This window comes from Mesorhizobium sp. CA13, from assembly GCF_020165235.1.
Lineage (GTDB): Bacteria > Pseudomonadota > Alphaproteobacteria > Rhizobiales > Rhizobiaceae > Mesorhizobium.
This window is the reverse complement of the sequence record NZ_JAIUHS010000005.1, coordinates 286,188-400,384: the sequence shown is the minus strand read 5'-3', so window position 1 is coordinate 400,384 and position 114,197 is coordinate 286,188. Positions and strand designations below refer to the sequence as shown.

Genomic DNA, 114,197 nt, shown 5'->3' with positions numbered 1-114,197 from the left:
CGCGCAATTTCTACGCGCGCCGCATGTTCATGGGCGCGCAGGGGCTCGGGCCGCTCGGCCTGATGGAAGGCGACCCGCTGTTGATCCAGGCGGAACAGAAGCTGATCGACCAGGCCGACGAGCTGGTGGTGCTGGTCGATTCCTCGAAATTCCGCAAACGCTCCAGCCTGATCCTGTGCGGCCTCACACGCATCGCCACCGTCATCACCGATGACGGCATAGATGACCGCGAGGCAAAGATGCTGGAGACAGCAGGGGTAACGCTGATCGTCGCCCGCAAGTCGGCAAAGGAAGAATCTTCGCTGCAAGCCTGAAACACCCTCACGCCCGCAGCGGCGATGGAATGCAACGCTCAAGGGAGGAATATTCGATGAGCTTTCTGAAAAAACTGATGGTAACGGCGGCCTTTTCCGCCGCCATGTTCGTGAATGCCGCCTATGCCGAGAACGTCAAGATCGCGCTGGTGGTGAAGTCGCTCGGCAACGGCTTCTTCGACGCCGCCAACAAGGGCGCCGAAGAGGCGGCCAAGGAACTCGGCGACGTCGACATCATCTACACCGGCCCGACCAAGGCGACTGCCGAAGCGCAGATCGAAGTGGTCAATTCGCTGATTGCGCAAAAGGTCAACGCCATCGCCATCTCGGCCAATGACGCCGACGCGCTGGTGCCGGTGCTGAAGAAGGCCATGGAGCGCGGCATCACCGTCATTTCCTGGGATTCGGGTGTCGCCAAGGAAGGCCGCCAGCTTCACCTCAACCCGTCCGACACCGGCCTGATCGGCGAGACCATCATCAAGCTCGCCGCCGACTATTTGCCCGACGGCGGCGACGTCGCCATCCTGTCGGCCTCCTCGACCGCGACCAACCAGAACGCCTGGATCGACGCGGCCAAGAAGGTGCTGCCGGAGAAATTCCCCAAGATCAAGCTCGTCGCCACCGTCTATGGCGATGACGATTCGGCCAAGAGCACCGACGAAGCCAAGGGCCTCTTGAAGTCCTATCCGAACCTGAAGGCGATCATCGCGCCGACCACCGTCGGCGTCGTTGCCGCCGCCCAGGTCGTCACCGATGAGAAGCTGATCGGCAAGGTCAACGTCACCGGCCTCGCTCTGCCATCGGAGTTCAAGAAGTTCATCGACAACGGCGCCAGCCAGGCGGTTGCGCTGTGGAACCCGATCGACCTCGGTTACTCCGCCGTCTACCTCGCCCACGATCTGGCGGTGAAGAAGGAAGAGGCCAAGCCCGGCGCGACGCTGTCGATCGGCCGCGTCGGCAAGGTCACGCTCGACGACACCAATTCGGCTGCGATGGCTCCGCCCTTCCAGTTCGACAAGACCAACATCGAGAAGTTCTCCAAGATCTATTGATCTCGGACTGACGGCGCTGCCCCCTCATCCGGCCGCTTCGCGGCCACCTTCTCCCCAGTGGGGAGAAGAGCCTGGCGCCAAGCTCGGCAGTCTCCTCTCCCCTCGGGGAGAGGTCGACCGAGCGAAGCGGAGGTCGGGTGAGGGGAGTCAACACGGAATAGATTGACCGGGCTTGATACAACCATGGACACGACAGCCCATCACGGCACAAAAGAGGAGCAGGCTGAGAGCCCGAGCCCACGCCTGACGCTGTCCGGCATCTCGAAGAGCTTTCCCGGCGTGCGCGCGCTGCACAATGTCAGCCTGTCGCTCTATCCGGGCCAGGTGACGGCGCTGATCGGGGAAAACGGCGCCGGCAAGTCGACGCTGGTCAAGATCATGACCGGCATCTACCAGCCCGATGCGGGCATGATCAGCATAGACGGGCAGGACGTCACCCTGCCCAGCGCGCACGCCGCCTTCGGCCATGGCGTTACCGCCATCCACCAGGAAACCGTGCTGTTCGACGATCTGAGCGTCGCCGAAAACATCTTTCTCGGCCATGCGCCGCGCACCCGCTTCGGCACCATCGACTGGCGCACGATGCGCAGAAATGCGCGCGAAGTGCTCGACACGATGCACGCCGGCCATATCGACGCCGACGCAAGGCTGAAGGACCTCGGCATCGCCAACAAGCATCTTGTTGCCGTGGCGCGGGCGATGTCGATCGACGCGCGGATCGTCATCATGGACGAACCGACGGCCGCCCTTTCGATGAAGGAGATCGAAGAGCTCTTTTTGCTGATCGAGTTCCTCAAGAGCGAAGGCAAGGCGATCCTGTTCATCAGCCACAAGTTCGACGAGATCTACCGCATCGCCGACCGCTACACCGTGTTTCGCGACGGCGAGATGGTCGGCGAAGGGCTGATCAAGGATGCTGCCCAGAGCCAGATCGTGCGCATGATGGTCGGCCGTGCGGTCGACCACATTTTTCCGCAGCGCAAGGCCGAGATCGGTGCGCCGGTGCTGTCCGTCGCCGGCCTGTCGCACCCCACCGAATTCAACGACATCGGCTTCGAGTTGCACAAGGGCGAGATTCTCGGCTTCTACGGCCTTGTCGGCGCCGGCCGCAGCGAGGTGATGCAGGCGATTTCAGGGATCACCCGCACCTCCGGCGGCACGATCACGCTGGACGGCAAAACGATCGCACCGAAATCGGCGGCGGATTCGATCGAGGCGGGCATCGTCTACGTGCCCGAGGAACGCGGCAAGCAGGGCGTGGTGATCGGCCTGCCCATCTTCCAGAATGTTTCTCTCCCGTCGCTGGCACGCACGTCCAAATCCGGCGTGCTGCGGCTGGCGGAGGAGTTTTCGCTCGCCCGCTCCTACACCGAGCGGCTCGACCTCAGGGCCTCCTCGCTCAGCCAGGATGTCGGCACGCTGTCGGGCGGCAACCAGCAGAAGGTGGTCATCGCCAAATGGCTGGCGACCACGCCCAAGGTCATCATCCTGGACGAGCCTACCAAGGGCATCGACATCGGCTCCAAGGCCGCCGTGCACGGCTTCATGGCCGAGCTGGTGGCGCAAGGCCTGTCGGTGATCATGGTGTCTTCGGAGCTGCCCGAAATCCTCGGCATGTCCGACCGCGTCGTCGTCATGCGCGAGGGCCTTGTCGCGGCCGTCTACGACAACAAGGGACTGGACGCCGAGACGCTGGTCCGGACGGCGGCGGGGATTGCGGCATGAAAACTTTGCTGAAATACCGCGAAATCTGGCTGCTGGCGGCAATCGTCGTGCTGATCGGGCTGATCTCGACGCGTTTTCCCGCCTTCGCCGACCCCGGCAATTTGCGCCAGGTGTTCAACGACACCTCGATCCTGATGATCCTGGCGCTCGGCCAGATGGTGGTCATCCTGACCCGGTCGATCGACCTGTCGATGGCGTCGAACCTCTGCTTCACCGGCATGGTGGTGGCAATGCTGAACGCCGCTCACCCGGCGATCCCGATCCCGCTGCTGATCGTCATCGCGCTGGCCGTCGGCCTGGTGCTCGGCGCCATCAACGGCCTTCTGGTGTGGCGGCTGAACATCCCCTCGATCGTGGTGACATTGGGCACGCTGACCATCTATCGCGGCGCCACCTTCGTCCTGTCCGGCGGCGCCTGGGTCAATGCCGACAAGATGAGCCCGGAGTTCATCGGCTTCCAGCGCGCGGCCTTGCTCGGCATCCCGGTGCTGTCCTGGATTGCCATCCTGGTCATCGCGCTGTTCTTCATCCTGATGACGCGCACCGCGCTCGGCCGCTCGATCTATGCCATCGGCGTCAACCCGACGGCGTCGGTCTATGCCGGCATCGATGTCGGGCGGACGAAATTCATCGTCTTCTGCATCTCCGGCATGATCGGCGGGCTCGCCGGCTATCTCTGGATCTCGCGTTACGTGATCGCCTCGGTCGAGGTCGCCAATGGCTACGAGCTCAACATCATCGCCGCTTGCGTCATCGGCGGCATCTCGATCGCGGGCGGCATCGGCTCGGTCGGCGGCGCGGTGTTGGGCGCGCTGTTCCTCGGCATCATCTCCAACGCGCTGCCGGTCATCAACATCTCGCCCTTCTGGCAGATGGCGATTTCGGGCAGCGCCATCATCCTGGCCGTCGTGCTCAACGCGCGCGGCGAACGCCAGCAGGGCCGCGTCATCCTGAGAAAGGCGGAAGCGGCATGACCGACATCGCCAACACCCCTGCCCCGCGCCACATTCCCGACCGGTTGGACAAACCGCTCAGCTCGGCGATCTTTTCCTGGGAAGCGCTGCTGGTCGTGGTGGCGCTCGCCATCTTCGCCATCAACAGCTTCGCCTCGCCCTATTTCCTCGACCCCTATTCGCTGTCGGACCTGACCTTCAACTTCACCGAGAAGGGCCTGATCGCCTTCGCCATGGCGCTGCTGATCATTTCGGGTGAGATCGACCTCTCGGTCGCCGCCATCATCGCGCTGGCCTCGACCATGATGGGCATGGCGGTGCAGGCCGGCGCCGGCACGCCGGTGCTGGTGGCGATCGGCATCGTCGTCGGGCTCGGCTGCGGCGCCTTCAACGGGCTGCTGGTCACGAGGCTTGGCCTGCCCTCGATCGTCGTGACCATCGGCACGATGAGCCTGTTTCGCGGCATCGCCTTCATCATCCTCGGCGACCAGGCTTACAAGGGTTACCCTGGGAGCTTCGCCTTCTTCGGCCAGGGCTATGTCTGGTGGGTGGTGTCGTTCGAGCTGGTGCTCTTCCTCATCGCCGCTGTCGTCTACTGGTTCCTCCTGCACCGCACCAGTTTCGGCCGCCGCGTCTTCGCCATCGGCAACAATCCGGTGGCGGCGCAGTTCTCCGGCGTGCGTGTCGGCCGCATCAAATTCATCCTGTTCTGCCTGACCGGCCTGATGTCCGGCATCGCCTCGGTGCTGATCACCTCTCGGCTCGGTTCGACCCGGCCGTCGATCGCACAGGGCTATGAGCTGGAAGTCATCACCATGGTGGTGCTTGGCGGCGTCAGCATCCTTGGCGGCGCCGGCAGCATTGTCGGCGTCGTGCTCGCCGCCTTCATCATGGGGCTGGTGACCTTCGGGCTCGGCCTGCTCAACGTACCCGGCATCGTCATGTCGATTTTTATCGGCCTGCTGCTGATCATCGTCATCGCGCTGCCGATCGTCTGGCGGCGGCTGCGTGGGGGACGATGATGGCTGAAAAATACGCGTTCAAGATGAGGCTCAAGCCCGGCATGAAGGCGGAATACAAGAAGCGCCATGACGAGATCTGGCCGTCGCTGGTCGCGCTGCTGAAGCAGGCCGGCATCTCCGATTATTCCATCCATCTCGACGAGGAGACCAACATCCTGTTCGGCGTGCTGTGGCGGCGGGACGACCATGGCATGGCAGACCTGCCGAAGCATCCGGTGATGCAGCGCTGGTGGGCGGACATGGCCGACCTCATGGAGACCAAGCCTGACAATGAGCCGGTGGCCGTGCCCCTGGAAACCGTGTTCCATATGGCATGAGCGCCCCGCGCCACATCGCCGTCATCGACATCGGCAAGACCAACGCCAAGGTGGCGCTGGTCGACCTCGCCACGCTGAGCGAGGTCGCGCTGCGCCGAATGGCGAACGCGCCGGTGCGGCAAGCCCCCTACCCGCATCACGATGTCGAGGCGCTGTGGGCCTTCATCCTCGACAGCCTTGCCGATCTCAACCGCAAACGGCGCATCGACGCCGTTTCGATCACCACCCATGGCGCCACCGGCGCGCTGGTCGATGCTTCGGGCGAGTTGGTGTTCCCAGTGCTCGACTACGAATTCGATGGTCCCGAGGAACTCGCGGTCGAGTATGACGCGATCCGTCCGCCGTTCGCTGAAACCGGCACGCCGCGGCTGCCGCTCGGCCTCAATCTCGGCGCGCAATTCTTCTGGCAGCAGAAGCGCTTTCCGGCGGAATTCGCCAGGGCAACGGCGACGTTGATGTATCCGCAATATTGGGCGCTGCGGCTGACCGGCATCGCCGCCAACGAGGTGACCTCGCTTGGCTGCCACACCGATCTGTGGAACCCATGGAAAGCCGATTTTTCGGCAATGACCGACCGCCTCGGTTGGCGCGCGTTGATGGCGCCGGTGCGGCCGGCAAGCGACCGGCTCGGCCCGCTCCTGCCGGCGCTTGCCGCGCGGACCGGGCTCGATCCGCAGACGCCTGTGTTCTGCGGCCTGCACGATTCCAACGCCTCGCTGTTGCCACATCTTCTCGCGGACGCGCCGCCTTTCAGCGTCGTCTCGACCGGCACCTGGGTGGTGTCGATGGCGGTCAGCGGCAGATCGGTCGCGCTCGACCCGGCGCGCGATACGCTGGTCAACGTCAACACGCTGGGCGATCCCGTGCCGTCGGCGCGCTTCATGGGGGGCAGGGAATTTTCCATATTGACGGAAGATCAGCCGGAGAACTGGACCGAAGACGATGTCGGGGCCGTGCTGGCAAAAAGGACGCTGCTGCTGCCGTCGATGCATCAGGGGTCGGGACCGTTCCCGCATCATGCGGCGGCGTGGCTCTACGCCGACGGCATGAACAGCGGCCAGCGCTTTGCCGCCATCTCTTTTTATCTGGCGCTGATGACGGCGACCTGCCTCGATCTGATCGGTGCCGACGGCCCGACCATTGTCGAAGGCCCTTTCGCGCGTAACCGGCTGTTTGTCGGCATGCTGGCGGCGGCGACCGCCAGAAGCGTCGTCGCCTCCGAAGCCGCGACCGGCACCAGCATCGGCGCCGCGTTGCTGGCATCGGACCAGGCAAAGGCGCATGGCAAGGGCTCGAGACAAGAACTGCCGGCTGACCTCGCCTGGACGGATTATGCAAGCACCTGGCGGGCGGCAGTCGAAAGGCCGGGCTGACTACGGATCCGCTTGCCTAGCCTTGAAAGACCAGTCCTTGCGGATCGATTTCGGGCCTGCGGCCCGCGACGAGGTCGGCGAGGAATTTGCCTGAGCCGCAGGCCATGGTCCAGCCGACATGGCCGTGGCCGGTGTCGAGATAGAGATTTTTGTAGCGGGCCCGGCCGATGACCGGCACGGAATTGGGCATCATCGGCCGCAAGCCCGCCCAGAACACAGCCTTCTTCTCGTCGAACGCGCCCGGGAAAAGATCCTTGCCGGTGCTGATGATGGTGTTGAAGTCAGCGGGCTTGAAGCTTCGGTCAAAGCCGGTGAACTCGGCCGTCGAGGACATCCGCAAGCGGTTGCCCAGCCTGGAATAGCCGATCAGCCGGTCCTCGTCGGCGCCGCCCATGGTCGGCCCCTTGCTTTCATCCTCCAGGGGAATCGTCGCGGTATAGCCTTTCACCGGATAGACTGGCAGGTCGATGCCGTAGCGGCGGCCGAGCAGGCCGCTTTCCGGGCCCATTGCGATAACAACCGCATCGCCGGCCACCGGACCTGACGAAGTGATGACGGCCCGTACCCTGTCGCCTTCGATATCGAAGCCTTCGACCGTGGTGCCGAACCGGAACTCGACACCAAGCTTCTCGGCCGCATAGGCGGCGAGCCTGTCGACAAACAGTTTGGAATCGCCGGTCTGGTCAGTGGGCGAATAGACCCCGCCGGCTATCTTGTCCTTCACCCCGGCAAGTCCCGGCTCCAGTTCGACCAGCCGGTCGCGACCGACAATCTCGATCGGCAAGCCATGCTCGGCAAGATAGCGATAATTGTCGGTTCCGGTGTCGAGACTCTTCTGCGAGCGGAAGAAGTAGAGGATGCCCTTCTTGCGCTCGTCATAGTGGATGCCGGTCGCCTCCGACAGCGCATTGATGCAGTCGCGCGAATAGAGCGCGAGCCGCAGCTTGATGTCGGTGTTGGCGCGCAGGCGCGCCACCGTGCACTGGCGCAGGAAGCGCAGGCTCCAGGCGAGAAAATAGGGATCAAAGCGCAGCCGCACCTTGATGCCGAGATCGTGGTTGTAGAGCCCGCGCAGGAAGGTCTTCAGCGCCGCCGGGGAAGCCCAGGCGGTGGCATCGCCGGGCGACACCAGCCCCGCATTCGACTGGCTGGTGCCCCGCGCCGGCGCCGGATGGCGCTCGATGACGGTGACCTCATGGCCGTCGCTCGCCAGATAGTAGGCGGCCGCCGTGCCGACGACGCCGGCCCCGAGCACCGTTATCTTCATGCCATCCCCCAAAGCTCGACACGGCGCGGCGCTTCCGCGCCCTCGCCAACGCCTTCCATAGCGCTTCGCGGAATGGCTTGCGAGCCCTTGGGAAAACCAGCTCAGCCTCGGGCGGAGTTCTTCCCCGTCAGGATGCGCTCCCAGGCAAGCGCGTCTGCAACGATCTGATCGAGGTCGTCGCGCTGCGGTGTCCAGCCGAGTTCCGTCCGGGCGAGATCGGAATTGGCAACCACCGCGGCGGCGTCACCGGCGCGGCGCTCGCCCGTCCTCACCTCGAAATCATGGCCGAAGGCGCGGCGCACGCTCTCGATCACCTCCAGCACCGAGTAGCCGTGGCTGTAGCCGCAATTGGCGACGAGGCTCGCGCCCCCGGCGCGCAGCCGCTCAAGGGCCAGGCGATGCGCCGCGGCCAGGTCGCTGACATGGATATAATCGCGCATGCAGGTGCCGTCCGGCGTCGGGTAATCGGTGCCGTACACCTGCATGAACGGCCGCTTGCCGAGCGCCGTCTCGCAGGCGACCTTGATCAGATGCGTGGCGCCCGGCGTCGACTGGCCGGTGCGCCCCCTGGGATCGGCGCCCGCGACGTTGAAATAGCGCAGTGCCGTATAGCGCAGGCCATGCGCTATGGCCGCATCGCGCAGCATCCATTCGCTCATCAGCTTGGAGAGGCCGTAGGGCGATTCCGGCGCCAGGCGGGCATCCTCGCGCACCGGTTCCAGCCCGGCGCCGCCATAGACGGCGGCGGTCGAGGAGAAGATGAAGTTCGGCACGCCCTCGCGCACCGCCGTTTCGATCAGCGTGCGCGTCTTGCAGGTGTTGTTCTCGTAGTAGCCGAGCGGATCGGCGACGGATTCGGGAACAACGATCGAGCCGGCGAAATGGATGATCGCATCGACATTGTTGTCGCGGATGATGGAGCCGACCAGTTCCTTGTCGGCGACATCGCCGACGACCAGCTTTGCCTCCGGTGCCACCGCCCATTCGAAACCGGTCGAAAGCCGGTCGAGAACGACCACGCTTTCGCCCGCATCCAGCAATTCCCAGACCATATGGCTGCCGATATAGCCGGCGCCGCCCGTCACCAAAACCGTCATTCCGCGTCCTCGCATTCAAGATCTATCGGAAACTGTCTCAACAACCGCTCTACTGGAAAGCCGGCCCTATGACCAATAAAACCCTGCGTAACCGACTTGGCCGGCATATGGCATCATGTCGAAACAAAAGCGCCCTACAGGCCGGTGTTGCCAGGAAATAGGCCATGATCCACCCTCGTTAGAAACAGGTGCGGGGCGTGGCATTTTGACCAAAACGGGCCGGTGGACGGCCAATCGGGCAATGATTATGATCCAGCGCAAAACTGGGAAGCCGACATGAATTATCAGCGGTTCTTCGAGGACGCGATCGACCAGCTCCATGCGGAACGACGCTACCGCGTCTTTGCCGACCTCGAGCGCATAGCGGGCAAATTTCCGCGCGCCATCTGGCGTGCCAACGGCCGCGCAGAGGAAATCACCGTCTGGTGCTCCAACGACTATCTCGGCATGGGCCAGCACCCGGATGTCATCGCAGCGTTCCAGAACGCGGCGGGCCGGATGGGTTCGGGCGCCGGCGGCACCCGCAACATCTCCGGCACCAGCAATCCGTTGGTCGAACTCGAGCATGAGCTCGCAGACCTGCACGACAAGGAAGCCGCACTGGTCTTCACCTCCGGTTTTGTCTCCAACGAGGCCTCGATCTCCACCATCGCGCGGCTTTTGCCCAACTGCCTGATCATTTCGGATGAGCTCAACCATGCCTCGATGATCGAAGGCGTGCGGCGCTCGGGCGCGGAAAAGAAGATTTTTCGCCACAACGATGTCGCACATCTGGAAAGCCTGCTGCAGGCGGCGGGCCGCGAACGCGCCAAGCTGATCGTGTTCGAGAGCGTCTATTCGATGGATGGCGATATCGCGCCGATCAGAGAGATCGTCGACCTCGCCGAGCGCTATAACGCCATGACCTATATCGACGAGGTCCACGCCGTGGGCATGTACGGTCCGCGCGGCGGCGGCATCACCGAGCGGGAAGGGCTTGCCGACCGCATCGACATCATCGAGGGCACGCTGGCGAAGGCTTTCGGCACGCTTGGCGGCTACATCACCGGCACGAGTGCGGTCATCGACGCCGTGCGCTCCTATGCGCCGGGTTTCATCTTCACCACCGCGCTGCCGCCGGCCATTGCCGCCGCTGCCACCACGTCGATCCGTCATCTCAAGCGCTCGCAGGCCGAGCGTGACGCCCAGCAGCAGCAGGCGACGCGGACCAAGCAGATCCTCTCCGCCGCCGGCCTGCCGGTGATGGAATCGGCGACCCACATCGTGCCAGTGCTGGTTGGCGACCCCGAGCTTTGCAAGATGGCGAGCGACCGGCTGCTCGGCGTGCACGGCATCTACATCCAGCCGATCAACTATCCGACCGTGCCGCGCGGCACGGAGCGGCTGCGCATCACGCCGACGCCGTTCCATTCGGATGCGCTGATCGCCGAGCTGCAGGACGCCCTGGTCGAGACCTGGGACGCGCTCGGCATTTCCTATGGTTCGGCAGGACGACCTTCCGTGGCCAAGACCGACCGGATCATTCCCCTGCTGGTGCCCAAGTCAGGCGGCTGAAGCCGTTTGAAACTCTACTCCGGCGGCCATCTGGCGCGCCGGAGCGACTTTCAATTCGGGCTTCGTCAACCTCTCAAACAGCCGTCATCCACTTCGCAAGCCGGTGCGCTGCCTCCTCGAGCTGGTCGAGGCGGCGGTGGAAGCACAGCCTGAGGAAGGCTTCGCCGCCCGGGCCGAAGGCCGTGCCCGGCGCCAGGCCGACATTGGCCTTGTCGACGATCTCGAAGGCGGCGCTGCGCGAATCCGTAATGCCGTCGACCCTGAAGAACAGGTAGAAAGCGCCTTGCGGCACGGTGAATCGAGCGCGGTCGGTGGCGCCGAGAATGCCGCAGACCAGATCGCGCGCCTTCCTGGCCCTCTCCACCTGTTCGGCGACGAAGACATCGCCTTGATCGAGCGCCGCGACCGCGCCGCGCTGCATGAACTGGGCGACACCTGAATTCGAATATTGGATGAGGTTCTCGAACACCTGCTGCAAGCTCGGATGGGTCTTGATCCATCCGACGCGCCAGCCGGTCATCGCCCAGTTCTTGGAGAAGCTGTTGACGAACAGGATGCGGTCCTCTCCGGTCGCGACGTCGAGGAAGGACGGCGCGCGGCCTTGACCATAATGGAACAGCGAATAGATCTCGTCGGCGATGATCCAAAGGCCATTTGCCCGGGCGAGATGGAGAATGGCGCGCAAAGTCTCATGGTCGGCGGTCCAGCCGGTCGGATTGGACGGCGTGTTGATGAACAGCGCCCTGGTCCTGGGCGTGATGGCGGCCGCGATCTTCTCGACATCACACGACCAGCCATTGCCGGATTGATCGAGCGTGACCGGCACCGGCACGGCACCGGCGATGGCGGCGGCGGCGTCGAAATTCGGCCAGGCAGGCGACAGATAGATCACCTCGTCGCCGGCACCGGCGAGCGCGTCGAGCGCAAGCTGGATCGCATGCATGCCCGAGCCGGTGACGATGAATTCGTCCTCGGCGAAGTGTTTGCCGAAAAGCCTGTGGTAATAGCGGGCAAGCGCCTGCCTGAGATCCGGAATGCCCTTCTGCCAGGTGTAGAACGTCTCGCCCCCGGCCAGCGCCTTCGACGCGGCATCGGTGATGAAGGACGGCGTCGGCAGATCGCCCTCGCCGGCCCAGAGCGGGATCAAGCCGTCGCGCAGCCTGCCATAGTTGACGACGGCGACGATACCGCTTTCAGGCGCAGCCAGGGCCTCCGGGCGCAGGTTCTGGATCAGGGTCATGGGCGGGTCCGTTCCAATAGGGATAGCATGCCGGCTGTTCTACTACGGGCGAAAGCAAAAAACCCCGGCCGTGAGCGACCGGGGTTTTGGTCCAGAAGAACCTGATGCCTCTATCTCCTGGCGAGGAGATCGCGGATTTCGGTCAGAAGCTGCACATCGGCAGGCGGCGGCGCGGCGGCAGGCGCGGGCTTTTCGGCCTCCAGGCGCCTGCGCAGGTTGTTCACCGCCTTGACCATAAGGAAGATGATGAATGCGAGGATGAGGAAGTTCAGCACGACGGTGATGAAGCTGCCATAGGCGAAGACCGCGCCCTCTTTCTTTGCCTCGGCCAACGTGGCCGCGTGGACGTTCGAGGACAATCCGAAGAAGTAGTTGTTGAAGTCCAACCCGCCGAAAATCGCGCCCACGATCGGCATGATGATGTCGTTGACAAGGGAATCGACGATCCTGCCGAAAGCAGCGCCGATGATGACGCCGACGGCCAAGTCCATCACATTGCCCTTGGAAATGAATTCCTGGAATTCTTTCAGCATTTCGACCCTCCGTTATGACCGCCCGCCTGCCGCCTCACCACCGTTCTCCAGCGCCGGCCAAGTCGACAATAGCAAAAACCTCCGGTTGCAAAACCGGAAAAAGGGCCAAGGCACCGGTTTGTTTTTACCGCATCATTAGACGTCCATGCGCCGAACGCCGCGATGGACTCAGCTTCCAAGCTGTGATTGCGTACGCGGTGAGCGGGCGTCATGCCGGCCAGGGAGGAAGCGCGAGCCGTGCAGGGCTTGTTCATCGTTGTCATCGCGATCGCTTATGTGACGCTTCTGTTCGCCATCGCGAGCCTTGGCGATCGCCGCTCGGCCAGCTCCGGGCCCGGCCGTGCACGGCCGTTCATCTACGCGCTCAGCCTGGCCATCTATTGCACCTCCTGGACCTTCTTCGGTTCTGTCGGCCTGTCTTCCGAACGTGGCCTTGAATTCCTCGGCATCTACACCGGCCCGGTGCTGGTGTTCGTGTTCGGCTTTCCCTTGCTCAACCGCCTCGTGCGGCTGGCCAAGACAGAGAAGATTACGTCGATCGCCGACTTCCTCGGCGCGCGCTACGGCAAGAGCTTCACCGTGGCCGCGATCGCCACGCTGATCGCGACCATCGGCGCGGTGCCCTATATCGCGCTGCAGCTGAAGGCGATCTCCGGCTCCGTCAGCCTGATGGTCGAGCACTACACCGGCTCGCCGCCCTCATTCGACCCCTTCGTCAGCGACATCTCGCTGGTGGTCGCCATGCTCCTGGCGCTGTTCGCGGTGCTGTTCGGCACACGCCACGCCGACGCCACCGAGCACCAGGACGGGCTGGTGCTGGCGGTGGCGGTCGAAACCGTGGTCAAGCTTGCCGCCTTTCTGGCGATCGGCCTGATGGTCACTTTCCTGATCTTCGGCGGACCCGGCGACATGTTCGGCAAGCTGGCCGAAAATGGCCAGGTGCGGCAGGCGATGGGCTATTCGACGTCGCTCGCCACCTGGCTGGTGCTGACCTGCCTGAGCGGCTTCGCCATCATCCTTCTGCCCCGGCAATTCTACGTCACCATCGTCGAGAACCGCAGCGAGGCGGAACTGCGCACCGCGACATGGGTGTTTCCGCTCTATCTGGTGGCGATCAACCTGTTCGTGCTGCCGATCGCCTTCGCCGGCCTGTCGCTGGTCGGCACGAAGACGAGCAGCGACCTATATGTGCTGTCGCTGCCCTTGTTCAGCGGTCACGATTTCCTGGCCATGGCTGCCTTCATCGGCGGCCTGTCGGCGGCAACCGCCATGGTCATCGTCGAGAGCGTGGCGCTGTCGATCATGATCTCCAACGACCTCATCATCCCGCTGTTCGTGCGGCGGCTGCTGAGGACGACGTCTTCCGAAAACGAGGACTGGTCGACGCTCATCCTCAACGTGCGGCGAGCATCGATCTTCATCATGCTTTTCATCGCCTTCCTCTACTACCGCGAGAGCACCGACAGCGCGCGGCTGTCGTCGATCGGCCTGATGTCGTTCGCGGCGATCGCGCAATTCGCGCCGGCACTGATCGGCGGGCTGATCTGGCGCGGTGCCAATGGCAGGGGCGCGGCCCTCGGCATGGTCGCGGGCATCCTGATCTGGGGCTACACCCTGCTGTTGCCATCGCTCGTCGCGCCCGAAACCGGCATATTGGTGCACGGTCTGTTCGGCTTCGAAGCGCTGCGGCCGCAGGCGCTGTTCGGCACCGTCGCGGAGCCGTTGAACCACGGCGTGCTGTGGAGCCTGTCGATCAACGCACTGTTTTTCGTGCTGGGCTCGCTGTCCCGCGCCGCGGTGCCGCTGGAGCGCATCCAGGCGTCGATCTTCGTGCCGCGCGAGGCAGGGCCGATGCCCAGCCTGCGCCGCTTCCGCACCGCCGTCACCGTCAACGACCTGAAGGACACCATCGCGCGCTATCTCGGTGTGCAGCGCACCGAGCGGTCGTTCCAGTCCTTCGAGAAAAACACCAACGTCATCCTGCATGGCAACGAGCAGGCCAGCATGGACGTCATCCGCTTTTCCGAGCAGCTTTTGGCCAGCGCCGTCGGCTCTTCGTCGGCGCGGCTGATCCTGTCGCTGCTGTTTCGCCGCCACGACCGCGACTCCAGGGATGCGTTCCGGCTGCTCGACGACGCCACGGAAGCGTTGCAACACAATCGCGACCTGTTGCAGATCGCGCTCGACCAGATGGAACAGGGCATCACCGTCTTCGACCGGGATTTCCGGCTGATCTGCTGGAACCGCCAGTACCGCGAGCTGTTCGACCTGCCCGACGACATGGGCCAGGTCGGCGTCTCGCTCGACCGGATCCTGCGCCATCTGGCGGAACGCGGCGATATCCCGACCGACCAGCGGGTGACGATGCTCAACCGGCTGACCAGCTTCGTCAGCCCCTGGCAGATGGAACTGAAGACCAGCGGCCGGATCCTGGAGCTGCGCTCCAACCCGATGCCGGACGGCGGCATCGTCGCCACCTATGCCGACATTTCCGGCCGCGTCGAGCAAGACCTGGCGCTGAAGCGGGCGAACGAGTCGCTGGAACAGCGGGTGAAGACCCGCACCATCGAACTGACCAGGGTCAACGAGGAACTGGCGCAGGCGCAGATGCTGGCCGAGGAGGCCAATCTGGGCAAGACGCGCTTCCTCGCCGCGGCAGGCCACGACATCCTGCAACCGCTCAACGCCGCCAGGCTCTACTGCTCGTCGCTGATCGAAAAAGCCGGCAAGGGCCCGGCCGGCAAGGCAGCGGTCAACATCGACTCCTCGCTGGAATCGGTCGAGACCATTCTGGGCGCCGTGCTCGACATTTCCCGCCTCGATGCCGGCGCCATGAAACCGGACGACACGGCTTTCAATCTCGACGGGCTGCTGCGCCAGATCGGCAACGATTTCCGGCCGCTTGCCGCGGAAAAGCAACTCAAGCTGACGATCATGCCCTCGTCGCTGACGGTGGTGACGGATCGCAACCTGTTGCGGCGCCTGATCCAGAACCTCGTTTCCAATGCCATCAAATACACACGTCACGGCCGCATCCTGGTTGGCGTGCGACGGCGTGGCGAACTGGCGGAAATCCAGGTAATCGACACCGGCATCGGCATTGCCGGCGACAAGCTGAACACGGTGTTTCGCGAATTCACCCGGCTGGACGAAGGCGCGCGCGAGGCCGAAGGCCTCGGCCTCGGCCTTTCGATCGTCGACCGCATCGCCCGGGTGCTGAGGCTTGAAATCCGTATTTTCTCCAATCCGGGCAAGGGCACGCGATTTTCCGTCATCCTGCCGGTGGCGGCCGTGCAGGAACCGAAACGCGAGGTCGAAACCAGGGCGCCGGCCCGCGTGGCGGCGTCGCTGTCCGGGCTGGGCGTGCTCTGTATCGACAACGACGCCCGCATCCTTGAAGGCATGCGGCTGCTGCTCGAAGGCTGGGGCTGCGCCGTCGAGACCGTGTCCGGCACAAAGAGCCTGGATATCGCGATCCGCCGCCCGGACGTTGTCCTTGCCGACTATCACCTCGATGGCGAAACCGGCCTCGATGCCATCGTCAGGCTGCGAGCGATCCACGGCGACGACCTGCCCGCCGTGCTGGTCACCGCCGACCGCTCCAACGAGGTACGCACGGCAGCAGCCGGGCTCGACATCCCGGTGATCAACAAGCCGCTCAAACCGGCCGTGCTGCGCTCGATGATGGCCAGGGTCAGGCCGCTGACGTCGGCGGCGGAGTAAGATCAGATTTGCTTCATTTCGGCCCCGCCGACGTAGCCCAGGCTTCCGAGATAGGCGCAGAACATGTCGGCCATCGCGTCGGCATAGGCTTCTATCTCTGCCGACGTGCGAGGCGTTTCCGAAAAATCCTTCCCGACCGCGGCGAGGGTCGTGGTGATCAGTTCGCCCGCCAATGAGCGGGTCGGCTCCGCGGCTTCAGGCAGCGCCTCTCGCATGAAGGCCTGGACGGTGCGGTCTCCCGAAGCCTTTGCCTGCTGTGCCTCGGGCGCGTCGCGGTAGAGCGGTGCGGCGTCGTTGAGCGCGACGCGCACCGCGGCCTCGTCGCATTCGGAGCGGATGAAGGCGTGGACCAGTGCGCGCAGCCGTTCGAGCGGCGCGCGCCGATCGTCCTCGAGGATGTCACGCAGCAGATCGGTGGTCTGGCGCCATTCGTCGCTCTGCAGCCGGAAGAGAAGCGCGGCCTTGTTGGGGAAATACTGGTAGAGAGACCCGACACTCACGCCGGCCTTTTCCGCCACACGCGTGGTGGTGAAACGCTGCGCGCCTTCCCGTGCCAAAACCTGAACAGCAGCTTCCAGGATCGCCTCGACGAGCTCCGTGGCACGGGCTTGCCTGGGATGTTTTCGTGAAGAAATCGAAGGGGTTAAGCGTTCGCTCATGGCTCGGTCCGGTAATGCGAATTGGAAAACTGAAGGATTATTCGTATTTCTAGCCCAACACAAGGACGCAACAAACTTTCGACCGGAGACACCCATGACGACGCTCACCAAAGCCCCGCTCACGCCTCTGCTCGCCCGCCTCTTCGAGGAGGCCAAGGCGGCGGCGAGCCCCGCAATGGCGGAATTCTCGCAGGAGGAACGGGACCGCCTGCTGCGTAGCAAGACCGATTATCGCGATTTCTACGGCAGACTGAAGGATCTTTGGCTCGCCGTTTCGCCTGAGACCGGCACGCTGCTTTACATGCTGGCGCGCGGCAGCGGCGCACGCGTCATCATTGAATTCGGAACCTCTTTCGGCATCTCGACCCTCTATCTTGCCGCGGCGCTTAGGGACAATGGCGGCGGCCGCCTGATCACCACCGAGTTCGAGCCGTCAAAGGTGGTGCGGGCCAAGGCCAACCTTAGGGAAGGCGGCCTCGTCGACCTCGTGGAGATCCGCGAGGGCGATGCGCTGGAGACGCTGAGCGCCGACCTGCCCGACCGGATAGACCTGCTGCTGCTCGACGGTGCCAAGGCGCTCTATCCGGAGATCCTGAACCTGGTCGAGAGCCGGCTGAGGCCCGGCGCGCTGGTTATCGCCGACAATGCCGATTTCTCTCCCGACTATCTGGAGCGGGTGCGCTCACCGGCCTCGGGCTACATGTCGACGCCGTTCGGCGAGGACGTGGAGCTGTCCGTGCGGCTCGGCTGAGCAAGCCTCCGTACGAGCAAACAATCAGGATCGATAGCTCATGCTGCTCCTGGAGCGGCCGTAGGCGTTAACGTCAGCCAACGCGCAATCCCGGCCGTCGGGCCTTTGACGCGTAGGCAACATCATGATCACAATCTCATCCTCCTGGCGCGCGATGCCGCGCCCGGCGCTGCTCGGCCTTTTCCTGTTCTTCTGCGCGGGTTTCGCCGATGGGGCGCTTGTACCCTTCTTTCCGCTCTGGGCGACCGGCGAGGCCGGCATTCCCACCGGCGCCATCGGCCTGTTGTTCGGCTGCTATGCCGGCGGGGAGCTTGTCGCCGCGCCGCTGATCGGCGGCATCGCCGACCGGATCGGCCGCCGGCCGGTACTGATTTCCTCATCGCTCGGCGTCGGCTGCGGCTTCATCGCCCTGTTCTTCGTCCACGGCGTTGCCGCCACGGCGACCGTGCTGCTTTTGACCGGCGTGTGCGAATCGGTGCTTCACCCGACGATCATGACCGCGATCGCCGATGTGACGGCGCCGTCCGCGCATCCGCGCTGGTTCAGCATGGCGCGGGTGAGCTCGAGCGCGGGGCAGATTCTCGGACCGGCCTGCGGCGCCCTGCTTGCGCTGATATCGCTCAGCACGGTCTTCCTTGCCGCCGGTGGAGTGCTCATTTTCGGCGGCATCGTAATGCTGGCCGCATTCGCCGAGACGATCGGCGGCGGACATGCCGTCGACAGCGATCAGGACGAGGAGGAGGGACTTTCCGCGCTGCTGCCGGCGTTCCGCGACGGCCGCCTGGCGAAGCTTCTCGCCTGGGTCGTGCTGTTCGAGATCTCCGGCAACTGGATCGAGGCCATCATCCCGCTTTACGCGCGTGACGCCGGCACGCTGAGCCCGTCCGGCATCGGCACGCTGTTCGCCTATGCCGCCGCCCTCACGGTTGGCCTGCAGATGGTGGTGAGCCGTTTCGCCGAAGCGCGCCCCGCCGTCTGGTTGGCAGCCGGCGCGGGTACCTCGACGATTGCGGCCTTCGCGCTGCTGGCGGCCTCGCCGGCACCGTTATCGCTGATCGCGGCCGTCAGCCTGTGCTCTGTGGCGCAGATGCTGGTCGGGCCGCTGGTGCCGACAGCCGTCAACGCGCTTGCGCCTCTGGCTCGGCGCGCCTCCTACATGGCGGCTTCGTCGGTGGCGGTGGACCTCAAGGACTCGCTGGGACCTTCGATCGGCACGGCCCTTTACGCGCTGGCGCCGCGCCTGCCCTGGATCGCCGGCATTCCGCTCGTGGCGATCGCTTCCCTCGGGCTGGGCGCCGCGATCGGCCGTGCGTCGAGCCCTTCAACATCCGCTACCGACGGGAGCACGGGTGCGGACGCGATCAAGCCGGAAGAGCTGCGCACTCTGGTCGCCGAGCCGACATCCGAATAACCATCCGCCAGACTCAGGCGATCAGCTCACCGGCTGCAGCGGATCGCTGCCGATCTTGGACAGGAGGATCACCGCCTGCGTGCGGCTGTCGACGCCGAGCTTCTGCAATATCGCCGAGACATGCGCCTTGATGGTCGCCTCGGAGACGCCGAGCTCGTAGGCGATCTGCTTGTTGAGAAGGCCTTCCGCCAGCATGCCGAGCACGCGGGTCTGCTGCGGGGTCAGCGCCTGCAGGCGCTTGATCAGGTCCGATATTTCGGGGTCGCGCTCGACACCGAGATCGATGCCGGCAGGTGCGGCGATGTCGCCCGCAAGCACCGACCGCACGGCGTCGCGGATTTCCTCCATGCTGGCCGATTTGGAGATGAACCCGGACGCGCCGAGGTCGAGGGCGCGCCGGATGGTCGCCGGGTCGTCATGGGCTGAGACCACCACCAGCGGCACCGCCGGATGGATGCCGCGCAACGAGATCAGGCCGGAAAGGCCGCTCGCGCCCGGCATCGACAGGTCGAGCAGCACCAGATCGACGTCCTCGTTGGCCACGAGCAGCGCCTTGGCGCTTTCGAAATCGCCGGCTTCGTGGATAGCGGCGACATTGCCAATGCCGGCAAGCGCTTCGCGCAGCGCACCGCGAAACAGCGGATGATCGTCGGCGATGACGAAAGAATAGCCTGACGGCAAATATCCCTCCCCGGGTCCCTTGATGGTCTTCTGTTTTCTGGGACCTGACGCGACGATTATGCGGCGCTTCGCGCTGTTTTCAAGCAGCAAAGCCGGCGCATCGGATTTTCCCCGGACGGCCTGTCTTCAGGTCTTCTGCGAGTTGGGCTTGGCTGAATCGCCGCTGTCCTTGTCCATATCCTTGACGATCCCCATGAAGCCGCGCAGGAATCGTTCCATGTAGCTCATCGTCTTGTTGAAATCCTCCTCGCTCGGCAATGTCGATTCGAGGCGGGCCGAGAGCGAATTCTCGAGCTTGGTGACGCGCTCGTCCATCGCCTTCATCGAGGTTTGCAGGCGGTCGATTTCATCCTGGAAAGCGGCGCGTTCATCGGCCGCCATCTTGCAGACGAGTTGGCCGGAGCGCTCCTCGCAGATCGACATCGCGCCGGTCTGTGTGTCCATGCGGACATAGCCGTTATCAGACTTTTCCAGCCGGTAGCGGTCGGTTTCTTCCGAATAGGCTGACGCCGCGACCAGCGAAACGAGCGCGGCGGGGATCAAGATGTGCTGCAGACGCATGTCGTCCTCCATGGCCAAAGCCTGAAATATCGCATGTTTGCGCCGGAAATGGGGAACACCCTTTGCATGGCCTTCCCCGCACGGCTGGTTCGGACTATAGCGCAACCATGTCTCAGATTATCTACAAGATAACCCCGGAAGCGCCCTGGCGCGAGGCCGAAGCGAAGGGCCGCTTCACCGGAGCGCCGATCGATGTCGCCGACGGCTTCATCCATTTCTCCACGGCGGCACAGGTCAAGGAGACGGCGGCGAAGCATTTTGCCGGCCAGGCGGGGCTTCTGCTGGTCGCCATCGACGGGACCAGCCTGGGCGACGCGCTAAAATACGAGGCCTCGCGCGGCGGCGCGCTGTTTCCGCACCTCTACGGCGTGCTCGACCTGAAAGCCGTGCTTTGGGTCCGGCCGCTGCCGCTCGGCGCCGAGGGCACCCACCAGTTCCCGGCGCTGGAGGCCGAATGAGCGTGCTCGACCGGATTGGCCAGAAGCTGCTCTTCACGTTCGACCCGGAAACCGCGCATGGCCTGTCGATCGCGGCGCTGCGCTGTGGCCTGCCGGTCGGCGCACGGACGGCGCGCGATGCGCGGCTGAAGGTCAGCCTTTGCGGCCTCGATTTTCCCAATCCGCTCGGCATGGCTGCCGGTTACGACAAGAACGCCGAGGTACCCGATGCGCTGCTCGGCCTCGGCTTCGGCTTTGCCGAGGTCGGCACGGTCACGCCGCTGCCGCAGCCTGGCAATCCGAAGCCCCGCATCTTCCGGCTTCCGGTGGATGAAGCGGTGATCAACCGGCTCGGCTTCAACAATGAAGGCCATGCGGCCGCCGAAAAGCGCCTTGCCGGCCGCAAGGGGCGCTCCGGCATCGTCGGCGTCAACATCGGCGCCAACAAGGACAGCGCCGACCGCGTCAACGACTATGAGCGCGGCGTCATCCGCTTCGCGCCTTACGCCAGCTATCTCACCGTCAATGTTTCCTCGCCCAATACGCCCGGCCTGCGCATCATGCAGGCGCGCGAACAGCTTGGCGAGCTCTTGTCGCGCGTCGTGGCCGCGCGCGCGACGGCGGCAAGGCAGCCGCCGGTGTTTCTCAAGATTGCGCCGGACCTGGTCGAAGCCGAGCTGGAAGACATCGCCGCCGAGGTCACCCACAAGGCCATAGACGGCATCATCGTCTCCAACACCACCATTTCTCGCCCGTCGCTACGCTCCAGCGGCGCGGCAAGCGAGACCGGCGGGCTTTCCGGCCGGCCGCTGTTCGAGCGCTCGACCATCGTGCTGGCCCGTATGCGCAGGCTGCTGGGGCCGGACATGGCCATCATCGGCGTTGGTGGGGTCGACTCCGCCGAGACGGCGCTCGAGAAGATCCGCGCAGGCGCCGATCTCGTCCAGCTTTACACCGGCATGATCTATGCCGGGCCGGCGCTGCCGGGGCGCATCGTCGCCGGCATGGCGCGTTTCGCCGACACGGAACGGCTCAAGTCCATCAGCGACTTGCGCGACCGCCATCTCGACCAATGGGCTTCAAGGCCGCTCAACTGAACGCCGTCCGCAGCCGCAGCCGCAGGATGGCAGCCAAGCTGAGGCCACGCACCAGCAGGAAGACATGCAATGCCGCCCACAGGCCATGATTGCCGAAAGCGGGCGCCAGCGTAACCAGCGCTGCGGCGAAGACCAGGAACGACAGCAGCATCATGTTGCGCATGTCGCGCGACCAGGTCGCGCCGATGAAGACGCCGTCCATCTGGAAAGCCAGCACACCGCTCAGCGCGGTGAAGGCCGCCCAGGGCAGGTAGGTGTCGGCCACCAAGCGGACCTCCTGCGACGTGGTAACGAGGGCAACCAGATTAGCACCGGACACGAGCAGCACCAGGGTTGCGGCCCCTGCCAGTCCGAACCCCCAGAACAGGGTCAACCGCACCGCGCGCCGGAAGGGATGCTCAGCCCGCGCACCGACGGCGCGGCCGGCGAGCTGTTCCGCGGCGGTGGCGAAACCGTCGAGGAAATAGCCTGCGACGAGGAAAAAATTCATCAGCACGGCGTTGGCGGCCAGCGTAACCGTGCCGAATTGCGCCCCCTGGCGGGTGAACAGCGCAAAGGCGGCAAGCAGCGAGAACGAGCGGATCATGATATCGCGGTTGAGCGACAGCATGCGCAGGAACGCGCTCATGTCGAGCAGGCGTTGGCGTGGCACGGGCGGGCTTGCCCTGAACCGCCTGACGACGATGGCGAGGCCAAGCAGCATGACAAGGAATTCGCCGGTGACGGTTGCCCAGGCGACGCCCGCGACACCCCAGCCAAGCTCCAGGCCAAGCAGGATGCAGAGCGCGATGTTGATGCCGTTCAGCACCAGCTGCAGCACCAGCCCGAGCCCGCCCTCGCCTCGGCCGAGGACATAGCCGAGAATGGCGTAGTTTATCAGCGAGAAAGGTGCCGCGAGCAATCTGATGCCGATATAGACGCCCATCGCCTCGCTGACGCGCGGCCCGGCATCCATGAACCACCGCCCGCCGGCCGCGATCAGCGGCGAAAGCGCCGCCAGCACGAGGCCGGCGACAACAGCGATCAGCACGGCGCGCCAGAACACCGCCTGTTCCTCCAGCGCGTCGTTGCGCCCGAAAGCCTGGGCGACCAGACCAGTGGTGCCGGAGCGCAGGAAATTGAAGGTGGTGAAGACGACGTCGAAGACCAGCGCGCCTGCCGCCAGGCCGCCAAGCAAGGCGGCGTCGCCGAGCTGTCCCACAACAGCCGTATCGACCATGCCGAGCAGCGGCGTCGTCAGGTAGGCGAGCGTCATCGGCACGGCGATGACGAGAACCGTGCGGTTGGTGACGACAAAAGAGCCGGCATCGGCTGGGATTGCACCCTTGTCCAAGAATTGCTGCCTTGCTGATTGCGGCTTGATCGAACAGCCGGTGTGCCCCATTTTCCGGCCACCGCGCAATCCATCCTTGCCATGGCGGCCAACCGAAATCCCGGTCTGGCGCGAGCCGCCGGATCCGGTTCATGCCCCTCCACATCGTCCATCACCCCGACTACGACGCCGGCTTCGCCGTCAACCATCGCTTTCCGATGAGCAAATATCCGCTACTGATGGAGGCTTTGCGCGTACGCGGACTGGCCGTGCAGGAGGCGCTCAGCATGCCGGAAGCAGCGCCGGCGCCATGGCTGAAGCTTGCCCATGCGGCTGACTATGTCGACCAGGTCATCAGCTGTTCGGTGCCGGAAAAGATCGAACGCGAGATCGGCTTTCCGGTCGGCCCGCGCGTTTCGCTGCGCGCCCAACTCGCCACCGGCGGCACCGTGCTGGCGGCCCGGCTGGCCTTGCGCCGCGGCATTGCCTGCAACACAGCCGGCGGCAGCCATCATGCCCGCCGCGCGCAAGGCGCGGGCTTCTGCACCTTCAACGACGTCGCCGTGGCTTCGCTGGTGCTGCTCGCCGAAGGCGCGGCCCGGAACATACTGGTGGTCGACCTGGATGTGCATCAGGGCGACGGCACGGCGGACATCCTGGCCGCCGATCCGCGCGTGTTCACCTTCTCCATGCATGGCGAGCGCAACTACCCCGCGCGCAAGATCGCCTCCGACCTCGATGTCGCACTGCCCGACGGCACGGGCGATGCCGCCTATCTCGAAAGGCTGGCCGCCATCTTGCCGGAGCTGTCCGCCCATGCGCGCTGGGACATCGTTTTCTACAATGCCGGTGTCGACGTCCATGCCGAAGACCGGCTCGGCAGGCTGGCGCTTTCAAACGACGGGCTTCGTGCCCGCGACGCCATGGTGATCGGTCACTTCCGCTCGCGCGGCATCGCGCTATGCGGCGTCATCGGCGGCGGCTATTCGACCGACGTAGCCGCGCTCGCGGCGCGCCATGCCATTCTGTTCGAGGCGGCGGCGGACTACGCCTGACCGCTATTTCCTGTAGTTGGCGATTCTGAGCAGGATGAACGCCGGAACCACGATCGCCGCACCCAGCAGAATGTAACCCAGGAAGCGGTCGATGGCATGAAAGCCCAGATTCCAGAGATCCAGGAAGAATTTGCGGATGCCGTAGAGCACGTCCATCGGCGACCAGCCGAAGGCGGTCATGACGAGGCCGACGAGGAACGACACCACCAGCAACTTCAGGAGTACCCTGAGCGGGGTGTCGCCGAGAAAGCGCGTCAATGCGGACAAGACCTGTCTCCGGCTCTGATCGCCCGATTCGGCGACAGGATGAGAAATACGCACTTGGCCGCCTCGCTTCAAGCCGGGCGGGCCAAGGCGCCGAACCCTGGCCGACAAAGCCTGTGACGGCCAGTCCGGCTGTGCCGGCGGTTTTCTATTAGGAAATTTTTCCTTGACCGGGTGAAGGCAACTATGGTAGATATTCCGTTATGGTGCTGAGTTGCGCCAAGGGACCCGCCGCACCGGCGGGTTTTTCCGTTCAATGCTCCGTCAACAGCGCGCCGTCGAAGGCTCCGAAGGAACTCGTTAACGCGGATCGTGCCCTGGCACCAAGCCGGCGACCACGGGCGCATGGCAGGCGAGCGGCCGGCGGCGGCAGATCGCGGCCGGTTTATCTGTTTTCTAACCAATTGCCGCTATTGCCCTTCCTGGAGCGGGAGCCAGGCTTTGATGGAAGCGGAAAAAATCGGCGCGCGCCGCGCGGTCATGCTTTCGGTTGTCGTGCCGTGCTATAACGAGCGGGACGGCGTGGCTGAGCTTCACCGACGCGTCACCGCCGCTTGCCTGGCGCAAAACCCTTCCTACGAGATCGTGCTCGTCATCGACGGGGCGACCGACGGCACCCGCGACGCCGTTTTCGAACTGGCGCAAACGGACGACCATGTCGTCGCCATCGACCTTGCCCGCAACTATGGCCACCAGATCGCGCTGAGCGCGGGGCTGGAGTTCTGCCGGGGCCAGCGCATCCTCATTCTCGATGCCGACCTCCAGGATCCGCCCGAACTGCTCGGCGCGATGATGGCGAAGATGGATGAAGGCTTCGACGTCGTCTACGGTCAAAGGGTCAAGCGTGATGGCGAAGGCTGGTTCAAGCTGGCTTCCGCGTCGATGTTCTACCGGCTGCTGCGCCGGATGGTCGACGTCGAGATCGCGCCGGACACGGGTGATTTCAGGCTGATGAGCCGCCGCGCCCTCGACCATCTGAACGCCATGCCGGAGCGCTACAGGTTCATTCGCGGCATGGTGAGCTGGATCGGGCTGAGACAGGCCGCCTTCTCCTATGAGCGGCAACGGCGTTTCGCCGGCGCCACCCATTATCCGCTGAAGAAGATGGTTCTCCTGGCTGTCGACGCGATGACCAGCTTTTCCATCGCGCCGTTGCGGTTTGCCTCGCTTCTGGGAATGCTTTCCGGCGTGCTGGGGATGGTCGTGCTCGGCTATACGCTGCTCGAATGGTCGCTGGGAAACGTGCTGCCGGGCTGGACCAGCCTTGCCGCGATCATGCTGATCCTGGGTAGTGTTCAGCTTCTGGTGCTTGGCATATTCGGCGAATATCTCGGCCGGATGTACATGGAGACGAAGCGGCGGCCGCTCTATTTCGTCAACGAGATCGTTTCGCGAAGCGATGTGGCCGTCGAAAACCAGGACCTGCCTGTCCACCGCCTCCAGGAAATGGTGAAGAGAGCCGCGCGTGGCTAAGGCGACGATCGACCGGCCGCAACGGGACCTCTCGACCGGAACGAACGCGAAATGGTCGGGAGCCGCGACATGAATCAGGCCACGGCAATCGCGATGGCTACGCCGTCGCTCGAAGACGCACAGCGCAGCAGACTATTGTTCTGTCTTTTCTGCGCCTGCACCGTTGCCTACGTGCTGATGAGGCATGCCAACTCCCTCCTTCTGGATCCTGACAGCTGGTGGCAGGTGAAGGTCGGGCTGGATTTCCTGGCGAACCGGACATTTCCGACCGTCGACCCCTATTCCTATACCTTCGACGGCCAGCCCTGGATCGCCAAGGAATGGCTGGGGCAGGTGCTTCTGGCCCTCGCCTATGGCGCCGGAGGCTGGAATGGCGTCGTCACGCTGATCATCGCCACGATCGGCCTGACAGTCTTCCTGATGGGATGGTTCCTCAGCGCATGGCTGAAGCCGGTGTTAGCGGTAGTGCTGGCTTTCGTCACGGCTTTCCTCGTCGCCCCGATCTATACGGCGCGCCCCCACGTCTTCACTTTGCCGATCATCGTCATTTGGACGGCGATTCTGTTTCGCGCGGCGCAGGACGAAAGAGCGCCATCCCCGTGGCTGCTCGCGCTCGTCGTGTTGTGGGCGAACCTGCATGCCACATTCACCTTGAGCTTCGTCATCGCCGGCTTTGCCGGTCTGTATCTCCTGTCGCGAACAGGCCTGTCGAAACCGGTTCTCCTGGCGAAATGGATCGCGTTCGGCCTGCTTTGCCCAGTGGTCAGCCTGGTCCATCCCTATGGCGTCAAGGCCATCCTGGCGACGCTTACCGTCGCCTATGGCAACGAGGCGGTGCCGCTTATCCTGGAGTGGCGGCCCTTCAACGCTCAGGAAGAGCTCATCAAGGAAGCTGTGATGCTGCTGGCGCTTTTCGGGCTGTTGGTGTCACGGCTGCGGATCGGCTGGGCCAAGGCGCTGTTCATCGTCTTCACCTTGCATGCCTTTCTCAGCCATCAGCGGTTCATGTACCTGTTCTTCCTGCTGGTTCCGTTGGTGATCATGGTTGAGGTCGCACAGCAATATCCCGCACTTTCAGCCGCCACCTGGCTGGCGCAAAAGCGCGACGGATTGGAAAAATTCTTCGCCAGGCATTACTACGCGATCTCGGGCGCGGTGGCCGTCCTGCTGATCGGCGCGGTCTCGGTCCTCGGCAGTGTCCAACAGATCGCGCCGAGCCCGAAGACGTCCGCCAGCGGAGCGCTCGCCTTCGCAAGGGATCAGCACCTGTCCGGCAACGTGCTGAATTCCTACAATTTCGGCGGCACGCTGATCTTCCACGGGATCAAGACCTACATCGACGGCAGGACGGACCAGCTGTTCCTGGACGGGTTCACGAAAACCGACGACGCGACCGGACACAGTGACGGCAAACCGCTGCTCGAAGCCCGGCTGAAGAAATACGCCATAGGCTGGGCGCTGCTGGCGGCCGGCGACACCCGCATTCCCTTCTTCGAGGAACTGGGCTGGAAGCGGGCCTATGCGGACGACTACGCCGTGATCTACCTGCCCGGCGCCTGATCTGCGACGCCGGCCCAAACAGGCTTCGGCCCTCCAGCATTCGCCTTGACACCGATGTTGCGGTGCAGCAAATTGCACCGGAGAGGACGAACAAGTGGGACCGAGAACCAAGGTTTTCTCGCATCGCCGTAACGCCGCAGCATGGGCCGGTGTATCGGGTGCGCCGCGACTGCCGCAGGCCACGGCGCGCGAACCGGTCGCATGAATTACAGGCGCGACATCGACGGCCTGCGGGCCATAGCGGTGCTGCCTGTCGTCCTCTTCCATTTCGGCTTGTCCGCCATCCCAGGCGGCTTCACCGGCGTCGACATCTTCTTCGTCATATCGGGCTATCTGATCAGCGGCAGCCTGCTCGACGATCTCGAACGCGGCCAGTTCTCGATCGGCCGCTTCTATTGGCGCCGCGCGCGGCGCATCCTGCCGGCGCTGGCCTTCGTCATCGTGCTTGCAAGCATTGCCGCCTGGTTCATCCTTTTGCCGTCGGACCTGCACGAATTCAGCCTCAGCGTCATCGCGGCCTCGACCTTCTGGTCGAACATCTATTTCTGGAAGACGACGAACTATTTCTCGATCGACGCCGAGCTGCGGCCGCTGCTGCACACATGGTCGCTCTCGGTCGAAGAACAATATTACATCTTCGCGCCGATACTGGTGTACCTGATCTATCGCTATGCCTCGAAACGCTGGCTGACGATATTGCTGCCGATCGCGATCGGCAGTTTTGCCCTGGCGGTCATGGCGACCTCGATGGCGCCCACGGCGGGTTTCTACCTGTTGCCGACGCGCATCTGGGAACTGGCGCTGGGGGCCATGCTGATGCTGAGAAAGCCGCCGGCACTTGCCAGCCGGCCGGCGATGGAACTGATCGGCCTCGCCGGCTTCGCCATGATCGCCTTCGGCTTCGTCACGATTTCGGAGAGCGACCCGTTTCCGGGCTACAATGCCTTGTTCCCCTGCATCGGCACCACCCTGCTCATCTATGCCGGCCACGACAGGGCGGGCGAACAGGGGCCGGCAACCATCGCCACGCGGGTGTTGCAGTTCGCCCCGCTGGTCTGGATCGGCCTCATTTCCTATTCGCTCTACCTCGTTCACTGGCCGATCAATTCCTTCGTCCATTACGTTTCGCTGAAAGCCCTCGGCGTGCCGACGATCATCGCCATGACCGTGGCGAGCTTCGCCCTGGCGACGTTCTCGTGGAAATATGTCGAGCAGCCGTTTCGGCGGAAACGGGCCTACACCGCGCCGCTGCCCATCTTCGCCTTTTCCGCGACGGCTATCGTCCTGCTCTGTGCCGGCGGCATGGCCGGGGCGCTCGGCAACGGTTTTCCGCAACGCTTCCCGGACTTTTCAACGGAACGGATCCAGGTTGGCGACTGGCGCAACGGCATCTGCTTCAACGAAGGCTCGAACCGGGTCGAGGACTGGAACCTTGCCGCCTGCACCCGAACAAGCGGCTTTGCCACCAATGTGCTGTTATGGGGCGATTCCTTCGCCGCCCACTATGTCTCGGGACTTGAAGCCAATGCCCAGAAAATCCAGGCCAACGTCATCCAATACACCTATGCCGGCTGCCCCCCGGACCTGACCTATTTTTCCTATGCCCGGCCTGCCTGTACCGACTTCAACGAACGGGCCCTGTCGATCATCCGCGAAGCCAATATTCAGGCGGTGGTCCTGAGCGGCCGATGGACCGACTACGAGGTCAGGGGCTTCGGCGGTCTCCAGAAGACGATCGACCGGCTTCGCCAGATGGGCGTCAAGGTCTACGTCATCGGCCAGTCTCCCGAATTCATCGCCGACGTCCAGAAAATCGCCTTCTTCGCAAGACGAGGAGATGCCGCGAACATGTCCTGGCCGATGGCCATGGATCCGGACATCAACAAGCGGGTGCTGCCTTTCGTCAAAGGCGCTGACTTCATAGACCCGCTGACATATCTGTGCGACGCCGCCGGCTGCTCGTATGCCGATGCCGGCAACAAGCAATTTCTCTATTTCGATTATGGTCACTTCTCTTCCGCGGGCGCAGCACTCGCCATCTCGAAATACTGGCCGAGCTTTGCCGCCGGCACCGAGATCGCGAAAGTGAAATAGCAGACAGAACCGGCGTGCGGCACGCTGACCGCTGGAAGGTAGCGTGTGGAAAGCGAGCCGCTTTGCGATTGCCCGATGGCCAGCCCTCATGGTAACGAGGCTGCTGCGCGGGTATGATGTAATGGTAGCCTGTCAGCTTCCCAAGCTGAACGCGCGGGTTCGATTCCCGCTACCCGCTCCAGCTTGCAACGCAAGGGCTACGCCCGGCCCAAGCCGCTTCAACTATCGGTTTCGTGCGCAATTCCGGGAAAACCGCTCAAGCCGTTTTCCCGGCATGGCTTCAGAGCCAGACCCAGACGCGCCTGCGCCAGCAGCGGACACGACGGCGGCCGCGGCGCCAATAGCTACGGCAGACCCTGCGCCAGACGCGGCGACGCCTACGGCGTCCATAGGGACGATGCCACCGGCGATGCGAGATCTGCTCCACCTCGGCTTGATCGTCTCCTTCGAAGACGGCCGCATCCGCCCTGTCGAGGTCGTCCTTGTCGAGCTCGTCAAGGATTCCGTTGCCGTTCGGGACCCCGGCAACTGCTCTGCCGGGCCTGGCCAGGCCTGCAAAAGCAACTGCCCCCGCGACGCCAAGCATTCCAGTAAGAAACAACCGACGTTCCATCAAATCTCCCGAGTTGTTTGCCATCGGCGTATCGTTCCCCAGCTCAAAACGACCCCCAGCGCGAACGCCGACTGGCCTTTGAACGCACTTACCTGGTTTTTGTTCCGGTCACCCGACTTCGCGCAGGATGAAGTCATGCAGCATCTTCGCCGCCGGCGACAGCGCGCGGTTCTTCACCGTGATCAGGCTGTAAGGCCGGACCTCGATGTCGAATTCGGTCTGGACGACATCGATGGCGCCGGCCAGCCCCTCGGGATTCTGGATGAATTTCGCCACCTGGACCGAGACAGGCGCGATGGCATCGGAGTGCGCGACCATGACCAGGGTCAGGAGCAGCGAGCTGGTGTTGAGGATGCGGTCCGGCAGCGCGATGTTGCGGTTCAGGAAATTGCTCTCCATGGCCTGGCGCAGCGGCGAGCCGCCGGACTGGAAAACCCAGTCATAGGCCGCGGTTTCCTCCAACCGCACCGCCTTGCCCTCGGTCAGCGGATGGCCCCGGCGCACGATCAGGCAGGCTTTCTCGACGCCGATGACACGGGACTCGAACAGCCGCGGGTTGAGATCGTCGGGGATGCGCGCGATGATGAAGTCATGGCGCGATGCTATCAGCTCGCGCGCCAGCACGTTGGAGGTCTCGACCTGCATGGTGATCTCGATGCGCGGGTAGATGCGGCGGATCTCCCGGATCGCCGGCACCGCGAGCTCGATCGCGGGCGCCGTCACCGCACCAAGGAACACCGAGCCGCCCTTGCCCGCCTTGAGTTCGGAGATCTCGCGATCGACCTCGCGCATCTCCAGCAGGATGGAGCGCGCGCGCCTGGCCAACGCCTTGCCATAGGGCGTCAAGGTGACGCCGCGCGGCAGCCTTTCGCAGAGCGTGACGTCCAGCACGGCTTCCATCTCGGCGATCATGCGCGAGGCCGCCGGCTGTGAGATATTCATGACCTGGGCGGCGGAGCTGACCCGGCCGTGATCGTCCAGTGCTACGATCATGCGCATATGGCGCAGGCTGAGGCCGCTGCGCAGCAGGGTCTCGCCGTCACCGGGGAGCACCTCGTAACCTTCTGAAATCCCACCAGGATTGCGCAACGTTGCCATGGATTTCCCTTCGCTCCCAATGCCCCTTGAGTTCAGCATCAACGTATACCAGTTTCGGTATAGCAATCATCAAAGATCGCATTTGACAGTTATGGCAAAGGGACACACCCTTCGCGCGTCCTGGGGCGTGCCAGTCGATGACGAGGAAAATCGTGTCGGTTGAAATCAGTCCCAGGGCCGATTGGGAGGATACCGGAGATCGATAGACGACAGCGGCGCTTGCGCTCCTGCTCGCCTGCGCGGCCCGCGAAGCCCCGAGGTGTCGCGTCCATCAACCAGGGAGAGTAATTGTGAAGATCATCAAGACGCTGGCCGCCGTCGCGGCCCTTGGCATCGCTGCCATGACCTATTCGGCGCACGCCGCCGACAAGGGTCTCGTCGGCGTGCTGATGCCCACCAAGACCTCGCAGCGCTGGATCAACGACGGCGACGCCGTCAAGTCCCAGCTCGAGGCTTTGGGTTATACGGTCGACCTGCAATATGCGCAGGACGACATCCCCAACCAGCTCAGCCAGCTGGAAAACGAAATCACCAAGGGTCCGAAGGCGCTGATCATCGCCTCGATCGACGGCACCACCCTGTCGGATGCGCTGCAGAAGGCCGCTGACGCCGGCGTCGTCGTCGTCGCCTATGACCGCCTGATCAAGAAGACGCCCAATGTCGACTACTACACCACGTTCGACAATTTCGGCGTCGGCGTGATCCAGGCGAATTCGCTGGTGAAGGGCCTCAAGGAGCGCTTCCCGAATACCAAGCCGTGGAACGTCGAGCTGTTCGGCGGCTCACCCGACGACAACAACGCCTTTTTCTTCTACAACGGCGCGATTTCCGTGCTCCAGCCGCTGATCGACGACGGTTCGATCAAGATCAAGTCCGGCCAGACCGGCATGGACAAGGTCGGCACGCTGCGCTGGCTCGCCGCCACCGCCCAGGCCCGCATGGACAATCTGCTGTCGGCCAACTACTCGGACGGCAGCCGCGTCGATGGCGTTCTGTCGCCCTATGACGGCCTGTCGCGCGGCATCACCGCGTCGCTGCGCGCCGTCGGTTACGGCACGGAAGCCCAGCCGTGGCCGATCGTGACCGGCCAGGACGCCGAGACCGCCTCGGTGAAGCTGATCATCTCGGGCGAGCAGTACTCGACCGTGTTCAAGGACACCCGCGAACTGGCCAAGGCCACCGTCGAGCTCGTCGACAAGGTGCTCTCGGGCGGCAAGCCGGAAGGCCTCGACACCAAGACCTACAACAACGACGTCAAGGTCGTTCCCTCGATCCTGCTGACGCCGCATGAGGTCGACAAGTCGAACTACCAGGCTCTGGTCGTCGACTCCGGCTACATCAAGGCCGACGAACTGAAGTAAATTCGGTTTTATAGCCAGGGGTCCTGCGCAACGCAGGGCCCCTTTTCGTTCACCAGCGACCCCGGTATTGTTGCGGGTCTCGCAGGAGCACTTTTACCATGGCCTCGACGATTTTGGAGATGCAGGACATCACCAAGACGTTTCCCGGCGTCAAGGCGCTGTCGAACGTGAACCTTCGGGTCGAGGAAGGCGAGATCCATGCCGTGGTCGGCGAGAACGGCGCCGGCAAATCGACGCTGATGAAGGTGCTGTCCGGCGTCTATCCCTCCGGCACCTATGACGGCCAGATCATCTTTCAGGGCCAGGAATGCCAATTCAAAGGCATTCATGATAGCGAGCGCAAGGGCATCGTCATCATCCACCAGGAGCTTGCGCTGGTGCCGATGCTGTCGATCGCCGAAAACATCTTCCTCGGCAACGAACACGCCCGATACGGCGTCATCGACTGGAATGCCAACGAGGCGCGCACCAGCGCCCTGCTGAAGAAGGTGGGCCTCAAGGAGGACCCCAAGACGCTGATCACCAATATCGGGGTCGGCAAGCAGCAGCTGGTCGAGATCGCCAAGGCGCTGAGCAAGGAGGTCAAGCTCCTGATCCTCGACGAGCCGACGGCGTCGCTCAGCGAGAAGGACAGCCAGGCGCTGCTCGACCTTCTGCTCGAATTCAAGCGACAAGGCATGACCTCGATCCTGATCTCGCACAAGCTCAACGAGGTAAACCGGGTCGCCGACAAGGTGACCGTCATCCGCGACGGGCGAACCATCGAGACGCTGTCCAGGAAGGACATCTCGGAAGACCGCATCATCACCTCGATGGTCGGCCGTTCGCTCGACGACCGCTATCCGCCGCGCGAGCCTGCTATCGGCGAGGTCGTGTTCGAAGTGAAGAACTGGTCGGTCTTTCACCCGCTCCATGCCGAGCGGCAGGTGATCAAGGGCATCGACATCAATGTGCGCAAGGGCGAGGTGGTCGGCATTGCCGGGCTGATGGGCGCCGGGCGAACCGAATTCGCCATGAGCCTGTTCGGCCGCTCCTATGGGCGCCGCATCACCGGCGAGGTGCTGCTCAAGGGCAAGCCGATCGACGTCTCCTCGGTGAGCAGGGCGGTCGAACACGGCATTGCCTATGTGACCGAGGATCGCAAGACTTACGGCCTCAATCTCATCGACCACATCAAGCACAACATTACGCTGGCCAATCTCGGCGGCGTGTCGCGCCACAGCGTGATCGACGATTTGCGCGAGCTTGCCGTCGCCAACGACTATCGCAAGCAGACCAACATCCGCGCTTCCAGCGTCTATCAGATGACCGGCAATCTTTCCGGCGGCAACCAGCAGAAGGTGGTGCTGTCGAAATGGCTGTTCGCCGACCCGGAAGTGCTGATTCTTGACGAGCCGACGCGCGGCATCGATGTCGGCGCCAAATATGAAATCTATACGATCATCGCGCGCCTTGCGGCCGAAGGTAAGGCGATCGTGGTCATCTCGTCGGAAATGCCAGAACTGCTCGGCATCACCGACCGCATCTATGTCATGAACGAAGGCCGCATCGTCGGCGAAATGCCCGCGGCGGACGCAAGCCAAGAAAGAATAATGCGCGCCATCGTTCGGGGAGAAGGAAAAGCAGCATGAGCACGGAAAGCGCCCCCGCCCCGCAGAGCAACGTCGCCGAAGATGTCGGGCAGCGTCCACGCATCGCCGTATCGGCGCTGGCGACGAACCTGCGCGAATACGGCCTGATCCTGGCGCTGATCGCCATCATGGTGTTCTTCCAGTTCACCACTTCGGGAACGCTGTTCAAGCCGGTGAACCTGAGCAATCTGGTGCAGCAGAACTCCTTCATCATCGTGATGGCGCTCGGCATGCTGCTGGTCATCGTGTCGGGCCATATCGACCTCAGCGTGGGGTCCGTGGCGGGCTTCATCGGCGCGCTGGCGGCGATGATGATGGTGATCTGGCCTCTCGGCATATTCAGCAACCCGCTGGTGGTTTCCATCGTCTGCCTGATCGTGGGCGGCCTGATCGGCGCGGCGCAAGGCTACTGGATCGCCTACCATCGAATACCGAGCTTCATCGTGACGCTGGCCGGCATGCTGATCTTCCGCGGCATCTGCCAGGCGCTGCTCGGCGGCGGATCTTCGGTCGGACCGCTGCCGCCCGAGTTCAAGGCGCTCAGCTCCGGTTTCATTCCAGATGTCATCGGACCGCTGACGCTGATCCCGCCAACGGTGAATGCAGCCGGCAAGACGATTATGGGCAGCGGCCTGACGCTGCACATGACGACGATCGTGCTGGGCCTGGTCGCCGTGCTGGCCTATGCCTATTTCGGGCTGCGGACGCGACGCAAACGCGAACGCCACGGCTATGAGGCCGAGCCCTTTACCCTGTTCGTCATCAAGACACTGGTCGGCAGCGCGCTGGCGCTGTTCCTGGTCTACCAGTTCGCCAGCTACCGCGGCCTGCCGGTGGTGCTGCTCGTCATGGGCCTGCTGATCTCGCTGTTCGTCTTCGTCACCAAGCGCATGACGATCGGCCGGCGCATCTATGCGATGGGCGGCAATGCCAAGGCCGCGCAGCTGTCGGGCATCAAGACCGAGCGCCTGACGCTCTACGTGTTCGTCAATATGGGCGTGCTGTCGGCGCTTGGCGGCCTGATCATCGCGGCGCGCCTTGGCCAGGCCGTGCCGGCGGCAGGCCTCGGCAGCGAGCTCGACGTCATCGCCGCGGTGTTCATCGGCGGCGCCTCGGCGATGGGCGGCGTCGGTCAGGTCATCGGCGCGGTGGTCGGCGGCTTCATCATGGGCGTGATGAACAACGGCATGTCGATCATGGGCGTCAATGTCGACTGGCAGCAAGTGGTCAAGGGCCTGGTGCTGCTCGGCGCCGTTATCTTCGACGTCTACAACAAGAACAAGGCCTGAACAGGCTTCAGGCGAGGCAAGCAGGAGGCATACGGTCGCGGCATTGCCGGCAATTCGCCGGCTTGAAGAAGTCCTTCAGGGACCGGGCTCGCGAGCGCAATCCGGACGAAGAGTTCAACCCGTGGCACGGCCAGTCCGAGCCGCGCAGGTCAAGGTTTGCCAGAAGGCAGCCATGCCAAGATATGAGAGAGGACTGATCATGCTGATCTCGCAGATTCTCGACGACGCCGAGACCATCCGTGTCGTTGCCCGCACGGGCGGCAAGACCCGGATCATCAACGGCGCGCGCAGCGTCTATTCGCTGGCGATGGAAGCCGCTCGTACCGGCGTCGGCCTTGCCGCGCTGATCGAACGCAAGGGGCTGGGCGAGGCCGTCGATCTCGACGCCGCCTACAAGAAGGGGCGGCTGCTGTCGCCGATCAATCATCCCGATCCGGCGCATCTGCATCTGACCGGCACGGGGCTGACGCATCTCGGCTCGGCGGCGACGCGCGATTCCATGCACAAGAAGCTCAGCACCGACGGCGAGGAGCAGCTCACCGATTCCATGAAGATGTTCCGCATGGGGCTGGAAGGCGGCAAACCCGCGAAAGGCCAGATCGGGGTGCAGCCGGAATGGTTCTACAAGGGCAATGGCACGATGGCCGTGGCGCCGGGTGCCGCGCTCCTGTCACCGGCCTTCGCCAAGGACGCCGGCGAGGAGCCCGAGGTTGCCGGCATCTATGTCATCGGCGACGACGGCGCGCCGTTCCGGGTCGGCTTCACTCTGTCGAACGAATTTTCCGACCATGTGACCGAACGCGTGAACTATCTCTTCCTCGCCCATTCCAAGCTGCGCAACGCCTCCTTCGGACCGGAGATCCTGGTCGGCGACCTGCCCGCCGACATCAGAGGCTCCTCACGCATCTGGCGCGACAGCAAGTTGATGTGGGAAAAGCCGTTCCTGTCGGGCGAAGCGAACATGTCGCACACCATCGCCAATCTCGAACACCACCATTTCAAATATTCGGCTTTCCGCCAGCCGGGCGACGTGCATGTGCACATGTTCGGCACCGCGACCCTGTCCTTCGCCGACGGCATCAAGACCGAAGCCGGCGACGTGTTCGAGATCGAAGCTGCGGATTTCGGCCTGCCGCTGCGCAACCCGCTCGAAATCGAAAAGCCGGTGAAGGTGGCGGTGAAGGCGCTGTGAGATGAGCGTGATCTCCTCCCTGGTGGGAGGAGATCGGCGGCTTCCATCTCAATAAATATCGAAGTCGAAATACTTGTCCTGGATCTTCTTGTAGGTGCCGTCGGCGACGATGGCGTCGATGGCTGCGTTGAGCTTGTCGCGTAGCGCCGTATCCTCAAGACGCACGGCAATGCCGGCTTCGGTCTCGGTGCCCTTGACGTCGCCGACCATCTTGCAGCAACCGTCGCTCGCCTTCTTCATCCAGTCCATCAGCACGAACTTGTCGGAAAGGACGGCATCGAGGCGGCCGTTCTGGAGATCGGTGATTGCCTCTTCCTGGGTCGGATAGAGCTTCGCTTCGGCGCCGGCCTTGCCATAGACGTCCTGGGCGTAGTTGGCCTGCGTGGTCGCCGCCTGGGCGCCGACCGTTTTGCCGGCGAGCGCCGCCGGTTCGGTCGAGGCGATGTCGCTGTCCTTCAGGGCGACGAGCGAGAGCGGCGTCGTATAGTATTTGTGGGTGAACGCGACCTGCTTCTTGCGCTCCTCGGTGATGCTCATCGAAGCGATGATGGCGTCGAATTTCTTGGCCTGCAGCGCCGGGATGATGCCGTCCCAGTCCTGGGTGACGATCTCGCATTCGACCTTCATCTGCGCGCAAAGGGCGTTGGCGATGTCGATGTCGAAGCCCTCGACCTTGCCGTCGGGCGTGATGGTGTTGAACGGCGGGTAGGCGCCCTCGGTGCCGATCTTGATTTTCTCCGCCGCATGCGCCGACAGGGCGCCGGCGCCAAGCGTCAGCATGGCGGCGGCCGCCGCCGATAGGATCCATTTCGAAATCTGCATTTTCATTCCCCTTGAGCACCGCCACGTCGGCGGCCGGCGAGGCAGCCAAGCATGGCGGGCCGGCGCAGGCAAGTATCTTGCCTGACGGTGATGAGCGTTCAGGACGCGGCGCGAAAGTGCTTGGACAGCTTCAGGCCCTGCGCCTGGTAGTTGGAGCCGAGCTCGGTGCCGTAAAGCGCCTGCGGCCGCTTCAGCATATGCTCGTAGACCAGCCGGCCGACGATCTGGCCATGATCGAGGATGAACGGCACCTCATGGCTGCGCACTTCGAGCACGGCGCGGCTGCCGGTGCCGCCGGCCGCCGAGTGGCCGAAGCCCGGATCGAAGAAGCCGGCATAGTGGACACGGAACTCGCCCACCAGGGGATCGAAGGGCGTCATTTCGGCCGCGTAGAGCGGCGGCACATGCACCGCTTCCTGGCTGACGAGGATGTAGAACTCGTCCGGATCGAGCACCAGCTCGCCGGCGCCGCTCTTGTGGATCGGCTCCCAGAAGTCGACGATCTCCTGCGCCGCGCGCTTGTCGACATCGACGAGGCCGGTATGGTGCTTGCCGCGATAGCCGACCAGCCCGTCACTGTCGCCGTTGAGATCGATCGACAATGCGATGCCGCCGCCGGAGATGTTCGGCGGTTCGGTGGCGACCAGCATTTCGGCCCGGTGCAATTGATGCAACTCTGCTTCCGAGAGCAGCGCATTGCCGGTGCGGAAGCGTATCTGCGAAAGGCGCGAGCCGGCGCGTACGACGATCGGAAAGGTGCGTGGGCTGACTTCAAGATAGAGCGGACCGTGATAGCCGGCGGCGATCTTGTCGAACTCGTGGCCGCGATCGGTCATCACGCGGGTGAAGATATCGAGCCGCCCGGTCGAGCTCTTGGGATTGGCGGACGCCGAAATTTCCGCCGGCAGCGCCAGGCTTTCGAGCAGGGGCACGATGTAGACGCAACCGGTTTCCAGAACAGCGCCGTCGGCCAGGCTGATCTCATGCAGCTTCAGCCGGTCGAGTTTTTCACTGACCTTATGATTGGGACCCGGCAGGAAGGACGCGCGCACCCGCCACGCCTTGTCGCCGAGCCTCAGATCAAGGCTGGCCGGCTGGATCTGGTCGGCATCGAGCGCACGCGACGACTTCAGCGCGCCGGACTGGAACAGCGCCGCAATGTCCTGATCGGGAAGAATTCCTGTCTGCCGCAAAGTCTGGCTCCGCTCTGCTGGTACAAGTCTCTTAATGAAGCCGGCAATTGACGCAAGCGTGACGCGGGTCTAAAGGGTCGTTATCCCGTGGTGATTTGGCCGGTCGGCTTGCAGCCACGTTAAACAAGTCGCTAAAGGACCGTCGGGCCGCAAGGCTGTATGGACCGGTTGCGACTTTTTCGCGGCCGGTTTTTTTGTGTTTGGATAGGACGATGACGAGCAAGACGCGCAACTGGAAGCCTCAGACCGCACTCGTGCATGGCGGGACCCTGCGTTCCGGCTTCGGTGAAACTTCCGAGGCGATATACCTGACCCAGGGCTATGTCTATGAGACGGCCCAAGCCGCCGAAGCCCGCTTCAAGGGGGAGCAACCGGGCTTCATCTATTCGCGCTACGCCAATCCGACCGTAGACATGTTCGAGAAGCGCATGTGCGCGCTCGAAGGCGCCGAGGACGCGCGCGCCACCGCGTCCGGCATGGCGGCGGTGACGGCGGCACTCCTGTGCAGCGTCAAAGCCGGCGACCATATCGTTGCGGCGCGCGCGCTGTTCGGCTCCTGCCGCTGGGTGGTCGAGACGCTGGCGCCGCGTTACGGCATCGAGGCGACGCTGGTCGACGGCACCGACATCGCCAACTGGGAAAAGGCGGTGCGGCCCAACACCAAGCTGTTTTTCCTGGAAAGCCCGACCAACCCGACGCTTGAGGTGGTGGACATATCCGCCGTCGCTTCGCTTGCCAATTCGATCGGCGCGCGGCTGGTCGTGGACAATGTCTTCGCCACGCCGCTGCAGCAGAAGCCGTTGCAGCTCGGCGCGCATGTCGTGGTCTATTCGGCGACCAAGCACATCGATGGCCAGGGCCGCTGTCTCGGCGGCGTCATCCTGTCGGACAAGAAGTGGATCGACGAGAACCTGCACGATTATTTCCGCCATACCGGCCCCAGCCTGTCGCCGTTCAACGCCTGGACGCTGCTCAAGGGCCTGGAAACGCTGCCGCTGCGCGTGCGCCAGCAGACGGAAAGCGCCGGCAAGATCGCCGATTTCCTGGCCGAGCAGCCGGAGATCGCCCGCGTCATCTATCCCGGCCGCGCCGACCATCCGCAGGCCGATATCGTCAAGAAGCAGATGTCGGGCGGCTCCACCCTGATCTGCTTTGACGTCAAGGGCGGCAAGCAGGGTGCCTTCGCCTTGCAGAATGCGCTCGACATCGTGCTGATCTCGAACAATCTCGGCGACGCCAAAAGCCTGATCACCCATCCGGCGACGACGACGCACAAGAACCTCAGCGACGAAGCGCGCGCCGAGCTCGGCATCGGACCCGGCACGCTCAGGCTGTCGGTCGGGCTGGAAGATACCGACGACCTGCTGGACGACATCGCGCAGGCGTTGAAGGCCGCCAAATAGAGGGCGACCTCAACCGCCGACATCAAGCGCGCGACGGCGTCTCTTCGAGCTCGGCCGCCTTGGTGCCGATGGTCATGGCGTTGCCGCGCCAGTCGACGGCCCCGCCCAGCCAACCGCGCACCCAGATCGCGGGCAACATCAGGTCGCGTGCAATCATCGCGGTGACCATGCGCGGCGACAGATACCAGCCCTTTGCCGAGGCGAGCATGCATTCCGGCAGGTAGGCGAGCGCCAGCACGCAAAGCGCTGTCATGGGCAGGCTGACGCCGGCGCTGGCCGCGGCGATCAGCGCCAGCACGAGCGGGGCCGCCACGCCGGTCAGGATCTCGGGTGCGAAGAACAGCGGAAAGGTGACGCGGCGCAGGCGCGCCCAGCGGGCCTGGCGCGACCAGATCTCACCCGGCATGCGCCGCCCGAGCGGCTGCTCGAACGGCGAAGCGACGAGATTGACGCGCAGGCACAGCCTGTTGACCAGTTTGGTCGACGCGGCATCCTCCGCGATCTCGGCGGCGAGCGCACGGATGCCGCCATTGGCGTCGAGCATCTGCTTGTTCCACAACATGCTTTTGCCCTGGGCAAAGCCGAGGCCAAGCGCCTCGCCGGCATATTGCCAGCGCGCCTGCAGCGTGTTGAGGAAGGCGCATTCGACTTCTGCCCAGAAACCGTCAGGGCGTGAACCGATCGGCGTGGAGCAAACCAGGCCGGTGTCCCGCCGCCATGCCGCCATCAGGTGCTGGACGTAGTCTTTCGGCATCAGCACGTTGGAATCGGCGAGAATGACCCAGTCGTGGCGCGCAGCCTCCCAGCCCTTGACGCAATTGTTCAGTTTCGGGTTGGCGCTGATGCGGTCGTCGCCGGTGAGCAGGCGTGCCGGTACGGCTGGAAAGCGGGCGATGGCGGCCCGGATCGGCTTGACCGCGGGGTCGTCGGCATGGGCGACACAGAAGATCAGTTCGTAGCGCGGCCAGTCGAGCGAGAAAGCGCGCTCAAGCGTCTCATGGGTAAACGGCTCGACGCCGCGCGCCGGGATGACGATCGACACAGGCAGCGGCTTGCCGGCCGGCGGCGCGATGGCGGCGCGCCGTTTCAGGCGCGAGCAGGCGAGCAGGATGCTGGCGAGATTTGAGGCGATGAGAGCGATCGAAAGCGAGCCGGTTATGAGAGCGAGTTCCATCGATATCCGGTTACTCCAGAAAAACCGGCCCGCTGGGCCGCCGTTTTCGACAGTTCGACAGAGCGCCCGAGTCGCCCGGCATTGCTGGCGCACACCATCATTGTCATGTGTCACTCAAATGACATTGTTTGTCGGCACTTGCCCCCTCGAGGTGGCAACTCGGACGCGCACGGTTGATCGAACCGCAAAGAGCGTCGAATGTTCCACACGGATGTGTTTTGGAGCCGCTCATGTACCGCGCCGTCACGCGCAACATCGAAGTGCAGGTCAGGCCGTTCTATCTCGAGGATCGCTCGGATCCTACGGAAAACCGCTATGTCTGGGGCTACCAGATAACGATCGACAACCAGTCCGACGAATTCGTGCAGCTGTTGTCGCGCTATTGGCACATAACCGACGGCGCGGGCCGGGTCGAGGAAGTGCGAGGCGCCGGCGTGGTCGGCGACCAGCCCGAACTCAATCCCGGCGACAGCTACCAATACACGTCGGGCTGTCCGCTCTCGACGCCGTCGGGGATCATGGTCGGCCACTACACCATGCGCAACGAGCGGGGCGAGACATTCGACATCGCCATCCCGGCGTTTTCGCTGGATATGCCAGGGACGAGGCGAACGGTGAATTAGCGAAAGCGGCGGCGACAGCCTCCTTCTCCCCGTCACTATACGGGGAGAAATGTCCGGCAGGACAATGAGGGCCGGCGCCGACTCTGGAGATCTATCTCGCGCACCGAATGAAGACTGCCCTAACGCCGAACTCAGCGCTGCCCCTCATCCGCCTGCCGGCACCTTCTCCCCGTATAGTGACGGGGAGAAGGAAGCACTTCACTGCGCCGCAAACTCGGCCGGGTCGAAGTCATATTGCGTCGAGCAGAACTCGCAGGCGACGTGGATGCCGCCGTCCTCGGTGCTGTCCTTGATCTCCTGCGCGGAGAAGCCCTCGAGGATGCCGCGGATCTTGTCGCGGGAGCATGAGCACTGATCGGCGACGGGAACGCCGCCGAAGACGCGCACGCCATGCTCGTGGAACAGACGGTAGAGCAGCCGCTCGGCGCCGATGGTCGGATCGATCAGTTCGGTCGGCTCGATGGTGCCGAGCAGCGCCAGCAATTCCTGCCAGGAATTGTCTGTGGGATTGTGGATCTCCTCGCGCGGATCGCCATCCCCGCCGGGCAGGTCAGGAACGCGCATGCGCTCGGAGGCCTGCGGCAGGAACTGCGCCAGGATGCCCCCCGCCCGCCACTGCTCGCGCGCGCCGCCGGGGCCGGGCGTCAAAAGCTTGGCGACGGAAAGCCGGAGATCGGTCGGGATCTGCTCCGACTGGCGGAAATAGGTGCGCGCGGCCTCTTCCAGGGTCTCGCCGTCGAGCTGGACGATGCCCTGGTAGCGCTGCGTGTGAGCACCTTGATCTATGGTCAGCGCCAGCACACCGTTGCCGAGCAGCGTTTGCTGCGAGGTCTCGCCGGCCGCAATTAGCGCCTCCAGCCGGTCGGCATCGAAGCGCGCATAGGCACGCAGCGCCGAGGGCGTGGAAAAATCCGCGACCAGCATGTCGACAGGCCCGTCGGTGCGGGTCTGCAGGATGAACTTGCCCTCGAACTTGAGCGAGGTGCCTAGCAGCACCGTCAGCACACAGGCTTCCGCCAGCAGCCGGGCCACCGGCTCGGGATAATCATGGCGGCCAAGGATCGCATCAAGCATCGGCCCGAGCTGAACGGTGCGGCCGCGCACATCGAGCGGGCCGACCTCGAAGGGCACGACGTGATCATCGCCGGCGTAACCGAATTCGCCGAGTTTGGGGTGATGTTCAGCCACTTGATGGGTTTCCAGCATGACAAAGCTCCAGGGCGCGGCCATGCCGCCCTTTGGGGAGCATGCGTCTAAACGCGCTTGATTTGCGTGATGCCGCGCAGATAGGCATCGCGCCTCCGGAGATCAAGTTCCCCGGCACGTCAAGCGCCAAGACACTTCAAGTCCACTTCAGGCCCCAAGACACCAGGCAAGCACGGCCTTCTGGGCGTGAAGCCGGTTCTCGGCCTCGTCGAAGACCACCGAATGCGGACCGTCGATGACCTCGTCCGTCACTTCCTCGCCGCGATGCGCCGGCAGACAATGCATGAACAGCGCGTCGGGCTTTGCCTTGGCCATCAGCTTGGCGTTGACCTGGTAGGGCGAAAACACGTTGTGACCGCGGGCGCGGTGCTCCTGGCCCATCGATACCCAGCAGTCGGTGACGACGCAGTCGGCCTGGTCGACGGCTTCCTCTGGCGAGCGGGTAAAGGAGAGCTTGCCGCCATGAGCCTTTGACCAGTCGACATGCTTCTGCGCCGGCTCGCTGCCTTCGGGCACCGCGACGTTGAGGTTGAAGCGGAACCGCGCCGAGGCTTCCAGCAGCGAATGCAGCACGTTGTTGCCGTCGCCGGTCCAGGCGATGGTCTTGCCGGCGACCGGACCGCGATGCTCCTCGAAGGTCATGATGTCGGCCATCAGCTGGCAAGGATGGGTATCGTCGGTGAGCCCGTTGATCACCGGGATGGTCGCATTCTCGGTCAGCTCCAGCAGCCGCTCATGCGAGGTGGTGCGGATCATGATGGCATCGACATAGCGCGACAGAACCTTGGCTGTGTCGGCGATGGTCTCGGAGCGGCCGAGCTGCATCTCGGTGCCGGTCAGCATGATGGTCTCGCCGCCAAGCTGACGCATGCCGACATCGAAGGAGACGCGCGTGCGCGTCGACGGCTTGTCGAAGATCATCGCCAGCACCTTGCCTTCGAGCGGTTTCGAGCGGTCGCCCGCCTTGAGGCGCGCCTTGCGCTCCACTGCGTCGGTCAGCATGGAGCGCAGGTCGCCTTCGGAAACGGCGGAGAGGTCGGTGAAATGACGAAGTGACATCAGGAGCTTTCGAATTTACTTCGCGGCTTCAGCGGCGATGGCCTCGGACAGGGCCTTGGCGCCGGCGCGAATGCGCTCGAGCGCTTCATGGATCTCGCTGTCCGTGACGGTGAGCGGCGGCAGCAGGCGAATGACGTTGTCGCCGGCCGGAACCGCGAGCAGATGCTGGTCGCGCAGCGCCATGTTCACCTTGCCGTTGGGCATGGCGCATTTGAGGCCCAGCATCAGCCCCGTGCCCCTGATGTCCTCGATGACCTCGGGGAATTCGTCGGCCACCCCCGCCAGCCCTTGCTTCAACAACAGCGCCTTGCGCTGCACATCCGCCAGGAAGCCCTCCTCCAGCACCACGTCGAGCACGGCATTGCCGACCGCCATGGCCAGCGGGTTGCCGCCGAACGTAGTGCCGTGGACGCCCGCGGTCATGCCGACAGCCGCCTCGTCGGTGGCAAGGCAGGCGCCCATCGGGAAGCCGCCGCCAATGCCCTTGGCGATGGCCATGATGTCGGGAGCGACCCCCGACCATTCATGCGCGAACAGCTTGCCGGTGCGGCCGATGCCGCACTGGACCTCATCGTAGATCAACAGCAGGCCGTGCTGGTCGCAGAGCTGCCGCAACCGCTTCAGCGACTGTGTCGGCACCGGGCGGATACCGCCCTCGCCCTGCACCGGCTCGATCAGGATGGCCGCGGTTTCCGGCGTGATCGCTTTTTCGGCGGCGTCGACATCGTCGAAGCCGACCTGGTCGAAACCCTCGACCTTGGGGCCGAACCCTTCGAGATATTTGTACTGGCCGCCGGCCGCGATGGTCGCCAGCGTGCGGCCATGGAAGGCACCCTCGAAAGTGATGACGCGGAAGCGCTCGGGATGCCCCTTGACGAAATGGTAGCGCCGCGCCGTCTTGATCGCGCATTCAAGCGCCTCGGCGCCCGAATTGGTGAAGAACACCTTGTCGGCGAAGGTGGCATCGACCAGCCGCTCGCCGAGCCGGTTCTGCCCCGGGATCTCGTAGAGGTTGGAGACGTGCCAGAGCTTGGCAGCCTGCTCGGTGAGCGCCGCAACCAGATGCGGATGGCCGTGACCCAGCGAATTGACGGCTATGCCGCCGGCAAAATCGAGATATCGCTCGCCCTTGTCGGTAACCAGCCAAGTGCCTTCCCCATGGTCGAAGGCCAGGGGTGCGCGAGCAAAGGTCTCGAAAAGCGCCGAACCGCTCATTATATGCGTCTCCGGAACCGGAAAATCAAAAAAGCCGCCAAAGCGGCGGCCTTTGCGGCTTATCGGGTTTTTCAGCCATGAAGTCAACGAAAACGTCGCGTAGTGGCGCGCGGCAAGCCTCCCGACGGGACGCCGGCTCATAAGTGAGCTGGCAAGTTGGGGAAAACCGAAAAAACCGATTCGTGTTGCACTTCGGACTCTTGTCACCGAGTCAGCGCATAAGGTAGTTGTAGTCGGGGAATAACTAGATTTCGTGCGGCGGACCTAATCACCAGATATATGTGGTGTCTGCCCCAGCAGTGGTGCTGGGCCGGGAATGGATTCCGATTGCCGTACGCTTAGCAGGAGCGCGGTCATGAATTGGACTGACGAGCGGGTCGAACTTCTCAGGAAACTGTGGTCGGAGGGTCTGAGCGCAAGCCAGATTGCTGCCCAGCTTGGAGGGGTCAGCCGCAATGCGGTCATCGGCAAGGTGCACCGGCTGAAATTGTCGGGCCGCGGGCGCGCCACGGCGGCGCCGGCACGCCAAAAGAAGACGGCGCAAGGGTCGGGCGCGCAGAAATCGGTGTCGCGCGCCGCGAGTGCGACCCGCCACGTCACGACGTCGATCGGAGCAACGGCGCTGCAGGCGCAGTTCGATGCCGAGCCGGTGGCCCGCCACTATATCCGCCCGGTCGAGAATGTGGTGGTGCCGATCTCGCGGCACCTCCAGCTCACCGAACTCACCGAGCGCACCTGCAAATGGCCGAACGGCGATCCGCTGTCGGAGGACTTCAATTTCTGCGGCAACGAAGCCGCCGAAACCGGGCCGTACTGCAAATATCACGCCCGTGTGGCTTTCCAGCCGGCGGCGGAGCGGCGGCGGAATAGATAAGGGAGTAAGGCAGTAGGGCAGGATGTGCGCTCGCGAGCGTTCTCTTAACCTACTGCCCTACTGCCCTACTGCCCTACTGCCCTACTGCCCTACTGCCCTACTCTCACAGCCATCCATTCTTGCGAAACCGCCAGTAGAGGAAGCTGCAGATCAGCGCGATCGCCAGCAGCACCATCGGGTAGCCGTATTCCATTTTCAGTTCCGGCATGTCGCTGAAATTCATGCCGTATATGCCCGCGAAGGCTGTCGGCACAGCCAGGATTGCCGCCCATGAGGCGAGCTTTTTCGAGATCGCCGTTTCCTGGCTCTGGCCCACCAGCAGGCTCGCCTCGAAGGCGAAGGCCAGCACTTCTCGCAAGCTGTCGATCTTTTCCTGGACGGTGCGGATATGGTCGGTCACGTCGCGAAACAGCGGGTGCATGGCTGAATGGATCTGCGGCAGGTCGGCGCTGGTCAGCCGGCGGCAGACCTCCACCAGCGGCAGTGCGGCATTGCGCAGCCGCAACAGATCGCGGCGCAGCATATAAAGGCGTTCGATATCGGGGCCGCTCATCGGCTTCAGCAGGACCCGGTCCTCGATTGCCTCGACCTCATCCTCGATCTGCTCGAGCACCGGCATGTAGTTGTCGACGATGAAATCAAGAATGGCATAGAGGACGAAATCCTCGCCCTTGGCCAGTGAATGCGGGCAGCTTTCCCAGTGCTGGCGCACGACAGCATAGGATGTCGAAGGGCCGTGCCTGACGCTGACGATGTAGCCGCTGCCCACGAACAGATGCGTCTCGCCGAAGGTGACGCGGCCCTCGATCAGCTGCGCGGTGCGGGCGACGATGAACAGCGCATCGCCATACTGCTCGATCTTCGGCCGCTGGTGCGGATGCTCGGCATCCTCGATCGCGAGCTCATGCAGATGAAATTGCGCCTGGACGCGCAGCAGAAGCTCGCGATCGGGTTCAAGCAGCCCGATCCACACGACGTGGCCCGCTTTCCTGGCCCATTCGCCGGCTTCCTCGATCGGGATGTCGGCGATGCGGCGCCCGGCTGTGTAGACGCTGGAGGCGATGACGGCCGATGTCGGCGGCGCGGGCTTGAAACCCCGGACATATTCCATCGCAGCCTCCCGAAGCACTGCCTTTCCTGGGGAACCAGCAGGCTTGCCTCAGGGATATTCTAGCGCAATACGACCAAGCGTTCGAGAGAAAGTGCGTTCACTTGACCGGCTGCGTTGCGGAAAGGCCGATCTTGTCCGTCTTGTCGCCCTTCGGCCGCTCGGCAGGCATCTGGTCGCCGGTGACGATATAGTAGATCGTCTCGGCAATGTTGGTGGCATGGTCACCGATGCGCTCGATGTTCTTGGCGCAGAACAGCAGATGCGTGCAAGGCGTGATGTTGCGCGGATCTTCCATCATGTAGGTCAGCAATTCGCGAAACAGCGACGTGTACATGGCGTCGATCTGGTCGTCGCGGTCACGTACGAAGCCGATCCTTTCAACCGAGCGCGAGGCGTAGACGTCGAGCACTTCCTTGAGTTGGGTCAACGCCAGGTCGGCCAGGGCTTCGAGGCCGCGGAACAGGCTGGTCGGCTGGCGCCCGTCGGCAACCGCCACCACACGCTTGGCGACATTCTTGCCGAGATCGCCGACCCGCTCGAGATCGGCCGAGATGCGGATTGCGCCGACGATCTCGCGCAAATCCGTCGCCATCGGCTGGCGCCTGGCGATGATGATGATTGCCCTGTCGTCGATTTCGCGCTGGCCTTCGTCGAGGACGGCGTCGTCGCGGATCACCTTCTGGGCAAGGCCGGGATCGGCGTTGACCAGGGCGGAGATCGCCTGTTCGACCATGCGTTCGGCATGTCCGCCCATGGCGGCGATGCGCTTCGACAGATCTTTCAGCTCCTCGTCATAGGCGCTGACTATGTGCACGGACTGCATGACCGGATGCCTTCCCACGGATGATCTGATTTTGAGTCGTTTCCTCGAATCCCCGCTGATACGCTAACCGGATGACAGAAAAAAGAAATGGCACCTTGGAAACTAGGGCGGCTCAGGCCGCCGGCAAATGGACCGAGAAGGCGGCGCCCTTGCCGACTTCGGACTTGATCGAGAGCCTGGCGTTGTGGCGCGTCAGGATATGCTTGACGATCGACAGGCCAAGGCCCGTACCCTTCTGGGTTCGACTGCTCTCGACGTCGACGCGATAGAAGCGTTCCGTGATGCGCGGAATGTGCTCCTCGGGAATGCCAGGGCCAAAGTCCCTGATCGTCACGTCGATGCCCGCTTCGCCCTCGGCGTCGCCGCGCGCGATCGACACCACCACGCGGCCGCCCGACTGGCCATATTTGCAGGCGTTTTCCAGAAGGTTCTCGAAGACCTGGAACAGTTCGTCGCGGTCGCCCGGCACGTCGAGAGGGCCGTCGGCGAAATCCCGCTCGATGACGACGCCGTTTTCCCGCGCCAGCGGGGCCAGCGAATCGACGACGCTGTCGACGGTCTGGCGTAGATCGACCTCGGTCCCCGGCCGCAGATAGGGCTTCATCTCCAGCCGCGACAGCGACAAAAGGTCATCGATCAGGCGTGCCATGCGGCCTGTCTGGTTCTGCATGATCTGCAGGAACTGTTCGCGCGCCGCCGGATCGTTGCGGGCCGGTCCGCGCAACGTTTCGATGAAACCGGATATCGAGGCGAGCGGCGTGCGCAATTCGTGGCTGGCATTGGCGATGAAATCTGCGCGCATGCGGTCGATGCGGCGCGCTTCGCTCTGGTCCTTGAACACCATCACGTAGAGATCAGTGCCGTGGCCGACCGAGGAGGCACTGACCCGGTAAGTCCGCTCGACCGGCAGCCTCTCGGTGTAGTCGATGACATCCGATGCGACCTCGCCCGACAGCACGCCGTCCAGAAGAGCCTGCATTTCGGGCGCCCGGAATTTCAGCGACAGCGATACGCCCGGGGCGATGCCGCCAAAGGCGGCGAAGGCGGCCGCATTGGCATGGACGATCGCCGCGGCATGGTCGAAGATGATCAAGGGGTCGGCGACGGCCGCCGCCAGATATTCGCCGGACAGGCGTTGCAGGCCGATGGCCTCGATCGCCGCGCCGCTTTCGCCGGGCTGGCGCGTGGCTCCAGCCGGCATCATCGCCGCCACCAGCAGCAAAGCCAGGGCCGGCAGCAGCACATAGGCGGAAATGCCCGCAAAGGCATAAACCGCCATGACCGCGACAAGACCGGCGACCAGCAACCACCGGCTGTTCCACAGCCGCGCGGCAAGCGCTTGCGCCATACCCTTCTCGTCTGCGCCCTGGTCAGCCATTCGCGCCTGCGCCCCGCTCCCGGTCCGGCAATTTCGCTGGACCGGCCTAGCGCATGACGCCGAAAAATCAGAATCGATTTTCGGAAAGGATCATGCGCAAAATCCAAAAGTGCAGCGCCCTTTGCGTCTGAAGCGGCGCGCGGCACTGCAATGGCTCAATAGCACGAGTCCGTAAGCTGGAAAGGTTCGTCTCGATGAAAAAAGCCAAGGAAAACACCGCCGCGCCGACCCCGGGGCCGCTGAAGCTCAGGATCGACGGCAAGGAGCGGGAGTTCGACATCGAGAATCCGGCACTGCCGGACTGGGTCGAGGAACGCAAGCTGACCGCGGGGGGCTATCCCTACGACAAGAAGATGAAAAGCGACGAGTACGACGAGACGCTCGAGGCATTGCAGATCGAGCTGGTCAAGGCGCAGGCGTGGCTGCTGTCGACAGGCAAGCGGATGGTGGCGCTGTTCGAGGGCCGCGACGCGGCCGGGAAGGGCGGCACGATTTTCGTCCTGCGCCAATACCTCAACCCGCGCACGGCACGCAACGTGGCGCTGACCAAGCCGACGCCGACCGAGTTGGGGCAATGGTACTACCAGCGTTATGCGGACCATTTCCCGACCGCGGGCGAATTCGTCACGTTCGACCGTTCCTGGTACAACCGCGCCGGCGTCGAACCGGTGATGGGCTTCTGCACGCCCGAACAGCACGAAAAGTTTCTCGACGAGACGCCGCACTTCGAAAGGATGATCGTCAATGACGGCATCCACTTCTTCAAATTCTGGCTGAACATCGGCCGGGAAACGCAGCTCGAGCGATTTCACGATCGCCGCCACAGCCCGCTGAAGAGCTGGAAGTTTTCGCCGATCGACATTGCCGGCATCACCAAGTGGGACGATTACACCCGGTCGCGCGATACCATGTTCGAGCGCACCCACAAGGAATTCGCTCCGTGGATCATCGTGCGGGCCAACGACAAGCGCCGCGCGCGGCTGGCGGTGATGCGGCGCATCCTCCTGTCGCTGCCTTATGACCGCCGCGACCTCGACATCATCGGCAAGGAAGACAAGAAAATCATCGGCGAAGGCCCGTCATTCCTGGCAAAACAGGACTGACGGTGCCTGCGCCACGCGGCAGTGCACCGCGTGGCGCAACGCCTTCGGCGCGACGCTCAGGCCGCCAACCGGGCAATCCGCTGCAGCCGCCGCAGCGTGGTGTCGTCCTGCAGCGCCTGCTGGAACAGCGAAATCTCCTGATCGATGCGTTCGCAAAGTTCCGCGGGGTTCCCCTTGAGCAGGCCGCGCGTCTGCAGCAACGCGGCGACCGGTTTCCTGGCGAGCTGCCTTGCCCGGCCGAGGGTTGCCTCCTCGACGCTGCCTTCGGAGACGATCTCGGCGACCAGGCCGAGCGCCCTGGCGTCGTCGGCGCGCAGCGTGTCGCCGAGGCAGAAAAAGCGGAAGGCGCCGGCATAGCCGAGCTTCTGCGGCGCCAGGATGCTGGTCGCGGCATCCGGCACAAGGCCGAAATCGACGAACGGCACCCGGAACGTGCTTTCGGCGGACGCGATCACCATGTCGCAATGGAACAGGATGGTGCAGCCGACGCCGACCGCATCGCCGTCGACACAGGCCAGTATGGGTTTAGGGAATGTCGCCAGCGTGCGGAACATGTCGGTGACGGCGGCGATCAGCTTCTGGTGCTTGGTGGCGTCGAGGAATTCGGAAAAATCGCCGCCGAGGCAGAAGCAGCCCGACAGGCCCCGCAGCACGACGACACGCACATCGTCATTGTCGGCGGCTTCATGAAATGTCCTTGCCAGGCTCTCATAGGCCCTTCTGTCGAGCACCGGCCGGCCGTCGGTCGACGATACCGTGACGATCAGCGTGTGGTTGCGCAGTTCGGGTTGCGGGTGCGGGCTCATAGCCGTTTCCGATCTCATGACGCCCGCCTTTGCCCGAACATATCGGGATATCCCCTGGCCAGAACGGGAGCGTGGTGATTGCGGCGCGAACGCACAACATCCAGCGTGTGCTCGTTGAAGGTGAGCAGCGTCGCGACGACTTGTTGGTTGCCATAGGTCCGCTGATAGCCCAGCGGCGTGGCCAGGAAATGCAGCTGCAGCGCGCGCAGCACCCACATCGGCTCGAACTCGATGATCACCTTGTCGACGCCGCGCTTCAGCCCCCACTCGACGAAGCCGGCAATGAGCTCGGTACCGACGGTCGAGACGCCTCGGCGGCCGTCGCGAAAGCCGGGGGCGACCGCATAGCGGGTCAGTTCCCAGATGTTCGGACCCGATGGCGGCGTTCCCACGGAAAGATCGGCCAGCACCTCGGTCAAGAGATGCGGCCGCGTGGTCGGCAACATCCTCTGATAGCCCGCGACCTCGTTGCCTCTGATGACGATCTGATGCACCGCTTCGTCATGATCGAACTGGTCGATCTCGAAGCCATCGGGGCGCCGCAGGTCCTCCCACCCCATTTCCTCGACAAAAATCCTGTAGCGCAGCCGATGCACGGCCTCCCACAGATCGGGATGTTCCATCAGTTCTTTTGTTGTAAGGGAAAAAATCATTTTGCCGTCTCCTGTTCAAGAGGAAGATACGGCCGTGCCCTCGCAAGAAAATTACGCGATCACGTAGGCAGGAATTTCTAGGCCGACCCGGCCGACCTAACTAATATAGCCGCGCCTTATCGCTTCAGCGACTGCCTGTACGCGGTTGACGGCGCCGAGTTTGCTTTTGGCGTTAAGGAGGTGTTTCTCCGACGTGTGTTCGGAGATACCGAGGATTTGCGAAATCTCCCATTCGGACTTGCCGACGGCGGCCCATTGCAGGCATTCGCGTTCGCGCGGCGTCAGCTCGACGTTATCGATGGTCTTGCTGGCCTTCGTGTGGAGTTGCATGGCCCGGCCCACCGCATAGGTCGACACCAGCGACACCAGACCGAACTCGGCGGCGGACAGTTCCACGGCCTCGCCGCCCAGTGACACCATGACGATCTGGCCGTCGAGCGTGATGAGCGGGAAGGCCAGCCCGTCGCGCAGCTTGAACACGACGGCGTCGCCCATCACTTCGCCGCTGCTTCTGTCGATGCTAACGCCCTGGGCCGCTTCCCTCCACTGGAACGGCGCCTGCAACTGTTTCATGTGGCTGACGATCGGGTCGTGATCGACATAGTTGCGCGCCACGTAGCGCTCCAGCCATTCGACAGGCCAGTCGCAAAGCAGCACATGCTGCTTTTGCTGGCCGGTCGGCGTGCCCGGTTGCGGCACGGTGCCCGCCATCAGAGCGGTCAGGCCAAAATCCGACGTTATGCCCAACAGCCTCTCGCAAACCGCAGCCGCCGTTCCGGCATGCTGCAGATGATCTATATATTCCAGCGTGCGATCGAACTGACCCATCGCAACATCAACCCCATGTTGCCTCGTTGAAATCGATGATCCGTGCCTTGTTGGCACTTCGCCACCGACCAGGGATTGCAAAGCGTTGCCTTGTGGTTGTGGTTCTCGACCCTGGTCCCCCACCAGGGCAGCCACCGCTGTTTGCAAACCTGCTAAAGCATATCCTGAAATCGACGCGTTGAAATCAAAAAGCATTGTGCCTGTACTATTTTCGTACCAGAACCGATGCGAACACAGGTGCGGTGGAAGTTAATCATGGCGTTCCAGCGGAGGTCCCTCGTCCTTGCGTCGATGCTGATCGCGTCGCTGGCGTTGGGTGAAGGCGCGCACGTGGCCGAGCCGCAGGTGCCGGTGCTGTGGGATGCCAAGGAGCGGCTGCCGAAACCGGACCTCTCCGCACTGCCGCGGCTGCGGTTCCTGACCACAACCGATTTCCCGCCCTTCAACTTCCTGGACGGCACGGGAAAGCTGTCCGGTTTCCATATCGACCTGGCGCGCGCCATCTGCGCCGAGCTCGGCATCGTCGACAAATGTCAGATCCAGGCATTGCCCTGGGCCGAGCTCGAAGGAGCGCTTGAGAAAGGCGAAGGCGAAGCGATCATCGCCGGCATCGCCGCGACGCCGCAGTCACGCCAGACATACGCCTTCTCGCGCTCCTACCTGCAATTTCCGGCGCGCTTCATCATGCCGAAGGGCGAGGCGCTGACCGAGCCGCTGTTCGCCAGGCTGCGCGGCAAGCGTGTCGGCGTGATATCAGGCTCGGCGCATGAGCGCATGCTGCGCGATTATTTCAATACCGTTCAGGTCGTCACCTTCGACAGGCCGGAAGACCTCTACGCCAACCTCAAGGCCGGCAAGATCGACGCCGCCTTCGGCGACGGCATGCGTTTCGCCTTCTGGCTGGGCGGTTCGGATGCGGCCGGCTGCTGCCGCTTTGCCGGCGGACCTTATCTGGCGCCGGAATATCTGGGTTCGGGCATGGCCATCGCCGCCCGATCCGATGACCCGGCGCTGGCCGCCGCTCTCGACTACGCGCTGCAAGAGATTTCGCTGAAAGGCACGTTCGCCGAGTTCTACCTGCGCTATTTCCCGGTCAGTTTCTTCTGATCCGGTCCCGGTCAGCTTTTTCTGATCCGGTCCCGCTCAGTTTCTTCCGATCGGCTTGAGTTTTGCGCTCAGGTCAGCGTGCGCAAGCGCGCCTTGGCCGCGCGGGCGATCGCCGCGACGGTTAGCGTGTCGAGATCGAGCTTGAGGCGAATGAGCTGGAGCACCCGCACCTCCTCCATCCGCATTTCGAGATCGACGGCCGCGACCTCGAAGGCGGCCGCATAAGCGGTGTCTCGCAGGCGCTCCGGCAGGGCCTCGGCCACGCCTGCCAGAACACCGTCCAGCCCGCCCTTTTCATGCAGCTTCTTCTGGCAGGCCTGGGCGACACCAACCAGACGGTCGTGGTCGAAATCCTCGAACACCGGCCATGAGCGCACGACCTCGCCGATCCGCGCCAGCTCGACATCCGTCATGTCGCGGTCGGAGGCGGAGGTGATGACCATCAGGTAGATCAGCGCTTCATGCGGGGTCGGCATTCAACAACTCCTCGATAAGGGCTGCGAAGGTAGGAATGCGTTGCCTGCGCTGCAAGGAAAAAGCGCCGCGCTCGTTGACGCTCCGGTCAGGCGCGCATAGAGACCGGTTGAAAACCCTCACTTGCGGCTTTGCCGGCGTCTAATTTTGGAAAACAGTGACATGGCGGGATCAAACATCATCGATCTCAATCCCGAAGTGCTGGCGGCGGCCGCCGAAAGCAAGGCGTGGCCGTTCGAGGAAGCCCGCAAGATCATCGAGCGCTACAAGGGCCGCGAACTCCCGCAAACCGTGCTCTTCGAAACCGGATATGGCCCGTCCGGCCTGCCGCATATCGGTACGTTCGGCGAGGTGGCGCGCACCTCGATGGTGCGGCATGCCTTCCGCGTCATCACGCAGGACAAGGTCGCTACCAAGCTGCTCTGCTTTTCCGACGACATGGACGGCATGCGCAAGATACCCGACAGCGTGCCGGATCGCGCGGCGCTGGAGCCGCATCTGCACAAGCCGCTGTCTTCGGTACCCAACCCTTTCGGCGGCGACTATGCGAGTTTCGCCGACCACAACAATGCGATGCTCTGCCGCTTCCTCGACACGTTCGGCTTCGACTACGAGTTCGCCAGCGCGACGCAGTACTACAAGACCGGCCGCTTCGACGCGATGCTGTTGCGCGCGGCCGAACGCTACGACCAGATCATGGCGGTGATGCTGCCGACGCTGGGCGAGGAGCGGCAGGCGACCTACAGCCCGTTCCTGCCGATCTCGCCGAAGAGCGGCCGCGTGCTCTACGTACCCATGAAGCATGTCGATGCCAGGGCGGGCACCATCACCTTCGACGATGATGGTACCGAGACCACGCTTCCGGTTACCGGCGGCAAGGTGAAGCTGCAGTGGAAGCCCGATTTCGGCATGCGCTGGGCGGCCCTCGGGGTCGATTTCGAGATGTTCGGCAAGGACCATCAGACCAATGCAGTGGTCTACGACCGCATCTGCAACATCCTGGGCGGGCACGCGCCGGAGCATTTCGTCTACGAGCTGTTCCTGGATGAGAACGGCCAGAAGATCTCCAAATCCAAGGGCAATGGGCTGACCATCGACGAGTGGCTGACTTATGCGCCAACGGAGAGCCTGGGCCTCTATATGTACCAGCGGCCGCGGCAGGCCAAGAAGCTCTATTTCGACGTCATCCCGCGGGCCGTGGACGAATATTACACCTTCCTTGCAGCCTATCGGAGGCAGGACTGGAAGGAACGGCTGGGCAACCCGGTCTGGCACATGCACGACGGCAATCCGCCCGCCGTCGACATGCCCGTGCCGTTCTCGTTGCTGCTCAACCTGGTCAGCGCCTCCAATGCGCAGAACAAGGACGTGCTGTGGGGCTTCATCTCGCGCCACGTGCGTGGGGTGACGCCGGCGACCCATCCTGAGCTGGACAGGCTGACGGGTTATGCGATCCGCTATTTCGACGATTTCGTGAAGCCGACGAAGACCTTCCGCGCGCCCGACGACGTCGAGCGGCAGGCGCTGGAAGCGTTGGAACAGGCGCTTGGCGCCCTGCCGGCGGGCTCGGACGGCGAGGCGATCCAGAACGCCGCGCTCAACGTCGCACGCAAGGTGGAACGCTATCAGGATCATTCCAAGAAGAGCCCCGAAGGTGGTCCCGGCGTTTCAGGCGCCTTCTTCCAGATGATCTACCAGGTGCTGATCGGCCAGGAGCGCGGACCGCGCTTCGGCTCGTTCGCGGCACTCTACGGCATCGCCGAGACGCGCGGGCTCATTCAGAAGGCGTTGGCTGGTCAGCTGGCTTGAGGATGCCGCCGACCTCTTCCAGGATCGAGCCCGGCGCTTGTGGCGCCGGGGCGGGCGCGGCCGGCATCGAAGGCACGCCTGAAAGGCTTGGCGCCGATCCAAAAATGCCTTTCCTTTCGCTGCGCGCCTTTTCCCCGGCTTCGACATAAGGGCCGCCTTTGGCGGCGCGCGCCCAGCCGTTCTCGACCAGCCATTGGCCGACATCCTGCTTGCCGATCCGGCAGTCGGCCGCGATCAGGTCGCGGCCGCCTTCCGGCGGCACGGCGCAGACCACCGCCCGGCCGCGCAGGAAGGCGCGGAACGCCGTGCGCGCACGGACACCGCAGGGCCAGGATTTACCGTCCGAGGTGCAGGTCTCGTCCTGCCCGATGATCTCGATGCCCGAAACCGCGACCGAATAGCCCTTCGCCTCGATCAGTCCGGCGGCGGGCGCGACCGGCTGGAACAGCTTCGTCCCTTTCCAGTCGTCCGGCATTTTCGGCTTGGGCGGCATGGCCAGCGCCAGCTTGCTCAGCGGCGCGCGCGGCTCCACCCGCTCCAGCTCCTTGCTGGGAAGCTCCGGCGGGGCGACGACCTGGGGATCGATCGCACGCGAGTGCGGGCTAGCGGCAGACGGCGGCGGAGCGGCAATGGCCGATGTGGCCGGCTCCTCCGGCACGCCGTCGGTGCCTGGCTCGGAGACCATATCGGCGCTCGGATCGATCTGTTCCACCGCGACGGCAGTTTCGCCGCCCTTCAGCGCGCGGCCGCCGGCGACCACCAGGGCGGCCATCACCGGGATCATCAGAACCGCAAGGACAAGATGAGGAAGCCGCACCCGCCCGCACCCTATTGGCTTGCCCAGACGATCCGCGCCACCCATTCAACCTCGCGCATGGGAATGTCGCGGTCCGGATGATCGGGATTGAGCGAAACCAGTGCGATCGACCTGGCGGTCTGGCGATCGAGCACCTTGGCCATCACCTCGCCGCCCGTCGTCTTGACGACGACGCGATCGCCCTTGCGGATGAGGGCTGCCGGCTCGACGATGAGCACGTCGCCATTGCGGTAGAGCGGCAGCATGGAATCGCCTTGCACCTGAAGGGCATAGGAACTCTCGGTCGACTGCGCCGGCAGTTCCACCAGATCCCAGCCTTGACCGGCCGGGAAGCCGGCATCGTCGAAAAAACCGCCGGCGCCGGCCTGGGCAAAGCCGAGCAACGGAACGGCCCGCCCGCGGGCGGGCATCGCGCCGTGGCCGGCCCGACCTTCTATCAGCCCGGTGAATTCGTCGAGCGAAGCGCCCGTCGCCTCGATGATCTTGGCCAGCGATTCGGTCGAGGGCCAGCGCGGCCTGCCGTCCGACGACAGTCGCTTCGACTTGTTGAAGGCGGTCGAATCAAGGCCGGCCCGCTTCGCCAGGCCGGAAGCCGAGAGCGAATACCGCTCGGCCAGAGCGTCGATGGCGGCCCATACACGATCATGCGAGAGCAATTCCGCTCTCCTTGCAAAAAGGAAAAAATGCCTTTCCTTTCTAGTCTTCGAATGAAGGTTTGTCCACCGGCTGTGCCATCGCACCACATCTTTGCTGGCCGCGCCAATTCCAGTTTCCAGGTCAACCCGTCCGCTTGGCCTGATCGCGCAGGTTTTGATGCGAGGCCATGAACGCCCGCTCGGCTTCGCTGGGCGGACGCGGCTGGGCGGAGCGGCCAAGCGCGGCGACGACCTCGTCAATATCGAGAAAGCGCCGGGCGTTGCGGTCGTAGACGCCGGCCGTCGTCATGATCAATGCGGCGGTCTCGCCGTTGTCGAGGACGAAACGGTGCTTGCCGATGACCTGACTGTCTTCCCAGGTCTCGATCGAAGACACCACTTCGAAACGCCGCCACAGTTTGATCTCACGCACATAGGCCGATTGCAGCCCGCCGATCATCGGCGCCCAGCCATTCGTTCTCGCCAGCCTGATGAGGCCGGCACGGATGAAGATATCGATACGGCCAAGGTCCGCCAGCATCATATAGCGGGCATTGTTGAGATGGCGGTTGAAATCGATGTCCGTCGGCAGGCAGCGAAAGGCCAACCGGCTTTCGTCACCCATCTGGTAGGAGCCACGGCTGCCCGCCGTTGCCATCATACGCGCAAGGCGTCCCCAGACATACATTAGGGCGCGGCGCGTCTTTTCGGACGCGCAAGGGACGCCGCGACACCTTTGATTCCGGCCACGCTCAGGCCGCCTGCTTCACGTCGCCCTTCGCGTAGGGGTCGAAGCGCTGGTAGAAAGTCTCGCCCTTCTCGGCCATGTCGAGCAGCAGCCTGGGCGCCTTGAACTCGGCGCCGTATTTCTTCTGCAAGCCCTTCGCGATCTTGACGAACTGCCCGGCGCCGATGCCATCGATGTAGGACAGTGCGCCGCCCGTATAGGGCGCGAAGCCGAAGGCCAGGATCGAGCCGACATCGGCCTCGCGCGGATCGGTGACGATGCCCTCCTCCATCACCCGAGCCGCTTCCAACGCGATGGTGACCAGCAGGCGCTGCTGCAATTCCGCATAGTCGACCTTCTCCGGCTTGAGCTGCGGATAGAGCTCCTTGAGGCCCGGCCACAGCTTCTTCTTGGCCGGCTTGGCCGGATAGTCGTAGAAGCCCTTGCCGTTCTTGCGGCCGAAGCGGCCGTGGTCGTCGACCATGGTGTTGATCAGCGCCATCTGCTTCGGGTCAACCGCCTTGTCGCCGAGATCCCTGATGGTCTGCTTCATGATCTTCTGGGCGAGGTCGATGGCCGTCTCGTCGGTCAACGCCAGCGGGCCGACCGGCATGCCGGCGGCCTTGGCGGCGTTCTCGATCATCGGTGCCGGAACGCCCTCGATCAACATCTTGTAGGCTTCCGACATGTAGCGCAGGACGCAGCGGTTGACGTAGAAACCGCGCGTATCGTTGACGACGATCGGCGTTTTCTTGATGGCGCGCACGAAGTCGATCGCGGTGGCCAGCGCCTTGTCACCGGTCTTCTTGCCAAGGATGATTTCGACCAGCATCATCCTGTCGACCGGCGAGAAGAAATGGATGCCGATGAAATTCTTCGGCCGCGCCGAATTCTTGGCCAGGGCGGTTATCGGAATGGTCGAGGTGTTCGACGCGAAGATCGCCGACGACTTCAGCACCGCTTCCGCCTGTTCGGTAGCGCTTTTCTTCACCGCGGAATCCTCGAACACCGCCTCGACCACGAGATCGCAGCCGGCAAGCTCGGCATAGTCCGATGTCGGCGTGATCAGCGACAGGAGCCTGTCCTTGTCCTCGGGCTTGGCACGACCCTTCTTCACCTGATCCGAAATCAGGCCATCCGAATGGGCCTTGCCCTTCTCGGCGGACTCCATGTCGCGGTCGAGCAGCACCACCGGAATGCCGGCTTTGGCCGTGACATAGGCGATACCGGCGCCCATGAAGCCCGCGCCGAGAATACCGATCCTCTTGAACCTGGTTTCCGGCACGCCGGCCGGGCGGCGCGCGCCCTTGTTGAGTTCCTGCAACGACACGAACAGCGAGCGGATCATCGCCGCCGCTTCCTTGGTCTGCATCATCTCCGTGAAATAGCGCTGTTCGATCCTGAGCGCGGTGTCGAACGGCACCAGCAGGCCCTCATAGACGCATTTCAGGATCGCCGCGGCGGCCGGATAATTGCCATAGGTCTCGCGGCGCAGGATGGCGATGGCCGGCGGCCACAGATTGGCGCCCGCAGCCGAATAGACCGGACCTCCGGGCAGCTTGAACCCCTTCTCATCCCACGGTGCCACCGGCTTGAGGCCGTTCCTGATCATGGCCTTCGCGGTCTCGACCAGCTTGGCAGGCTCCGCGACCTCGTGGATCAGCCCCATCGACTTAGCCTTTTGCGGCGACAGGTTTTGGCCCGATGTCAGCATTTGCAGCGCCTGCTGCTGGTCGGTGAGACGCGGCACACGCTGGGTGCCGCCGGCGCCCGGGAAAATACCGATCTTCACCTCGGGAAGCGCCATCTTCACCTTGTCGGAATCGGCGGCGACGCGGCCATGGCAGGCCAGCGACATTTCGAAGGCACCGCCCATGCAGGTGCCGTTGATTGCAGAAACCCACGGCTTGCCCGATGTTTCCAGCTTCCGGAACAGGGCGGTCATGGTGCCGGCATTTTCGAACAGCGCCCTGGTGGCCTTTTCGAGATCCTTGCCCTTTTCAGCCGCGAAGGTCGTCAGCATCTTCTGGAGCATGGTGATGTCGGCGCCGCCTGAGAACGTATCCTTGCCGGAGGTGATGACCGCGCCCTTGATGGCGGCGTCGCCCGCCACCTTGTCGACAATGGCGTTCAGCTCGCGCATCACCTCCTCGGTGAAGACGTTCATCGAGCGGTCCGGCATGTTCCATGTGACCAGTGCAATACCGTCGGCGTCGATATCGAGGGTGAAATTGGTGTAGCTCATCGTTTCTCTCCCCGTCAGACGCGTTCGATGATGGTTGCGGTGCCCATGCCGGCGCCGATGCACAGCGTCACCAGCGCGGTGTTCAAATCGCGGCGCTCGAGCTCGTCCAGCACGGTGCCGAAGATCATCGCGCCGGTGGCGCCGAGCGGGTGGCCCATGGCGATGGCGCCGCCATTGACGTTGATCCTGTCGTGCGGGATCTCGAAGGCCTGCATGTAGCGCAGCACCACCGAGGCGAAGGCCTCGTTGAGCTCGAACAGATCGATGTCCGACAGCTTCATCTTGGCGCGCTTCAACAGCTTCTCGGTGACGTCGACCGGGCCGGTCAACATGAGCACCGGCTCGGAGCCGATATTGGCGAAGGCGCGGATGCGGGCGCGCGGTTTCAGCCCCATGGCCTTGCCGGCCTTCTTCGAACCGAGCAGCACGGCCGCCGCGCCATCGACGATGCCCGACGAATTGCCGGCATGGTGGACGTGATTGACCTCCTCGACTTCCGGATGCTTCTGCACCGCGACGGCGTCGAAGCCACCCATTTCGCCGGGCATGACGAAGGAGGGATTGAGCGAGGCCAGCGACTGCATGTCGGTCGATGGGCGCATATGCTCGTCATGGTCGAGGATGGTGAGACCATTCTGGTCCTTGATCGGGATCACCGAATTCTTGAAGCGGCCATCGGCCCAGGATTTTGCCGCGCGCTTCTGGCTCTCGACGGCATAGGCGTCGACATCGTCCCGGCTGAAGCCGTATTTGGTGGCTATCAGGTCGGCCGAAATGCCTTGCGGCACGAACCAGCCGGGCAGGCCGACTGAAGGGTCCATGAACCAGGCGCCACCCGAGGCGCCCATGCCGACGCGCGACATCGATTCGACACCGCCGGCAATGACGATCTCATCGGCGCCCTGGGCTATCTTGGCGGCGCCGAAATTGATGGCGTCGAGGCCGGAGGCGCAGAAGCGCGAGATCTGCATGCCGGGCGCCGAGGTCGCGTAGCCGGCCTCGAAGGCCGCGGCGCGCGGAATGACCGACCCCGCCTCGCCGACCGGGTCGACACAGCCGAAGATGATGTCGTCGACATTTCCGGTATCGAGCCCGTTGCGGTCGCGCAACGCCTCGAGCGTCCTGGCGGCGAGCCGCACCGCCGGCACTTCATGCAGCGAGCCATCCTTCTTGCCCCTGCCGCGCGGCGTACGAACGGCGTCATAGACGTAAGCTTCGGCCATTTTCCTGCTCCTTGGGTTTGCCGATCGATGCTCAGAGAGAGCGGCCGATCAGCAATTTCATGATCTCGTTGGTGCCGCCATAGATGCGCTGGACGCGGGCGTCGCGGAACATGCGGGCGATCGGATATTCATTCATGTAGCCATAGCCGCCATGCAATTGAAGGCATTCGTCGACGACTTTGCCCTGCAGGTCGGAAAGCCAGTACTTGGCCATCGACGCCGTCACCGGATCGAGACCGCCATCGATGTGGCGCGCCACGCAATCATTGTAGAAGACGCGGCCGATCGTGGCCTCGGTCTTCAGTTCGGCCAGCTTGAACTGGGTGTTCTGGAAATCGATGACCGCCTTGCCGAACGCCTTGCGCTCCTTGACGTATTCGATGGTCAGCGCCAGCGCGCGCTCGACCATGGCAATCGCGCCGGTGCCGATCTGCAAACGCTCCTGCGGCAGTTGCTGCATGAGCTGGATGAAGCCCTGTCCCTCCTCGTGGCCGAGCAGGTTGGAGGTCGGCACGCGCGCATCGTTGAAGAACAGTTCCGATGTGTCATTGGCCTTCAGGCCGATCTTGTCGAGGTTGCGGCCGCGCTCGAAGCCGTCGACCTCGTCGGTCTCGACGACGATCAGCGAAGTCCCCTTGGCGCCCTTGTCCGGATCGGTCTTGGTGACGACGATGATGAAATTGGCGAGCTGGCCATTGGTGATGAAGGTCTTGGAGCCATTGATCTTGTATTGGTTGCCGTCCCTCTCGGCCCGCGTCTTGACGCCTTGCAGGTCGGAGCCGGCGCCGGGCTCCGTCATGGCGATGGCGCCGATCAGTTCGCCGGTGGCGAGCTTCGGCAGCCATTTCTTCTTTTGCTCCTCCGAGCCGTAGTGGAGGATGTAGGGGGCGACGATCGAATTGTGCAGACCGATGCCGAAGCCGTCGACGCCGACATGGCCGATGGCCTCGATGATGGCGCTCTCATGGGCGAAGGTGCCGCCCGATCCGCCATATTCCTCCGGCATGGAGGCGCAGAGCAGGCCGGCGGCACCGGCCTTCAGCCAACTCTCGCGGTCGACCATTTCGTTCTTCTCGAACTCGTCGTAACGCGGCGCGATCTCTTCGGACATGAAGCGGTGCGCCATGTCGTAGAGCATGCCGACCTCCTCCGCCGCCCAGGCGGGCTTCGGCAGGCCTAGGATTTCGGCTGGGTTGGTCATGCGATGATCTTCCTCCCAAGGTCTGCCATCGAAATTGAGATCCGCGAACTGTCGCGGCGCCCCCTCCCGGCCCTTTGGACCGCCCTCCCCTCAAGGGAGAGGATATTTCTAGAACGCTTCCGCCGGCAGTGCCATCAGCGTGTCGGCGCCACTGGAGATGCGGGCGAGACGCGTCGCGGTTTCCGGCATGATCCGCTCCATGAAGAAGCGCGCCGTCACCAGCTTGTTGTCGTAGAAGGACGACGCGCCGTTGGCGCCCGCCTTGCCTTGAGCGGCCCTGGCCATCTGCACCCACATATAGCCGAGCGCCACGAGGCCGAAGAGATGCATGTAGTCGGTCGAGGCGGCGCCGGCGTTGTCAGGCTTGGCCATGCCGTTCTGCAGCAGCCACATGGTCGCCGCCTGAAGATCGTTGAGGCTCTTCTTCAATGCCTTGGTGAAGGGGGCCATCTTCTCGTCGGCGCGGTTCTCTTCGCAGAACTCGCCGACTTCCTTGAAGAAGGCCTGCACGGCGCGGCCGCCGTTCAGACCCAGCTTGCGGCCGACGAGGTCGAGCGCCTGGATGCCGTTGGCGCCTTCATAGATCATGGCGATGCGGGCATCGCGCACGAACTGGCTCATGCCGTGCTCTTCGATATAGCCATGGCCGCCGAACACCTGCTGCGCCATCACGGCGTGATAGAAACCCTTGTCGGTGAGCACGCCCTTAACCACCGGCGTCATCAGCCCGGTGTAGTCGTCGGCCGCCTGGCGGTCGTTGTCGTCTGCGGAGCGATGGGCGATGTCCGACTTGATCGCCGTCCACAGCGCCAGCGCGCGGCCGGCCTCGTTGAAGGCCCTCATGGTCATCAGGCTGCGGCGGATGTCGGGATGGACGATGATCGGATCGGCCTTCTTGTCCGGCGCCTTCGGCCCCGACAGCGAGCGGCCCTGCAAGCGGTCCTTGGCGTAGGCGACGGCGTTCTGGTAGGCAATCTCCGACAGCGACAGCCCCTGAAGGCCGACGCCGAGCCGCGCCTCGTTCATCATCGTGAACATCGCCTTGAGGCCGCCATTGGCCTCGCCCAGCAGCGTGCCTTGCGCCTCGTCATAATTCATGACGCAGGTCGAATTGCCGTGGATGCCCATCTTCTGCTCGATCGAACCGCAGGAGACGGCGTTCCTCTCATCGGGATTGCCAGAAGCATCGAGCTTGAGCTTCGGCACGATGAACAGCGAGATGCCCTTCACCCCTTCGGGCGCCCCCTCGATGCGGGCCAGCACCAGGTGGACGATGTTGTCCGCCATGTCGTGCTCGCCGGCCGAGATGAATATCTTCTGGCCCGAGATCTTGTAAGTGCCGTCGCTATTCGGCACGGCCTTGGTGCGCAGCAGGCCCAGATCGGTGCCGCAATGCGGCTCGGTCAGGTTCATGGTGCCGGTCCAGGCGCCCTCCACCATCTTCGGCAGCCATTTGGCCTTCTGCTCGTCGGTGCCATGGGTGATGATCGCCGCGATCGCGCCCTGCGTCAGGCCCGGATACATCATCAGCGACATATTGGCCGACACCATATACTCGGCCACGGCGGTATGCACGGCATAGGGCAGGCCCTGGCCGCCGAACTCGACGGGCGCCGCCAACCCCATCCAGCCGCCCTCGCGATACTGGTCGAAGGCTTCCTTGAAGCCCTTCGGCGTCGTCACGGAGCCGTCGTCATGGCGCACACAGCCTTCCATGTCGCCGACACGGTTGAGCGGATGCATGACGTTTTCCGCGAGCTTGGCGCCCTCGGCGAGGATCGCCTCCAGCACGTCGGGCGTTGCATCGGAAAAGCCGGGGAGATTGGAATAGCGCTGGTAGCCCAGCACCTCGTTGAGCACGAACAGCGTATCCTGCACCGGCGCCCTGTAGATCGGCATGCTCTTCCTCCACCCTGCGGACCTGATCCGAAACCCCCGAATTCATGTCAGGGTGGCATGCGGACCCGTGTTGCAGCGGGAGATAACAAAAATTGACGTTTGCGTAAACGTCAATTCAGCTAATGCGACAAAATTTCTCCTGCATCGCAGCAAACGGGACGCGATGCAGTGCATGCGGTGGAACCCTCAATGAAAAAAGCCGCGTGGCGCTCGCCACACGGCTTTTTTCGATCATGGATGTTGCGCCGCAAGGCGGCGGGGCCAAATCAGCCGGCGACGCTCGCCTGCGGCGCCGAGCGCTCGACCAACATCTGCCGGACGGCAGCCATGGAGGTGCTCAACTCGCTGATGGCGTCATCGATGAGCGTGCGCTGCTTCTGGAGGCGGGCAAGCTGCTTCTCCGACTTGTCCAATGCCAGCCGCAACTGCTTGGTGTTGGAGCCGGTGGGATCATAGAGATCCATCATCTGCTTGACGTCGCGCAACGAGAACCCGACCTTGCGGCCGAGCAAAATCAGTTTCAGCCGAACCCTGTCGCGGCGCGTGTAGAGGCGGGTTGAACCGTCGCGCTGCGGGTTGAGCAGGCCCTTGTCTTCGTAGAAACGCAGCGTGCGTAGCGTCACGCCGTATTTCTTGGCCATTTCGCCGATGCGGACGAGGTCCTCGCCCGAGTCAACGGATATAGTGTTGGTATTGGCCGCGGTCTCGCCGGCCGAGATAAGCTTCATGGTCACTGGCTTTCCCCGTCTGTGGCGTCGCGGTCCTGGACCAAGCGATGCCTGACTGAAAGCGGGGGCGTGCTTCCAGCCGTGGTTTCGACAAACAAATCGCAAACAGCACGCTTGATGCGCCTTTTACGTTTACGTCAATTCTATACCGATAGCCCTCTCATGACGCAAGGGCGTTGTGCGGGCGGCGCTTTATGCCGCAGCGGCCGGTTCACCGCGAACTTCGTCGCAACTTCTTAAGCTTGGTTAACGCGTTGTTTACCACGTTGGGCGAATTGTGCGCATGTCGGCTACCCGTGTTTATCCTGTATCGAATTTTTCACGGTTTTTCGGAGCGCGGGTGAACCCCGGGAAGCTTGTCTTCCACCGTGGTGCGGCCGCCTTCGTTCCGGCGAGGATTTGGGGAGCTGGTCGCAAACCGGCCAATCTGAAAGACGGACGCACCGATGAACAGCAAGCGGTCCTACCTCGATACACTCAACGCCGGCAGGCAGCGCAGGCCTCAGACCACGCTTGAGCAGCTGAACCGCTCGCTGGAGACGCTGGAACAGCGCCTCGAGAGGACGCGCGAGGACACGATAGGACGTCCCGACCCCCGCCAATATGGCGCCGAACCGCGTTATCCCGCAGCACAGCCTTCCGCTCAGCCGCGCTGGTACCAGGAGCCGGCGCCGCACCCGCAGGCTCCGATGCCGGCGCCGGCCGTCGGCCAGAACTACCAGAACCTTGCCCGCGATATCGACCGCATCCGCGGCCAGGAAGACAGCGTTGCCATGGTCGGCAAGATCGCCGGCGAGCTGCGCGGCATGCGCGAGGAATTGCGCCACCAGATGACTGCCGGGCTGCAGAGCGAATTCGAGGCGCTGCGCAAGGACATCGACCGCGCACTGCTGGCAAACGCCAAGTCAGGCGCTTCGGGCAAGGGCAGCGCCGAACTTGGCCTCGAATTCGAGCGGCTTTCCGGCGCCATCAAGACGCTGTCGGAAAAAAGCGACGACAGAAGCGTCAACATGCTGCGGCTCGAACTCGAACAGGTCAAAGCCGCGCTCGACACGCTGGCGCGCGAGGAGAGCGTGCAGAAGGTCGACCGCCGCTGGGATGATTTCGATCGGCGCTGGACGGCCTTCGAGGACCGCGTCGACGCCGACCAGCGCAACCGCTCACCGGACCCGGCCATTTCGGGCCTGAACGATCGGCTGGAGCAGATCAGCAATGCCGTCAACAACCTGCCGGAATCGCTGTCACTGCGCTCGCTGGAGGAAAAGGTCCGCACGCTGGCCAGCGCGGTGGATCATTTCGCCAGCCAGCAGGACAATCGCGGCGGCAGCACGCTGGCCATGATCGATGAGCGGCTGGACGAGATCTCCCGCGCCATCGTCGCGTCAACCGTCGCGGCACAGGCCAATTCGCTCGACCATGAAGCCTTCGAGCGCATCGAGAAGCGGATCGATTCGCTCGCCCGGCAGATCGAGGAAGTGGCGCAGGACCACCCCGGCAACGCCGTCGTCGACCGGCTGAACACGCTGTCGAGCCGGGTCGACGAACTCGCCGGACGCGCCGCCCTGCCCGAGCAGGCAATGGAACGGCTGGCCAAGCAGATCGCGCTCATCGCCGACAAGATCGACCAGGCGCCGGCCGTGCCCGACGCCGACTATATCTTCCACGGGCTGGAGCAACGCTTCGACGTGCTGTCGTCGATGATGGAACGGCGCCAGGGCGACGCCATCGAACAGGGCAACATGTTGTTCCGCGATCTTGAGCGCCGGCTGGACGAGGTCGCCGACCGGCTCGACCAGCGCATGCCGCAAGTCGACGGCGCCGGCATCATGGAAGCCATCGATGCCCGCTTCACGGCGCTAGCCAAGCGCATGGAAACACGCATTCCCGATCCCGCCGGCGAGGCCGCGATCCGTGGCCTGGAAAGCCGGCTCGAAGACATTTCGAGCCGGCTGGACTCGTCCGCCGCCCAAGTCGCCGGCATCGATCCGGCGCTGATCCGCAGCCTCGAGGCGCAAGTCGCCAGCCTGTCCGCCCACCTGTCCAGGCCCAGCGCACCGCTGCCGGAATTCGAGGACATCAGCCCACGCCTCGATGAAATCGAGAAGGCGCTGGCGGGAACGCGCGATTCCATCCTTGGTGCGGCGCGCGAGGCGGCCGAGAACGCGGTGCGCTCGCTGGCCGGCTCAGGCGCCGACACATCGGCGGTTTCCGGCCTTGCCCAGGATCTGAAGACGCTCGAAACGCTGACGCGCCGTTCCGACGAGCGCAACTCGAGAACGTTCGAGGCCATCCACGACACGCTGCTCAAGATCGTCGACAGGCTGGGTTCGCTGGAAACAAGCGAACCGTCCGAGGCGATGAGCGAGCTCCTGGACGCGCGCCCGGATGAAGCAATCGGCAGGCGCCGTGCGCGAGCCGGCAAGATGGCCGTGGATGCTCCGTCGATGGATATCGACGAGCCCATGCCGCTGACCGGGGACATGGCCGATCTCGACGGCCGCGCAGCCGCGATCATGCGCAGCCAGCCGGCTTCGCCACGCGGGCCGGGTGCGCGCTCGCCCGCGGAGGCCGCCGCCGCTGCCGCCATGGCCGCGCTTGGTTCCGATCCGATCGCCGGGAAGGGCGAGCCGGCAGGCCGCCGCAAATCGATGTTGGGCGGCCTGGCGCGCGCCTTCAAGGGCAAGAAGGAAGCAGACGTTCCGCCGCCGGCGGGCTCGGTGCCGGGCGTGGAAATCCCGAGCGTCGATCTCGACGAGCCGCTCGACCCGAAAATGGCCAACCGGCCACTGGAGCCCGGCTCCGGCGCGCCCGACCTCAACGCCATCATGAAGCGCGTGCGCGACGAGCGCGGGCAACCGGCAAAGCTCAGCGACAGCGATGCCGCGAAATCGGACTTCATCGCGGCTGCCCGCCGCGCGGCGCAGGCCGCCGCCGCCGAGGCCGACGCCTTGAAGCGCCAGTCGACGATGAAGGGACCGGTGAAGGCGCTCAGGATCGGCGACCTGCTCAAGGCGCGGCGCAAGCCGATTCTGATGGCGGCCGCCGCGATCATGCTGGCGCTTGCCGGCCTGCAGCTTGGCAAGGCGTTCCTCGCCGATCCCGCCCAGGTGGCAAGCAATGACGAGCCGGCCGTTGCCTCGCAACCGCTGCAAACCGCATCCGTCGACCCCGCGAGCCCGCCGAAGGCGGAAACCCAGTTGGGGGCAGCGAACAGCGAACCTGCCCGTGAGGTCAGGCAGGCCGAGCCCTCCGCTCCGGCGGCCAAGGACGACATGGTGGCGCAGACCGCGCTCGCCATGCCGTCGGACGGCGATGGGCCGACGAACGCCGGCCCGGCGGCGGAACCGGCTCCGGCGGCGATGGCTCCCATTCTGCCTGCCGGCGCGGCAGCTTCCGACGCGATGGCTTCGGCAGAACCCACTTCCGCCGGTCCCGTCACAGCGGCTCCGGCTACTCCGGCACCGGCCGTTGCAGCCGGCGAGGCGCAAACGGCGGATGTGAACGCCGGTATCCAACCGACAGTGGCTGTACCGGCCATGGCCAAGGACAGCACCGGCGCCGTCGTGTCCGCCGGCACTTCCGCGGCCACGGCCAAATTCGACATTCCCGCCGATGCAGGCCCGGTCGCGCTGCGCGACGCCGCAGCCACCGGCGACGCCAAGGCGCTGTTCGAGATCGGCTCGCGCTATTCCGAGGCACGCGGCGTCAAGGAAGACATGGCGGCTGCGGCCAAATGGTATGAAAAGTCCGCGGAACTCGGCTTCGCTCCGGCCGAGTATCGCATCGGCAATTTCTACGAGAAGGGCATCGGCGTCCCGCGCGACATCAAGAAGTCGAAGACCTGGTACCAACTCGCCGCCGAGCAGGGTAACGCCAGCGCCATGCACAATCTGGCCGTGCTGTTCGCCATGGCCGCTGACGGCGTGACCGACAATGAATCGGCCGCGCACTGGTTCCAGGAGGCCGCCGATCTGGGCGTGAAGGACAGCCAGTTCAATCTCGGCATCCTCGCCGCCAAGGGCGTCGGCATGAAGCAGAACCTTGAAGAGTCCTACAAATGGTTCGCGCTCGTCGCCAAGACCGGCGACAAGGACGCTGCCGCCAAGCGCGACGAGATCGCCAATGCGCTGCGTCCCGAGCAACTCGAGCGCGCCCGCGCCGCCACCGAATTGTGGAAGGCCAAGCCGCTCGACCAGGCTGCCAATTCGGCCGACATCCCCGAATCCTGGCAAGACGGCACGCCCCAGACGACGGCCAGCATCGATATGAAGAAGGCGGTCAAGAACATCCAGCTCATCCTCAACAAGAACGGCTACGACGCCGGCGGCGCTGACGGCGTGATGGGCGCGAAAACCAAGAACGCGATCGTCGCGTTCCAGACCGACAACAAGCTGCCTGCGACCGGTGCGGTCGACGAAAAGCTGGTCAAGGCGTTGCTGGCGCGCAAATAGCGGCAGGAGCGTCGTATCCGCGACGCCCTGCCACACATTTGCCTGTTAACTGCTTGAGATGTTTTTTGTTTCGGGGCGGCGGCGGGGGTTTACCCCCCCCCCGCTTCGGCGCAAGGAAAAATTGGCTTTTCGGTGGGATACTATCCGCAACGGCGGTATTCGCCGACTGGCAAACTGATCGAGACCGACGGGTGGGCATCTATCTCCCGATTGCGGAAATTTCCGTCAACGTCTTCGTGCTGCTGGCCATGGGCGCTGCGGTGGGCTTTCTGTCGGGCATGTTCGGCGTCGGCGGCGGTTTTCTCATCACGCCGCTCCTGATCTTCTACAACATCCCACCGGCAATCGCGGTGGCGACCGGCGCCAACCAGGTCATCGCCTCGTCCTTCTCCGGCGCGCTGTCGCATATGAAGCGCGGCACGCTCGACTTCAAGCTCGGCGGGGTGCTGCTTGCCGGCGGCATCGTCGGCTCCACCGGCGGCATCTACGTCTTCGCTTTCCTGCGCAGCCTCGGCCAGCTCGACCTGTTCATCTCGCTGCTCTACGTCATACTGTTGGGCACCGTCGGCGGGCTGATGCTGGTCGAAAGCATCAATGCGCTGCGCGCCACGCGCAGCGGCGCGGCGCCGGTGCTGAAGAAATCCGGCCAGCACAACTGGATCCACCGCCTGCCGCTGAAGATGCGGTTCAGGGCCTCGAAGCTGTTCGTCAGCGTCATCCCCGTACTTGGGCTCGGCGCTGCGATCGGCTTCCTTTCGTCGATCATGGGTGTCGGCGGCGGCTTCATCATGGTGCCGGCGCTGATCTATCTGCTGAAAGTGCCGACCAACGTCGTCATCGGCACCTCGCTGTTCCAGATCATCTTTACCTCGGCCTACACCACTCTGGTCCACGCCACCACCAACCAGACAGTCGACGTGATGCTGGCCTTTCTTTTGATGGCCGGTGGTGTTGCCGGCGCGCAATACGGCGCCAAGGCCGGCCAGCGGCTGCGGGGCGAGCAGCTGAGAGCGCTGCTGGCGATGCTGGTGCTGGCGGTTGCGATAAGGCTTGCCATCGACCTCTTCGTGACGCCGCCTAATCTTTATTCGCTGTCCGGCGCGGGCTTCAACTGATGAATGGCCTGAAAGCGCTCGCAACCGCGGCTCTCCTATCATTGATCGCCGCCGCAGCCGCGAAGGCGCAGATGCCGCCGACCGAAGGCATCCAGATCGGGCTCTCCACCGACAGCGTGTCGATCACGGCCGGTTTTTCCGGTGCAGACCTGACCATTTTCGGTTCGCTGGAAAATCCCGATCCGCTGGTGGCACGCCAGGGCCGCTACGACGTCATCGTCGTGCTCGAAGGCCCGCCCAAGCCGGTGGTGGTGCGCCGCAAAGACCGGGTGCTCGGCGTCTGGGTCAATCTGGAATCCGAGACCTTCGAAAACGTACCGGTGTCCTATTCGGTGGCGACGACGCGACCGTTGCAGGACATCACCGAACCGAACAGCTACAGGCAGTTGTCGCTCGGCGCTTCCAATCTCTACATGCAGCCGGCCGACGCCGGCGACAGCCCGGCCACGATCGAGGAATTCACCGCGGCGTTGCGCGAACGCAAGGCCGCGACCGGCCTTTACAGCGAGAATGTCGGCGGCGTGCAGTTCCTGTCGCAGACCCTGTTCCGCGCCACTGTGCGGCTGGCGCCGAACGTTCCGGTCGGGACCCACAAGGCGCGCGCCTTCCTGTTCAAAAGCGGCCTGTTCATCAAGGAGAGCTCGGCCCAGCTCGAAATCCGCAAATCCGGTTTCGAACAGTCGATCTTCCGTGTCGCCCACGACTATTCCTTCCTCTACGGCGTCTTCGCCATATCGCTGGCCATGGTGACGGGCTGGCTCGGAAGGTTGATATTCCGCAAGGACTGAGGCTCCTACAAAGGGGTTTCCCTTTCCCGGATCATGCTATAGACCGCCACCTCCCGGCCCCCGGGCAACATGCACAATTCAATTCGGCAGAGCGGTCCGGCCACCCGGACGACAGAGAGCGCACGCTTCACGGGCGGCGCCGAACCGCTGCCTTGGCAGAGATGACAGGAGGCTGCGATGCGATCAGCATTCGCCGGCATCGATTTTGGCACTTCCAACTCCACCGTGGGCGTGGTCAGGAGCGGCCAGCCGCACCTCGTCGCGCTGGAAGGCGGCGAGGTCACGCTGCCAAGCGCGGTGTTCTTCAATTTCGAGGACAACCGCACCTGTTTCGGCCGCCACGCCATCGCCAATTACACCGACAGCGTGGAAGGCCGGCTGATGCGCTCGCTGAAGAGTGTGCTCGGCAGCGCGCTCGCGCAGGAAAAAACGCGCATCAAGGCGCGCTCGATCGGCTTCATGGAGATCGTCGGCCTGTTCCTCGGCCATCTGCACAAAAGGCTGGAGGAGGATGCCGGCGGCGCCGTCGAGAGCGTGGTGCTCGGCCGGCCGGTGCAGTTCGTCGACGACGACGCCGAGGCCGATGCCAGGGCACAAGGCGAGCTCGAAGGGGCTGCCCGCGCCCAGGGCTTCAAGCATATCGCCTTCCAGTTCGAACCGATCGCGGCGGCCCTCGACTACGAGCAGAAGGTGACGCGCGAGGAACTGGCGCTGATCATCGACATGGGGGGCGGCACATCGGACTTCTCGATCGTAAGGGTCTCGCCGCAGCGAGCCCGCTCGCTTGACCGCAAGGACGATATCCTGGCCAGCCGCGGCATACATATCGGCGGCACCGACTTCGACCGATTGCTCAGCATTGCGCATGTGATGCCGGAACTCGGCTACCTCAGCCCGACCAAGGACGGCAAGCGCAACCTGCCGGCCAGCTACTTCATCGATCTTGCGACATGGCAGCGCATCAATCTGGTCTATACGGCCAAGGCGATGACGCATCTGCGCCAGATCCGCTACGAGGCCGAGCGCGCCGATCTCGTCGACCGCTTCATCCATATCGTCGAGCACCGGTATGGGCACGCGCTGGCCGCTCTTGTCGAAAGGGCCAAGATCGAGCTGACCGACAAGGTCTCGGCCGATGTCGAGGTGATGCTGCCGGAAGTCCAGTTCGCCGCCGAGATCACCCGAGAGGCGCTGGACGCCACGATCGCCAGGGACATCGAGCGCGTTGCCGCCACGGTCGGCCAGACCATCGGCGACGCCGGGGTCAGGCCGACCGACATCACCGCCGTGTTCCTGACCGGAGGATCCACCGCGATCCCGCTGGCGAGACAAAAAATCCTGTCGCTGGTGCCTCAGGCTTCGGTCATCGAGGGCGACATGTTCGGCTCGGTCGGACTTGGCCTTGCGCTGGACGCGCAGCGAAAGTTCGGCTGATATCCGGACAATTCACGAACGCGCGGACGCCTTCTCGTCGGCCCCCAAATGGGCCTTGAGCGCCATCTGGGCCAGGCTTGCCTGGCGATCGCGATGTGTGATCATGGCGAAGTCGCGTTTCGGCAGTTCGAGTGGCACGGACCGCAAGCTGCCTTCGGCGACGGCGCGTCCAACGACGAGCTCCGAAATGATGGTAGCTCCGGCACCGGCCTCGACCGCCTGGCGAACCGCCTCGTTGCTCGGCAGCACCAGGAATATCTGCAGATCGTCAAGCGAAATCCCTTCGCGGCGCGCCAGATCCTCCAGCACCTCGCGCGTGCCGGAACCGCCCTCGCGGATGATCCAGCGCAGCCCTTTTATGTCGGGGCGGCCCGGCGCGATTTCGGCGATCTCGGGATGAGAACTGGCAACCACTAACATCAACCGGTCGATATCGACCTTGGCGCGGCGCAATATATCGGACTCGGTGCGCCCCTCGACCAAGCCAAGATCGGCGGTTCCATCCAGCACGCTGGCTTCGACCTGCCTGGTGTTGCCGATGCTGACGCTCAGCCTGACCGCAGGATAGGCTTCGTGGAAGGACGCCAGCCGACGCGGCAGCCAGTAGCTGGCGATGGTCAGACTGGCGGCGATGGAGAGGCTGCCGGCAACCGTCTGCGAGACATGTTCCAGCACATTGCGTGCTGCGGCGGCTCGCTCCAGCACGGCCTTGGCTTCGGGCAGGAACCGGTGACCGGTCTGGGCAAGCTCTATGTTGCGGCCGACGCGGTTGAACAGATGGACGCCGTGCTGCTCTTCAAGCGCGCGGATGGCGGCCGATGCCGCCGACTGGGAAATGCCCAGCAACTCCGCCGCCTTGGTCATGTGGCCACGCTCGGCGACAGCGACGAATATCCGCAACTGGTCAAGTGTCATAAGGCATTAAGAACCAATATCGATCGAATTTACAAGAACAACTGATTAGACGGGTTGATAGCTTTATTCTAAGTTTTCAATCGAAGTTAGAAAAAATTCGCCACCGATTGACAGAGAATGAAATGATCGGGCGGTTCAAGTCCCTGTTCGCGCATTGGACCCGCGGTCTGCGGCGGCGGCTGTCCGGCGATCGCTATCATCCGGAAGAGCATTACATGCGCGGTCCCGGGCCGAAAACCAGGGCCAAAGCTGCGAACCGCAAAAGCGCTCGGGGATCATGACCCAAGGACCCCTCCGCGGCGCGAATTCCGCCCCGTCCCAACGCCCGCTCGCCGACACGAACGCACCCGACGAGGACGATGGCGTCGACACCTCGCCCGCCGTCTCCGACCGCGTCGCCAAGACGACCTGCTATATGTGCGCCTGCCGCTGCGGCATCGACGTGCACATCAAGGACGGCAAGGTCCGCTACATCAACGGCAACAGGGATCATCCCGTCAATCGCGGCGTGATCTGCGGTAAGGGCAGCTCCGGCATCATGCAGCATTACAGCCCTGCCCGGCTGAAAAAGCCCCTGCTGCGCACCGGCCCGCGCGGCTCGGGAGAATTCCGCGAGATCGAGTGGGAGGAGGCCTTTTCGATCGCGACCGGGCGGCTGTCGAATATCCGCCGCAGCGACCCGAAGAAACTCGCCTTCTTTACCGGCCGCGACCAGTCGCAGTCCCTGACCGGCTGGTGGGCAAGCCAGTTCGGCACGCCGAACTTCGCCGCGCATGGCGGCTTCTGTTCGGTCAATATGGCGGCAGGCGGGCTTTATACGATCGGTGGCTCGTTCTGGGAGTTCGGCGAACCCGACTGGGACAACACCCGATATTTCATGCTTTTCGGCGTCGCCGAGGACCATGATTCAAACCCGATCAAGATCGGCCTCGGCAAGCTCAAGGCGCGCGGCGCCAAGGTGGTGTCGGTCAATCCATGCCGCACCGGCTACAACGCAATCGCCGACGACTGGATCGGCATTCGGCCGGGCACCGATGGCCTGTTCGTTTTTGCCCTCATCCACGAGCTCCTGAAGGCCGGCCGCGTCGATCTCGACTATCTCCTGCGCTACACCAACGCCCATGTGCTCGTCATCCAGGATCCGGGCGCGGCCGATGACGGGCTGTTTGTCCGCGACAGCGCCGGCAACCTGCTCGCCTGGGACAGGGTGGCGAAGGTGCCTGTCCGCGCTACCGACGCCAGCGCCAAACCGGCACTGACCGGCAGCTTCACCCTCGACGGCCGTCGCTGCGTTCCGGTGTTCCAGCTCATCGCCGATCGATACCTTGATGAGAGCTATTCGCCCGATGCGGTCGCGGAGCGCTGCGGCATCGCCGCCGACACAATCCGCGGGACCGCCGCCGAGCTCGCTCATGTCGCCTTTGAGCAGACGATCGAACTGCCGGTGGCGTGGACCGACTGGGCCGGCCGCCGCCACGAGACGATCAAGGGGCGGCCAGTGTCGATGCATGCGATGCGCGGCATCTCAGCCCATTCCAACGGTTTTCATTCTTGCCGCGCGATTCATCTGCTGCAGGTGCTGCTCGGTACGGTGGACGTCCCTGGCGGCTTCCGCTTCAAACCGCCCTATCCGCGTTGTGCGCCGCCAGGACCGAAGCCTGCCGGCAAGAACGTCCGGCCGATGACGCCGCTCGAAGGGGCGCCGCTCGGCTTCGTCTGCGGGCCTGACGACCTTTTGGTCGACGAGGCAGGCGTGCCGGCCCGCATCGACAAGGCCTATTCCTGGGAGGCGCCGCTCGCTGCGCACGGCTTGATGCACACCGTCATCCGCAACGCCTGGGCCGGCGATCCATACAAGATCGACACGCTGATGATGTACATGTCGAACATGGCCTGGAATTCCTCGATGAACACCGTCGAGACCATCTCCATGCTGACCGACCGCGACGAGACGGGCAATTACAAGATCCCCTTCATCATCTATTCCGATGCCTATTATTCCGAGACCGTGCCGTTTGCCGACCTGGTGCTGCCCGACACAACTTATCTCGAGCGCCATGACTGCATCAGCCTGCTTGACCGGCCGATCAGCCATGCCGACGGACCGGGCGATGCCATACGCCATCCCGTCGTCGAGCCGGACCGCGACGTGCGCCCATTCCAGTCGGTGCTGATCGAACTGGGCGCGCGGCTCGGCCTGCCCGGTTTCGTCGGGGAAGACGGGGCCGTCAAATACGCCGACTACGCCGACTACATCGTCAATCACGAGCGCACGCCCGGTATCGGCCCGCTTGCCGGCTGGCGCGGCAAGGACGGCAATTCGACCGGCAAGGGCGAGCCAAACCCGGACCAGTTGCAGCGCTACATCGACAATGGTGGCTTCTGGCACCACGATTTCGCTGAGGACCAGCGCTATTACAAGATGGCCAACAAGTCCTATCTCGATTTCGCGGTGCAGATGGGCTTCATCGCCAAGGCCGAACCCGTCGTCTTCCAGCTCTATTCCGAGCCATTGCAGCGCTTTCGGCTGGCCGCTCGCGGCCATGGCCGTGTCCTGCCGCCGGAGGGTGAGCGCCAGCGCATCGAGACCTATATGGACCCGCTGCCCTTCTGGTACATGCCCTTCGAGGAAGCGGCCGGCGACCAGCAGAAATATCCGCTGCATGCGCTGACGCAGCGGCCGATGCACATGTACCACTCCTGGGGTTCGCAGAATGCATGGTTGAGGCAAATCACCAGCCAAAACCGGCTGTTCGTGCACGAGAAAACCGCCGCGGGGCTCGGCCTTGCCGACGAGGACTGGGTCTGGATCGAAAGCATCAATGGCAGGGTCAAGGGGCAGATCAAGCTGGTCGACGGCGTGAACGAAAGTACGGTCTGGACCTGGAACGCGATCGGCAAAAGGCGCGGCAGCTGGGGGCTGAAGGACGATGCCGCCGAGAGCAATCGCGGCTTCCTGCTCAACCACATAATCGGCGACCAGACCACGGCAGACACCAACGGCAGGCGGTATTCGAATTCCGATCCGGTGACCGGCCAGGCGGCATGGTTCGATCTCAAGGTGCGCATCGTCAAATGCGCGGCGCAGGAAGCCGGTTTCACCGAGCCGCAATTCGAGCGCTTCCATCAGCCGCCGCAATTCCAGCCATCGCCGGACACACTTCGCTTCGGCGCCGAATTTCGCATGAACAGGGAAGCCGCCAAATGACCTGCGTCCCCGCCCATACCGGAAAAAAACTCGGGCTGGTCATAGACCTCGACACCTGCGTCGGCTGCCAGGCCTGCGTCACCGCGTGCAAGGAATGGAACACCGGCGGCCACATGGCGCCGCTGACCGACATCGACCCCTATGGCGGCCATGTCGACGGCGTCTGGTTCAATCGCGTGCACAGCTACGAGCACACGACCGCGATGGGCGGCCGCACGGTGAACTTCCCGCGCTCCTGCCTGCATTGCGAGACGCCGGCCTGCGTCACCGTGTGTCCGACCGGGGCTTCCTACAAACGGGCCTCGGACGGCATCGTGCTGGTCGACGAGAACAAGTGCATCGGCTGCAAACTGTGCAGTTGGGCCTGCCCCTATGGTGCGCGCGAGTTCGACACCGATGTCGGCGTGATGAAGAAATGCACGCTCTGTATCGACCGCATCTACAATGACAATCTGGCCGAGGAGGACCGCGTGCCGGCCTGCGTCGCCGCCTGTCCGACCAGCGCCCGGCATTTCGGCGATCTCGGCGACCCCGCCTCGGCGGTGTCGCAACTGGTTGGGGAGCGTGGCGGCGTCGACCTGATGCCGGAACTCGGTTATCGCCCGACCAACAAATACCTGCCGCCGCGCGCGCATACCGAACGCGCCGCAAAGGTTTCAGCGCCAACCCTGGAGCCGGTGCGGGCCGAGGGTGGGTTCCTCGGCTGGGTCGACCGCATGCTCTCGAACTGACCACCCATGCATCCAGCCTTCTCCGTCGTCTTCTTCACCACCGCCACCGGCGCCGGCTACGGCCTGCTTGCGCTGCTTGGCGTGCTGGCGCCACTTGGCGTCATCGCACCCGATTTCTGGCTGGGCTTCATCAGCATGGGACTGGCGATCGGCCTGATCACCGCCGGCCTGTTGTCCTCGACCGGACATCTCGGCCGCCCCGAACGCGCCTGGCGCGCCTTCTCGCAATGGCGCAGTTCCTGGCTGTCGCGCGAAGGCGTCGCCTCGATCGCCACCTTCGTCCCCGCGGGACTGTTCGGCGTCGGCTGGGTCATACTTGGCCGGCTCGATGGCTGGGTCGCCGCCGCCGGACTTCTGGCAACGACAGGCGCCATCGTCACCGTGTGCATGACCGGCATGATCTACGCCTCGCTGAAGCCGATCGCCCAGTGGCACAGCCGCTATACTTTGCCTGGCTACCTCATCTTCTCGGCGATGACCGGCAGTGTGCTTCTGGCCGCGCTATGCCAAGGTTTTGCTGTCGGCTCGAAAATGCTTCCGGCGGCCTGCGTACTGCTGATCCTGCTCGGTTGGGCCTGGAAGCTTGCGACCTGGCGGTACAACGACCGATTGGCAATCCCCACCAACGCCAACACCGCAACCGGGCTTGCCGGGGGGACGGTTCGGTCGCTGGAATGGCCGCATACCGAGGAAAATTATTTGCTCAAGGAAATGGGTTTCCGCATCGCGCGCAAGCACAGCGCAAAGCTGCGGCGGATCACCCAACTCCTGGGCTTCGCGCTGCCCGCCTTGCTGCTGATTGCGGCCTTCGCCTTGCCGTCACCTTTGGCGGCCCTCGCATCGGCGTTCGCCGCTGTCGCACAATTTGCCGGCATGCTGGTCGAGCGTTGGCTGTTCTTCGCCGAAGCGAAGCACACGGTCACCCTCTACTACGGGAAATAGGGTCTTCAGCCGGGCCGCAGCATCGAGCCTGAGATCGCAAAGATGCGGTCCGTGCCGAGCATATAGGCCATCAGCGATTCCAGGCGGAACAGGCCGGCATAGGCGCGGTCGAGCACGTTGAGCGAGCCGGTATAGGCGCCGAAGGCGGGCATGATCATGCGGCCGCCGTCGCCGGCGAAGCAGCGCCGCCGCACGGAGCGGCCCTGCTGGACGATGCGGGCGCAGGGATGGAGATGGCCCGATATTTCACCCTCGACGCGCAGCTTCGACGGCTCGTGCCGGAACAGCAACGAGCCGATGGCGAGTTCGCGCACCGTCTCGCCCGGCAGGTCGGCCGGCGCCTCCGGGTCATGGTTGCCGGCCACCCAGAACCAGTCGCGGCCCGCCATCAGCGCCTCCAGCCGTTCGCGGAAACTTCGATGCATGCGCTCGGCGCCGCCGCCATCGTGGAAGGAATCGCCCAGGCTGATGACGATTGCCGGCTGGTAGTCTGAGATGACGGCCTGCAATCGCAGCAAGGTCGCGCCGGTGTCATAGGGCGGGAGCAGCGTGCCGCGCCTTGCCAGCGATGAACCTTTCTCCAGATGCAGATCGGAAACGGCCAGAAGCTTGAGCTCGGGAAAGTAGAGCACGCCGCGCGGATCGCAGACCGCACGTTCGCCGGCGATGCCGACCAGATCGGCCTCGGCGATCAACGATGCGCGTGCCAGCGAAAAATTCATTCCTCAGCCATCTCCGGTCCCATGGCTTCCTCAACCAGCGTCGCCGCGTCCATCAGCAGCGTTTCATCGGCTTCGCCGTGGACCGGCATCTTGCCGATCTCGAGCATGATCGGCACGGCGAGCGGTGATATCTGTTCGAGGTTCTTATGCATGATTCGACCTTGAATGCGCGAGAGCATGTCCGCAAGTCTGCTGACATCGAGCAGGCCCGCCGCCGCATCCGCGCGCGTCGCCTGAAGCAATATGTGATCCGGCTCATGGCTGCGCAGGACGTCATAGATGAGGTCCGTCGAGACGGTCACCTGACGCCCACTCTTCTCCTTGCCGGGATGACGCTTTTCGATCAGCCCTGAAATCAGCGCGCAATTGCGGAAAGTGCGCTTGAGAAGCCAGCTGTCTGCCAGCCAGGCCTCGAGATCGTCGCCCAGCATGTCCTCATCGAAAAGCGCGCCGAGCGAGGGTTTTCCGGCTTTGAACATCGCGCCCATGTCGCCCAGCGACCAAATGGCCAAGGCATAATCGGTGGCGACGAAGCCAAGCGGCCTGGCGCCGACCCTGTCGAGACGGCGGGTAAGCAGCATGCCGAGCGTCTGGTGGGCCAGCCTGCCCTCGAAGGGATAGGCCACCAGATAATGGCGGTTGCCGCGCGGGAAGGTCTCGATCAGCAGATCGTCGCGTTTAGGCAGCACCGATTTGTCGGCCTGGAAGCGCAACCAGTCGGCCACCTGCTCGGGCAGTTTCTTCCACCGCTGCGGATCGTCCAGCATGGCGCGGACCTGTTCGGCGAGATAGGTCGAAAGCGGGAACTTGCCGCCGCCATAATAAGGCACCTTTGCGTCGCTGCCGGGCGCATTAGAGACGAAGCACTCATTCTCGCGAATGCCTTCGAAGCGAAGAACTTTGCCGGCAAACATGAAGGTGTCGCCATGCGTCAGCGTCTCGAGAAAAGCCTCTTCGATCTTGCCCAAAACCCGGCCGCCGCGCGACGCGGAACCCTTGCTGCCGGCCTGAACATAACGCACGTTGAGTGCCGGCACCTCGATGATGGTGCCGACATTCAGCCTGTATTGCTGGGCCACGCGCGGATTGGATACCCGCCACAACCCATCCTTGTTGAGGCGGATGCGGGCGTATCGCTCGTAGCTCTTCAAGGCATAGCCACCGGTGGCGACGAAATCGACGACGCGGTCGAATGTCGGCCGATCGAGGCCGGCATAGGGAGCGGCCGACCGCACCTCCTCGTAAAGATCATCCGCGCGGAACGGCGCGCCGCAAGCGCAGCCAAGGACATGTTGCGCCAGCACGTCGAGCCCGCCATCGACCAGTGGAGGCGTATCCTGCGCGCCGAGATAGTTGGCATCCAGTGCTGCCCTGCATTCAAGCACTTCGAAGCGGTTGGCCGGAATGAGGATGGCTTTGGACGGTTCGTCCATGCGGTGGTTGGCGCGGCCGATGCGCTGCGCCAGCCGGCTCGCTCCTTTCGGTGCGCCGACATGGACGACGAGATCGACGTCGCCCCAGTCGATGCCGAGGTCGAGCGTCGAGGTGGCGACGATGGCGCGCAGCGCATTGTCGCCCATCGCCTTCTCGACCCGCCGCCGCTGCGCGACGTCGAGAGACCCATGGTGCAGGGCGATCGGCAAGGTATCTTCGTTGACGCGCCACAATTCCTGGAACAGCAACTCCGCCTGGCTGCGCGTATTGACGAACAGCAGGGTCGTCTTGTGGCGCTTGATCTCGCGGTAGATTTCGGGGGTCGCGTAGCGGGCCGAATGTCCTGCCCAGGGCACGCGCTCTTCCGAGTCCAGGATGGATATTTCGGGCTTCGCGCCGCCGGTAACGACGATCAGCTCGGCCATGTCGGGGCTCGCCGTATTTTCGGACGGATTCTGGCCGACCAGCCAGCGGCGCAATTCGTCCGGTTCGGCCACCGTGGCGGAAAGGCCGATGGTCTGAAGCTCGGGCCTGAACTGGCGCAGCCGCGCCAGACCAAGCGCCAGGAGATGACCCCGCTTCGAAATCACCAGCGAATGCAACTCGTCGAGCACGACATAGCGCAGGTCTTCGAAGAAACGCCTTGCATCGGGTGCCGCGATCAGCAGCGCAAGCTGCTCGGGCGTGGTGAGCAGGATGTCGGGCGGCACCAGCTTCTGCCGCTGGCGCTTGTGCGCCGGCGTGTCGCCGGTGCGGGTCTCGATGGTGAGGGAGAGCCCGATCTCTTCCACCGGCTTGCCGAGGTTGCGCTCGATGTCGACAGCCAGCGCCTTCAGCGGCGAGATGTAGAGCGTGTGGATGCCGCGATGGGCCTGCCCCGGCTTTCGCCTGGCTCTGACGGCCAGTTCAGTCAGCGAAGGCAGAAACCCGGCCAGGGTCTTGCCGGCGCCGGTCGGCGCGATCAGCAGCACCGACTGCCCTGCTTGGGCCCTCGCCAGCAATTCGAGCTGGTGCGCGCGCGGCGACCAGCCCTTCTCGCCGAACCATCTGAGGAATGGCTCGGGCAGGACGACGGCGGCATTCTGGTCGGCAAGGCGCGGCTTCTCTGTCACGCGTCAGAGGTAGCGCGACGGCGCGCGAACGCCAAGAACAATCGGAACAAAAGGTGATCGAGCAGTTTTTCCTTTCCCCGGGGAAAGGGAGGATCGCCTACGGCCGCCGGAACCCCGTCGGCCCGCCGTAGAGATAGCCGATGCGGGCGACGGCTTCCTTTAGACCTTCGCGCGACACCAGCATGGTGTGGCCGTTGGCGTGGATCATGGTCTCGGCGTCGGCCATGATGGCGACATGGCCTTTCCAGAAAACGAGATCGCCGCGGCGCAGGCCGGAATAATCCGGGCCCGGATCGAGCGGCTCGCCGATGCTCTGCGCCTGCATGTCGGAATCGCGCAGGACATCGGCGCCGGCCATGCGCATCGCCAGTTGCACGAGGCCGGAGCAATCTATGCCGAAGCCGGAAACGCCGCCCCAGAGATAAGGAGTGCCGAGAAACATCTCGGCCACAGAAACATAGTCGCCAGCCACATTGCTGACAGGGCGCAGATGACCGGCGATGATTGCCTGACCGGAGGGCAGGACGGCATAGTGGGTGCCGCGCGTTTCGGCGGAACCCGTCACCGTGACGGCGGACCCCATCGACAGCTGACCCGCGATCGGAAGGCGCAGATCCGGGCCCGGATAGAGGAAAGTTCGGGGCACGGAGACGATATGGGTGAGCGCATGATCCCGCCCGCCCAACATGGCGTCGGCGACATAGCCGACATAACCGTCCCGTTCGGCCTGGATCCAGGCCCAGCCCTCTCTGTCCTCGAAAACGAGCACGTCATCGCCGAATAGGGCTTGCGTGTTGACACCAGAGTCTGGACGCGGAGCCTTGCGGATATCGGCCACTGGGACCGAAATCCGCGCCGGCCGGCCGGCGACAAAGCGGTCGGCAGCGACCTCTCCTTTCAATCTCGCATCGGCAAGATCGGGCCGAAAGGCGTGGAGGCGGGCATCCCTGGCGGTCAAATCAGTTCATCCATTGAGACGGCTGGTCGTCAGATAGGCAGCTCTTGTGCCTTGGCGATGATACCATCACCGAAGCGCTCGACAAAGAGCGCACCCTCGACCGTACGCTTGATCAGCACGTTGCGCTTGTCGAGTTCGTCGCGATGGCGCGACACCAGTTTGAGCGCACCCATCGTATCGAGCGCGCGGGTGATGACCGGTTTGGTGACGTTGAGACGGGCCGCCAGCCCGCGCACCGTGTGCGGCGGCGGATCGAGATAGATGGTGAACAGGATAGCCGTCTGGCGCATGGTGAGATCAGGCGCGTCGTCGCGCACCTGCGACAGCATCACTTGCTGCCACAGTCGCAAGGCCTGGCTCGGGCGCATCGAAATCGACATCGCACGAGAATGACGGCAAATTGTTTCGGTTCCGTTTCAGTTTCGGCAATCTGCCGGCCCTGAAAATCACCTCCACATCAGCCAAAACGCTTCGAGATGACGTGCTCCAGTGCGCGGATGCCTTGCGCTTCGCCGCCGGCAGGTCCGTGCGGACGATCGGCGGGGTTCCAGGCGAAGATGTCGAAATGCGCCCAGCTTGCCGTCTTCTCGACAAAGCGCTTGAGAAACAGCGCCGCGGTGATGGAACCGGCGAACCCATCCGTGGTGACATTGTTGATGTCGGCGATCTTCGACGACAGCTTCGCATCATAGGGCCGCCACAGCGGCATGCGCCACAGCGGATCCTCGACCGCCAGCGAGGCGGCCGCCAGTTCCGAGGCCAATGCCTCGTCGCCGGTGTAGAAGGGGGGCAGGTCCGGACCTAGCGCGACACGAGCAGCGCCGGTCAGCGTCGCCATGTCGACAAGCAATTGCGGCTCCTCCTCGTCGGCCAGCGCCAGCGCATCGCCCAGAACCAGTCTTCCCTCGGCATCGGTGTTGCCGATCTCGACTGACATGCCCTTGCGGCTCGCCAACACGTCGCCAGGCCTGAAGGCATTTCCGGCGATCGAATTCTCGACGGCCGGGATAAGCACGCGGAGCCGCACGTTCAATCCGGAGGCCATGATCATCGAGGCCAGACCCAGCACATTGGCGGCACCCCCCATGTCTTTCTTCATCAACAGCATGCCGGACGACGGCTTGATGTCGAGGCCGCCAGTGTCGAAACAGACGCCCTTGCCGACCAACGTCACTTTCGGCGCGCTCCTTGGCCCCCAGCCCATGTCGATAAGGCGCGGCGCACTGGACGAAGCCCGGCCGACGGCATGGATCATCGGGAAATTCTGCTTGATGAGATCGTCGCCCTTGATAACCGACACTTCGGCCTTGTGAATTTCGGCCAGGGCTCGAACCGTTTTCTCCAGCTCGTCCGGCCCCATGTCGCTGGTCGGCGTGTTGACAAGATCGCGCGTCAGGAAGACGCCTTCGACGATGCGGCGAACGCGTTTTGCCTCTACGCCGGCCGGCAATTCGAAGCGTAGCGCCTTGCCCGGTTTCTTGCCATAGCGGATAAAGACATAGCCGCCGAGGGCCAGCGCGATTGCCGCCAGTTCCGGCCGGGCCGGCGAGGAGGCGAAGTGCCAGTCGCCCTCCGCCAGGCCTTTCGCCAGCGCGCCGACGGCCAGCGCGCCCTCGCCGTCGCCAATACCGAACAAGGCACCGCCGAGCGCGCCGTTTTCTGCAGGCACGATGAGCGTCCTGCCCGCTTCGCCGGAGAAGCCGTTGGCCCTGGCCCACGCCACGGCAGATGACGCCAGACCGGCCGTCTCCAGACCGTCCTTGGCCACCAGGTGGACAGGAAGCGGGTTGTTCAGCTTGTTCTCGACCAGTTCCACTGACATTCGATGTTCTCCTGCCGACGTCCGTCGATTCGGCGCTTCTTAACCGTCCGTTAGGGTTAACAGAATATTTCTTCGACAGGGAAGATGGCCACGCAATGGCCGCGCGCATGAATGGAGGCCCAGGGTGCCGATGCCGACGAACCGCACGATTAACGCCACCGGAAAGCGGCTCATCACCACGGCCTTCATGCTCGCCCTCGCCGCAGGTGTTGCCGGCTGCGGAACCGACAAGATCAGCACAGGCTCGATCGGACGCACCAGCGGCAAGCCGTTGGAGACCATGTCGGCGGGAGAATTGCACAATGCGACGGCAGCGCTTGGCCAGTCCTATTCCAGGAATCCCAACGACAAGCGGATAGCGACCAACTTCGCCGCTGCGCTGCAGATGGATGGCGATGCCGACCAGTCGCTTGCCGTGATGCGCAAGCTGGCGATCGCCTATCCCAAGGATCGCGATGTGCTTGCCGCCTACGGCAAGGCGCTGGCCGCCAACGGCCAGTTCGAGGCGGCGCTTGACGCGGTGCGCCGGGCGCAGACGCCGGAATATCCCGACTGGAGGCTGGTGTCGGCGGAAGCGGCCATTCTCGATCAGCTCGGACAGAAGGACGACGCGCGCCAACTCTACCGCAAGGCGCTGGAGCTCAAGCCGAACGAACCTTCGGTGCTTTCCAACCTTGGCATGTCCTATGTGCTGGGAGGCGACCTGCGCACTGCCGAAACCTATATGCGCTCGGCCGCACAGCAGCCGAATGCTGACAGCCGCGTGCGACAGAACCTGGCGCTGGTCATCGGCCTGCAGGGCCGCTTCGACGAAGCCGAGAAGATCGCCTCGCAGGAGCTGTCACCCGAACAGGCGCAGGCCAATGTCGCTTATCTCAGGCAGATGCTGGCTCAGCAAAATGCCTGGAGCCAGCTCAAGGACCAGGACAAGGCGAAAGCCGCGACCAACTGAGCGACACCCAGCCACCAAACCATGCATAAGAGAACCGCGCTGCGTCGGCCGCGCGGTTTTTCTTTGGATCGGTCAGATCCACCTACTGGCTGCTGGTTTCGTGCGCCTGGCCGAAGATGCCGCGCTGGCTGACCTGGATACCGGCAGGGCCGAGGATGATGGCGAACAGCACCGGCAGGAAAAACAGGATCATCGGCACGGTGAGCTTGGGCGGCAAGGCGGCGGCCTTCTTCTCGGCGGCATTCATGCGCTGGTCCCGGCTTTCACCCGCGAGCACCCGCAACGCATGCGCCACAGGGGTGCCATAACGCTCGGCCTGGACAAGTGCCTGCGACACCGACTTGACGGATTCCAGGCCGGTGCGGCTGGCGAGGTTCTCATAGGCCTGCTTGCGCTCCTGCAGATAGGAAAGCTCGGCGTTCGTCAGGATGAATTCTTCCGCCAAGGCCACCGATTGGACGCCGATCTCGTCGGCGACCTTGCGCAGTGCCGCTTCCACCGACATGCCAGACTCGACGCATATCAGCATCAGGTCAAGCGCGTCCGGCCATGCCATCTGGATCGATTGCTTGCGCTTGGTGGCGCGGTTGTTGACGTAGACGACCGGTGCGTAGAAGCCGCCATAGGCAACGAGGACGCAGACGAACAGCCGAATGAACAATGGCTGCTGCGGCAGTCCTCCGAGCACGAATATGTAGATCACGCCCAGTGCGAAGCCGGCAAACGGAAGCACGAGGCGGAAGAAGAGGAACCGCGTCAGCGGGTTCTGCCCACGAAAGCCGGCAACCTTGAGCTTCTGCAAGGTACCCTCGTCGGCGAGGGCGCGCCGCAGGTCGAGCCGGTCGACGATGTTGCGCATGCCGATCGACTGTTCCTCGCGCAGGCCCTTGCGGCGGCGATCCGCCTCGCTTGCAAGCCGCGCGCGCTGCTTGGCGCGCAATTCGTCGCGTTCCAGCGCGACCGACTTCATGCGCGCCTTGAGCTGGTTTCCGCCAAATGCCGGCAGCAAGGTGAAGACCGTCGCGAACACGGCGATACCGACCAACAGCGCGATCAGGAGGCCGGGATCCGTCAGTGATTTGACGACTTGTTCGGTCATGCCGCGGCCCTAGACTTCAAAGTTCATCATCTTGCGCATCACGAAGATGCCAATCGACATCCAGACCGCCGAAACCCCCAGGATCAGGTTACCGATGCTCGTGGTGAACAGCGGCATCAGGTAGTTGGGGCTGGAGAGATAGACGAGAAACGCGACGATGAAAGGCAGCGCGCCGATGATGGCGGCGGACGCCTTGGCTTCCATCGACAGCGCCTGGACCTTGGCCTTCATCTTCTTGCGGTCGCGAAGCACGCGCGAAAGATTGCCCAGCGCCTCGGAGAGATTGCCGCCGGCCTGCGACTGGATCTGAATGACGATGCCGAAAAAGCTGGCCTCGGTGCATGGCATGGTTTCGGGCATGCGCAAGGTGGCATCCGGGATCGACAGGCCCATCTGCTGCGAATCGACTATGCGGCGAAACTCGGCCTTGACGGGCTCGGGGGATTCGTTGGCGATCAGGCGCACCGCATCGTTCAGCGGCAGGCCGGATTTGACCGCGCGCACGATTATGTCGAGCGCGTTGGGAAATTCGTTGAGGAATGCCTTGACCCGCCGCGCGCGGCGAAATGAGACGAACCAGCGCGGCAGGCCGAGCGCACCGGCCAGCAGCACGCCAGGCAAAACAAAAAGCGGCGCCCCCACCACAAAGGCGACGATCGTCAGGGCTAGGCCGCAAATGGCGGAATAGATGTAGAAGCGTTCGATGGAAACCTTCAGGCCGGCTTGGCGCAGTTGGGCTTTCAGCGGCGGTTTCTTGACCGCGCTGTCCTTGGATTTCTGCTTCTCGTCGAGTTCCTTCAACGAATCCTGGACCGACTTGCGTCTTTTGGCCGCCTCCGCCACGCGATCGCGCGAGGCCTTGACGACGGAGCGATCCGTCTCCGCGGCCTTGATCGTTTCCAGCCGCTTGCCCGCCTGCTTTTCGTTGCTGATCCGGGTGAACAGGAATGCATAGGCGACCGCGCCGGCGCTGAAGCCGGCGAGCACGACAAACGCCAATACGGTGCCGTCAATTCCAAACATCGATCAGAACCCTTAGGCCTGCAGCAGCGTCAGTCAGCGCGTTTCTCCATCGCCTCAAGCGCTATTGCGAGGCGCTGCTCCTCGCCATAGTAACGAGCGCGGTCCCAGAAATGGGGGCGACCGATGCCGGTCGATACATGCTCTCCCAGCAGCCGCCCATTCGCGTCCTCGCCCTTGATGTTATAGAGGACGATGTCCTGCGTGATGATGACGTCGCCTTCCATTCCGATCACCTCGGTGATGTGAGTGATGCGGCGCGATCCGTCGCGCAGGCGTGCCGCCTGGATAATCACGTCGATGGAGCCGACGACGATTTCGCGCACGGTCTTCTGCGGCAGCGAAAACCCGCCCATTGCGATCATGGATTCGATACGATTCAGGCATTCGCGCGGGCTGTTCGAGTGGATCGTTCCCATCGAGCCGTCATGGCCGGTGTTCATCGCCTGCAGAAGGTCGAACACCTCGGGTCCGCGCACTTCGCCGACGATGATGCGCTCGGGCCGCATGCGCAGGCAGTTCTTGACCAGATCCCGCATCGTCACCTCGCCTTCGCCTTCAAGGTTGGGCGGGCGGGTTTCCAGACGGACGACATGCGGCTGCTGTAGTTGCAGTTCGGCCGAGTCCTCGCAGGTGATGACGCGTTCCTCGCGGTCGATATAGTTGGTCAGGCAGTTGAGCAGTGTCGTCTTGCCCGAGCCGGTGCCGCCGGAGATGACGATGTTGCAGCGAACACGGCCGATAATCTTGAGAACCTCGGCTCCTTGCGGTGAGATGGCGCCGAACTTCACCAGCTGATCGAGCGTCAGCTTGTCCTTCTTGAATTTGCGGATGGTGAGCGCGGTGCCGTCGATGGCGAGCGGCGGCGCGATGACGTTAACGCGAGAGCCGTCGGGAAGACGCGCATCGCAGATCGGGCTGGATTCATCGACGCGGCGGCCGACCTGACTGACGATGCGCTGGCAGATGTTGAGAAGCTGCTGGTTGTCACGAAAACGAATGCCGGTCTGTTCGACCTTGCCGTTGACTTCGATGTAGACGTTCTTGGAGCCGTTGACCATGATGTCGGCGATGTCGTCGCGAGCCAGCAATGGCTCGAGCGGCCCATAGCCAAGCACGTCGTTGCAGATATCCTCGAGCAGCTCTTCCTGTTCGGCTATCGACATCGCGAAATTCTTGATCGCGATGATGTCGTTGACGATGTCGCGGATTTCCTCGCGCGCGCTTTCGGGATCGAGCTTGGCAAGCTGCGACAGGTCGATCGTATCGATCAGGGCGGCGAAGACCTGGCTCTTGGTATCGTAGTAGGTTTCGCTCTTTTCGCGCGCCGCCCGCTTCGGCTCCGGTGCTATCGGCGGCGCCTCGACCGCGCGGCGGGCCGGCGGTGCAACAGGAGCGCTCGACGCAGATGCGGCCGCCGGCCTCGCAAGAACCGCCGTATCGGCCGAATCCGCGACGGCTGGCGCGATCGGCGCCGGTGCCGGCTGGCGGAATTCCGGCTTGAACCGGTTGCCGTCGTCGCTGCCTCTCTTACCAAACATGATCGACTACCGATTCCACTGAAGAAGCATCATTTCTTGTTGCGCGAAAGCTTGCCGAGCAGATTTCCGAGACCCGCTTTTTTCTTCACCCGGATTTCGCTGCGGCCGGTCAGCACATGGGCAATTTCGTTGATCGTGCCGACAACCGGGTTCTTGGCGTCCATTTCACCAAGCATACGTCCGTTGTTGGCGGCATTGCCGAACAGCAGCGGGTCAAAGCCGATGATCGCCATTGCGGCCAAGCCGAGCGGCTCAGCGAAATCGGACGGGGAAATCTCCGGCCGTTTGGGCACGCCGGCCTGATTGATGATGAGTTTGGGCGGCGCGTCGTTGGGACGAAGCCGTTTGAGCATGTCGACCAAATTCTTGGTGTTGCGCAAATTGGCCAGTTCCGGCGTCGCCGTGATGACGATCTCATCGGCCTTGATCAGTGTGTTCTTAGTCCAACCCGTCCAGACATGGGGAACGTCGAGCACCAGGAGCGGCACGGTGCGCTGCGCGGTGTCGACAAGCTGCGTAAAGGCGTCGGGATCGAAATCATAGACGCGTTCGAGCGTCGAGGGCGCGGCGAGCAGCGAAAGGTGTTCGGCGCACTGAGTCAGCAGCCGGTCGAGATAGACTTCATCGATGCGCTCGGGCGAAAATACCGCTTCGGCGATGCCTTGCGCGGGATCCTGGTCGAAATTGATGTTGGCCGTGCCGAAAGCGAGGTCGAGGTCCGCGACGACCACCTCGGATTTGAACAGGGAGGACATCGCCCAAGCCACGTTGTGGGCGATCGTGGAAGAGCCGACGCCACCCTTGGCGCCGACGAAGGCGATCGAGCGGCCGAGCGGCTCGGCTTCCGGATCGACGAAGATCGAGGATATGACGCTGACGATGTCGGCCATCGACACCGGCGCGATGACATATTCGGAAATGCCGGAGCGGATGAGCTCGCGATAGAGGCCGACATCGTTGTAGTGGCCGATCACCACCACTTTGGAAGACGGGTCGCAATATTCCGAGAGCTGCGCGAGCTGTTCCAGCAACTGCTTGGGTTCGCTGCGCGACTCCAGCAGGATCAGGTTCGGCGTTGGCGCCGACTGATAGAATTCGATGGCCGTGGGGACGCCGCCCATATGGACCTTGAGATGGGCCTTGGTCATGCGGCGGTCCTCGCCGGCGCGCTCGACCGGATTGGCGACACCCTCGGTCTCGCAGAATGCCTGGATCGAGATGCGCGGAACCGGCCGCAGCGCCTGCATCGCGGCGATGTCCTGCGGCGAGGTCTCACCGCCGTCCATGGGGGCGTCATAGGCAAGGTTGCTCATGGTCATCTTTCCGTGACTTCTCTTTCCCTTAGGGCGCGGCTCAGTACGTCACTTCAGAATTGCCGAGGAACTCGTCCGAAATACCCCTGCTGCGGTAGACATCGATCACCGCGCCACGATTTTCCGCGTCGATGGTGGTCTGCTTGCGCGGCCCGATCAGGTCGGCCGGATTGGCCATCTGGGCTGCGAGATTGTTTTGATAGGAGCAGCCGAAATCGGCATAGTGTTTGTTCTCGGACGTCTCCAGCAGGTCATCTGGCCATCGTCCGCATTTGTCGGTCTGGGCCTTCACCGCGATATAGGCGACCCGGATCGGGGCGGATGTCTCGCTCGAGGCAGCCTGATACGAGACGACCACGATCCGGCTGCGCTTGACGCCCGCGGCAACCGCGAGCCGGGCGAAATCGCGCGCGGCGGCGGCGGCGGCGATCTCGTTGGCCGAGCCGCTCGGAACCTGGATCGTCAACGTCGGGGCAGCACTCTTGTCGTAGCCGTCGAGGAAACCCAGGAGCGTGTCGCGCTGCGAGCCGGTCATGCCGCGGTCACCCGCGCCGACAGGTAGGTCTATCTTTAGGTTCTTCTCGGCGATCACGATCGGATGGTTGGTGCGGTAGTCGTCTGGAATGGCGCCGACGGTGACACTGTCGCGCTGGGCGCAGCCGGCCAGCAATGCTGCCATCGCCACCGCTAGGGCAGGAATGGCGCGCCGGAGAATTCGCGAACGGCCGAAGCGCGTGGTCATGACGATGGTCCTTGCCTGCAATGCTGACTGAGACATGTCCGCTTCCCCGTTCACTTGTAGATGAAGCCGACGACGCCGTGATAACGGCCGCTGGGCTTGTCCGTCTGCATTGTGCCGTAGACACGATTGACTCGGCCCAGGAACATACCGGCGCCATCGCTGGCGGCGTTGAAATTGTCGTCAGGTTTGGCAAGGTCGTTTCGTGCCACCGGTTTCACCAGATAGGGGGTGATGATGATGACCAGTTCGGTCTCGTTGCGCACGAAGTCTCTGCTTCGGAACAGTGTGCCGAGCACCGGGATCTTTGTCAGCCCGGGCAGGCCGGCGACAGCCTGCCTGACGTCATCGCGGACGAGGCCGGCGATCATCATCGAACCCCCTGACGGCAATTCGACGGTCGTGTCGGCAAGTCTCTTGCGGATGGACAACAGCGTGGTTCCGGGCAACCTGCCCGCCGCTTCCAGCGTGGTGGCGCCTTCGGCAGTAGGCTCCGACACGGACGTCCGGACCTTGAGGCTGATCCGACCCGCTGACAGCACAACCGGCTGGAACTCCAGGCCGATGCCGTATTCGAGTTTATCGTTGGTGTATGTGACCTGCCCTGTCTTGTTGTCATCTGAAACATTGTTCGTACGGCTGGTGATGAGATTGAACTCGCCACCGACCTTGAATGTTGCCTTCTCACCCGAGACGGCGGTGAGGGTCGGCTCCGCCAGCGTCTTCATGACGCCGCCTTGCTCCATTGCGTTTAGATACGCCTGAAGCGCCGAGGTGCCGATCGAAGCTCCCGAGAATTGCGACAGCGGTTTCCCAAGCCCGTATGCCGGGGTGCTCATCGCGTCGTAGCTGATACCGTTGCTACCGCCGCTGCCCACCATATTGACGCCAAGCTGCTTCATCACGGAGCGGCTGACTTCGGCGACCGTCACCTTGAGCGTGACCTGGTCGTCGCCGATGATCTGCAAAAGATTGACGATCTTGGAGACGCGGCGTTCCTGGTCCGGATTGTTGATGTCGACACCACTCTGGGCCGAGCCGCCGGCCGCGGTCTGCGAATATTGTCCCGTCGTCGCTTCACCGCCCGAGACGAAGATCGTCGCCAGGTCGACGGCGCGTTTGGCGTCCAGCGGCGTGTCGACGGTTCCTGTCAGGACGACGTTGTCGTTCAGCAGTTCGACCTTGATGGCCGATGTCGGGATGAAGCGCTTGATATAATCCTCCAGGCCTGCGACGTCGCGTTCGACGGCCAGATCGAGGCTGACGATCTGTTCGCCATTCGGCCCGAAGACAAAGATGTTGGTCTCGCCAACCGCCTTGCCGAACAGGTAGATGCGCCTCGCGGTGCGGGTCACCGCATCGGCGACGGTCGGATTGGCGACAAGAATGTCGTAGGCATCACTCGGCAGGTCGATGACCACCGACTTGTTGAGGCCGAGCTTGACGCGCTGGGTGGCCGCCGAAGCCGAAACCTGGGCATTCTTGGCCTCGACCACGCTCTGCACGTTCGTTCCGACGAGCAGCAGGGCGAAAGCCGCTGCCACGACCGCCGGCAGTTTACCGCTTAGCCTCATTTTCTTGCCCCCACTTCGGAAACTTCGCCCGACTTGATCAGCCTCACCGTTCCCTTGCGGCCATTGCCGGAAACGAGATAGTCGGCCTCGTCCACATTCTTTTCCTGGGTGTCCGTGATCGACCGCAGCGCGAGCGTCAGGCGATCCGCCATCTGCTGGGCGACGGTGATGATCTCCGCCTGCTTGGGCGTCAGTTCCAGCGTGGCGGTCTGGCCCACCCTGGTCTTCTTGCCTTCCTCGTCCTCCTGGATGGTCTGGTCGATCGCCAGGACGCGGATGTTCTTGAGGATGGTTTCGGTGTTGAAGCCGGAGCCGCCGCTGTTGGCATCGGCCCGGCGGGTCATGATGACGTCGACGAAATCATTCGGAAGGATGAAACCGCCGGCAGAGGTGTCGGCCGATATCGTCGTAGCGACCGCCCGCATACCAGAAGGCAGGATCGACGACATGAAGCTTTGCCCCTCGCCGATCAGCTTGGAACGCCGCACCGGCTCGCCCGCGTACATCGGAACACGGGCTATGGACCCCTTCAGTTTCTCCAGGGCATCGGGAGCAGTGGCCTTGGTGATGAAATTGGCGTTGATGCCGTCAGCCGGCCAGGATTGCCAGGCAATGTTGTTCTCGAGCTGGCTGCCCATGGTGACATCGCCCGACAGGACAAGCACGTCCTGCAATGCCACGGCGGGAGCCGCTGGACCGGACTCGACGATCTGCGGTGGCGGCGCTGCGACCATGTTCTTCGCGACATAGCCAGCACCACCCGCCGCGGCGACCGCCACGCTCAGAATAATCAATCGGGATGCTGGCATCTGTCCGAACCCTCGCCTTGGCAAACCACCTAGCCAGGCCGGACTTTGCAGCGGCAATCGTCAAAACAAGGTTAATGTAATGCTTACGATCGTGATTAATTTAAGGTTTACATAAATTAGCTGTATTGCGCCGTCAGGGACAAACAGCCAGCCCGCTCCGCAGAGCCAGCCCGCAACACAGCCAAGGAATGATCGGTAAGTTCAGGCCGCCAGCCTGGCCAGCGCCCAGACCATTAGGGGCGAATCCGGGTAGGTCAGCAATCCGCCCAAACCGAGCGCGATGCCGTAGGGAACCCCGGTCGTCTCATCCGCGAAGTGACGCAGGAACGGATTGCGGCCGGTAAAAACCGCAAGCGGCGACTTCCGGTAGACGAGAATGGCGAGCGTCAGCAAGCCGCCTATAAAGGTCGAGACCAGGAGATACTCGACGAGTTGGATGTCGAGTCCCATCCACACGGCGGTCGCGGCCAGCAGCTTGGCATCACCACCGCCCATGCCGCCCATTGCAAAGAGGCCGAACGTCACGGCAAGAACAAGGGCTCCGGCAGCAAAGTGCCAGCCATAGGCCGCCCATTCCATGCCGGTCAGCGGCGCAACCAGTGCGAAGACGACGACAAGCAGCACCGGCACGCGATTGGCTATCGTCATCGACAGCATGTCGGAGATAGCGGCGAACAGCATGCAGAACGGGAAGACGACGAAGATCAGGGCTTCAAGCATCGGCGCTATGCCTATTGTCGGATCAAGCGGCACTCAATCTAGGCATGTTCGATTAATGATTGATGAGGCCCGGAACAAAAAGGCGATTGATACGGGCTGCGAGACAGAACAAGGGCCGCCGTGTGGCGGCCCTTGTTCTGAACTCAAGCTGAAAGTCAGCAATAAGGCAAATCAGCCGCCGGTAGTGTTCAAGGTGGTGCCGATGGCACTGAACTTGGCGTTGATTGCATTGCCGAGCGCGCCAGCGCCGACGATGATGGCGAGCGCGATAAGGGCGGCGATCAGACCATATTCGATAGCGGTCGCGCCGGATTCGTCCTTTACGAAACGTGCAATGAGATTAGACATTCGAGAGCTCCTACTCCACGTGTTACAGCACTTCCGTCAACTTCTGTGATGGTTGATCGGATGCTGCCAATCTAGGGAGAAGCTCTTTCGATGGACTTAATAAACAGCCTTACCGATTCCTTTCCCGGTTGGAACATATTGCGTGGTTAACTATGGGCTAAGCGCCGGCCGAGGCGCAATTCCCAGTCAAGCAGCCGCAAAAAGGCATCGCTTCGCGACCTGCGATCCGCGGGAGGAACTGGACGGGACGGGCGCCTATGACGATCGCGGCACATGGCGCCGGGAGGCCTGCTTAACCGTTGGTTCACCAATCTCGTTCATGTTCCGTTGAACAGTCCGCCCGCCTGGAGCGCCTCAATGGCCGAGCCGAGATCGTCGATCCTGATTGCCGTGCTTCTTGCCGCCGTGAGCTTTGTCATGCCCGCCAGGGCCGGCACCGGCATCGAGGTCACCATGAACCAGGCCAAGATCGTCAAACTGTCGCGCCCTGCCGACACGATCGTGGTCGGCAACCCGGCAATCGCCGACGCTTCCGTGCAGGACGCCTCGACGATCGTGCTGACTGGTAAGGGCTTCGGCGTCACCAACCTCGTCGTCCTCGACCAGGATGGCAGCCCGATCGTCGATGAACAGGTCACCGTCGTGCGGCAGGCGGCCTCGTCGGTGCGCATCTACCGGCGCGCTGAAGTTCAGACCATGTCCTGCACGCCCTATTGCGAAAGCTCCTACAAGAGCGAAGCCGAAAAATCCTCGGAAGCCGAGATGAGCGTCAGCCGGTAGGCACGCGGTCCAGGTTAGCGGGTGGTTAAGACGCCCGCGGCGACTTTAACGATCATTCAAACCGGACTTCAATTGGTTTGCACTAATACACCTGCCGAGACCGTCTGGGGGTTGGGCAGGATCAGGGCATGAGCAACGAATTCGTCTCGACAGGTGATCGCACCGCAAGACGGGCACGGTTTTTTGCGCGCTTCGCCGGCGACCGCCGCGGCAGTACGGCACTGGAATTCGCGCTGCTCGCATTGCCGTTCGCGGTTCTTGTCTTCGCCATCCTGGAAAGCTGCATCTCATTTGCCGGCCAGGAAGTGATGGCCAACATCACCGACGACATCGCGCGCAAATTGCGCACCGGGCAGTTGAGGCCGGCCGACGTCGCCGGGGACAAGTTGAAGACCATGATCTGCGACAGGCTGGAGATCATCGTCTCGCAGGATTGCCCCAATCAACTGGACGTGGACCTTCGCGAATATACCACGTTCGCCGACGCGGCCACGGCCACCTTCAAGATCGACAACGGCAACATCATTTTGATGCAGGGCACCAACTCGCAGCCCTTCGCGACCACGCCGGGCCTGGCGGAATCGAAGAACATGCTGCGGGTCTTCTACAAATGGCCCGTCATGACCGATCTTCTGGCTCAGTCGATGGGCGGCAACAAGACACTGCATTTTGCATCGGTGACCTGGCAGAACGAGCCATTCGACAACTGAGTTCGCGGCGGAAGCAAAACCCAGGAAAAAGGGCAACGGGCATGATGCGTGCGGGGGCACATCCAGGAATGGCAGGATGTTGGGGGAAGTTGGTCGGTTTCATACGCGATCGCCGCGGCATCGCGGCGGTCGAGTTCGCCCTCATCGTCCCCATCCTGCTGATCATGTATTTCATCACCATGGAGGCTTCGCAGGCCATCGAGACCAGCAAGAAGGTCAGCCGCATCGGCAGCATGGTCGCGGATCTGGTCACGCAGCAGCCGACCATCGTCAAGGCGGACCTGGATGCCATTATGAAAATCGGCACCTCCACCTTGCAGCCCTACAATCGCTCGACGCCGGACATCACGATCACGGCAATACAGGTTACAACCGATACGCCGCCCGAGGTGAACGTGGTGTGGTCACGCAAGGTGGTCAATGGCGTCTACGGCGCTGACGCCGCCAAGGACACACCCACGACCGTGCCATCCACGCTCAAGGTCGCCGGCACCTTTCTCATCCGTGTCGAAAGCAAACTTGGTTACAAGCCGATAATCACTTGGTCCCCGGACAGTTCACAGAAGGCCGGATTGACGACGATCTTCAACAATATATCGATGGGCGAGACCTATTATCTGCGTCCGCGCCGAAGCCTGACGATCCCCTGCGGCGACTGCTGACGAGCTCTATCGCCGCACGCCACCGTCCGACACCAGACGCACGATGGCGTGCGCCATCTCGTAATCCTTGGGAACCACGGTGGCGAAACCGCCGGAATGCTTCGATTCCAGCAGATCGTAGATATCGGGCGTCGTCGATTTGAGATTGGTGAGAAAGACGGCCAACCGGCGCTTGGCTTCCGGGTCGAGATCGCTGCGCACCGCATGGGGACCATATCTCAGCAAACCCGACGTCCATACGACTTGAAGGGCTGTCGCCGAAAGCCCGGCAGCTTCGAGCCTTGCCTGCGTGCCCGATAGTCTTGGCTCGCCGTCGGCCGCCGCCGTCGCCCAGCCGAACAAGGCATCGGTCTGGCCATCGACCAGCATTCCTTCCGCGGCCGAGGCGGAATCGGCATAGACCAGAAACGATGCGTCCTCTGCGATCTTGACGTGCTCGGCGGCCAGTCCGGCCAATGGCAAAAGAGAACCAATGCTGTCCGCCGGCGGCATGGCGATCCGGTGGGTTTCCATCGCCGTCAGGCTGGGCACCTTGCCATCCTTCGTCAACAGCACGGCGCGGATGCCGACGGCGCCATCGGAATCGACCGGTGCCACGAGCGGTTCGATGCATTCGCAGCGCTGTGACGCCGTTGCGTAGGCAGCCGCCGAATAGATGGCATATTCGATGTGGGCGTTGGCCTGCGCATCGATCAGCGCGGCATAGTCACGGGCAACGACGAACTTCACCTTCATGCCCAGAGCGTTGGTAAAGGCCTCGGTCAACCGCGCCAGGCCTGGAACGGTATTGCCTGCTCCGGGTTCGGCGACGATGCCGATGCGAAACGTGCCGATATCCTCGCGCCAGTCGGCGCGCGCCGGGCCGGACCAGACCGCGCCCTGCGCGATGATGAGAGCGGCGCATGCGTTGAGGGCAGCTTTCATGGGAGACCCGGTCCTGCGATCCGTCAATGACTTGGTTCCAGACTATCGCGCCGAGCGGTTGCCGTTTGGTTTCCGAATTGCCAATGCCGCCGTGGAACCCTATGTCTGGATGCTCAAACCGGCAACAATGACCTCATGGCGCGTGCTTTCCTCTTCGTCCTGGATTCCTTCGGCATAGGCGGCGCCGCCGACGCCGAACGCTACGGCGATGCCGGTGCCAACACCTTCGCCCATATCACCGAGGCCTGTGCGGAAGGCCGCGCCGATCGCGAAGGACTTCGCCAGGGGCCGTTGTTTGTTCCCAACATGGCGTCGCTTGGACTTGGCAAGGCTGCCGAGACCGCGACGGGGCTGGGCTTTGCCGCTTTCGGGACGGATCTCGTCGCCAATGCTTTCCACGGCGCCGCTCAGGAGGTTTCGAGCGGCAAGGACACGCCATCGGGCCATTGGGAGATAGCAGGCCTGCCGGTGCGTTTCGACTGGGGCTACTTTCCCAATACGATCCCGGCCTTTCCCGCCGAACTGACCGAGGCGATCATCCGCGAGGGCCAGGTGCCGGGTATTCTCGGCAACTGCCATGCGCCGGGCACCGAGATCATCGAACGGTTCGGCGAGGAGCACATCCGCACGGGCAAGCCGATCTGCTACACCTCGGTGGATTCGGTCCTGCAAGTCGCCGCGCATGAGATCCATTTCGGCCTGGAGCGGCTCTACGAATTCTGCAGGGTGGTGCGCCGCCTGGTTGATCCGTTGAGGATCGGAAGGGTGATCGCGCGACCGTTCCTCGGCGAGACGGCAGCCACTTTCGAGCGGACCTACAACCGACACGACTACGCCGTGCCGCCGCCCGAGCCGACATTGCTCGACCGGCTGACGGCGCGTGGCAGCCGCGTCATCGCCGTCGGCAAGATCGGCGACATCTTTGCCCATCGGGGGGTTTCGGAAGTGCGCAAGGCTGCGGGCAACATGGCCATGTTCGACCAGGCGCTTGATGCAATGGATGCGGCCCGCGACGGCGATCTCGTCTTCGCCAATTTCGTCGATTTCGACACCGAGTTCGGCCATCGCCGCGATGTTGCAGGTTATGCCGCCGCGCTCGAGGCCTTCGACCGGCGACTGCCGGAAGCATTCGCAAGATTGCGACAGGGCGATCTGCTGATCCTGACGGCCGACCACGGCAACGACCCGACCTGGCGCGGAACCGACCACACACGCGAACGCATTCCGGTGATCGGCATCGGACCGGGTCTGACGGGCGGCGACATCGGGCTGAGAACGACATTCTGCGACATTGGTGAAACCGTGGCCGAACATCTCGGGTTGGCGCGCGGCCGCTACGGCACTTCCTTTTACCCGGATATGGGCGGTCATGCCTGAATTGCCCGAGGTCGAGACGGTCCGGCGCGGGCTGGAGCCGGTTCTGGAAGGCGCCCGCATCATCCGCGCCGAGGCACGCCGGCCGGACCTGCGTTTTCCATTCCCCGAAAAATTCGCCGAGCGGCTGACCGGCAAGACGATCACGGCGCTCGGACGCCGGGCCAAATATCTGACGATGGATCTCGAAAGCGGTCCCGCCCTGATCTGCCATCTCGGCATGTCGGGCTCGTTTCGCATCGAGACGGCCGACGCCGCCGAAATGCCCGGCGTGTTCCATCACGAGCGGTCGAAGAGTTCGACGCACGACCATGTCATCTTCGACGTCGCCTCTCGGGACGGCACCCGCTCGCGCGTGGTTTTCAACGATCCGCGTCGCTTCGGCTTCATGCTGTTTTGCGAAGGGCCGCCGGACACCCATCCGATGCTGGCGGGGCTCGGCGTCGAACCCACCGGCAACGCGCTTGACGGAGTGCTGCTGGCCTCGCTGCTGAAGGGCCGGAAATCGCCGCTGAAGGCCGCTCTTCTCGACCAGAGACTGATAGCCGGGCTCGGCAACATCTATGTCTCGGAGGCGCTATGGCGCGCCGGGCTGTCGCCGCTGCGCGAGGCCGGCACGATCGCCAAAGCCGGCAAGAAAGCCAGTGAGCAAAGCCGGGGGCTTGCCGTGGCGGTCCGCTCGGTCATCGCAGATGCCATTGCGGCCGGCGGGTCGTCGCTGCGCGACTATATGCAGACCGACGGTTCGCTAGGCTATTTCCAGCACTCCTTCGCGGTGTATGACCGGGAGGGCGAACCCTGTTCCAAGCCTGGCTGCGGCGGCCATATCGAGCGCATCACGCAGAGCGGCCGCTCGACCTTCTATTGCCGGACCTGTCAGCGGTGAGCTAGATCGATCTTCAATTGCCTGGAAGAGGAGCCGAAGCCATGGCCTATGAAACGATCGTCGTTGAAACCAGGGGCAAGGTCGGGCTGATCACCTTGAACCGGCCGAAGGCGCTCAATGCGCTGAATTCCCAGGTCATGGCGGAATTGGTGGCCGCGGTAAACGTGTTGGGGGCAGATGACGACATCGGCGCGATGGTCGTCACCGGTTCCGAGAAGGCCTTCGCCGCAGGCGCCGACATCAAGGAAATGCAGTCGATTTCCTACGTCGATGCTTACATCAAGGACTTTTTCGTCGGCTGGGAAGAGTTGACCCGGGCGCGCAAGCCGATCATCGCGGCGGTGGCCGGCTATGCGCTGGGCGGCGGCTGCGAACTGGCGATGATGTGCGACTTCATCATCGCCGCCGACACGGCAAAATTCGGCCAGCCCGAAATCACGCTCGGCGTAATTCCCGGCATGGGCGGCTCACAACGCCTGACCCGGTTCGTCGGCAAGTCGAAGGCGATGGACATGTGCCTGACCGGGCGGATGATGGATGCCGCGGAGGCCGAGCGTTCCGGCCTGGTCTCGCGCGTCGTGCCTGCCGGCGAGCTTGTCGAGGAGGCCGTCAAGGCAGCGGCCAAGATCGCCGATTTTTCGCTGCCGTCGGTGATGATGGCAAAGGAAGCCGTCAACCGGGCCTATGAAACGACGCTCGCCGAGGGGTTGCGGTTCGAGCGCCGGCTGTTCCATTCGCTGTTTGCGCTCGACGACCAGAAGGAAGGCATGGCGGCCTTCGCCGAGAAGCGCAAGCCGAATTTCACCAATCGCTGACAGCGCACCTCCGGGGCGCCAAGTGCTTCGGCGTGGCTGAAAAATGCTCCGGCGCGACGACAGCCAAAAAGAACGCAAGCCAGCGTTGACGCGCCGGGAAAGCTGAACTATAAGCCGCACCAACCGAGGCGGCCCTGTGGCTGCCCGTTTGTTTTTTGTGCCCTGCGGCATGCCGCATGCGCCGACCAGATCAGAAGAGAGGCATCATGGCCAATACATCCTCGGCCAAAAAGGCAACGCGCAAGATCGTCCGCCGCGCGGCGATCAACAAAAACCGCCGCTCGCGCGTCCGCACTTATGTGCGCCAGGTCGAGGAGGCGCTCGCCTCCGGCGACAAGGCCGCCGCGCAGGCAGCATTCAAGGCCGCCGAGCCGGAATTGATGCGCGCTGCGACAAAGGGCGTGATCCACAAGAACACCGCGGCCCGCAAGGTTTCGCGGCTGGCCCAGCGCCTCAAGGTGCTGTCGGCCTGACGTCCCTTTCCGGACTGATCTTCTGAGAACCCGGCCGATAGTGCCGGGTTTTTTCGTTTGCCGGCAAGCACTTAAAAAGAATACTCGGAAACGGCGTCGAAAGCGGAGTCTGCGGTCCGAAATGCTTTGCCGGCATATGCGTTCCGGCTGATGGTCCAGATACTTGAAAAGTGTCGGCTGAAAAATTCCCCCTCCGCAGAAATAATCAATATTTCCCAATTGGTTACAGATAGTCATCCACACGTTGTCCACAACGCAGCGGAGCGCCAGGAGAACAACTGGCTGTCAAGCGATTTATTTCACAAAATTTCGCGCCAGCCCGGCTTTTTCATATTCGCCGGAAAAGGGTTTGAATCACAATGGCTTTGTCAAACTATAGTGCTGCCGCATGGCGCTTCGGCGCGCCGGACCTAACCAGATTCCTTAAAAATCCGTTAGACGTGGCCTTGCTCTATCCACAGCGATTTCGGTAATGTCGGTCCATCGAAAGGGATGGGCCGGGTGGCCCTAACCCAGCCTGAATGGGCCAGCTTAAATTGGCGGGGTTTGTGACGCGGACCAAGTCCGCGGGCAGGTTTGGTTTGCTCTTTTTCGATACGGTAGGGGACTGGCGTAACTAGACATGGCAGGTCGACAGCGCCGGCGATTTTCGCCGGACGGTGTTGCATTGCCCTGACATACCCAACACGGACTGGCTTCCATGGGCCGGCACCGGTTCCCTGGATAATGGGCGACGTTCATCTGCCGGCGGCGGCAGCGGGCGTCGTAGCAAAGCGCAGTCGCTGGAACACGGATGCAGGAGGCGCATCCCCGGCGGAAAAACAGGTACAGAGACAAGGAATTCGATCATGCAGAGCGGCGTCGAAAGGGAGCTTATGAATGAAATCCCATTTTCAGGAAATCTGATCGGAGCTGACGAGATGGCGGCTTCCAGCGACGCGGAACAGAAGTTCGACCGGGTAAAGGCCCAGTTGAAGGCGCGCTTGGGTACCGAGGTCTATTCGAGCTGGTTCGGGCGCATGAAGGTCGCAGAGGCTTCAAAGGGCATCGTTCGCATTTCGGTGCCCACAGCGTTCCTGCGCTCGTGGATCAACGGCCATTATCTCGACCTTATCTGCGAACTTTGGAAGCACGAGGATCCCGAGATCCTCAAGATCGAGATCATCGTGCGCACGGCCACCCGCCAGGGGCGCAGCCATGCCGAACCGGAATTGGCGCCCGCACGCAAGATGACGCGCCAGACGCAGACGGCTCTGGCCGCCGGCACCGTAAGCCCTGGCAGGCTGGAGCGAGCTCCGGCGCCCCGCCCGGGCGGGCCAACCGAGAGCGAGTTCCGCCACAATGTGCTGGGATCGCCGCTTGATCCGCGCTACACGTTCGCCTCGTTCATCGAAGGGCCCTCGAACCGGGTGGCCTTCGCTGCGGCCAAGGCCGTGGCGGAATCGCAGTCGAGCGCGGTGCGCTTCAACCCGCTCTTCCTTCATGCGACGGTCGGCCTCGGCAAGACCCATTTGTTGCAGGCCATCGCCGCGGAATCGCTGAAGCAGAACCCGAAATCGCGCGTCGTCTACCTGACGGCGGAGTATTTCATGTGGCGCTTCGCCACCGCGATCCGCGACAACAATGCCTTGACGCTCAAGGAACAGTTGCGCGACATCGACCTGCTCATAATCGACGACATGCAATTCCTGCAGGGCAAGTCGATCCAGCACGAATTCTGCCACCTGATCAACATGCTGCTCGACAGCGCCAAGCAGGTCGTCGTCGCCGCGGACCGGCCCCCGTCGGAGCTGGAATCACTCGAACCGCGGGTCCGCTCGCGCCTCAATGGCGGCGTCGCGCTCGAAATGTCGGCCCCCGATTTCGCCATGCGCCTGGGCATGCTCAAGCTGCGCCTCGCCACCGCCAGGCACGATGACGCCTCCCTCGACATCTCAGACGAGATCCTCAATCACGTCGCCCGCACGGTGACCGGCAGCGGCCGCGAACTGGAAGGCGCCTTCAATCAACTCCTGTTCCGCCAGTCTTTCGAGCCGCAGATCACCATCGATCGCATCGACGAAATCCTCGGCCATATCTACCGAACCGGCGAGCCGAAGCGGGTCCGTATCGAGGATATTCAGCGCATCGTCGCGCGGCACTACAATGTGTCGAAGACCGAGTTGCTGTCCAACAGGCGCACGCGCACCATCGTTAAGCCGAGGCAGGTCGCCATGTATCTGTCCAAAGTGATGACACCGCGCTCGCTGCCCGAGATCGGGCGGCGCTTCGGCGGCCGCGATCACACAACGGTGCTGCACGCAGTGCGCAAGATCGAGGATCTTTCCGGCGGCGACAACACGCTGGCGCAGGAACTGGAACTGTTGAGACGGTTGATCAACGACCAGGCCTGAGCCGTTCGAAAACGCCTGCCGGCGTGCTTCGCCGCCTTTATCCCCAGAAAGCCCGCGTAGCCGGCCCGAACCGGTCGCGCGGGCTTGCGTTTGCTGGTTTTTTCCTGTCAGTTTACGCAGATTCTGAAGCCTGTTCAGACCTTTCGCGGGACGCCGCCAGCCGGAGACCCGCTCATTCATTCAAGCGAGCCTGGTTCGTCATGCGTGTTATCCTGGAACGGTCAAATCTCCTGAAGTCGCTCAACCACGTCCACCGCGTGGTCGAACGGCGCAACACCATACCGATCCTGTCCAACGTGCTGCTCAGCGCCGAAGGCGCCAGCCTGGAAATGAAGGCCACCGACCTCGACCTGGAAGTGACGGAAGCGACGCCCGCCAAGGTCGAGCGGGGTGGCGCGACAACGGTTCCGGCGCATCTGCTCTACGACATCGTGCGCAAGCTTTCCGACGGTGCCGAGGTGATGCTGAAGACGGACGAGGACGGCAACGCCATGACGGTGACCTCCGGCCGCTCGAGCTTCCGCCTGCAATGCCTGCCGCAATCGGACTTCCCCGAGCTTTCGGCCGGATCCTTCTCGCATATCTTCCGGCTCGACTCGCTCGCGCTCAAGGGGTTGATCGAGAAGACCCAGTTCGCCATCTCCACGGAGGAAACGCGCTATTATCTCAACGGCATCTATCTTCACACACATGAGGTCGGCGGCAAGCTGAAGCTGCGCTCGGTGGCGACCGACGGCCATCGCCTGGCACGCGCCGAGATCGACGCGCCGGCGGGTTCCGAAGGCATGCCGGGCATCATCATCCCGCGCAAGACCGTAAGCGAATTGCAGAAGCTGGTCGATGATCCCGACGTGGCGGTCACCACCGAACTGTCGGACACCAAGATCCGCTTCACCATCGGCAGCGTCATCCTGACTTCCAAGCTGATCGACGGCACCTTCCCCGATTATCAGCGGGTCATTCCCACCGGCAACGACAAGAAGCTGATCATCGACCGCCAGAGCTTCGCGGCCGCCGTCGACCGCGTCTCGACCATCTCCTCCGAACGCGGCCGCGCGGTGAAGCTTTCGATCAGTGAGGGCCAGGTGACGCTTGCCGTCAACAATCCGGATTCGGGCAGCGCCACCGAGGAGCTGGCCGCCGACTATTCAGCCGACCCGATCGAGATCGGCTTCAACGCCAAGTACCTGCTCGACGTCGCCGCACAATTGACCGGTTCAGAGGCCCGATTCATGTTGGCCGACGCCGGTTCACCGACGCTGATCCACGACATGGCCGATGAAACCGCGCTTTATGTGCTGATGCCGATGCGGGTGTAGGGCAGCAGCGGTTGCCGGCACAAACCCATATAAGTAAGCTTACACTTACAAACTTCCGCAACTATGCGGCGCTGTCGCTCGAGCTTGAGCCGGGCGCGGTGGTGTTTTCCGGCGACAATGGCGCCGGCAAAACCAATCTGCTGGAAGCGATTTCCCTGTTGACGCCGGGCCGCGGCCTGCGCCGCGCGCCTTACGCGGACGTCGCGCGCGAGGGCGGCGACGGCGGCTTTGCGCTGCACGCGCGGCTCGACGGACCTGACGGCCAAGTCGAGATAGGGACGGGCATTTCGGGTGGCGACAGTCTTGGCGAGGGCGGCAGGCGGGTGCGCATCAATGGCGCCACGGCGCGATCGGCCGAGGATATGCTGGAATGGCTGCGCGTCGTGTGGCTGACGCCGGCAATGGATACCCTGTTCACCGGACCGGCCGCGGACCGCCGGCGCTTCCTCGACCGGCTGGTGCTGGCGATCGATCCCGGCCACGGACAGCGCGCCCTCGACTATGAAAAGGCGATGCGCGGCCGCAACCGGTTGCTGACGGAAGGTTCGCGGGATTTGAGCTGGTTCGAGGCGATCGAGACGCAGATGGCCGAGACAGGCGTGGCGATCGCCGCGGCGCGCGCCGAAATGGTGCGCCTGCTCGCCGCCATGATCGACCGGCTGCCCGACAGCGGCCCGTTTCCGCAGGCCGATATCGGCATTTCGGGCGATCTGGAGGCCGAGATCGCCACCACGCCGGCCGTCGACGTCGAGGAGCGGTTCCGCCGCACGCTCGCCGGGGGCCGCGACCGCGACCGTGCCGCCGGGCGCACGCTGGATGGCCCGCACCGCTCCGACCTCGTGGTCCGGCACCGGCCCAAGGCGATGCCGGCAGAGCTGTGTTCGACCGGCGAACAGAAAGCCTTGCTTGTAGGTATCGTCCTGTCGCATGCCAGGTTGACTGGCGAGATGTCCGGCTTGACGCCAATCCTGTTGCTCGACGAGATCGCGGCACATCTCGATAGCGGTCGGCGTGCGGCACTGTTCTCGATCCTGGAGGAGTTGAACTGCCAGGCTTTCATGACGGGAACCGATGCGGCGCTGTTTTCCAGCCTGGCCGGCCGGGCGCAGTTCCTGACCGTCGATCACGGCACGGTCGCGCCGACCGCTGTGTGAACACCTGACAAGGTTATTCTCTCGCTATATGGTCGCGCCATGACCGCCGCCGCCCTCACCGACGAAGAACTCGAACGCTACGCCCGCCACATCGTGCTCCCCGAAATTGGCGGCGCCGGCCAGCAGCGCCTGAAGCGAGCGCGGGTGCTGGTCATCGGCGCCGGCGGATTGGGCGCACCGGTGCTTGAATATCTTGCCGCAGCCGGCGTCGGAACGCTCGGCGTGATCGACGACGACACGGTTTCGCTCTCCAACCTGCAGCGACAGGTGATTCACGGCACCGACACTGTCGGCATGCTGAAAACCCACAGCGCCAAGGCGGCAATCGCCCGCATCAATCCCAACACCGCTGTCGAAATCCACACATTGCGCCTGGCCGCGGACAATGCCCAAGCCCTCGTCGCCCGTTACGACGTGGTCGTCGATGGATCCGACAATTTCGAGACGCGCTATATCGTGGCCGATGCCTGTGCGGCGGAGGGAAAGCCGCTGGTGCACGCCGCCGTGGGCCGTTTCGATGGTTCCGTGACCGTGCTGATGCCATTCCAAACCGATAGGGACGGCACGTACAACCCCGGCTATCGCGACCTCTTCCCGGAGGCACCACCGCCGGGTCTGGTGCCGTCCTGCGCCGAGGCCGGGGTGCTTGGCGTGCTGACCGGGGTTATCGGTACGTTGCAGGCGATGGAAGCCATCAAGCTGATCACCGGCATCGGCGAGCCATTGATCGGGCGGCTGCTGCTCTATGACGCGCTGGCCGCGCGTTTCGAGACCATCCGCTACAAGAGACGAAACTGACGTTGAAGCGCACTGCCGATATCACCATCACCCGGATTCCGGCCGATTTCGACCGCTGGAACGAAGTGCTCGCCCTGATCCTGCGCGCTTTCGCCTTCATGGACGGCATCATCGACCCGCCGTCCTCGGTGCACCTGCTCACTGCGGAAACTTTGCGCGACAAAGCCCGCCGCGAGACCGGCCTGTTGGCGCTCGGCGGCAACAGCATCGTCGGCTGCATCTTCGCCCTGGAACGAACCGACCACCTCTATGTCGGCAAGCTCGCCGTCACGCCGGACTGTCAGGGCCAGGGCATCGGCAGGTTGTTGATGCAAGCCGTCCAGGATTTTGCCCGCAGCCGCGGCAAAGCCGCAATCGAGCTGCAGACGCGAATCGAGCTGGCCGGGAACCAGGCGGCCTTTGCCCGGCTCGGTTTTCGCGAGACCGTGAGAACGGCGCATGAAGGTTATGCGCGACCGACTTCGGTCACCATGCGCAAGACTGTTTTGTAAGTTTTCACTTACATTATATTGCGAAGCCGCTCAGGTCCTGAGCGGCAGCACGCGATCCGGCGGGCGGTGGCCGTCGACGAAGGCGCGGATGTTGATGATCACCTTCTCGCCCATGTCGATGCGGCCCTCGAGTGTCGCCGATCCCATATGCGGCAAAAGCACGACCTTGCCCTTGGTCGCGAGCTTGAGCAGTTTTCCGTTCAATGCGGGCTCGTGCTCGTAGACGTCGAGGCCGGCGCCAGCGATCCTGCCATCCTGGATCAGCTTGACCAGCGCCTCCTCGTCGATGATGTCGCCGCGCGCGGTGTTGACGATATAGGCGGTGGGCTGAAGCAGCGCCAGCCGCCGCGCCGAAAGCAAATGGAACGTCGCCGGCGTCGACGGGCAGTTGACCGAGATGATGTCCATGCGGGCCAGCATCTGATCGAGGCTTTCCCAATAGGTCGCCTCCAGCCCGTCCTCGACCGCCTGCAAAACGCGATGGCGATTGTGATAGTGGATGGAGAGGCCGAAGGCCTTGGCACGCCTGGCAACGGCGGTGCCGATACGCCCCATGCCGACAATGCCGAGCCGTTTGCCCCAGATGCGCCGGCCAAGCATCCATGTCGGCGACCAGCCGGCCCATTTCTTGTCGCCGGTGAGTACATTGGCGCCCTCCGCCAGCCGGCGCGGCACCGCCAGCATCAGCGCCATCGTCATGTCGGCCGTATCCTCGGTCAGCACATTGGGCGTGTTGGTGACGGTGATGCCTTTCTTGGCCGCGGCCGCCACGTCGATCTTGTCGACGCCATTGCCGAAATTGGCGATCAGCTTGAGGTTTTCGCCGGCCTGGGCGATCAATGCCGCATCGATGCGGTCGGTCACCGTCGGCACCAGCACGTCCGCCTCCTTGACCGCCGCGACCAGTTCCGGCTGCGTCATCGGCCTGTCCTCGACGTTCAGCCTTGCGTCGAACAGCTCGCGCATGCGGGTCTCGACAGGGTCGGGCAGTTTTCGCGTGATGACCACGAGAGGCTTCTTTTTGCCTGCCATTGTTTCCCTCGTTGAGACCTCTTTAACCAAGACCGGCGAAACTGGAAGCCGGTCGCGGTAGCCGATTTACCCATGTACCAAGCGGTGCCGCCGAAGACAAAGAAAAAGGGGCGCCGGGGCCGGCAGGCCAGCGCCGAAAGGAACGAAAGTGTCTGGTTTCGCGTCGCTTCGCCTGACCCTCAGCGCAGCATTTCTCGGCGCTCTTCTCTATTCACCCCAACTGTGCGCGCAAGGTGCAGCGGCCCCCGCCCAGAGCGTCGTTACGCTCGGGCCGAGCGGCCTGCCGCTGCCACGATTCGTCAGCCTGAAATCCGGCCGCGTCAATTCGCGTGTCGGGCCGGGCGCCAACTACTCGGTCGACTGGATGTATCTGAAGGCAGGCCTGCCTATGGAGATCATCCAGGAATTCGACACATGGCGCCGCGTGCGCGACGCCGACGGTTCGGAAGGTTGGATCAACCAGTCGCTGCTTTCGGGCCGGCGCACGGCGATCGTGGCGCCGTGGCAGCGCGGCAAGGGCGCCCAGATCAATCTCCTCAGGAGCCCCGAAAAGGACGCCAGCGTGGTGGCTATCGTCGAGCCGGGCGTCATGGGCACGATCAAATCCTGCGACGGCCAGTGGTGCGAAATGACGCTCGATGGCCATACCGGCTGGCTCGCCCAATCCGTCGTCTGGGGCGCCTATCCCGGCGAACGGGTCAAGGACTGATCGTTGGCCTTGTGCCGATTCGTTTGAACCGCAGGCCGGACCGTTTAGCGGCCGATGCGGCCGAGATGGGTATCCTGAAAGCTGCTCGACAGCTTCAAGCCGTAGCCCAGCGCGCGATCGATAGCGATGTGGGCGATCCAGATCAATGCAACCGCTATAGCGGCTGCACTGCCGAACAGGCTGCCGGCAAGCACCAAAAGCACCGGCGGGACCAAGACGTGGAAGGCATTGTAGCAGGCGGCGCCGACGCGCGGCCCGGCGAGATAGCCGAACATGGACAGATCAGGCGCCAGGATCAACAAGGCGAACAACCACCAGGACGCACCGGCGAGTGCATAAAAGACGATAGCGGACACCGCGACACCGGCCCATTCCAGCCGGATAGCCAGATCGAGGGGTTTCATTCCTGGCCGTCCATACGTGCCTGGCCGTCCATACGTGCCTGGCCGTTGATACGTGCCTGGCCGTTCATACGTGCCAGCCCCGGTCATTCGGCGCGTTTGGGGCGCAGCCTCACCACGATGTCGACATTGGCGATCTCCATCCCCTCGGGTGGTTCCGGCAGGTTGGTGACGGTGACCGGACCATTGGCGATGTCGAAAATCCGGTTTTCGCCTTCGATATAGAAATGGTGATGATCGGAGGTGTTGGTGTCGAAATAGGTTTTGGCGCCCTCGACAGCGAGAATGCGCAGCAGTCCCGCCTGGGTGAACTGGTGAAGGGCGTTGTAGACGGTGGCCAGCGACACCGGCACGCCGGCGGCGACGGCCTCCTCGTGCAGTTCCTCGGCCGACAGATGGCGGTCACCCTTGGCGAAAAGCAGGTCGGCAAGCGCAATGCGCTGCCGTGTCGGCCTCAGGCCGGCTTCACGAACCCGCTTGTCCACAGCGACATTTTCCTTCCGGCAGCCCCGGTCCATCTGGTCGTCCAAGCTCACAGTTCCGCCTCAAGACACGTCCAGAATGGCAAAAAAATGGATGTCTGCCGAAACCGGACCCCTTCCGACATATATTCTGTCGTCCGGATGCGATCAATAGCGCGCATTGACCCGGCAAGACTGGCGGGTTAAGCGCAAACGCCGGTTTCCGGCCTGAAACAGATTGTGTTAGGACACCAACGACAAGGGCGCGCCAGCGCCCGGGACATATGGGAACGAGATTGATGGCGGGTTCGAAATCCAGCTACGACTACGAAGAATTGCTGGCCTGCGCCCGCGGCGAGCTGTTCGGACCGGGCAATGCCCAGTTGCCCTACCCGCCGATGCTGATGTTTGACCGCATCACCGAGATCAGCGAAACAGGCGGGGCTTTCGACAAGGGTTTCATCCGTGCCGAATTCGACATCAAGCCGGACCTGTGGTTCTTTGCCTGCCATTTCATCGGCAATCCCATCATGCCTGGATGCCTGGGCCTCGATGCCCTGTGGCAGCTGACGGGTTTCTATCTCGGCTGGCTGGGCGAACCCGGCAAAGGCATGGCGCTGTCGACCGGCGAGGTCAAGTTCAAGGGAATGGTCACGCCCTCGGTTAAAAAGGTCGAGTATGGCGTGGAATTCAAACGTGTGATGCGTGGCCGGCTGGTGCTGGGCATCGCCGATGGTTGGCTAAAGGCGGACGGCGAACCCATATACGCGGCAACGGACCTGAAAGTCGGTCTGTCCAAGCAGTCGGCGGTCGCTTGACCGTCGCCCTGGCCGACTTCGTGGCCAGCATTCCTGGAAGGAGTTGCGAATGAGACGTGTCGTAGTCACAGGCCTCGGCATCGTGTCGTCGATCGGCAACAATGCCAACGAGGTGCAAGCCTCGCTGCATGACGCCAAATCCGGCATCAGCTTCTCCGACTCCTTCGCAGAGCACGGCTTCCGCTGCCAGGTCTGGGGCGCGCCGACGCTCGATCCCAGCGCCATGATCGATCGCCGCGCAATGCGCTTCCTGAGCCAGGGAGCGGCCTGGAACCATGTCGCCATGGACCAGGCGATCGCCGATGCCGGGCTTGGCGAGAGCGACATCACCAATGAGCGCACCGGCATCGTCATGGGCTCGGGTGGACCTTCCACCCGCACCATCGTCGAGGCGGCCGAAACCACGCTCAAGAACGGCAGCCCCAAGCGCATCGGCCCGTTCGCCGTGCCGAAGGCGATGTCGTCGACCGCGTCGGCGACGCTGGCCACCTGGTTCAAGATCCACGGCGTCAACTATTCGATCTCGTCTGCCTGCTCGACCTCGGCGCATTGCATCGGCAATGGCTACGAACTGATCCAGTGGGGCAAGCAGGACATGGTGTTCGCCGGCGGCCACGAAGATCTCGACTGGACGATGTCGGACCTGTTCGACGCCATGGGCGCCATGTCGTCGAAGTACAATGACAGGGCATCGGCCGCTTCCCGCGCGTATGACGTCGATCGCGACGGCTTCGTCATCGCCGGCGGCGCCGGCGTGCTGGTGCTCGAGGAACTGGAGCATGCCAAGGCGCGTGGCGCCAAGATCTATGCAGAGATCGTCGGCTACGGCGCCACCTCGGACGGCTTCGACATGGTTGCGCCCTCGGGCGAAGGCGCCGTCCGCTGCATGCGGCAGGCGCTGGCGACCGTCACCACCCCGGTCGACTACATCAACACCCACGGCACCTCGACGCCGGTGGGGGATTCCCGCGAAATGGGCGCGATCCGCGAGGTGTTCGGCGAGAAGATGCCCTTTATCACCTCGACCAAATCGCTGACGGGCCATTCGCTGGGCGCGGCCGGCGTGCAGGAATCCATCTATTCGATCCTGATGATGCAAGGCGGCTTCATCGGCGAAAGCGCCCATATCGAGACTCTCGACCCCGAATTCGAGGGCATGCCGGTGGTGCGAAAGCGCATCGACAACGCCAGGATCGACACCGTTTTGTCCAATTCCTTCGGCTTTGGTGGCACCAACGCAACGCTGGTTTTCCAGCGCTATTCCGCATAAGGCCACGTTTTTTCCACGAGGATTGGCGATCATGGACGGATTGATGAAGGGCAAGCGCGGGCTTGTCATGGGCGTCGCCAACGATCATTCGATCGCCTGGGGCATAGCCCGGAAACTGTCCGAACATGGGGCCGAACTTGCCTTCACCTACCAGGGTGACGCCTTTGGCCGCCGGGTCAAGCCGCTCGCCGACAGGCTCGGTGCGGCGCTGGTGGTTCCCTGCGACGTCGAGGACAGCGCCTCGGTCCGCGCCACCTTCGAGACCTTGGGCAAGGCCTGGGGTGGGCTCGACTTCGTGGTCCATGCCATCGGCTTTTCAGACAAGAATGAGCTCAAGGGCCTCTACGCCGACACCAGCCGGGACAATTTCGTCCGCACCATGGTCATCTCCTGCTACTCCTTCACCGAGGTCGCGCGCCACGCCGCGGCCCTGATGCAGGAAGGCGGATCGATGATCACCCTGACCTATGCCGGTTCGGTGCGCGTCATGCCGAACTATAACGTCATGGGCGTCGCCAAGGCCGGCCTCGAGGCCAGCGTGCGCTATCTCGCCAACGATTACGGCCCGCGCGGCATCAGGGTGAACGGCATATCGGCGGGACCGGTGCGAACGCTTGCCGGCGCCGGTATTTCCGATGCGCGCCACATGTTCTCTTACCAGCAGCGCAATTCTCCGCTGCGCCGCACCGTGACCATCGACGAGGTCGGCGGCTCGGCTCTCTATCTCCTGTCCGACCTCGCTTCCGGCGTCACCGGCGAAATCCACTATGTCGATTCAGGCTATCATATCGTTTCCATGCCGACGCTCGAGGAGCTGAAGCAGACGGATCGCGCGAGCGAATAGGCCATTTCGCGAAATAGTCTTTTCTCCTGTGAAGAAATAATTCCCTTCCAATAAAATTGGATGCATTCGCGGAAACTCATTTTAAGGGCCTATCCGCTACAAAGTCCCGCAATTTGGGGACTTTCAATGCCTGCCGTCAGCAACCCGAACCGCACACCGGTGTTCCGGCTGATCACCATAGCCAGTTCGGGCATTGGCAGTTTCATCCTCGGCATCTGGGGCCTGAAGCACGCGCTTGGCGACGGCTTTGCCGGCATGCCGGCGGACGTGATGGTGGCGATCATGGCTGCC

At 63.5% G+C, this 114,197-nt stretch carries 102 protein-coding genes, 1 tRNA gene and 1 riboswitch (2 of these 104 cut by a window edge); of the genes, 53 read left to right on the top strand and 50 right to left on the bottom strand.

Annotated elements, in window-relative coordinates; all coding sequences use genetic code 11:
* The 7 genes from LB566_RS15440 to LB566_RS15410 form a co-directional block, all read left to right on the top strand.
* Positions 1 to 314, top strand: partial view of a DeoR/GlpR family DNA-binding transcription regulator gene (locus tag LB566_RS15440; protein WP_224625019.1) — the 3' portion only. The gene continues 490 nt to the left of window position 1, outside the view; only the last 314 of its 804 coding nucleotides appear in the window; the start codon falls outside the window, past its left edge; its stop codon occupies positions 312 to 314.
* 56 nt (positions 315 to 370) lie between these two features.
* Positions 371 to 1,366 (top strand): rhamnose ABC transporter substrate-binding protein, encoded by a 996-nt coding sequence (gene rhaS, locus LB566_RS15435; protein ID WP_224625018.1) that lies wholly within the window; start codon positions 371 to 373, stop codon positions 1,364 to 1,366.
* A 183-nt stretch (positions 1,367 to 1,549) separates the two neighbouring features.
* The gene (locus LB566_RS15430; RefSeq protein WP_224625017.1) at positions 1,550 to 3,091 is read left to right on the top strand and encodes a sugar ABC transporter ATP-binding protein; all 1,542 of its coding nucleotides are present in this window, start codon (positions 1,550 to 1,552) and stop codon (positions 3,089 to 3,091) included.
* Positions 3,088 to 4,065: an ABC transporter permease gene (locus tag LB566_RS15425; protein ID WP_140552738.1), complete on the top strand. Its 978-nt coding sequence runs from the start codon at positions 3,088 to 3,090 to the stop codon at positions 4,063 to 4,065. Before LB566_RS15430 ends, LB566_RS15425 begins: the two co-directional genes overlap by 4 nt.
* A 5-nt stretch (positions 4,066 to 4,070) precedes the next feature.
* Positions 4,071 to 5,066 carry an ABC transporter permease gene (locus tag LB566_RS15420; protein WP_411910481.1) on the top strand — a complete coding sequence of 332 codons (996 nt, stop codon included), beginning with the start codon at positions 4,071 to 4,073 and terminating at the stop codon, positions 5,064 to 5,066.
* Entirely contained in the window at positions 5,066 to 5,383 is a 318-nt protein-coding gene (gene rhaM, locus LB566_RS15415; RefSeq protein ID WP_224625015.1) for an L-rhamnose mutarotase, read from the top strand. Before LB566_RS15420 ends, rhaM begins: the two co-directional genes overlap by 1 nt.
* Positions 5,380 to 6,756: an FGGY-family carbohydrate kinase gene (locus LB566_RS15410; RefSeq protein ID WP_224625014.1), complete on the top strand. Its 1,377-nt coding sequence runs from the start codon at positions 5,380 to 5,382 to the stop codon at positions 6,754 to 6,756. Before rhaM ends, LB566_RS15410 begins: the two co-directional genes overlap by 4 nt.
* Positions 6,757 to 6,772: 16 nt before the next feature.
* Here LB566_RS15410 and LB566_RS15405 read toward each other — a convergent pair whose 3' ends face one another.
* Together LB566_RS15405 and galE are read right to left on the bottom strand one after the other, a co-directional pair.
* Positions 6,773 to 8,023, bottom strand: coding sequence for a D-amino acid dehydrogenase (locus LB566_RS15405; RefSeq protein ID WP_224625013.1), 1,251 nt, complete (start codon positions 8,021 to 8,023; stop codon positions 6,773 to 6,775).
* A 101-nt stretch (positions 8,024 to 8,124) separates the two neighbouring features.
* Complete coding sequence (galE, locus tag LB566_RS15400) at positions 8,125 to 9,120, bottom strand: UDP-glucose 4-epimerase GalE (RefSeq protein WP_224625012.1); 996 nt, start codon at positions 9,118 to 9,120, stop codon at positions 8,125 to 8,127.
* Positions 9,121 to 9,396: 276 nt separating this feature from the next.
* Between galE and hemA the strand changes: the two genes are divergently transcribed.
* Entirely contained in the window at positions 9,397 to 10,674 is a 1,278-nt protein-coding gene (gene hemA / locus LB566_RS15395) for a 5-aminolevulinate synthase (RefSeq protein ID WP_140513285.1), read from the top strand.
* Positions 10,675 to 10,747: 73 nt separating this feature from the next.
* Here the strand turns inward: hemA and LB566_RS15390 are convergent, their stop codons facing one another.
* Both LB566_RS15390 and mscL read right to left on the bottom strand, forming a co-directional pair.
* Positions 10,748 to 11,914, bottom strand: coding sequence for a pyridoxal phosphate-dependent aminotransferase (locus LB566_RS15390; protein ID WP_224625011.1), 1,167 nt, complete (start codon positions 11,912 to 11,914; stop codon positions 10,748 to 10,750).
* A gap of 110 nt (positions 11,915 to 12,024) precedes the next feature.
* Positions 12,025 to 12,447, bottom strand: a complete 423-nt coding sequence (gene mscL / locus LB566_RS15385; RefSeq protein ID WP_140552746.1) for a large conductance mechanosensitive channel protein MscL — start codon at positions 12,445 to 12,447, stop codon at positions 12,025 to 12,027.
* 237 nt (positions 12,448 to 12,684) lie between these two features.
* Here mscL and LB566_RS15380 point away from each other — a divergent pair, with 237 nt between their 5' ends.
* The gene (locus tag LB566_RS15380) at positions 12,685 to 16,170 is read left to right on the top strand and encodes a NahK/ErcS family hybrid sensor histidine kinase/response regulator (protein ID WP_224625010.1); all 3,486 of its coding nucleotides are present in this window, start codon (positions 12,685 to 12,687) and stop codon (positions 16,168 to 16,170) included.
* Between the two features lie 2 nt (positions 16,171 to 16,172).
* Here the strand turns inward: LB566_RS15380 and LB566_RS15375 are convergent, their stop codons facing one another.
* Positions 16,173 to 16,829 (bottom strand): TetR family transcriptional regulator, encoded by a 657-nt coding sequence (locus LB566_RS15375; RefSeq protein WP_224625009.1) that lies wholly within the window; start codon positions 16,827 to 16,829, stop codon positions 16,173 to 16,175.
* Between the two features lie 94 nt (positions 16,830 to 16,923).
* Here LB566_RS15375 and LB566_RS15370 point away from each other — a divergent pair, with 94 nt between their 5' ends.
* Both LB566_RS15370 and LB566_RS15365 read left to right on the top strand, forming a co-directional pair.
* Positions 16,924 to 17,580 carry an O-methyltransferase gene (locus LB566_RS15370; RefSeq protein WP_224625008.1) on the top strand — a complete coding sequence of 219 codons (657 nt, stop codon included), beginning with the start codon at positions 16,924 to 16,926 and terminating at the stop codon, positions 17,578 to 17,580.
* A gap of 124 nt (positions 17,581 to 17,704) precedes the next feature.
* The gene (locus LB566_RS15365; RefSeq protein WP_224625007.1) at positions 17,705 to 18,991 is read left to right on the top strand and encodes an MDR family MFS transporter; all 1,287 of its coding nucleotides are present in this window, start codon (positions 17,705 to 17,707) and stop codon (positions 18,989 to 18,991) included.
* Between the two features lie 21 nt (positions 18,992 to 19,012).
* On the opposite strand, the gene LB566_RS15360 is transcribed toward LB566_RS15365, so the two are convergent.
* Both LB566_RS15360 and LB566_RS15355 read right to left on the bottom strand, forming a co-directional pair.
* Entirely contained in the window at positions 19,013 to 19,672 is a 660-nt protein-coding gene (locus LB566_RS15360) for a response regulator transcription factor (RefSeq protein WP_140552750.1), read from the bottom strand.
* A gap of 126 nt (positions 19,673 to 19,798) precedes the next feature.
* Positions 19,799 to 20,233: a hypothetical protein gene (locus tag LB566_RS15355; protein WP_224625006.1), complete on the bottom strand. Its 435-nt coding sequence runs from the start codon at positions 20,231 to 20,233 to the stop codon at positions 19,799 to 19,801.
* 107 nt (positions 20,234 to 20,340) lie between these two features.
* Here LB566_RS15355 and LB566_RS15350 point away from each other — a divergent pair, with 107 nt between their 5' ends.
* Together LB566_RS15350 and LB566_RS15345 are read left to right on the top strand one after the other, a co-directional pair.
* The gene (locus LB566_RS15350; protein WP_224625005.1) at positions 20,341 to 20,691 is read left to right on the top strand and encodes a DUF952 domain-containing protein; all 351 of its coding nucleotides are present in this window, start codon (positions 20,341 to 20,343) and stop codon (positions 20,689 to 20,691) included.
* Positions 20,688 to 21,767 carry a quinone-dependent dihydroorotate dehydrogenase gene (locus tag LB566_RS15345; RefSeq protein ID WP_224625004.1) on the top strand — a complete coding sequence of 360 codons (1,080 nt, stop codon included), beginning with the start codon at positions 20,688 to 20,690 and terminating at the stop codon, positions 21,765 to 21,767. Before LB566_RS15350 ends, LB566_RS15345 begins: the two co-directional genes overlap by 4 nt.
* Here the strand turns inward: LB566_RS15345 and LB566_RS15340 are convergent.
* Entirely contained in the window at positions 21,760 to 23,100 is a 1,341-nt protein-coding gene (locus LB566_RS15340) for an MATE family efflux transporter (protein ID WP_224625003.1), read from the bottom strand. The two genes, LB566_RS15345 and LB566_RS15340, sit on opposite strands and share 8 nt — an antisense overlap.
* Positions 23,101 to 23,231: 131 nt before the next feature.
* On the opposite strand from LB566_RS15340, the gene LB566_RS15335 reads away from it, so the two are divergent.
* A complete protein-coding gene (locus LB566_RS15335; RefSeq protein WP_224625002.1) occupies positions 23,232 to 24,134 on the top strand; it encodes a histone deacetylase in 903 nt (300 codons plus the stop codon).
* A gap of 3 nt (positions 24,135 to 24,137) precedes the next feature.
* Here LB566_RS15335 and LB566_RS15330 read toward each other — a convergent pair whose 3' ends face one another.
* Positions 24,138 to 24,401 (bottom strand): DUF6460 domain-containing protein, encoded by a 264-nt coding sequence (locus LB566_RS15330; protein WP_140496599.1) that lies wholly within the window; start codon positions 24,399 to 24,401, stop codon positions 24,138 to 24,140.
* 441 nt (positions 24,402 to 24,842) lie between these two features.
* Between LB566_RS15330 and LB566_RS15325 the strand changes: the two genes are divergently transcribed.
* The 4 genes from LB566_RS15325 to LB566_RS15310 all read left to right on the top strand — a co-directional run bounded on the left by LB566_RS15325 (position 24,843) and on the right by LB566_RS15310 (position 29,706).
* Positions 24,843 to 25,871 (top strand): glycosyltransferase family 2 protein, encoded by a 1,029-nt coding sequence (locus tag LB566_RS15325; protein ID WP_224625001.1) that lies wholly within the window; start codon positions 24,843 to 24,845, stop codon positions 25,869 to 25,871.
* A gap of 69 nt (positions 25,872 to 25,940) precedes the next feature.
* Positions 25,941 to 27,431 carry a hypothetical protein gene (locus LB566_RS15320; protein WP_224625000.1) on the top strand — a complete coding sequence of 497 codons (1,491 nt, stop codon included), beginning with the start codon at positions 25,941 to 25,943 and terminating at the stop codon, positions 27,429 to 27,431.
* Between the two features lie 201 nt (positions 27,432 to 27,632).
* Positions 27,633 to 29,525: an acyltransferase family protein gene (locus tag LB566_RS15315; protein ID WP_224624999.1), complete on the top strand. Its 1,893-nt coding sequence runs from the start codon at positions 27,633 to 27,635 to the stop codon at positions 29,523 to 29,525.
* A gap of 107 nt (positions 29,526 to 29,632) precedes the next feature.
* Positions 29,633 to 29,706 (top strand) — tRNA-Gly (locus tag LB566_RS15310).
* Between the two features lie 540 nt (positions 29,707 to 30,246).
* On the opposite strand, the gene LB566_RS15305 is transcribed toward LB566_RS15310, so the two are convergent.
* Positions 30,247 to 31,236, bottom strand: a complete 990-nt coding sequence (locus LB566_RS15305) for a LysR family transcriptional regulator (protein ID WP_140513261.1) — start codon at positions 31,234 to 31,236, stop codon at positions 30,247 to 30,249.
* Positions 31,237 to 31,526: 290 nt separating this feature from the next.
* Between LB566_RS15305 and chvE the strand changes: the two genes are divergently transcribed.
* From chvE to araD1, 4 genes are all read left to right on the top strand, one after another.
* On the top strand, positions 31,527 to 32,597 hold the full coding sequence (gene chvE, locus LB566_RS15300) for a multiple monosaccharide ABC transporter substrate-binding protein (protein ID WP_140496611.1): 1,071 nt from the start codon (positions 31,527 to 31,529) through the stop codon (positions 32,595 to 32,597).
* Positions 32,598 to 32,695: 98 nt separating this feature from the next.
* Complete coding sequence (gene mmsA, locus LB566_RS15295; RefSeq protein WP_224624998.1) at positions 32,696 to 34,228, top strand: multiple monosaccharide ABC transporter ATP-binding protein; 1,533 nt, start codon at positions 32,696 to 32,698, stop codon at positions 34,226 to 34,228.
* Positions 34,225 to 35,517 carry a multiple monosaccharide ABC transporter permease gene (mmsB, locus tag LB566_RS15290; protein ID WP_140550026.1) on the top strand — a complete coding sequence of 431 codons (1,293 nt, stop codon included), beginning with the start codon at positions 34,225 to 34,227 and terminating at the stop codon, positions 35,515 to 35,517. Before mmsA ends, mmsB begins: the two co-directional genes overlap by 4 nt.
* A gap of 199 nt (positions 35,518 to 35,716) precedes the next feature.
* On the top strand, positions 35,717 to 36,709 hold the full coding sequence (araD1, locus tag LB566_RS15285) for an AraD1 family protein (protein WP_224625055.1): 993 nt from the start codon (positions 35,717 to 35,719) through the stop codon (positions 36,707 to 36,709).
* 48 nt (positions 36,710 to 36,757) lie between these two features.
* Here araD1 and LB566_RS15280 read toward each other — a convergent pair whose 3' ends face one another.
* Positions 36,758 to 37,531 (bottom strand): ABC transporter substrate-binding protein, encoded by a 774-nt coding sequence (locus LB566_RS15280; protein WP_224624997.1) that lies wholly within the window; start codon positions 37,529 to 37,531, stop codon positions 36,758 to 36,760.
* Between the two features lie 98 nt (positions 37,532 to 37,629).
* Entirely contained in the window at positions 37,630 to 38,724 is a 1,095-nt protein-coding gene (locus LB566_RS15275; protein WP_224624996.1) for a 2'-deoxycytidine 5'-triphosphate deaminase, read from the bottom strand.
* A 77-nt stretch (positions 38,725 to 38,801) separates the two neighbouring features.
* Positions 38,802 to 38,879: riboswitch (SAM riboswitch) on the top strand.
* A gap of 57 nt (positions 38,880 to 38,936) precedes the next feature.
* On the opposite strand from LB566_RS15275, the gene LB566_RS15270 reads away from it, so the two are divergent.
* Complete coding sequence (locus tag LB566_RS15270) at positions 38,937 to 40,127, top strand: O-succinylhomoserine sulfhydrylase (RefSeq protein ID WP_224624995.1); 1,191 nt, start codon at positions 38,937 to 38,939, stop codon at positions 40,125 to 40,127.
* A 22-nt stretch (positions 40,128 to 40,149) separates the two neighbouring features.
* Here the strand turns inward: LB566_RS15270 and LB566_RS15265 are convergent, their stop codons facing one another.
* The gene (locus LB566_RS15265) at positions 40,150 to 41,301 is read right to left on the bottom strand and encodes a ceramide glucosyltransferase (protein ID WP_224624994.1); all 1,152 of its coding nucleotides are present in this window, start codon (positions 41,299 to 41,301) and stop codon (positions 40,150 to 40,152) included.
* A 230-nt stretch (positions 41,302 to 41,531) separates the two neighbouring features.
* Between LB566_RS15265 and apaG the strand changes: the two genes are divergently transcribed.
* A complete protein-coding gene (gene apaG, locus LB566_RS15260; RefSeq protein WP_224624993.1) occupies positions 41,532 to 41,924 on the top strand; it encodes a Co2+/Mg2+ efflux protein ApaG in 393 nt (130 codons plus the stop codon).
* Positions 41,925 to 42,122: 198 nt separating this feature from the next.
* Here the strand turns inward: apaG and LB566_RS15255 are convergent, their stop codons facing one another.
* The 3 genes from LB566_RS15255 to LB566_RS15245 form a co-directional block, all read right to left on the bottom strand.
* Positions 42,123 to 43,154 carry an Hsp33 family molecular chaperone gene (locus tag LB566_RS15255; protein WP_224624992.1) on the bottom strand — a complete coding sequence of 344 codons (1,032 nt, stop codon included), beginning with the start codon at positions 43,152 to 43,154 and terminating at the stop codon, positions 42,123 to 42,125.
* 123 nt (positions 43,155 to 43,277) lie between these two features.
* Positions 43,278 to 44,189 (bottom strand): ornithine carbamoyltransferase, encoded by a 912-nt coding sequence (gene argF, locus LB566_RS15250; protein ID WP_224624991.1) that lies wholly within the window; start codon positions 44,187 to 44,189, stop codon positions 43,278 to 43,280.
* A 15-nt stretch (positions 44,190 to 44,204) separates the two neighbouring features.
* Entirely contained in the window at positions 44,205 to 45,404 is a 1,200-nt protein-coding gene (locus LB566_RS15245; protein WP_224624990.1) for an aspartate aminotransferase family protein, read from the bottom strand.
* Between the two features lie 355 nt (positions 45,405 to 45,759).
* Here LB566_RS15245 and LB566_RS15240 point away from each other — a divergent pair, with 355 nt between their 5' ends.
* Positions 45,760 to 46,278 (top strand): GcrA family cell cycle regulator, encoded by a 519-nt coding sequence (locus LB566_RS15240; RefSeq protein WP_140550035.1) that lies wholly within the window; start codon positions 45,760 to 45,762, stop codon positions 46,276 to 46,278.
* 103 nt (positions 46,279 to 46,381) lie between these two features.
* Here LB566_RS15240 and LB566_RS15235 read toward each other — a convergent pair whose 3' ends face one another.
* The 3 genes from LB566_RS15235 to LB566_RS15225 form a co-directional block, all read right to left on the bottom strand.
* On the bottom strand, positions 46,382 to 47,389 hold the full coding sequence (locus LB566_RS15235; protein ID WP_224624989.1) for a magnesium and cobalt transport protein CorA: 1,008 nt from the start codon (positions 47,387 to 47,389) through the stop codon (positions 46,382 to 46,384).
* Between the two features lie 97 nt (positions 47,390 to 47,486).
* On the bottom strand, positions 47,487 to 48,212 hold the full coding sequence (phoU, locus tag LB566_RS15230; protein WP_140550037.1) for a phosphate signaling complex protein PhoU: 726 nt from the start codon (positions 48,210 to 48,212) through the stop codon (positions 47,487 to 47,489).
* Between the two features lie 112 nt (positions 48,213 to 48,324).
* The gene (locus tag LB566_RS15225) at positions 48,325 to 49,590 is read right to left on the bottom strand and encodes an ATP-binding protein (RefSeq protein ID WP_224624988.1); all 1,266 of its coding nucleotides are present in this window, start codon (positions 49,588 to 49,590) and stop codon (positions 48,325 to 48,327) included.
* Positions 49,591 to 49,784: 194 nt separating this feature from the next.
* Here LB566_RS15225 and ppk2 point away from each other — a divergent pair, with 194 nt between their 5' ends.
* Positions 49,785 to 50,693 carry a polyphosphate kinase 2 gene (gene ppk2 / locus LB566_RS15220; RefSeq protein WP_224624987.1) on the top strand — a complete coding sequence of 303 codons (909 nt, stop codon included), beginning with the start codon at positions 49,785 to 49,787 and terminating at the stop codon, positions 50,691 to 50,693.
* A 56-nt stretch (positions 50,694 to 50,749) separates the two neighbouring features.
* Here ppk2 and LB566_RS15215 read toward each other — a convergent pair whose 3' ends face one another.
* The 3 genes from LB566_RS15215 to LB566_RS15205 all read right to left on the bottom strand — a co-directional run bounded on the left by LB566_RS15215 (position 50,750) and on the right by LB566_RS15205 (position 53,175).
* The gene (locus LB566_RS15215) at positions 50,750 to 51,517 is read right to left on the bottom strand and encodes an enoyl-CoA hydratase-related protein (RefSeq protein WP_224624986.1); all 768 of its coding nucleotides are present in this window, start codon (positions 51,515 to 51,517) and stop codon (positions 50,750 to 50,752) included.
* A complete protein-coding gene (locus tag LB566_RS15210; protein ID WP_140496654.1) occupies positions 51,514 to 52,152 on the bottom strand; it encodes an acyl-homoserine-lactone synthase in 639 nt (212 codons plus the stop codon). Before LB566_RS15210 ends, LB566_RS15215 begins: the two co-directional genes overlap by 4 nt.
* A gap of 96 nt (positions 52,153 to 52,248) precedes the next feature.
* Entirely contained in the window at positions 52,249 to 53,175 is a 927-nt protein-coding gene (locus LB566_RS15205; RefSeq protein ID WP_224624985.1) for a helix-turn-helix transcriptional regulator, read from the bottom strand.
* A 60-nt stretch (positions 53,176 to 53,235) separates the two neighbouring features.
* Between LB566_RS15205 and LB566_RS15200 the strand changes: the two genes are divergently transcribed.
* Complete coding sequence (locus tag LB566_RS15200; protein WP_224624984.1) at positions 53,236 to 54,087, top strand: transporter substrate-binding domain-containing protein; 852 nt, start codon at positions 53,236 to 53,238, stop codon at positions 54,085 to 54,087.
* 68 nt (positions 54,088 to 54,155) lie between these two features.
* Here the strand turns inward: LB566_RS15200 and LB566_RS15195 are convergent, their stop codons facing one another.
* Entirely contained in the window at positions 54,156 to 54,563 is a 408-nt protein-coding gene (locus tag LB566_RS15195) for a tellurite resistance TerB family protein (RefSeq protein ID WP_224624983.1), read from the bottom strand.
* Positions 54,564 to 54,723: 160 nt separating this feature from the next.
* Between LB566_RS15195 and LB566_RS15190 the strand changes: the two genes are divergently transcribed.
* Positions 54,724 to 56,370, top strand: a complete 1,647-nt coding sequence (locus LB566_RS15190; protein ID WP_140550042.1) for a lysine--tRNA ligase — start codon at positions 54,724 to 54,726, stop codon at positions 56,368 to 56,370.
* Here LB566_RS15190 and LB566_RS15185 read toward each other — a convergent pair.
* From LB566_RS15185 to LB566_RS15150, 8 genes are all read right to left on the bottom strand, one after another.
* Positions 56,336 to 57,187, bottom strand: coding sequence for a thermonuclease family protein (locus LB566_RS15185; RefSeq protein WP_411910480.1), 852 nt, complete (start codon positions 57,185 to 57,187; stop codon positions 56,336 to 56,338). The genes LB566_RS15190 and LB566_RS15185 overlap by 35 nt on opposite strands.
* An 11-nt stretch (positions 57,188 to 57,198) precedes the next feature.
* Positions 57,199 to 57,843 (bottom strand): helix-turn-helix transcriptional regulator, encoded by a 645-nt coding sequence (locus LB566_RS15180; protein ID WP_140496665.1) that lies wholly within the window; start codon positions 57,841 to 57,843, stop codon positions 57,199 to 57,201.
* Positions 57,844 to 57,964: 121 nt separating this feature from the next.
* Positions 57,965 to 58,510: a thioesterase family protein gene (locus LB566_RS15175; protein WP_224624982.1), complete on the bottom strand. Its 546-nt coding sequence runs from the start codon at positions 58,508 to 58,510 to the stop codon at positions 57,965 to 57,967.
* A gap of 64 nt (positions 58,511 to 58,574) precedes the next feature.
* Positions 58,575 to 60,794, bottom strand: a complete 2,220-nt coding sequence (locus LB566_RS15170; protein WP_224624981.1) for a 3-hydroxyacyl-CoA dehydrogenase NAD-binding domain-containing protein — start codon at positions 60,792 to 60,794, stop codon at positions 58,575 to 58,577.
* 14 nt (positions 60,795 to 60,808) lie between these two features.
* Entirely contained in the window at positions 60,809 to 62,017 is a 1,209-nt protein-coding gene (locus LB566_RS15165; RefSeq protein ID WP_224624980.1) for an acetyl-CoA C-acetyltransferase, read from the bottom strand.
* Between the two features lie 31 nt (positions 62,018 to 62,048).
* On the bottom strand, positions 62,049 to 63,218 hold the full coding sequence (locus tag LB566_RS15160) for an acyl-CoA dehydrogenase family protein (protein WP_224624979.1): 1,170 nt from the start codon (positions 63,216 to 63,218) through the stop codon (positions 62,049 to 62,051).
* A 108-nt stretch (positions 63,219 to 63,326) separates the two neighbouring features.
* On the bottom strand, positions 63,327 to 65,117 hold the full coding sequence (locus LB566_RS15155) for an acyl-CoA dehydrogenase (protein ID WP_224624978.1): 1,791 nt from the start codon (positions 65,115 to 65,117) through the stop codon (positions 63,327 to 63,329).
* A 266-nt stretch (positions 65,118 to 65,383) separates the two neighbouring features.
* Entirely contained in the window at positions 65,384 to 65,845 is a 462-nt protein-coding gene (locus LB566_RS15150; RefSeq protein ID WP_140497287.1) for a MerR family transcriptional regulator, read from the bottom strand.
* Between the two features lie 446 nt (positions 65,846 to 66,291).
* Here LB566_RS15150 and LB566_RS15145 point away from each other — a divergent pair, with 446 nt between their 5' ends.
* From LB566_RS15145 to LB566_RS15130, 4 genes are all read left to right on the top strand, one after another.
* Complete coding sequence (locus tag LB566_RS15145; RefSeq protein WP_224624977.1) at positions 66,292 to 70,296, top strand: peptidoglycan-binding protein; 4,005 nt, start codon at positions 66,292 to 66,294, stop codon at positions 70,294 to 70,296.
* Positions 70,297 to 70,487: 191 nt separating this feature from the next.
* Positions 70,488 to 71,411, top strand: coding sequence for a sulfite exporter TauE/SafE family protein (locus tag LB566_RS15140; protein WP_140550049.1), 924 nt, complete (start codon positions 70,488 to 70,490; stop codon positions 71,409 to 71,411).
* Positions 71,411 to 72,199, top strand: a complete 789-nt coding sequence (locus tag LB566_RS15135) for a TIGR02186 family protein (RefSeq protein WP_224624976.1) — start codon at positions 71,411 to 71,413, stop codon at positions 72,197 to 72,199. Before LB566_RS15140 ends, LB566_RS15135 begins: the two co-directional genes overlap by 1 nt.
* 177 nt (positions 72,200 to 72,376) lie before the next feature.
* The gene (locus LB566_RS15130) at positions 72,377 to 73,633 is read left to right on the top strand and encodes an Hsp70 family protein (protein WP_224624975.1); all 1,257 of its coding nucleotides are present in this window, start codon (positions 72,377 to 72,379) and stop codon (positions 73,631 to 73,633) included.
* Positions 73,634 to 73,645: 12 nt separating this feature from the next.
* Here the strand turns inward: LB566_RS15130 and LB566_RS15125 are convergent, their stop codons facing one another.
* Complete coding sequence (locus tag LB566_RS15125) at positions 73,646 to 74,548, bottom strand: LysR family transcriptional regulator (protein ID WP_224624974.1); 903 nt, start codon at positions 74,546 to 74,548, stop codon at positions 73,646 to 73,648.
* A 277-nt stretch (positions 74,549 to 74,825) separates the two neighbouring features.
* Between LB566_RS15125 and LB566_RS15120 the strand changes: the two genes are divergently transcribed.
* From LB566_RS15120 to LB566_RS15110, 3 genes are read left to right on the top strand one after another with little or no spacing between them, the layout of a single operon-like run.
* On the top strand, positions 74,826 to 77,756 hold the full coding sequence (locus LB566_RS15120; protein ID WP_224624973.1) for a molybdopterin oxidoreductase family protein: 2,931 nt from the start codon (positions 74,826 to 74,828) through the stop codon (positions 77,754 to 77,756).
* A complete protein-coding gene (locus tag LB566_RS15115; protein WP_224624972.1) occupies positions 77,753 to 78,487 on the top strand; it encodes a 4Fe-4S dicluster domain-containing protein in 735 nt (244 codons plus the stop codon). The genes LB566_RS15120 and LB566_RS15115 overlap by 4 nt, the downstream gene beginning before the upstream one ends.
* Positions 78,488 to 78,493: 6 nt before the next feature.
* Positions 78,494 to 79,429: a dimethyl sulfoxide reductase anchor subunit family protein gene (locus LB566_RS15110; protein WP_224624971.1), complete on the top strand. Its 936-nt coding sequence runs from the start codon at positions 78,494 to 78,496 to the stop codon at positions 79,427 to 79,429.
* A gap of 5 nt (positions 79,430 to 79,434) precedes the next feature.
* Here the strand turns inward: LB566_RS15110 and pdeM are convergent, their stop codons facing one another.
* The 5 genes from pdeM to LB566_RS15085 form a co-directional block, all read right to left on the bottom strand.
* On the bottom strand, positions 79,435 to 80,151 hold the full coding sequence (pdeM, locus tag LB566_RS15105; protein WP_224624970.1) for a ligase-associated DNA damage response endonuclease PdeM: 717 nt from the start codon (positions 80,149 to 80,151) through the stop codon (positions 79,435 to 79,437).
* Complete coding sequence (locus LB566_RS15100) at positions 80,148 to 82,697, bottom strand: ligase-associated DNA damage response DEXH box helicase (RefSeq protein WP_224624969.1); 2,550 nt, start codon at positions 82,695 to 82,697, stop codon at positions 80,148 to 80,150. The genes pdeM and LB566_RS15100 overlap by 4 nt, the downstream gene beginning before the upstream one ends.
* Positions 82,698 to 82,794: 97 nt before the next feature.
* The gene (locus tag LB566_RS15095; protein WP_224624968.1) at positions 82,795 to 83,655 is read right to left on the bottom strand and encodes an NlpC/P60 family protein; all 861 of its coding nucleotides are present in this window, start codon (positions 83,653 to 83,655) and stop codon (positions 82,795 to 82,797) included.
* 29 nt (positions 83,656 to 83,684) lie between these two features.
* Positions 83,685 to 84,035: a MarR family winged helix-turn-helix transcriptional regulator gene (locus LB566_RS15090; protein WP_140513216.1), complete on the bottom strand. Its 351-nt coding sequence runs from the start codon at positions 84,033 to 84,035 to the stop codon at positions 83,685 to 83,687.
* A 77-nt stretch (positions 84,036 to 84,112) separates the two neighbouring features.
* Complete coding sequence (locus LB566_RS15085; protein ID WP_224624967.1) at positions 84,113 to 85,477, bottom strand: leucyl aminopeptidase family protein; 1,365 nt, start codon at positions 85,475 to 85,477, stop codon at positions 84,113 to 84,115.
* Positions 85,478 to 85,607: 130 nt separating this feature from the next.
* On the opposite strand from LB566_RS15085, the gene LB566_RS15080 reads away from it, so the two are divergent.
* The gene (locus tag LB566_RS15080) at positions 85,608 to 86,429 is read left to right on the top strand and encodes a tetratricopeptide repeat protein (RefSeq protein WP_224625053.1); all 822 of its coding nucleotides are present in this window, start codon (positions 85,608 to 85,610) and stop codon (positions 86,427 to 86,429) included.
* 82 nt (positions 86,430 to 86,511) lie between these two features.
* Here the strand turns inward: LB566_RS15080 and LB566_RS15075 are convergent, their stop codons facing one another.
* The 9 genes from LB566_RS15075 to LB566_RS15035 all read right to left on the bottom strand — a co-directional run bounded on the left by LB566_RS15075 (position 86,512) and on the right by LB566_RS15035 (position 95,592).
* Positions 86,512 to 87,528 (bottom strand): type II secretion system F family protein, encoded by a 1,017-nt coding sequence (locus LB566_RS15075; RefSeq protein WP_140550059.1) that lies wholly within the window; start codon positions 87,526 to 87,528, stop codon positions 86,512 to 86,514.
* A gap of 9 nt (positions 87,529 to 87,537) precedes the next feature.
* On the bottom strand, positions 87,538 to 88,551 hold the full coding sequence (locus LB566_RS15070; protein WP_140550060.1) for a type II secretion system F family protein: 1,014 nt from the start codon (positions 88,549 to 88,551) through the stop codon (positions 87,538 to 87,540).
* Positions 88,552 to 88,580: 29 nt separating this feature from the next.
* Positions 88,581 to 90,089 carry a CpaF family protein gene (locus LB566_RS15065; protein WP_140550061.1) on the bottom strand — a complete coding sequence of 503 codons (1,509 nt, stop codon included), beginning with the start codon at positions 90,087 to 90,089 and terminating at the stop codon, positions 88,581 to 88,583.
* 29 nt (positions 90,090 to 90,118) lie between these two features.
* Positions 90,119 to 91,402: a CpaE family protein gene (locus LB566_RS15060; RefSeq protein WP_411910479.1), complete on the bottom strand. Its 1,284-nt coding sequence runs from the start codon at positions 91,400 to 91,402 to the stop codon at positions 90,119 to 90,121.
* Positions 91,403 to 91,442: 40 nt separating this feature from the next.
* Positions 91,443 to 92,180 carry a CpaD family pilus assembly protein gene (locus LB566_RS15055; protein ID WP_224624965.1) on the bottom strand — a complete coding sequence of 246 codons (738 nt, stop codon included), beginning with the start codon at positions 92,178 to 92,180 and terminating at the stop codon, positions 91,443 to 91,445.
* Between the two features lie 14 nt (positions 92,181 to 92,194).
* Complete coding sequence (locus LB566_RS15050; RefSeq protein WP_224624964.1) at positions 92,195 to 93,715, bottom strand: type II and III secretion system protein family protein; 1,521 nt, start codon at positions 93,713 to 93,715, stop codon at positions 92,195 to 92,197.
* Positions 93,712 to 94,524: a Flp pilus assembly protein CpaB gene (gene cpaB / locus LB566_RS15045; RefSeq protein ID WP_140550065.1), complete on the bottom strand. Its 813-nt coding sequence runs from the start codon at positions 94,522 to 94,524 to the stop codon at positions 93,712 to 93,714. The genes LB566_RS15050 and cpaB overlap by 4 nt, the downstream gene beginning before the upstream one ends.
* A gap of 201 nt (positions 94,525 to 94,725) precedes the next feature.
* Positions 94,726 to 95,244: a prepilin peptidase gene (locus LB566_RS15040; protein ID WP_140550066.1), complete on the bottom strand. Its 519-nt coding sequence runs from the start codon at positions 95,242 to 95,244 to the stop codon at positions 94,726 to 94,728.
* 171 nt (positions 95,245 to 95,415) lie between these two features.
* Entirely contained in the window at positions 95,416 to 95,592 is a 177-nt protein-coding gene (locus tag LB566_RS15035) for a Flp family type IVb pilin (RefSeq protein WP_224624963.1), read from the bottom strand.
* 357 nt (positions 95,593 to 95,949) lie between these two features.
* On the opposite strand from LB566_RS15035, the gene LB566_RS15030 reads away from it, so the two are divergent.
* From LB566_RS15030 to LB566_RS15020, 3 genes are all read left to right on the top strand, one after another.
* On the top strand, positions 95,950 to 96,372 hold the full coding sequence (locus LB566_RS15030; RefSeq protein ID WP_140550068.1) for a pilus assembly protein N-terminal domain-containing protein: 423 nt from the start codon (positions 95,950 to 95,952) through the stop codon (positions 96,370 to 96,372).
* A gap of 128 nt (positions 96,373 to 96,500) precedes the next feature.
* Positions 96,501 to 97,082: a TadE/TadG family type IV pilus assembly protein gene (locus LB566_RS15025; RefSeq protein ID WP_140550069.1), complete on the top strand. Its 582-nt coding sequence runs from the start codon at positions 96,501 to 96,503 to the stop codon at positions 97,080 to 97,082.
* Positions 97,083 to 97,123: 41 nt separating this feature from the next.
* Positions 97,124 to 97,744, top strand: a complete 621-nt coding sequence (locus tag LB566_RS15020) for a TadE/TadG family type IV pilus assembly protein (RefSeq protein WP_140550070.1) — start codon at positions 97,124 to 97,126, stop codon at positions 97,742 to 97,744.
* A 6-nt stretch (positions 97,745 to 97,750) separates the two neighbouring features.
* Here LB566_RS15020 and LB566_RS15015 read toward each other — a convergent pair whose 3' ends face one another.
* The gene (locus tag LB566_RS15015; protein ID WP_224624962.1) at positions 97,751 to 98,668 is read right to left on the bottom strand and encodes a phosphate/phosphite/phosphonate ABC transporter substrate-binding protein; all 918 of its coding nucleotides are present in this window, start codon (positions 98,666 to 98,668) and stop codon (positions 97,751 to 97,753) included.
* A gap of 135 nt (positions 98,669 to 98,803) precedes the next feature.
* On the opposite strand from LB566_RS15015, the gene LB566_RS15010 reads away from it, so the two are divergent.
* From LB566_RS15010 to LB566_RS14970, 9 genes are all read left to right on the top strand, one after another.
* Complete coding sequence (locus LB566_RS15010) at positions 98,804 to 100,045, top strand: phosphopentomutase (protein ID WP_224624961.1); 1,242 nt, start codon at positions 98,804 to 98,806, stop codon at positions 100,043 to 100,045.
* Positions 100,038 to 100,928 carry a bifunctional DNA-formamidopyrimidine glycosylase/DNA-(apurinic or apyrimidinic site) lyase gene (gene mutM / locus LB566_RS15005; RefSeq protein WP_224624960.1) on the top strand — a complete coding sequence of 297 codons (891 nt, stop codon included), beginning with the start codon at positions 100,038 to 100,040 and terminating at the stop codon, positions 100,926 to 100,928. The genes LB566_RS15010 and mutM overlap by 8 nt, the downstream gene beginning before the upstream one ends.
* A gap of 41 nt (positions 100,929 to 100,969) precedes the next feature.
* Complete coding sequence (locus LB566_RS15000) at positions 100,970 to 101,743, top strand: enoyl-CoA hydratase (protein ID WP_224624959.1); 774 nt, start codon at positions 100,970 to 100,972, stop codon at positions 101,741 to 101,743.
* 206 nt (positions 101,744 to 101,949) lie between these two features.
* Positions 101,950 to 102,216 (top strand): 30S ribosomal protein S20, encoded by a 267-nt coding sequence (gene rpsT, locus LB566_RS14995; protein WP_140496747.1) that lies wholly within the window; start codon positions 101,950 to 101,952, stop codon positions 102,214 to 102,216.
* Between the two features lie 848 nt (positions 102,217 to 103,064).
* On the top strand, positions 103,065 to 104,609 hold the full coding sequence (gene dnaA, locus LB566_RS14990) for a chromosomal replication initiator protein DnaA (protein ID WP_140550075.1): 1,545 nt from the start codon (positions 103,065 to 103,067) through the stop codon (positions 104,607 to 104,609).
* A 200-nt stretch (positions 104,610 to 104,809) separates the two neighbouring features.
* Positions 104,810 to 105,928 (top strand): DNA polymerase III subunit beta, encoded by a 1,119-nt coding sequence (gene dnaN / locus LB566_RS14985; protein ID WP_140550076.1) that lies wholly within the window; start codon positions 104,810 to 104,812, stop codon positions 105,926 to 105,928.
* An 11-nt stretch (positions 105,929 to 105,939) separates the two neighbouring features.
* Entirely contained in the window at positions 105,940 to 107,082 is a 1,143-nt protein-coding gene (gene recF, locus LB566_RS14980) for a DNA replication/repair protein RecF (RefSeq protein WP_224624958.1), read from the top strand.
* A 39-nt stretch (positions 107,083 to 107,121) separates the two neighbouring features.
* Positions 107,122 to 107,880: a molybdopterin-synthase adenylyltransferase MoeB gene (locus LB566_RS14975; RefSeq protein WP_224624957.1), complete on the top strand. Its 759-nt coding sequence runs from the start codon at positions 107,122 to 107,124 to the stop codon at positions 107,878 to 107,880.
* Between the two features lie 2 nt (positions 107,881 to 107,882).
* Entirely contained in the window at positions 107,883 to 108,371 is a 489-nt protein-coding gene (locus LB566_RS14970; protein WP_224624956.1) for a GNAT family N-acetyltransferase, read from the top strand.
* A gap of 30 nt (positions 108,372 to 108,401) precedes the next feature.
* On the opposite strand, the gene LB566_RS14965 is transcribed toward LB566_RS14970, so the two are convergent.
* A complete protein-coding gene (locus LB566_RS14965) occupies positions 108,402 to 109,403 on the bottom strand; it encodes a 2-hydroxyacid dehydrogenase (protein ID WP_140496760.1) in 1,002 nt (333 codons plus the stop codon).
* 148 nt (positions 109,404 to 109,551) lie between these two features.
* Between LB566_RS14965 and LB566_RS14960 the strand changes: the two genes are divergently transcribed.
* Complete coding sequence (locus tag LB566_RS14960) at positions 109,552 to 110,112, top strand: SH3 domain-containing protein (RefSeq protein ID WP_140496762.1); 561 nt, start codon at positions 109,552 to 109,554, stop codon at positions 110,110 to 110,112.
* Between the two features lie 44 nt (positions 110,113 to 110,156).
* Here LB566_RS14960 and LB566_RS14955 read toward each other — a convergent pair whose 3' ends face one another.
* Complete coding sequence (locus tag LB566_RS14955; RefSeq protein WP_224624955.1) at positions 110,157 to 110,516, bottom strand: DUF4260 domain-containing protein; 360 nt, start codon at positions 110,514 to 110,516, stop codon at positions 110,157 to 110,159.
* 83 nt (positions 110,517 to 110,599) lie between these two features.
* On the bottom strand, positions 110,600 to 111,031 hold the full coding sequence (gene irrA, locus LB566_RS14950; RefSeq protein ID WP_181165297.1) for an iron response transcriptional regulator IrrA: 432 nt from the start codon (positions 111,029 to 111,031) through the stop codon (positions 110,600 to 110,602).
* Between the two features lie 242 nt (positions 111,032 to 111,273).
* Between irrA and fabA the strand changes: the two genes are divergently transcribed.
* The 4 genes from fabA to LB566_RS14930 all read left to right on the top strand — a co-directional run.
* The gene (fabA, locus tag LB566_RS14945) at positions 111,274 to 111,792 is read left to right on the top strand and encodes a 3-hydroxyacyl-[acyl-carrier-protein] dehydratase FabA (RefSeq protein WP_140496768.1); all 519 of its coding nucleotides are present in this window, start codon (positions 111,274 to 111,276) and stop codon (positions 111,790 to 111,792) included.
* Between the two features lie 49 nt (positions 111,793 to 111,841).
* The gene (gene fabB / locus LB566_RS14940; protein ID WP_140496770.1) at positions 111,842 to 113,062 is read left to right on the top strand and encodes a beta-ketoacyl-ACP synthase I; all 1,221 of its coding nucleotides are present in this window, start codon (positions 111,842 to 111,844) and stop codon (positions 113,060 to 113,062) included.
* Positions 113,063 to 113,093: 31 nt separating this feature from the next.
* Positions 113,094 to 113,906: an enoyl-ACP reductase FabI gene (gene fabI, locus LB566_RS14935; protein ID WP_224624954.1), complete on the top strand. Its 813-nt coding sequence runs from the start codon at positions 113,094 to 113,096 to the stop codon at positions 113,904 to 113,906.
* A gap of 126 nt (positions 113,907 to 114,032) precedes the next feature.
* Positions 114,033 to 114,197 carry the 5' end (the start) of a putative bifunctional diguanylate cyclase/phosphodiesterase gene (locus LB566_RS14930; protein WP_140550082.1) on the top strand. It continues 1,380 nt past the right edge of the window, so only the first 165 of its 1,545 coding nucleotides appear in the window; its start codon is at positions 114,033 to 114,035; its stop codon lies beyond the right edge, outside the window.

Bases quoted from the DNA above. Each gene is read 5' to 3' on its own strand.
- rhaS (WP_224625018.1), top strand. From the start codon at position 371: ATGAGCTTTCTGAAAAAACTGATGGTAACGGCGGCCTTTTCCGCCGCC.
- LB566_RS15430 (WP_224625017.1), top strand. From the start codon at position 1,550: ATGGACACGACAGCCCATCACGGCACAAAAGAGGAGCAGGCTGAGAGC.
- LB566_RS15425 (WP_140552738.1), top strand. From the start codon at position 3,088: ATGAAAACTTTGCTGAAATACCGCGAAATCTGGCTGCTGGCGGCAATC.
- rhaM (WP_224625015.1), top strand. From the start codon at position 5,066: ATGGCTGAAAAATACGCGTTCAAGATGAGGCTCAAGCCCGGCATGAAG.
- LB566_RS15410 (WP_224625014.1), top strand. From the start codon at position 5,380: ATGAGCGCCCCGCGCCACATCGCCGTCATCGACATCGGCAAGACCAAC.
- LB566_RS15405 (WP_224625013.1), bottom strand. From the start codon at position 8,023: ATGAAGATAACGGTGCTCGGGGCCGGCGTCGTCGGCACGGCGGCCGCC.
- galE (WP_224625012.1), bottom strand. From the start codon at position 9,120: ATGACGGTTTTGGTGACGGGCGGCGCCGGCTATATCGGCAGCCATATG.
- hemA (WP_140513285.1), top strand. From the start codon at position 9,397: ATGAATTATCAGCGGTTCTTCGAGGACGCGATCGACCAGCTCCATGCG.
- LB566_RS15390 (WP_224625011.1), bottom strand. From the start codon at position 11,914: ATGACCCTGATCCAGAACCTGCGCCCGGAGGCCCTGGCTGCGCCTGAA.
- mscL (WP_140552746.1), bottom strand. From the start codon at position 12,447: ATGCTGAAAGAATTCCAGGAATTCATTTCCAAGGGCAATGTGATGGAC.
- LB566_RS15375 (WP_224625009.1), bottom strand. From the start codon at position 16,829: ATGAGCGAACGCTTAACCCCTTCGATTTCTTCACGAAAACATCCCAGG.
- LB566_RS15370 (WP_224625008.1), top strand. From the start codon at position 16,924: ATGACGACGCTCACCAAAGCCCCGCTCACGCCTCTGCTCGCCCGCCTC.
- LB566_RS15365 (WP_224625007.1), top strand. From the start codon at position 17,705: ATGATCACAATCTCATCCTCCTGGCGCGCGATGCCGCGCCCGGCGCTG.
- LB566_RS15355 (WP_224625006.1), bottom strand. From the start codon at position 20,233: ATGCGTCTGCAGCACATCTTGATCCCCGCCGCGCTCGTTTCGCTGGTC.
- LB566_RS15350 (WP_224625005.1), top strand. From the start codon at position 20,341: ATGTCTCAGATTATCTACAAGATAACCCCGGAAGCGCCCTGGCGCGAG.
- LB566_RS15345 (WP_224625004.1), top strand. From the start codon at position 20,688: ATGAGCGTGCTCGACCGGATTGGCCAGAAGCTGCTCTTCACGTTCGAC.
- LB566_RS15335 (WP_224625002.1), top strand. From the start codon at position 23,232: ATGCCCCTCCACATCGTCCATCACCCCGACTACGACGCCGGCTTCGCC.
- LB566_RS15325 (WP_224625001.1), top strand. From the start codon at position 24,843: ATGGAAGCGGAAAAAATCGGCGCGCGCCGCGCGGTCATGCTTTCGGTT.
- LB566_RS15320 (WP_224625000.1), top strand. From the start codon at position 25,941: ATGAATCAGGCCACGGCAATCGCGATGGCTACGCCGTCGCTCGAAGAC.
- LB566_RS15315 (WP_224624999.1), top strand. From the start codon at position 27,633: ATGAATTACAGGCGCGACATCGACGGCCTGCGGGCCATAGCGGTGCTG.
- LB566_RS15305 (WP_140513261.1), bottom strand. From the start codon at position 31,236: ATGGCAACGTTGCGCAATCCTGGTGGGATTTCAGAAGGTTACGAGGTG.
- mmsA (WP_224624998.1), top strand. From the start codon at position 32,696: ATGGCCTCGACGATTTTGGAGATGCAGGACATCACCAAGACGTTTCCC.
- mmsB (WP_140550026.1), top strand. From the start codon at position 34,225: ATGAGCACGGAAAGCGCCCCCGCCCCGCAGAGCAACGTCGCCGAAGAT.
- araD1 (WP_224625055.1), top strand. From the start codon at position 35,717: ATGCTGATCTCGCAGATTCTCGACGACGCCGAGACCATCCGTGTCGTT.
- LB566_RS15280 (WP_224624997.1), bottom strand. From the start codon at position 37,531: ATGCAGATTTCGAAATGGATCCTATCGGCGGCGGCCGCCGCCATGCTG.
- LB566_RS15270 (WP_224624995.1), top strand. From the start codon at position 38,937: ATGACGAGCAAGACGCGCAACTGGAAGCCTCAGACCGCACTCGTGCAT.
- LB566_RS15265 (WP_224624994.1), bottom strand. From the start codon at position 41,301: ATGGAACTCGCTCTCATAACCGGCTCGCTTTCGATCGCTCTCATCGCC.
- apaG (WP_224624993.1), top strand. From the start codon at position 41,532: ATGTACCGCGCCGTCACGCGCAACATCGAAGTGCAGGTCAGGCCGTTC.
- LB566_RS15255 (WP_224624992.1), bottom strand. From the start codon at position 43,154: ATGGCCGCGCCCTGGAGCTTTGTCATGCTGGAAACCCATCAAGTGGCT.
- argF (WP_224624991.1), bottom strand. From the start codon at position 44,189: ATGTCACTTCGTCATTTCACCGACCTCTCCGCCGTTTCCGAAGGCGAC.
- LB566_RS15245 (WP_224624990.1), bottom strand. From the start codon at position 45,404: ATGAGCGGTTCGGCGCTTTTCGAGACCTTTGCTCGCGCACCCCTGGCC.
- LB566_RS15240 (WP_140550035.1), top strand. From the start codon at position 45,760: ATGAATTGGACTGACGAGCGGGTCGAACTTCTCAGGAAACTGTGGTCG.
- LB566_RS15235 (WP_224624989.1), bottom strand. From the start codon at position 47,389: ATGGAATATGTCCGGGGTTTCAAGCCCGCGCCGCCGACATCGGCCGTC.
- phoU (WP_140550037.1), bottom strand. From the start codon at position 48,212: ATGCAGTCCGTGCACATAGTCAGCGCCTATGACGAGGAGCTGAAAGAT.
- LB566_RS15225 (WP_224624988.1), bottom strand. From the start codon at position 49,590: ATGGCTGACCAGGGCGCAGACGAGAAGGGTATGGCGCAAGCGCTTGCC.
- ppk2 (WP_224624987.1), top strand. From the start codon at position 49,785: ATGAAAAAAGCCAAGGAAAACACCGCCGCGCCGACCCCGGGGCCGCTG.
- LB566_RS15215 (WP_224624986.1), bottom strand. From the start codon at position 51,517: ATGAGATCGGAAACGGCTATGAGCCCGCACCCGCAACCCGAACTGCGC.
- LB566_RS15210 (WP_140496654.1), bottom strand. From the start codon at position 52,152: ATGATTTTTTCCCTTACAACAAAAGAACTGATGGAACATCCCGATCTG.
- LB566_RS15205 (WP_224624985.1), bottom strand. From the start codon at position 53,175: ATGCTTTTTGATTTCAACGCGTCGATTTCAGGATATGCTTTAGCAGGT.
- LB566_RS15200 (WP_224624984.1), top strand. From the start codon at position 53,236: ATGGCGTTCCAGCGGAGGTCCCTCGTCCTTGCGTCGATGCTGATCGCG.
- LB566_RS15195 (WP_224624983.1), bottom strand. From the start codon at position 54,563: ATGCCGACCCCGCATGAAGCGCTGATCTACCTGATGGTCATCACCTCC.
- LB566_RS15190 (WP_140550042.1), top strand. From the start codon at position 54,724: ATGGCGGGATCAAACATCATCGATCTCAATCCCGAAGTGCTGGCGGCG.
- LB566_RS15175 (WP_224624982.1), bottom strand. From the start codon at position 58,510: ATGTATGTCTGGGGACGCCTTGCGCGTATGATGGCAACGGCGGGCAGC.
- LB566_RS15170 (WP_224624981.1), bottom strand. From the start codon at position 60,794: ATGAGCTACACCAATTTCACCCTCGATATCGACGCCGACGGTATTGCA.
- LB566_RS15165 (WP_224624980.1), bottom strand. From the start codon at position 62,017: ATGGCCGAAGCTTACGTCTATGACGCCGTTCGTACGCCGCGCGGCAGG.
- LB566_RS15160 (WP_224624979.1), bottom strand. From the start codon at position 63,218: ATGACCAACCCAGCCGAAATCCTAGGCCTGCCGAAGCCCGCCTGGGCG.
- LB566_RS15155 (WP_224624978.1), bottom strand. From the start codon at position 65,117: ATGCCGATCTACAGGGCGCCGGTGCAGGATACGCTGTTCGTGCTCAAC.
- LB566_RS15150 (WP_140497287.1), bottom strand. From the start codon at position 65,845: ATGAAGCTTATCTCGGCCGGCGAGACCGCGGCCAATACCAACACTATA.
- LB566_RS15145 (WP_224624977.1), top strand. From the start codon at position 66,292: ATGAACAGCAAGCGGTCCTACCTCGATACACTCAACGCCGGCAGGCAG.
- LB566_RS15135 (WP_224624976.1), top strand. From the start codon at position 71,411: ATGAATGGCCTGAAAGCGCTCGCAACCGCGGCTCTCCTATCATTGATC.
- LB566_RS15130 (WP_224624975.1), top strand. From the start codon at position 72,377: ATGCGATCAGCATTCGCCGGCATCGATTTTGGCACTTCCAACTCCACC.
- LB566_RS15125 (WP_224624974.1), bottom strand. From the start codon at position 74,548: ATGACACTTGACCAGTTGCGGATATTCGTCGCTGTCGCCGAGCGTGGC.
- LB566_RS15120 (WP_224624973.1), top strand. From the start codon at position 74,826: ATGACCCAAGGACCCCTCCGCGGCGCGAATTCCGCCCCGTCCCAACGC.
- LB566_RS15115 (WP_224624972.1), top strand. From the start codon at position 77,753: ATGACCTGCGTCCCCGCCCATACCGGAAAAAAACTCGGGCTGGTCATA.
- LB566_RS15110 (WP_224624971.1), top strand. From the start codon at position 78,494: ATGCATCCAGCCTTCTCCGTCGTCTTCTTCACCACCGCCACCGGCGCC.
- pdeM (WP_224624970.1), bottom strand. From the start codon at position 80,151: ATGAATTTTTCGCTGGCACGCGCATCGTTGATCGCCGAGGCCGATCTG.
- LB566_RS15090 (WP_140513216.1), bottom strand. From the start codon at position 84,035: ATGTCGATTTCGATGCGCCCGAGCCAGGCCTTGCGACTGTGGCAGCAA.
- LB566_RS15085 (WP_224624967.1), bottom strand. From the start codon at position 85,477: ATGTCAGTGGAACTGGTCGAGAACAAGCTGAACAACCCGCTTCCTGTC.
- LB566_RS15080 (WP_224625053.1), top strand. From the start codon at position 85,608: ATGCCGACGAACCGCACGATTAACGCCACCGGAAAGCGGCTCATCACC.
- LB566_RS15075 (WP_140550059.1), bottom strand. From the start codon at position 87,528: ATGACCGAACAAGTCGTCAAATCACTGACGGATCCCGGCCTCCTGATC.
- LB566_RS15070 (WP_140550060.1), bottom strand. From the start codon at position 88,551: ATGTTTGGAATTGACGGCACCGTATTGGCGTTTGTCGTGCTCGCCGGC.
- LB566_RS15065 (WP_140550061.1), bottom strand. From the start codon at position 90,089: ATGTTTGGTAAGAGAGGCAGCGACGACGGCAACCGGTTCAAGCCGGAA.
- LB566_RS15060 (WP_411910479.1), bottom strand. From the start codon at position 91,402: ATGAGCAACCTTGCCTATGACGCCCCCATGGACGGCGGTGAGACCTCG.
- LB566_RS15055 (WP_224624965.1), bottom strand. From the start codon at position 92,180: ATGTCTCAGTCAGCATTGCAGGCAAGGACCATCGTCATGACCACGCGC.
- LB566_RS15050 (WP_224624964.1), bottom strand. From the start codon at position 93,715: ATGAGGCTAAGCGGTAAACTGCCGGCGGTCGTGGCAGCGGCTTTCGCC.
- cpaB (WP_140550065.1), bottom strand. From the start codon at position 94,524: ATGCCAGCATCCCGATTGATTATTCTGAGCGTGGCGGTCGCCGCGGCG.
- LB566_RS15040 (WP_140550066.1), bottom strand. From the start codon at position 95,244: ATGCTTGAAGCCCTGATCTTCGTCGTCTTCCCGTTCTGCATGCTGTTC.
- LB566_RS15035 (WP_224624963.1), bottom strand. From the start codon at position 95,592: ATGTCTAATCTCATTGCACGTTTCGTAAAGGACGAATCCGGCGCGACC.
- LB566_RS15030 (WP_140550068.1), top strand. From the start codon at position 95,950: ATGGCCGAGCCGAGATCGTCGATCCTGATTGCCGTGCTTCTTGCCGCC.
- LB566_RS15025 (WP_140550069.1), top strand. From the start codon at position 96,501: ATGAGCAACGAATTCGTCTCGACAGGTGATCGCACCGCAAGACGGGCA.
- LB566_RS15020 (WP_140550070.1), top strand. From the start codon at position 97,124: ATGATGCGTGCGGGGGCACATCCAGGAATGGCAGGATGTTGGGGGAAG.
- LB566_RS15015 (WP_224624962.1), bottom strand. From the start codon at position 98,668: ATGAAAGCTGCCCTCAACGCATGCGCCGCTCTCATCATCGCGCAGGGC.
- LB566_RS15010 (WP_224624961.1), top strand. From the start codon at position 98,804: ATGGCGCGTGCTTTCCTCTTCGTCCTGGATTCCTTCGGCATAGGCGGC.
- mutM (WP_224624960.1), top strand. From the start codon at position 100,038: ATGCCTGAATTGCCCGAGGTCGAGACGGTCCGGCGCGGGCTGGAGCCG.
- LB566_RS15000 (WP_224624959.1), top strand. From the start codon at position 100,970: ATGGCCTATGAAACGATCGTCGTTGAAACCAGGGGCAAGGTCGGGCTG.
- rpsT (WP_140496747.1), top strand. From the start codon at position 101,950: ATGGCCAATACATCCTCGGCCAAAAAGGCAACGCGCAAGATCGTCCGC.
- dnaA (WP_140550075.1), top strand. From the start codon at position 103,065: ATGCAGAGCGGCGTCGAAAGGGAGCTTATGAATGAAATCCCATTTTCA.
- dnaN (WP_140550076.1), top strand. From the start codon at position 104,810: ATGCGTGTTATCCTGGAACGGTCAAATCTCCTGAAGTCGCTCAACCAC.
- LB566_RS14975 (WP_224624957.1), top strand. From the start codon at position 107,122: ATGACCGCCGCCGCCCTCACCGACGAAGAACTCGAACGCTACGCCCGC.
- LB566_RS14965 (WP_140496760.1), bottom strand. From the start codon at position 109,403: ATGGCAGGCAAAAAGAAGCCTCTCGTGGTCATCACGCGAAAACTGCCC.
- LB566_RS14955 (WP_224624955.1), bottom strand. From the start codon at position 110,516: ATGAAACCCCTCGATCTGGCTATCCGGCTGGAATGGGCCGGTGTCGCG.
- irrA (WP_181165297.1), bottom strand. From the start codon at position 111,031: ATGGACCGGGGCTGCCGGAAGGAAAATGTCGCTGTGGACAAGCGGGTT.
- fabA (WP_140496768.1), top strand. From the start codon at position 111,274: ATGGCGGGTTCGAAATCCAGCTACGACTACGAAGAATTGCTGGCCTGC.
- fabB (WP_140496770.1), top strand. From the start codon at position 111,842: ATGAGACGTGTCGTAGTCACAGGCCTCGGCATCGTGTCGTCGATCGGC.
- fabI (WP_224624954.1), top strand. From the start codon at position 113,094: ATGGACGGATTGATGAAGGGCAAGCGCGGGCTTGTCATGGGCGTCGCC.